At 75.5% G+C, this 85876-nt stretch carries 77 protein-coding genes and 1 rRNA gene; 31 read left to right on the plus strand and 47 right to left on the minus strand.

What is annotated here, in order from left to right:
* Positions 1-123 precede the first annotated feature (123 nt).
* Together BMY88_RS21175 and BMY88_RS21180 are read right to left on the minus strand one after the other, a co-directional pair.
* Positions 124-837 (minus strand): alpha/beta hydrolase, encoded by a 714-nt coding sequence (locus tag BMY88_RS21175; RefSeq protein ID WP_091948632.1) that lies wholly within the window; start codon positions 835-837, stop codon positions 124-126.
* Positions 834-1862: an NADP-dependent oxidoreductase gene (locus BMY88_RS21180; RefSeq protein ID WP_211435766.1), complete on the minus strand. Its 1029-nt coding sequence runs from the start codon at positions 1860-1862 to the stop codon at positions 834-836. Before BMY88_RS21180 ends, BMY88_RS21175 begins: the two co-directional genes overlap by 4 nt.
* A 113-nt stretch (positions 1863-1975) precedes the next feature.
* Between BMY88_RS21180 and msrA the strand changes: the two genes are divergently transcribed.
* Complete coding sequence (msrA, locus tag BMY88_RS21185) at positions 1976-2632, plus strand: peptide-methionine (S)-S-oxide reductase MsrA (RefSeq protein ID WP_091948640.1); 657 nt, start codon at positions 1976-1978, stop codon at positions 2630-2632.
* A 169-nt stretch (positions 2633-2801) separates the two neighbouring features.
* On the opposite strand, the gene BMY88_RS21190 is transcribed toward msrA, so the two are convergent.
* Complete coding sequence (locus BMY88_RS21190; protein ID WP_091948644.1) at positions 2802-3719, minus strand: alpha/beta hydrolase; 918 nt, start codon at positions 3717-3719, stop codon at positions 2802-2804.
* A 43-nt stretch (positions 3720-3762) separates the two neighbouring features.
* Between BMY88_RS21190 and BMY88_RS21195 the strand changes: the two genes are divergently transcribed.
* Positions 3763-4911 carry a class I SAM-dependent methyltransferase gene (locus BMY88_RS21195; RefSeq protein ID WP_091948647.1) on the plus strand — a complete coding sequence of 383 codons (1149 nt, stop codon included), beginning with the start codon at positions 3763-3765 and terminating at the stop codon, positions 4909-4911.
* A gap of 79 nt (positions 4912-4990) precedes the next feature.
* Positions 4991-6619 (plus strand): methyl-accepting chemotaxis protein, encoded by a 1629-nt coding sequence (locus BMY88_RS21200; RefSeq protein ID WP_342009603.1) that lies wholly within the window; start codon positions 4991-4993, stop codon positions 6617-6619.
* Positions 6620-6647: 28 nt separating this feature from the next.
* Here the strand turns inward: BMY88_RS21200 and BMY88_RS21205 are convergent, their stop codons facing one another.
* From BMY88_RS21205 to uraD, 5 genes are all read right to left on the minus strand, one after another.
* Positions 6648-7142 carry a phosphoribosyltransferase gene (locus tag BMY88_RS21205; RefSeq protein ID WP_091948822.1) on the minus strand — a complete coding sequence of 165 codons (495 nt, stop codon included), beginning with the start codon at positions 7140-7142 and terminating at the stop codon, positions 6648-6650.
* A 10-nt stretch (positions 7143-7152) separates the two neighbouring features.
* A complete protein-coding gene (gene pucL, locus BMY88_RS21210; protein WP_091948653.1) occupies positions 7153-8043 on the minus strand; it encodes a factor-independent urate hydroxylase in 891 nt (296 codons plus the stop codon).
* 69 nt (positions 8044-8112) lie between these two features.
* Positions 8113-9015, minus strand: coding sequence for an arginase family protein (locus BMY88_RS21215; protein WP_091948656.1), 903 nt, complete (start codon positions 9013-9015; stop codon positions 8113-8115).
* A 13-nt stretch (positions 9016-9028) separates the two neighbouring features.
* Positions 9029-9346, minus strand: a complete 318-nt coding sequence (gene uraH, locus BMY88_RS21220; RefSeq protein ID WP_091948659.1) for a hydroxyisourate hydrolase — start codon at positions 9344-9346, stop codon at positions 9029-9031.
* Positions 9343-9843 (minus strand): 2-oxo-4-hydroxy-4-carboxy-5-ureidoimidazoline decarboxylase, encoded by a 501-nt coding sequence (gene uraD, locus BMY88_RS21225; protein WP_091948663.1) that lies wholly within the window; start codon positions 9841-9843, stop codon positions 9343-9345. Before uraD ends, uraH begins: the two co-directional genes overlap by 4 nt.
* A 40-nt stretch (positions 9844-9883) precedes the next feature.
* Between uraD and aceB the strand changes: the two genes are divergently transcribed.
* Positions 9884-11455, plus strand: a complete 1572-nt coding sequence (gene aceB / locus BMY88_RS21230) for a malate synthase A (protein ID WP_091948666.1) — start codon at positions 9884-9886, stop codon at positions 11453-11455.
* A 79-nt stretch (positions 11456-11534) separates the two neighbouring features.
* On the plus strand, positions 11535-12770 hold the full coding sequence (locus BMY88_RS21235; RefSeq protein ID WP_091948670.1) for a DUF6986 family protein: 1236 nt from the start codon (positions 11535-11537) through the stop codon (positions 12768-12770).
* On the opposite strand, the gene BMY88_RS21240 is transcribed toward BMY88_RS21235, so the two are convergent.
* Positions 12737-14743 carry a CehA/McbA family metallohydrolase gene (locus BMY88_RS21240; protein WP_091948674.1) on the minus strand — a complete coding sequence of 669 codons (2007 nt, stop codon included), beginning with the start codon at positions 14741-14743 and terminating at the stop codon, positions 12737-12739. The two genes, BMY88_RS21235 and BMY88_RS21240, sit on opposite strands and share 34 nt — an antisense overlap.
* Before the next feature lie 160 nt (positions 14744-14903).
* Between BMY88_RS21240 and BMY88_RS21245 the strand changes: the two genes are divergently transcribed.
* From BMY88_RS21245 to BMY88_RS21260, 4 genes are all read left to right on the plus strand, one after another.
* Positions 14904-15572, plus strand: coding sequence for a DUF5701 family protein (locus BMY88_RS21245; protein ID WP_091948677.1), 669 nt, complete (start codon positions 14904-14906; stop codon positions 15570-15572).
* Between the two features lie 60 nt (positions 15573-15632).
* Positions 15633-20729, plus strand: a complete 5097-nt coding sequence (locus BMY88_RS21250; RefSeq protein WP_091948680.1) for a SpoIIE family protein phosphatase — start codon at positions 15633-15635, stop codon at positions 20727-20729.
* Between the two features lie 162 nt (positions 20730-20891).
* Positions 20892-21896 carry a sensor histidine kinase gene (locus tag BMY88_RS21255; protein ID WP_170861225.1) on the plus strand — a complete coding sequence of 335 codons (1005 nt, stop codon included), beginning with the start codon at positions 20892-20894 and terminating at the stop codon, positions 21894-21896.
* 64 nt (positions 21897-21960) lie between these two features.
* On the plus strand, positions 21961-22794 hold the full coding sequence (locus tag BMY88_RS21260) for an SDR family oxidoreductase (RefSeq protein ID WP_091948686.1): 834 nt from the start codon (positions 21961-21963) through the stop codon (positions 22792-22794).
* A gap of 15 nt (positions 22795-22809) precedes the next feature.
* Here BMY88_RS21260 and BMY88_RS21265 read toward each other — a convergent pair whose 3' ends face one another.
* Together BMY88_RS21265 and BMY88_RS21270 are read right to left on the minus strand one after the other, a co-directional pair.
* Positions 22810-23892, minus strand: coding sequence for an ATP-dependent DNA ligase (locus tag BMY88_RS21265; RefSeq protein ID WP_244524834.1), 1083 nt, complete (start codon positions 23890-23892; stop codon positions 22810-22812).
* On the minus strand, positions 23889-24428 hold the full coding sequence (locus BMY88_RS21270; protein WP_091948689.1) for an NUDIX domain-containing protein: 540 nt from the start codon (positions 24426-24428) through the stop codon (positions 23889-23891). Before BMY88_RS21270 ends, BMY88_RS21265 begins: the two co-directional genes overlap by 4 nt.
* 50 nt (positions 24429-24478) lie before the next feature.
* On the opposite strand from BMY88_RS21270, the gene BMY88_RS21275 reads away from it, so the two are divergent.
* Positions 24479-24958, plus strand: a complete 480-nt coding sequence (locus BMY88_RS21275) for a DnaJ family domain-containing protein (RefSeq protein ID WP_139220545.1) — start codon at positions 24479-24481, stop codon at positions 24956-24958.
* Between the two features lie 6 nt (positions 24959-24964).
* On the opposite strand, the gene BMY88_RS21280 is transcribed toward BMY88_RS21275, so the two are convergent.
* Positions 24965-25357: a nuclear transport factor 2 family protein gene (locus BMY88_RS21280; RefSeq protein ID WP_244524835.1), complete on the minus strand. Its 393-nt coding sequence runs from the start codon at positions 25355-25357 to the stop codon at positions 24965-24967.
* An 87-nt stretch (positions 25358-25444) separates the two neighbouring features.
* Here BMY88_RS21280 and BMY88_RS21285 point away from each other — a divergent pair, with 87 nt between their 5' ends.
* Positions 25445-26227 carry a helix-turn-helix domain-containing protein gene (locus BMY88_RS21285; RefSeq protein ID WP_091948693.1) on the plus strand — a complete coding sequence of 261 codons (783 nt, stop codon included), beginning with the start codon at positions 25445-25447 and terminating at the stop codon, positions 26225-26227.
* Here the strand turns inward: BMY88_RS21285 and BMY88_RS23990 are convergent.
* From BMY88_RS23990 to BMY88_RS21295, 3 genes are all read right to left on the minus strand, one after another.
* A complete protein-coding gene (locus tag BMY88_RS23990; protein ID WP_170861226.1) occupies positions 26224-26361 on the minus strand; it encodes a hypothetical protein in 138 nt (45 codons plus the stop codon). The genes BMY88_RS21285 and BMY88_RS23990 overlap by 4 nt on opposite strands.
* 196 nt (positions 26362-26557) lie before the next feature.
* On the minus strand, positions 26558-28420 hold the full coding sequence (locus BMY88_RS21290) for a hydantoinase B/oxoprolinase family protein (protein ID WP_091948696.1): 1863 nt from the start codon (positions 28418-28420) through the stop codon (positions 26558-26560).
* Positions 28417-30501 (minus strand): hydantoinase/oxoprolinase family protein, encoded by a 2085-nt coding sequence (locus BMY88_RS21295; protein WP_091948699.1) that lies wholly within the window; start codon positions 30499-30501, stop codon positions 28417-28419. The genes BMY88_RS21290 and BMY88_RS21295 overlap by 4 nt, the downstream gene beginning before the upstream one ends.
* Before the next feature lie 134 nt (positions 30502-30635).
* Here BMY88_RS21295 and BMY88_RS21300 point away from each other — a divergent pair, with 134 nt between their 5' ends.
* Positions 30636-30968, plus strand: coding sequence for a thioredoxin family protein (locus BMY88_RS21300; protein WP_091948702.1), 333 nt, complete (start codon positions 30636-30638; stop codon positions 30966-30968).
* Between the two features lie 15 nt (positions 30969-30983).
* On the opposite strand, the gene BMY88_RS21305 is transcribed toward BMY88_RS21300, so the two are convergent.
* Entirely contained in the window at positions 30984-32066 is a 1083-nt protein-coding gene (locus BMY88_RS21305; RefSeq protein ID WP_091948705.1) for a winged helix DNA-binding domain-containing protein, read from the minus strand.
* A 26-nt stretch (positions 32067-32092) separates the two neighbouring features.
* On the minus strand, positions 32093-33307 hold the full coding sequence (locus BMY88_RS21310) for a sensor domain-containing phosphodiesterase (RefSeq protein ID WP_091948708.1): 1215 nt from the start codon (positions 33305-33307) through the stop codon (positions 32093-32095).
* 185 nt (positions 33308-33492) lie between these two features.
* Between BMY88_RS21310 and BMY88_RS21315 the strand changes: the two genes are divergently transcribed.
* The 3 genes from BMY88_RS21315 to BMY88_RS21325 all read left to right on the plus strand — a co-directional run bounded on the left by BMY88_RS21315 (position 33493) and on the right by BMY88_RS21325 (position 37980).
* Positions 33493-34947, plus strand: a complete 1455-nt coding sequence (locus BMY88_RS21315) for an MFS transporter (RefSeq protein ID WP_170861227.1) — start codon at positions 33493-33495, stop codon at positions 34945-34947.
* Entirely contained in the window at positions 34944-36416 is a 1473-nt protein-coding gene (locus BMY88_RS21320; protein ID WP_244524836.1) for an MFS transporter, read from the plus strand. The genes BMY88_RS21315 and BMY88_RS21320 overlap by 4 nt, the downstream gene beginning before the upstream one ends.
* 82 nt (positions 36417-36498) lie before the next feature.
* Complete coding sequence (locus BMY88_RS21325) at positions 36499-37980, plus strand: MFS transporter (RefSeq protein WP_244524837.1); 1482 nt, start codon at positions 36499-36501, stop codon at positions 37978-37980.
* A 12-nt stretch (positions 37981-37992) separates the two neighbouring features.
* On the opposite strand, the gene BMY88_RS21330 is transcribed toward BMY88_RS21325, so the two are convergent.
* Both BMY88_RS21330 and BMY88_RS21335 read right to left on the minus strand, forming a co-directional pair.
* Positions 37993-38676, minus strand: coding sequence for a response regulator transcription factor (locus tag BMY88_RS21330; protein ID WP_170861228.1), 684 nt, complete (start codon positions 38674-38676; stop codon positions 37993-37995).
* Positions 38673-39803, minus strand: coding sequence for a sensor histidine kinase (locus BMY88_RS21335; RefSeq protein ID WP_091948714.1), 1131 nt, complete (start codon positions 39801-39803; stop codon positions 38673-38675). The genes BMY88_RS21330 and BMY88_RS21335 overlap by 4 nt, the downstream gene beginning before the upstream one ends.
* 180 nt (positions 39804-39983) lie before the next feature.
* Here BMY88_RS21335 and BMY88_RS21340 point away from each other — a divergent pair, with 180 nt between their 5' ends.
* The 4 genes from BMY88_RS21340 to BMY88_RS21355 are packed head-to-tail and all read left to right on the plus strand — an operon-like array spanning position 39984 to position 42483.
* Positions 39984-40853, plus strand: coding sequence for an ABC transporter ATP-binding protein (locus BMY88_RS21340; RefSeq protein ID WP_091948717.1), 870 nt, complete (start codon positions 39984-39986; stop codon positions 40851-40853).
* Positions 40854-40878: 25 nt separating this feature from the next.
* Positions 40879-41646 carry a hypothetical protein gene (locus BMY88_RS21345; protein WP_091948720.1) on the plus strand — a complete coding sequence of 256 codons (768 nt, stop codon included), beginning with the start codon at positions 40879-40881 and terminating at the stop codon, positions 41644-41646.
* A 43-nt stretch (positions 41647-41689) separates the two neighbouring features.
* Complete coding sequence (locus tag BMY88_RS21350) at positions 41690-42115, plus strand: winged helix-turn-helix transcriptional regulator (protein ID WP_211435768.1); 426 nt, start codon at positions 41690-41692, stop codon at positions 42113-42115.
* Positions 42116-42141: 26 nt separating this feature from the next.
* Positions 42142-42483, plus strand: coding sequence for a thioredoxin family protein (locus BMY88_RS21355; protein WP_091948725.1), 342 nt, complete (start codon positions 42142-42144; stop codon positions 42481-42483).
* A gap of 26 nt (positions 42484-42509) precedes the next feature.
* On the opposite strand, the gene BMY88_RS21360 is transcribed toward BMY88_RS21355, so the two are convergent.
* Genes BMY88_RS21360 through BMY88_RS21420 form a run of 13 tightly spaced genes read right to left on the minus strand, consistent with a single transcriptional unit; the run spans position 42510 to position 56293 of the window.
* Entirely contained in the window at positions 42510-42926 is a 417-nt protein-coding gene (locus BMY88_RS21360; protein WP_091948839.1) for a VOC family protein, read from the minus strand.
* A gap of 28 nt (positions 42927-42954) precedes the next feature.
* Positions 42955-43647, minus strand: coding sequence for a TcmI family type II polyketide cyclase (locus BMY88_RS21365; protein ID WP_091948728.1), 693 nt, complete (start codon positions 43645-43647; stop codon positions 42955-42957).
* A gap of 36 nt (positions 43648-43683) precedes the next feature.
* Positions 43684-44961: a cytochrome P450 family protein gene (locus BMY88_RS21370; RefSeq protein ID WP_091948731.1), complete on the minus strand. Its 1278-nt coding sequence runs from the start codon at positions 44959-44961 to the stop codon at positions 43684-43686.
* Positions 44962-44992: 31 nt separating this feature from the next.
* Positions 44993-47482, minus strand: a complete 2490-nt coding sequence (locus BMY88_RS21375) for an FAD-dependent monooxygenase (RefSeq protein ID WP_091948734.1) — start codon at positions 47480-47482, stop codon at positions 44993-44995.
* Positions 47479-48720 carry a beta-ketoacyl synthase N-terminal-like domain-containing protein gene (locus BMY88_RS21380; protein ID WP_091948737.1) on the minus strand — a complete coding sequence of 414 codons (1242 nt, stop codon included), beginning with the start codon at positions 48718-48720 and terminating at the stop codon, positions 47479-47481. The genes BMY88_RS21375 and BMY88_RS21380 overlap by 4 nt, the downstream gene beginning before the upstream one ends.
* Positions 48717-50006: a beta-ketoacyl-[acyl-carrier-protein] synthase family protein gene (locus BMY88_RS21385; protein ID WP_091948740.1), complete on the minus strand. Its 1290-nt coding sequence runs from the start codon at positions 50004-50006 to the stop codon at positions 48717-48719. Before BMY88_RS21385 ends, BMY88_RS21380 begins: the two co-directional genes overlap by 4 nt.
* Positions 50003-50425, minus strand: a complete 423-nt coding sequence (locus BMY88_RS21390) for a cupin domain-containing protein (protein ID WP_091948743.1) — start codon at positions 50423-50425, stop codon at positions 50003-50005. The genes BMY88_RS21385 and BMY88_RS21390 overlap by 4 nt, the downstream gene beginning before the upstream one ends.
* Positions 50422-51402 (minus strand): ACP S-malonyltransferase, encoded by a 981-nt coding sequence (locus BMY88_RS21395; RefSeq protein WP_091948746.1) that lies wholly within the window; start codon positions 51400-51402, stop codon positions 50422-50424. Before BMY88_RS21395 ends, BMY88_RS21390 begins: the two co-directional genes overlap by 4 nt.
* A complete protein-coding gene (locus tag BMY88_RS21400) occupies positions 51399-51911 on the minus strand; it encodes an SRPBCC family protein (RefSeq protein ID WP_091948748.1) in 513 nt (170 codons plus the stop codon). Before BMY88_RS21400 ends, BMY88_RS21395 begins: the two co-directional genes overlap by 4 nt.
* Positions 51912-51922: 11 nt before the next feature.
* Entirely contained in the window at positions 51923-53668 is a 1746-nt protein-coding gene (locus BMY88_RS21405) for an acetyl-CoA carboxylase biotin carboxylase subunit (protein ID WP_091948751.1), read from the minus strand.
* Entirely contained in the window at positions 53665-54186 is a 522-nt protein-coding gene (locus tag BMY88_RS21410; protein ID WP_091948754.1) for an acetyl-CoA carboxylase biotin carboxyl carrier protein, read from the minus strand. The genes BMY88_RS21405 and BMY88_RS21410 overlap by 4 nt, the downstream gene beginning before the upstream one ends.
* A gap of 1 nt (position 54187) precedes the next feature.
* Positions 54188-55915, minus strand: coding sequence for an acetyl-CoA carboxylase carboxyltransferase subunit alpha (locus BMY88_RS21415; RefSeq protein ID WP_091948758.1), 1728 nt, complete (start codon positions 55913-55915; stop codon positions 54188-54190).
* 30 nt (positions 55916-55945) lie between these two features.
* Complete coding sequence (locus BMY88_RS21420; RefSeq protein WP_091948762.1) at positions 55946-56293, minus strand: TcmI family type II polyketide cyclase; 348 nt, start codon at positions 56291-56293, stop codon at positions 55946-55948.
* A gap of 375 nt (positions 56294-56668) precedes the next feature.
* On the opposite strand from BMY88_RS21420, the gene BMY88_RS21425 reads away from it, so the two are divergent.
* Entirely contained in the window at positions 56669-57340 is a 672-nt protein-coding gene (locus tag BMY88_RS21425) for a LuxR C-terminal-related transcriptional regulator (RefSeq protein WP_244524838.1), read from the plus strand.
* A gap of 308 nt (positions 57341-57648) precedes the next feature.
* Positions 57649-58338, plus strand: a complete 690-nt coding sequence (locus BMY88_RS21430; protein ID WP_244524839.1) for a response regulator transcription factor — start codon at positions 57649-57651, stop codon at positions 58336-58338.
* 45 nt (positions 58339-58383) lie between these two features.
* Here the strand turns inward: BMY88_RS21430 and BMY88_RS21435 are convergent, their stop codons facing one another.
* Positions 58384-60585 carry an MMPL family transporter gene (locus BMY88_RS21435; protein ID WP_091948771.1) on the minus strand — a complete coding sequence of 734 codons (2202 nt, stop codon included), beginning with the start codon at positions 60583-60585 and terminating at the stop codon, positions 58384-58386.
* 138 nt (positions 60586-60723) lie between these two features.
* Here BMY88_RS21435 and BMY88_RS21440 point away from each other — a divergent pair, with 138 nt between their 5' ends.
* Positions 60724-61335, plus strand: a complete 612-nt coding sequence (locus tag BMY88_RS21440; protein WP_211435769.1) for a TetR/AcrR family transcriptional regulator — start codon at positions 60724-60726, stop codon at positions 61333-61335.
* A 4-nt stretch (positions 61336-61339) separates the two neighbouring features.
* On the opposite strand, the gene BMY88_RS21445 is transcribed toward BMY88_RS21440, so the two are convergent.
* Positions 61340-62929 carry an HNH endonuclease signature motif containing protein gene (locus BMY88_RS21445; RefSeq protein WP_091948775.1) on the minus strand — a complete coding sequence of 530 codons (1590 nt, stop codon included), beginning with the start codon at positions 62927-62929 and terminating at the stop codon, positions 61340-61342.
* A gap of 134 nt (positions 62930-63063) precedes the next feature.
* Entirely contained in the window at positions 63064-63867 is an 804-nt protein-coding gene (locus BMY88_RS21450; protein WP_091948779.1) for an SDR family NAD(P)-dependent oxidoreductase, read from the minus strand.
* 74 nt (positions 63868-63941) lie between these two features.
* Between BMY88_RS21450 and BMY88_RS21455 the strand changes: the two genes are divergently transcribed.
* Both BMY88_RS21455 and BMY88_RS21460 read left to right on the plus strand, forming a co-directional pair.
* A complete protein-coding gene (locus tag BMY88_RS21455) occupies positions 63942-65072 on the plus strand; it encodes a serine hydrolase domain-containing protein (RefSeq protein ID WP_091948782.1) in 1131 nt (376 codons plus the stop codon).
* A gap of 112 nt (positions 65073-65184) precedes the next feature.
* On the plus strand, positions 65185-65943 hold the full coding sequence (locus tag BMY88_RS21460) for a DUF4386 family protein (protein ID WP_091948786.1): 759 nt from the start codon (positions 65185-65187) through the stop codon (positions 65941-65943).
* Positions 65944-65955: 12 nt separating this feature from the next.
* On the opposite strand, the gene BMY88_RS21465 is transcribed toward BMY88_RS21460, so the two are convergent.
* Genes BMY88_RS21465 through BMY88_RS21485 form a run of 5 tightly spaced genes read right to left on the minus strand, consistent with a single transcriptional unit; the run spans position 65956 to position 71924 of the window.
* The gene (locus BMY88_RS21465) at positions 65956-66594 is read right to left on the minus strand and encodes an SRPBCC family protein (protein WP_091948789.1); all 639 of its coding nucleotides are present in this window, start codon (positions 66592-66594) and stop codon (positions 65956-65958) included.
* Positions 66591-69008 (minus strand): aerobic carbon-monoxide dehydrogenase large subunit, encoded by a 2418-nt coding sequence (cutA, locus tag BMY88_RS21470; RefSeq protein ID WP_091948792.1) that lies wholly within the window; start codon positions 69006-69008, stop codon positions 66591-66593. The genes BMY88_RS21465 and cutA overlap by 4 nt, the downstream gene beginning before the upstream one ends.
* On the minus strand, positions 69005-69571 hold the full coding sequence (locus tag BMY88_RS21475) for a (2Fe-2S)-binding protein (RefSeq protein WP_091948845.1): 567 nt from the start codon (positions 69569-69571) through the stop codon (positions 69005-69007). Before BMY88_RS21475 ends, cutA begins: the two co-directional genes overlap by 4 nt.
* Positions 69568-70434, minus strand: a complete 867-nt coding sequence (locus tag BMY88_RS21480; RefSeq protein WP_091948795.1) for an FAD binding domain-containing protein — start codon at positions 70432-70434, stop codon at positions 69568-69570. Before BMY88_RS21480 ends, BMY88_RS21475 begins: the two co-directional genes overlap by 4 nt.
* Positions 70431-71924: a uracil-xanthine permease family protein gene (locus BMY88_RS21485; protein ID WP_139220546.1), complete on the minus strand. Its 1494-nt coding sequence runs from the start codon at positions 71922-71924 to the stop codon at positions 70431-70433. Before BMY88_RS21485 ends, BMY88_RS21480 begins: the two co-directional genes overlap by 4 nt.
* A gap of 96 nt (positions 71925-72020) precedes the next feature.
* Here BMY88_RS21485 and BMY88_RS21490 point away from each other — a divergent pair, with 96 nt between their 5' ends.
* Together BMY88_RS21490 and BMY88_RS21495 are read left to right on the plus strand one after the other, a co-directional pair.
* Positions 72021-73517, plus strand: coding sequence for an AllF/FdrA family protein (locus tag BMY88_RS21490; protein ID WP_244524840.1), 1497 nt, complete (start codon positions 72021-72023; stop codon positions 73515-73517).
* Positions 73514-74932 carry a YlbE family protein gene (locus tag BMY88_RS21495; RefSeq protein ID WP_244524841.1) on the plus strand — a complete coding sequence of 473 codons (1419 nt, stop codon included), beginning with the start codon at positions 73514-73516 and terminating at the stop codon, positions 74930-74932. The genes BMY88_RS21490 and BMY88_RS21495 overlap by 4 nt, the downstream gene beginning before the upstream one ends.
* Here BMY88_RS21495 and BMY88_RS21500 read toward each other — a convergent pair.
* Both BMY88_RS21500 and BMY88_RS21505 read right to left on the minus strand, forming a co-directional pair.
* Entirely contained in the window at positions 74925-76007 is a 1083-nt protein-coding gene (locus BMY88_RS21500; RefSeq protein ID WP_244524842.1) for a PP2C family protein-serine/threonine phosphatase, read from the minus strand. The two genes, BMY88_RS21495 and BMY88_RS21500, sit on opposite strands and share 8 nt — an antisense overlap.
* A 37-nt stretch (positions 76008-76044) precedes the next feature.
* Positions 76045-76803: a DUF2470 domain-containing protein gene (locus tag BMY88_RS21505; RefSeq protein ID WP_139220547.1), complete on the minus strand. Its 759-nt coding sequence runs from the start codon at positions 76801-76803 to the stop codon at positions 76045-76047.
* A 58-nt stretch (positions 76804-76861) separates the two neighbouring features.
* Here BMY88_RS21505 and rpsD point away from each other — a divergent pair, with 58 nt between their 5' ends.
* Positions 76862-77464, plus strand: a complete 603-nt coding sequence (gene rpsD / locus BMY88_RS21510) for a 30S ribosomal protein S4 (protein ID WP_091948802.1) — start codon at positions 76862-76864, stop codon at positions 77462-77464.
* 6 nt (positions 77465-77470) lie between these two features.
* On the opposite strand, the gene BMY88_RS21515 is transcribed toward rpsD, so the two are convergent.
* Positions 77471-78040: a TetR/AcrR family transcriptional regulator gene (locus BMY88_RS21515; RefSeq protein ID WP_170861229.1), complete on the minus strand. Its 570-nt coding sequence runs from the start codon at positions 78038-78040 to the stop codon at positions 77471-77473.
* A gap of 106 nt (positions 78041-78146) precedes the next feature.
* On the opposite strand from BMY88_RS21515, the gene BMY88_RS21520 reads away from it, so the two are divergent.
* Positions 78147-78569, plus strand: coding sequence for an organic hydroperoxide resistance protein (locus BMY88_RS21520; protein WP_091948807.1), 423 nt, complete (start codon positions 78147-78149; stop codon positions 78567-78569).
* A 92-nt stretch (positions 78570-78661) separates the two neighbouring features.
* Here BMY88_RS21520 and bar read toward each other — a convergent pair whose 3' ends face one another.
* The 4 genes from bar to BMY88_RS21540 all read right to left on the minus strand — a co-directional run bounded on the left by bar (position 78662) and on the right by BMY88_RS21540 (position 82343).
* Positions 78662-79774, minus strand: a complete 1113-nt coding sequence (bar, locus tag BMY88_RS21525; protein ID WP_091948809.1) for a barbiturase — start codon at positions 79772-79774, stop codon at positions 78662-78664.
* A 40-nt stretch (positions 79775-79814) separates the two neighbouring features.
* A complete protein-coding gene (locus BMY88_RS21530) occupies positions 79815-80972 on the minus strand; it encodes an RNA polymerase sigma factor (protein ID WP_244524843.1) in 1158 nt (385 codons plus the stop codon).
* 4 nt (positions 80973-80976) lie between these two features.
* Positions 80977-81384 (minus strand): YciI family protein, encoded by a 408-nt coding sequence (locus BMY88_RS21535; protein ID WP_091948813.1) that lies wholly within the window; start codon positions 81382-81384, stop codon positions 80977-80979.
* Between the two features lie 107 nt (positions 81385-81491).
* A complete protein-coding gene (locus tag BMY88_RS21540) occupies positions 81492-82343 on the minus strand; it encodes a PHP domain-containing protein (RefSeq protein WP_091948816.1) in 852 nt (283 codons plus the stop codon).
* A 73-nt stretch (positions 82344-82416) separates the two neighbouring features.
* Here BMY88_RS21540 and BMY88_RS21545 point away from each other — a divergent pair, with 73 nt between their 5' ends.
* The 3 genes from BMY88_RS21545 to BMY88_RS21555 form a co-directional block, all read left to right on the plus strand.
* Positions 82417-84642: a DEAD/DEAH box helicase gene (locus tag BMY88_RS21545; RefSeq protein ID WP_091948860.1), complete on the plus strand. Its 2226-nt coding sequence runs from the start codon at positions 82417-82419 to the stop codon at positions 84640-84642.
* A 48-nt stretch (positions 84643-84690) separates the two neighbouring features.
* A complete protein-coding gene (locus BMY88_RS21550) occupies positions 84691-85320 on the plus strand; it encodes an alpha-ketoglutarate-dependent dioxygenase AlkB (protein ID WP_091948820.1) in 630 nt (209 codons plus the stop codon).
* A 397-nt stretch (positions 85321-85717) separates the two neighbouring features.
* Positions 85718-85876 (plus strand): 16S ribosomal RNA (locus BMY88_RS21555); the annotation flags it as partial.

Here is an 85876-nt window from a genome sequence, read left to right on the forward strand (position 1 = left end):
CGCTCGCTTCCCCACACCACCTCATCGGCGTTGTGATGATCAAGCGACACATGTCATGAGACTTCAGGACTGACAGATGTCCTCGGACTCAACAGCGAGGAAACCTCGCTCCTCGCACTCCGCTCAGGGTCGGCGGAGGTCCAGCGCGACGGCGAGACCCTCGGGCGCCGGGGCGTCCAGCGCGGCACGGACGTCGGGCCGCTCGGGTGCGAACCCCGCTCCGGCGAGGACGACGTCGCGCACCAGCCCGTGCCACACCCGCGACCGCCGCACCATCGAGTGCCCCCCGGCGACGGTGAAGCGGGCGATCCGCGCCCCCGCCCGCCGGGCCCGCACCGCGTATTCGGCCGAGAGCGAGGCCGGCACCCAGCGGTCCCCCCGGCCGTGCAGCAGGACGGCGGTGTGCCCCCGCAGGTGCCCGACCGGCTCGCCCGGCGGCGTCCAGGGCGCGAGCGCGCACACCGCCGCCACGCCGGGCTCGCCTCCGGCGCGCAGCACCGCCCGGCCGCCCATCGAGTGCCCGACCAGCACCACCGGCACCCCGTCCCCGTGCCGGTCGCGGATCTGCTCCAGCGCCCACCGGACGTCGGCGAACGCGTCCGCGGCGAGCCCGTTCCAGCCGGCCACCCGGTAGCGCAGCAGGTAGGTGTCCAACCCGCGCGGGCCGACGTCGCGGCGGACGTGCTCCTCGACGGCGCGCATCCGCAGCAGCGACAGCGCCCGCTCGCGCGGCGGCTGCACGCTCTCCACGGTGCCGCCGTGGCAGAACAGGGCGACGGCGCGGGCGGGCACCGGCGCCGCGGCGTGCTCCAGCGCCGGTGCGGCGGCAGCCGTCACGGGCGGGCGGGGTCCGGGGCGAGGCGGACGACCATCTTGCCGGTGTTGGCCCCGCGCAGGAGGTCGAGGAAGGCGGGGACGGCGGCCTCGAGCCCCTCGTACACCGTCTCGCGGGCGACGAGCTCGCCGGACCGCAGCCAGCCGGCGATCGCCGCGGTGGCCTCGTCGCGCAGGTCGCCGTGGTCGCCGACGAGGAGACCGCGCAGGGTCAGCCGCTTGGTGACCAGCAGGCTCATGTTCCGCGGGCCGGGAGGTGGCTCCGTGGCGTTGTAGCCGGAGATGGAGCCGCACAGCGCCGCGCGGCCGTGCACCCGCAGCGCGCCGATCGCGGCCTCGAGGTGCTCCCCACCGACGTTGTCGAAGTAGACGCTGATGCCGTCCGGCGCGGCCGCGCGCAGCTGCCGCGCGACCGGGCCGTCGTGGTAGTCGAAGGCCGCGGTGAAGCCCAGCTCGCCGGTCAGCCACGCCACCTTCTCCGGGCTGCCGGCGCTGCCGACCACCGAGCGGGCGCCGCGCAGCCGGGCGAACTGGCCGACGAGGCTGCCGACGGCTCCGGCGGCTCCGGAGACGAAGACGTCGTCGCCCGGGGTGAACGCCGCGACCCGGAACAGCCCCGCGTACGCGGTGAGCCCCGGCATGCCGAGGACGCCGAGGTGATGGGTGGGCGAGACGTCGTCCAGCGCCGGCAGCACCCGGACCTCGCGCGCGGGCAGGACGGCGACGTCGCGCCAGCCGGCGTCGGCGAGCACGAGCGCCCCCACCGGGACGTCCGGGGAGCGGGAGTCGACCACCCGGCCGACCGCACCGCCCCGCATGACCTCGCCGATCTCCCAGGGCGCGGCGTAGGAGGGCTCCGGGCGCATCCGGCCCCGCATGTACGGGTCGACCGACATCGCGATCATCGCGACGACGACCTGGCCCTCGGCGGGGTCGGGGTGCTCTACCTCGACCAGCCGGAAGTCCCCGGGCGTGGGCTCTCCGTGCGGGGTGGCGGCGAGGTGCCACTCGCGGGCGGTCACGGGCACGGGGCGCCTCCGGCGGGGGTGGTCGGACGGAGTGGGCGGTGGAGGCCATCGATCCTCCATCTCCCGCGCCCGCGGCGCCGTTCCGGGTGGCACGACCGGCCTACGCTGGGGGTATGTCGCTGTTCTCGCGGTACAAGACCGAGCCCGTGGCGCGCGAGGACGCGCTGCCCGGCCGTCCCGACGCCCTGCCCTTCGTCCCGGAGACCCACGCGGTCAACGGCAACCGGATCCAGCCGCCGTTCCCCGAGGGCATGCGGACCGCCGTCTTCGGCGCGGGCTGCTTCTGGGGCGTGGAGAAGGTCTTCTGGCAGCTGCCCGGGGTCTACTCGACCGCCGCCGGCTACGCGGGCGGGTACACGCCGAACCCGACCTACGAGGAGGTCTGCTCGGCGCGGACCGGACACACCGAGGTCGTGCTCGTCGTGTACGACCCGGCGGTCACCTCCTACGAGCAGCTGCTCAAGGCCTTCTGGGAGGACCACGACCCGACCCAGGGCGCGCGCCAGGGCAACGACGTCGGCACCCAGTACCGGTCGGCGATCTACTACGCCGACCCCGAGCAGGAGGCGGCTGCGCGGGCCACGCGCGACGCCTACCAGGAGCGGCTGAAGGCCGCCGGCTACGGCGAGATCACCACCGAGATCGCCCCGCTCGGGGAGTTCTTCTACGCCGAGGACTACCACCAGCAGTACCTGTACAAGGTGCCGCACGGCTACTGCCCGGTGAACTCCACCGGCGTCTCCTGCCCGGTGGGTCTCCCCGGCGTCTGACGCGACCGGCCGCGGGGCCCTGGTCGCGCGGGCGGTCCGGCCGCCGCCCGCGCCCGGCCGGCCCAGCCCCGACCCCCCGCGGACCCTCGGCATAGGAAGCACTGCCCACGTCTCGGGCCCCGGAACGTGGGCAAAGCTTCCTATGCCGGGGCCCTGTTCGCGCGGGCGGTCAGGCCGCCGGCGCCTCGACCCGCGCGAACAGGGCCCGCACCCAGGTGCCGATCCCGTCGTAGGCCGCCGCGGCGGCCGGGTGCCCGTAGTTCAGGAACCCGTGGATCTGGCCCGGGTGGAGCACGTCGTCGACCTCCACGCCGTCCGCCCGCAGCTTCTCGGCGTACAGGCGGCCCTCGTCGCGCAGGAAGTCGCAGCCACCGAGCACGACGAGCGCCGGGGGCAGCCCCGCCAGGGAGTCGGCGTGCAGCGGCGCCGCGAACGGGTCGCCGCGCAGGTCGCGGCCGCCGGTGTAGGCCTCCCAGATCCAGTCCATCTCGCCCTCGGGCATGGTCAGCCCGGCGAACTCGGTCCGCGAGGGGAGCGGCGTCGTGCCGTCGTCGACCGCGGGGTAGATCAGCACCTGCCCGGCCAGCCGGGCGGCCGGGTCGTCGCGCAGCCGCAGGGTGACGCCGGCGGCGAGCGACCCGCCGGCGCTCTCCCCGGAGACGGCGACCCGGCTCGGCGGCACCCCGAAGCGCGTGCTGTTCGCCAGAGCCCAGCGGGTGACCGCCTCGGTGTCGTCGAGACCGGCCGGGAACGGGTTCTCCGGCGCCAGCCGGTAGTCCACGGACACCACGACCGCCCCGGTGGCGTGCGTGAGCTCGCGGGCGACGTTGTCCATGAGCGCCACGCTGCCGACGCAGTGGGCGCCGCCGTGGGCGTACACGAGCAGCCCGGTCGGCGCCTCCAGCGGCTGGTAGATCCGGACGGGGACGCCGGCCGCCACCTCGTCGGCCACGGGCCCCACCTCGCGGGTGACCGGGATCGTCATGGGCTGCCGCGCGAACGGGAGACCGTCGCGCAGGGCGAACCCCTGCGGGTTCTCCTGCAACCACCGGGCCACCCACGGGTCGAGCACGCCGTCGTCGGACACCGCCACCTCCTCGTCGAAAACCGCCGGGGGGAGACTAGGGCCGATGACCGTGGAGCAGGGGAGTCGGGACCGGGACCGGTTCTGGGCGCAGCTGCGCCGGGAGCCCGACGTCGAGGCGCCCGACCTGGTCGCGGTGGACGCCACCGACCGGCTGCTGCTCGACGAGGCCGCCCCGCTGCTGGCCGCCGCGGCGCCCGGCGAGGTGGTCGTCGTCGACGACTCCCACGGCGCGCTCACCCTCGGTGCCGCCGGGCTGCACGGGGTGCGCGACCTGCGCGTGCACCAGGACCTGCGGGTGGGCGAGCTCGCGCTCGCCGCGAACGCCGAGCGGACGGGGCTGACCGGCGTCCACCGCTCCCTCCCGCTGGACGGCGACCTGTTCGCCGGCGCCCGCGTGGTGCTCGCCAAGGCGCCCAAGGCCCTCGACGCCCTGCGCGAGCTGACCGAGCTGGCCGCCGCGCACGCCGCCCCGGACGTCACCGTGCTGGTCGGCGGGCGGGTCAAGCACATGACCCACGCGATGAACGACGTGCTGCGCCTCGGGTTCACCGACGTCTCGGCCACGCTGGCGCGGCAGAAGTCGCGGCTGCTGGTCGCCCGCGACCCGCGCCCCGGCATCGCGCCGTCGTTCCCGCGCTGCCGGCCCGACGAGGCCACGGGCCTCACGGTGTGCGCGCACGGCGGGGCCTTCGCCGGCAACCGGGTGGACGACGGCACCCGCGCGCTGCTGCAGGTCCTGGCCGGCGCGGCCCCCGAGGCGGCCACCGCGCTCGACCTGGGCTGCGGCACCGGTGTGCTCGCCGCCGCCCTGGCCCGCGACCGTCCGGGGCTGACCGTGCTCGCCTCCGACCAGTCCGCAGCCGCGGCGGAATCGGCGACGGCGACGGCGGCGGCCAACGGGGTCGGCGACCGGGTCCGGGTCACCCGGGACGACGCCGCGGCGGGGATCCCGGACGGCGGCGTGGACCTCGTCGTCTGCAACCCGCCGTTCCACCTGGGCACCTCGGTGGTGACGGGGGCGGCCGACCGGCTCTTCGTCGCCGCCGCGCGGGTGCTGCGGCCCGGTGGCGAGCTGTGGACGGTCTACAACAACCGGCTGCCGCACCGCGCGACGCTGCGCCGGCTGGTCGGGCCCACCCGCGTGGCGAGCGCCGGCCGGCAGTTCACCGTGACGGTCTCCACCCGCAGCTGAGCCCGGCCGCCGGCGGCAGCCCGACTCCGACGCGGTTCGGCTGGAGTGACTCCACCCATCGGCCGAGATAGTCGCCACGGTGCCCGTGCTCGCGGCGCCGCCGCCGGCTTCCCCGGAGATCCCCATGGCGCGCTACTGGTCCGACCGTCCGCTCGGCGTGAAGCTGGCGGCGCTGGTCGCCGCGGGTGCCGGGGCCCTGGCGGTCTTCGCCCTCGTCACGCTGCAGGCGCTGGCGGGCACCGGCGAGACGGCCGACGAGCTGCTGGCCGGCTCGGAGGCGGCCCAGGACGCGCTGCTCGCCGACATGATGCACGACGCCGTCCGCGGTGACGTGCTCCAGGCGCTGGTCAGCGGCGGGCAGGGCGAGCTCTACACCGGCGCCGTCGCCGACCTGGCCGAGCACGACGAGGTCTTCCGCGGGCTGCTCGTCGAGGTGCGCGCGGACGGCCTCGGCCCGGAGGTCGTGGCCGCGCTGGACGCGGTCACCCCCGCCGTCGAGGCCTACCTGGCCGCGGCCGCGCAGATCGTCGGCGGCGCGGGCCAGGACCTGCCGGCCGCCCAGGCCGCCTACCCGGCCTTCGCCGCGGCCTTCGGGGCGCTGGAGGACCAGCTGCCCACGCTCGGCGACGCGGTCAACGACGTCGCCGCGGGTGCCGCCGAGCGGTCGGCGGACCAGCGGTCGACCGCGGTCGCGCTCTCCCTCGTGGTCGCGGTGGCCGGTGTCGCCGTCCTGGCGCTGCTCGGCTGGGTCGTCACGCGCTCGGTCGTGGGCCCGCTGCGCCGGGTGGGCGCGCTGGTCGCCTCCCTCGCCGAGGGCGACCTGCGCGGCACGGCGGAGGTGACCAGCCGGGACGAGGTCGGGCGCATGGCGGTCGCGCTCGAGCAGTCGATGGCGAGCATGCGCGCCGTCCTCACCGCCATCGGGGACAGCTCGACGACCCTCGCCTCGGCCACCGAGGAGCTCTCGGCCTCCGCGCAGGACCTGGGGCGGCTGGCCGGCGAGTCCTCCGCGCAGTCGGAGGTGGTCGCCGACGCCGCCGGGCAGGTGTCGCGGAACGTCCAGACCGTCGCGGCCGGCTCGGAGCAGATGGGCGCCTCCATCCGGGAGATCGCGCAGAACGCCGCGGAGGTCGCCCGGGTCGCCGGCCAGGCCGTGGGCGTCGCCGACGCGACGACCGAGACCGTGGCGAAGCTGGGGCAGTCCTCGCAGGAGATCGCCGGTGTAGTGAAGGTGATCACCGGCATCGCGGAGCAGACGAACCTGCTGGCGCTCAACGCGACGATCGAGGCCGCGCGGGCGGGGGAGGCGGGCAAGGGCTTCGCCGTCGTCGCCAACGAGGTCAAGGAACTGGCCCAGGAGACCGCCCGGGCCACCCAGGACATCACGGCCCGGGTCACGGCCATCCAGGACGACACCGAGGGCGCCGTGGTGGCGATCCGCCGGATCGCGGAGATCATCGGCCTGATCAACGACTCGCAGGCCACCATCGCCGCGGCCGTCGAGGAGCAGACGGCGACGACGACCGAGATGAACCGCAACGTCGGCGAGGCAGCGGTCTCGGCCGGCCGGATCGCCGAGAACATCACCGCGGTCGCCGACGCCGGCACCGCCACCACGCGGGCGATGGACGACGCGCGGGTCGCCATCGACGAGGTGGCGCGGATGGCCACCTCGCTCTCGGCCTCGGTGGCGCACTTCCGCTACTGAGCCGCCGCCACCGGCGGGACGGCCCGCCTCAGTGCGCGGGGCGGTCGCTGCGCGAGCGGACCGGCGGCTGCGACGACCACGGGAAGTCGATCCACCGGTCGGTGTGCCGCCACACGTAGTCGCAGCGGACCGCCGACCGCGGCTTCTCGTAGATCACGGCCGTCCGCACCTCGGAGACGTAACCGGTGCAGAAGTCGCGGACCAGTTCGAGGGTCTTGCCCGTGTCGGCCACGTCGTCGGCGACCAGCACGTTCGCGCCCGTGATGTCGACCTGGTCCAGGGTCGGCGGAAGGACGACGGGCAGATCCAGCCGCTCGTCGACGCCGGTGTAGAACTCCACGTTCATCACGAAGAGGTTCTTCACGTCGAGGGCGTAGCCCAGCGCCCCGCCGAGGAAGAGCCCCCCGCGCGCGATCGCGAGGATCAGGTCCGGCTCGAAGCCGTCGGCGGCCACCTGCTCGGCCAGCTCGCGGCCGGCCGTTCCGAACAGCTCGTAGGTCAGCGTCTCGCGCTCAGCGGTCACGGCGCCCACCTCAGCAGAAGCCCGGGGTGCCCTGCCACGCGACCTCGTCGGCCGGCACGTCGTCCCGCAGCACCTGGGCCTCGATCAGCCCGTAGGGCCGGTCGTCGGCGTGGTAGACGACGTCGGGGTTGTCCAGGCCGAAGGCCGACAGGTCCTGCAGGAAGTGGTGCTTGTTCGGCATCGACATCCGCACCTCGGCGACGTCGGGGAACCGCTCCAGCACCGCCTCGCCCATCGCGTAGAGGGTCTGCTGCAGGGCCAGGGAGTGCGTGGCGGCGAAGGTCTCGAGCAGCGTCGCCCGGACGCCGGCGAACAGGTTGTCCCACGGCAGGTCGGTGCCGGTGCAGCGCCAGCGGGCGGTCACCGCGGTGGCCAGGATGCGGTCCCGCGTCTCGGCCAGGGTCGTGTACCCGTCGCGGGGGAAGCCCCAGAACTCGGAGCCGGTCGTCTTGAGGACGACGAGGTCGCCCAGGCCGGCCAGCACGTGCGCCCGGCCGCCGTCCACCGTGACCACCGCCGTCCGCACCTCCCCGCCCGGCCGCCGGAAGGCGTGGTCGTGCGGCGCGCCCCCGACGGCGATGCGCTCCCAGGGATAGGACTCCACGGCGATCCGCGCCCCGGTGATCCACGGGTAGGAGCCGGCGAAGTGGCGGGCCAGCCGCAGCGCGAACGCCTCGGGGGAGCCGATCCCGTCGCGGGCGAAGGCGAAGACGGTGTTCTTCTGCGCGTCGGTGGCGAGCACGTGCGCGTTGTCGCCGGCGGTGTGCGCGGCGGCGAAGTCCCCGCGTAGCGCGGTGGAGACGTTCAGGTCGACGATCTCGTGCCGCGGCGCGCTCCGGTCCACCGCGACGACGCGGACCTCCGCCTTGCCGTACTGGTTCGCCCCGAGCCTGATCACCATGCGGAACACCTTCGCTGCCGGAGGTTGCCGGGATGTTGCACCCGGGATGTTGCACGTGGAACCCGCGGGTCAGCCGAGGACGGCGGCGACGCGCTCCGCCAGCCGGACGACGTCCGCCGCGCAGTCGCCGGTGGGGTCCTGCTCGGGGTCGTAGATGGCCACGCTCCAGCCGGCGCAGCCGGGCACCTCGAGGGCGCCCAGCAGCAGGTCGGTGAGCGCTGCCCAGCTCAGCCCGCCGGGCTCGTCCGGGACGCCGGGCAGGCCCTGCGCGGGGAACACGTCGGGGTCCAGCACGTCGAGGTCCACGTGCAGCCACCACCGGGCCGACGCCGCGACCACGTGCTCCGCCGCCGCGCGCCCCGCCGCCCGCGGCGCGGTCGCCACCTCCTCGGCCTCGCGCAGCCACACCCCCGCGTCGCGCAGCGAGCCGACGGCGAAGCCCGCCCGCCACTCGCGGTCCCGGGTGCCGAGCACGGCCAGCGCCGACCGGTCCAGGACCCCTCGACGACGGGCGAGCGGGCCGGTCAGCAACCGGCCGGTCAACCCCAGCAGCAGGCCGATCTCGGTGTTGGCCGCCTCGCCGTCCTCGGAGACGTCGAGGGGTATCGCGTCCTCGTGGCCGTCGACGAACACCAGACCGGCGGCCCCGGTCGCGGTCCGCAGGCCGCCGACGGTGCCGAGCAGCGTGGCGCAGTCGCCGCCGTGGACGACCGGGAACCGGCCGCCGGCGACCGCCGCCGCGACGCGGACGGCGAGCTGGTCGGTGGCCGAGATCAGCGCCGGCTCGTTGAGCAGGCCGCCGGCCGGGCCGCGCTCCGCGACCGGCCCGGGGAGCGGCAGTACCGCGTCGTGCTCCGGGGAGCCGAGGGCCGCTGCGAGCCCCGCCCGGCGCAGGGCCCCGGCGGCGAGCGCCTGGTTGCCGCGCCGTCCGTAGCCGTCGAACGGCACGCCGATGAGCTCGATCTCCGCCATGGCGGTCCTCCGGTCAGCTGCCCCGATAGGTGGAGTACGCGAACGGGGAGAGCAGCAGCGGCACGTGGTGGTGCGCTCCCGGCTCGGCGACGGTGAACGTGAGCGTGACCTCGGGCCAGAAGGCGGGCGCCCCGCGCTCGGCGAACCAGGCGCCGGTGGCGAAGACCAGCCGGTGCGGCCCGAGGGCGGTCGCCTCCTCGGTGAGCCGGCACCGGCCGTCGGCATCGGTGACCCCCTGGGTGACCAGGTCCTCGCCCACGAACAGCCGGACGGCGACCCCGGCCGCGGGGCATCCGGCCACCGCGTCCAGCACGTGGGTCGACACGCTCACGCCGCCACCAGCCCGCGCACCCGCAGCTCGGTGATCTGCGCCAGCTGCTCGGTGGTCTCGGCCCGCTCGGCGGCCTCGTCGGCGTCCAGCCGGCGGCGCAGCTCGGCCAGCATCTCCTCCGGCGACCGCCCCGCCGCACGGATGAGGAAGACGTGCCCGAAGCGCTCCTCGTAGGCCCGGTTGCCCTCGACCAGTGCCACCCGCGTCCGCTCGTCGGCCCCGCCCATCGCCGCCTGCTCCCGGCGGGAGGCCGCGGCCTCGGCGGAGGCGCCGTCGACCCGGTCGCCGATCCGCGGGTGCGCGGCCAGCGCGATCGACACCTCGTCCCAGGCGAGGCCGCGGGCGACCTCGCCGGCGCGGCGCACCAGCGTCGCGACGTCCGGGTACGGCCGGCCCGCGGCGATCTCGGCCGCGAACCGCGCGGCGGCGTTACAGGACCGCAACGCCTCCACGGCACGGTCGGCGGGCTCGGAGTTGAACTCGTCGAGGCTGGCCACGGTGAGAGGATGCCAGCCTCCGCAGACGGCAGGAGGCCGAATGACCGACGTACGCGTGGTCGGACCGGACGTCGACCGGGCCGGGGAGGTGCTCACCCCGGAGGCACTGGCCTTCGTCGCCGACCTCCAGGTCCGCTTCGGCGCCCAGCGCGATGCGCTGCTGGCCGCCCGCGGCGCGCGGCGGGCCGAGATCGCCGCTGCCCGGACGATCGACTTCCGGCCCGGGACGGCGGCGATCCGCGAGGGCGACTGGCGGGTTCCCCCGCCGCCGCCGGGGTTGGTGGACCGCCGCGTGGAGATCACCGGCCCGACCGAGCCCAAGATGGCGGTCAACGCCCTCAACTGCGGCGCCGACGTCTGGCTGGCCGACCTCGAGGACGCCAACACCCCGCACTGGCGCAACGTCGTCGGCGGGCAGGTGGTGCTGCGCGACGCCGTCCGCCGGACGCTCGCCGTCACCACCCCCGAGGGCCGCGAGTACCGGCTGCGCGAGGACGGCGTCCTGCCCACGATCGTGCCGCGCCCGCGGGGCTGGCACCTGCCCGAGCGGCACCTGCTGGTCGACGGCGAGCCGGCCGTCGGCGCGCTGGTCGACGCCGGCCTGTACCTGTTCCACAACGCGGCCGAGCAGCTGGCGCGCGGCAGCGGCCCCTACTTCTACCTGCCGAAGATGGAGGGCCATCTCGAGGCGGCGCTGTGGAAGCTCGTCTTCGACCACGCCGAGCAGGTGCTGGACCTCCCGGCCGGGTCGATCCGGGCCACGATGCTCGTCGAGACCATCCCGGCGGCGTTCGAGATGGAGGAGATGCTGCACGCGCTCGGCGACCACGCCACCGGGCTGAACGCCGGCCGGTGGGACTACCTGTTCAGCATCATCAAGACGTTCCGCGACGCGGGGCCGCAGTTCGTGCTGCCCGACCGGGGCGCGGTGACGATGACCGCGCCGATGATGCGGGCCTACACCGAGCAGCTCGTCGCGGTCTGCCACCGGCGCGGCGCGATGGCGATCGGCGGGATGGCCGCCGCCATCCCCAGCCGCCGCGACGCCGAGGCCAACGCCCGCGCGGTCGCGAAGGTCCGCGAGGACAAGACCCGGGAGGCCGGCGATGGCTTCGACGGCTCCTGGGTCGCCCACCCCGACCTGGTGCCGGTCTGCCGCGAGGCGTTCGACGCGGTGCTCGGCGACCGGCCCAACCAGCTCGACCGGCAGCGGCCCGAGGTCTCGGTGACCCCGGCCCAGCTGCTCGACGTCGCCGGCGTGCCCGGGGGGCGCACCCTGGCCGGCCTGCGGTCGAACGTGGAGGTGGCGCTGCGCTACCTGGCGGCCTGGCTGGGCGGCAACGGCGCGGTCGGCATCCACGGGCTGATGGAGGACGCCGCCACCGCCGAGATCAGCCGCTCGCAGGTCTGGCAGTGGGCGCACAACGCCGTCGAGCTCGACACCGGGGACGTGGTCACCGCGGAGCTGGTCCGCCGGGTGGTGGCCGAGGAGGTCGTCGCCATCGGCGAGCTGCCGCGCCTGGACGACGCCCGCCGCCTGTTCGAGCAGGTGGCGCTGGCCGAGGACTTCCCGGACTTCCTGACCCTCCCCGCCTACGAGCTCATCAAATGAAGAAGGACCCCCGTGCCCCCCACCACTCGCAGGCTCGCGGTGGGCCCCTGCACGAGGGCCGCCCGATCGGAGTGAACGCATGAGCTTGGGCGAGGAGGTCTACGCGCAGCTGGACCGGCAGCTCACGCCGATCGACGCGCTGCGGCTGGCCCGGTACCCGGGTGAGTGGCCGGAGCGGCAGCCCGTGCACACCTGCTACGTCCCGGCCGACGCCGTCGTCCCTGGGCTGGCGCGGCAGTGGGGGGCGGCGGCCCTCGCGGCCCTCGACGAGCACGGGCTGCCCGACCTCGGGGTGGACCCGGCGCTGCTGGAGCAGGTGCTGCCGCGCGTCCGGGCCAAGCTGGCGACCGAGCCGATCGAGGACCTCCGGGTCGACGCCGAGGACGGCTACCGCGGCGCGGCGGACCACGAGGACGGCGACGTGCAGCGGGCGGGAGCGGCGGTGGCCGCCGATCGCGCGGCCGGGGTCGCCCCGCCGTCGGTCGGGGTGCGCGCCAAGTCCCTGGAGGCGCCGACCCGCCGGCGTGGCGTCCGCTCGCTCGACCTCTTCCTCGGCGCGCTCGGGCCCGGTCGCGCCGTCGTCACACTGCCCAAGGTCACCGACGTCGAGCAGGTGCGGGCGTTCCTGCCGGTCCTGGACGCGCTGCAGGCCGCGTACGGGGTGAGCCTGGACCTGGAGCTGCAGGTCGAGACGCCGCAGGCGGTCCTCGGCCCCGACGGCACCGCCGCGCTGGCCCGCATGGTGCACATCGCCGGGCCCCGCCTGATCGGGCTGCACTACGGCACCTACGACTACAGCGCGGCCCTCGGCATCTCCGCGGAGCACCAGGCCTCGGACCACCCGGCCGCCGACTTCGCCAAGCAGGTCATGCAGGTGGCGGTCGCCGGCACCGGCGCCCACCCGGTGGACGGCTCCACGAACGTGCTCCCGGTCGGCCCCGTCGAGCACGTCCACGCGGCCTGGCAGCTGCACGCCCGGTTGGTGCGCCGGGCCCTGGAGCGCGGCTTCTACCAGGGCTGGGACCTGCACCCGGCCCAGCTGGTCACCCGCTACACCGCGACCTACGCCTTCTTCCGCGCCGCGCTGCCGGCCGCCGCGGCCCGGCTGGCCGCGTACCTGGACCGGGTGGACGGCGGCGTGCTCGACGAGCCGGCCACCGCCCGCGCCCTGGCCGGGGTGGTGCTGCGCGGCCTGGACTGCGGCGCGCTCGACCCCGACGAGGTGGCGCGGGCGACGGGCCGCCCGGTCGCCGACCTCGCCGCCGTGGGGGGACGCCGCGCTCAGGCGGGAGCGTCCGCGAGCACGCCGCGGTAGAACGCCCGGGCCCGCTCGACGACGTCCAGCAGGTCGCCCAGCTGGGCCTCCCGACGGGCGGGGTCGAACCGGCCCTCGGCCTCGGCGAGCGCCGCGAGACCGTCCAGCGCGGCCAGGCACCACCGCGCCGAGGCGGCCCGGGCCACCCGGCGGCCCGCCACCTCGACGTGGACGGGGGAGGTCGAGGCGAAGACCGGGGCGCCGAGCGTGTGCGGGTCGTCCCCGCCGTACGCGGCAGCGGTCAGCCAGGTCGCGGCGGAGACCGGGACCTCGACCGCCAGCCGCGTGCCGTCGGTGGCGGCGAGCTCGCCGTCCGGACCGTGCAGGACGAACCGGTCCACCCCCGACCCCGCCACCGTGGCCGCCACGCGCAGCACGTCGCCGGGGCGCCGGTCCAGCACCGCCCCCGGCCCCGCGCCGTCCACCGTGAGGGTGACCCAGGGGCCGTTGGTCACCACGGTCCGCCCGGCCGCCACCGCGTCGCGGAAGGACGCGACGGTGAGGGGCGCCCCGTCCAGTCGGGCGTACACCCGTCCCCACCCCGGCGGGTTGGACGCGACGCCCGGCCCGTGGGCGAAGGAGAGGAAGACGTCGGTGCCCGCGGTCGCCGCCGGCCGCAGCCCACAGTTGAGCAGGTGGTGCCACAGGACGACGGCGCCGCGGTCGTCGGCGCAGGAGACGACCTCGAGCGCGCCGACCAGGCCCAGCGCGGCATCGGCGACGAGCTCGCGGGCCTCCACCGAGCGGTAGGGGCCGTAGAGGGCGGCGACGTCGTCCAGCGGGGAGAACGAGGGGTGGGCGTAGGTCGGCAGTCCGCCGCGCTCGCGCAGGTCGGCGCAGGCGGCGGCGTTCGGCGGCCAGTCCCAGGGCTGCCCGGTGCCCTCGTGCCCGGTGTGCAGGACGTCGGGCACGGAGCGGTGACCCAGCGCGTGCAGGTGCCCGAGCAGGTCGTTGCGGAACTCGAGGCCGGCCACGCCCACGTGGTCGCCGGACCACAGCGGCTCGCCGGCGGTGCCCTCCAGCAGCTCCCGGTCGTAGACCAGCGCACCGCCCAGGTTGCCCGCGGCCAGCTGCACCAGGTCCAGGCCCTCGCCGGCCTGCATCCGGGCCGCGTCCGCCGGATCGAGCACGTGGTCGCCGGAGTAGTTCAGGTGCACGTGCAGGTCGCCGGAGCGCCAGCCGTCGGCCCCGGGGTCGAACCGCCGGACCGGCGACCAGCGGACCTCCTCGTGCCCGCCGGGCGCCACCACGACGTCGACGGTGACGCGCTCGTACTCCAGGCCGCGGCACACGACGACGTGCACCGGCCCCGCCGGCACCTCGATCGTCTCGTCGGCGCCATGCCAGTACGGCCGGTCGAGCGCGTCCCACTTGGCCGGGCGGCCCGCCGGCCCCCACGGGCCGCCCGTGGGGTCGGTGACCGACCACCGCGCGCACTCGGGCGCCACCAGCCGCAGGGAGCCCGGGGTCGCCAGGTGCACGGGGAGGAGCCCCAGCTCGGAGCCCCCGGTGGCGACGGCGACGCCCGGTGCCGCGGGGTCGACGTCGACCGTGCGCAGGCCGACGCCCCCGGCCGGGACGGGCACGCCCACGCCGTCCACCGTCACCTCGAGATCGCGGTCGGCGGCGGACAGCACCAGGACGTCGACGGGTACCGGCCGGCCGGCGATCCCCGGCCGCGACGGGCCGGTCCGCGCCGTCGCCGTCCCGTCCGCGGCCACCGTGACCACTGCCAGGCCGGCGGGGAGCTCCCGCCCGGCGACGGCGCTGCGGACCGCCGCTGCCCAGTCCCCGGTGGAGGCGTACTCGGTGATCGAGGGGCCGAGCAGGCCGAAGCGGGCCCAGCGGAACAGGTCCGGCGGCTCCTCCTCGCCCCAGCCCCACCCCTGGTCGGCCCGCAGCCGCCGGTAGTGGGCCAGCATCTCGATGACCGCCGGCGGCAGGTCCAGGACCTCGTCGTGCGCGCAGCACATGCGCCCGACCCTGGCACCGATCGCCGTCCGGAACGAGGGGTTTCCCGTGACCTGATCGTGACGTGCGGGCCGCGGTCGGGCACACTGCTGCGTCGCAGGGGGAACTCGCCGGTACCGGGATCGGGCCGGCGCACCGTCGTCGTCCGGACGAGGAGGGCCCGTGTCCGCGCTTCCCACGCTTCCCGCGCTGCCGGCCGCCACCGCCGCCGAGCTCGAGTTCGACCGGCAGGTGCACGCGCTGGTGGCCACGGGCCTTCCTCCGCTGCTGGGCCTGGCCGAGGAGTGCTTCCGCGCCTGCTGCGAGCCGCTGCGCGACGTGCTCCCCACCGAGCCCGTCGGTGGCCGGGTCCCGTTCGTGGTCGTCGTCCCGGACGTGCCGGTGCTCGACGTCCTGGCCACCGTGCAGACCGCGGGCGGCGGCGGGTTCTGCACGATGGAGCCCGGCGACCTCGCGGGCTTCCGCCCGCTGCCCGAGCTCGGCGTACCGCCGGTGCCCTACCTGCTCCTGGACGTCGACACCGGCGCGGACACGCTGAACGTGCGGCCGCGCGACGTGGCGCCCCGGCTGGCGGCCGCCGGCCGCACGCCGCTGACCGTCGCCGAGGGGCTGGCCCTGCTGGTGTCCGACCCGGGCGTGCTCCGCTCGCGCGGCTGCTACTCCCTGCTCGGCTCGCGCGCGGGGGACAAGCGGGTGCCCGCGCTGTGGGTCAGCGGCCGCCGCCCGCGGCTGGGCTGGTGCTACGAGGGAGCGCCGCACACCTGGCTGGGCACGGCCTCCTGCGCGGCCCGGGGCACCGGGGGACCGGCCGCCCCGGAACCCCGCGGGTGACCGCCGGGCGGTCGGGCGGGTCGGGCCGGGGTCGACCTAGTATCCGTGCGTGATGCCCCGGTGACGCACGACTCGCTCCACCGGAGTCCCTTCGCGGGCGGTGGTGACCTCGGGGCCGCGATGGCGGAGCGCGACTGGTCCGACACCCCGCTGGGAGCGCCCGGCACGTGGCCCGCGTCGCTGCGCAACACGGTGCGGATCGTGCTCACGTCCCGCTTCTCGATGTGGGCGGCCTGGGGCCCGGAGCTGACCGCCTTCTACAACGACGCCTACCGCCGCGACACCCTGCAGGCCAAGCACCCGTGGGCGCTGGGGCGGCCGGCGCACGAGATGTGGGCCGAGATCTGGCACGACATCGGCCCGCGGATCGCCTCGGTGCTCGAGACCGGCGTGGCGACCTGGGACGAGGACCTGCTGCTGTTCCTCGAGCGCAGCGGCTATCCCGAGGAGACGTACCACACCTTCTCCTACAGCCCCCTCGACGACGACGAGGGCGTCACCGCCGGGATGCTCTGCGTCGTCACCGAGACCACGGACGGCGTGGTCGGTGAGCGCCGCATGGCGACGCTGCGCGACCTGGCCGCGGCGCTCGCCCCCGCCCGCACCCGGGAGGCGGTCCTCGAGGCGGCCGGGGAGCAGCTCGCGCGCAACCTCGCCGATCTGCCGTTCAGCGCCGTCTACCTCTACGACGACGACGGCACCGCCCGCGCCCGGGCCACCGCCGGCATCGATCCGGACCGGGGGATCCTCCCGTCGGTCATCGGCCCGGACGACCCCCGCCGGGCGCGGCTGAGCAGCGACCTGCGGGCGGGCACACCCGTCGTGATCGAGGGCCTGGCGCAGCGGTTCCCCGACCTGCCCACCGGGGCCTGGCAGCGGGCGCCCGACAACGGCGTCGTCGTCCCCCTCACCTCGTCGGGTCAGGGCCCCTCCGACCTGGCCGGGTTCCTCGCCGTGGGGCTGAACCCGCACCGCCCCTACGACGAGGGCTACCGGGGCTTCGTCGACCTGGTCGCCCACCAGATCTCCTCCGCGCTGCTCAACGCCGACAGCTACGAGGCCGAGCGGGAGCGCGCGGAGGCCCTGGCCGAGCTGGACCGGGCGAAGACCGACTTCTTCAGCAACGTCAGCCACGAGTTCCGCACCCCCCTGACGCTGATCATGGGCCCGGTCGCCGAGCTGCGGGCCGCCGAGGACCTGACCACGCCCCGGGTCCGCGAGGAGCTCGAGGTCATCGAGCGCAACGCCCTGCGGCTGGGCAAGCTCGTGAACACCCTGCTCGACTTCTCGCGGCTGCAGGCCGGCCGCATCGAGGCCCGGTTCGAGCCCGTCGACCTGGCGGCCGCCACCGCCGAGCTGGCCAGCGTGTTCCGCTCCGCCGTCGGCCGGGCCGGGCTGACCTACGACGTCGACTGCGCGGCCCTGCCCGAGCCGGTGCACGTGGACCGGGACATGTGGGAGAAGGTCGTCCTCAACCTGCTGTCCAACGCGCTGAAGTACACCTTCGACGGGGGCATCACCGTCCGCCTGCGCGGCGGCCCCGAGGGCGCGGTGCTCACGGTCGCCGACACCGGCACCGGGATCCCGGCCACCGAGCTGCCCCGCCTCTTCGAGCGGTTCACCCGCATCGCCGGCGCCCGCTCCCGGTCGGGCGAGGGCAGCGGCATCGGGCTGGCGATGGTCAAGGAGCTCGTCGGCCTGCACGGCGGCACGGTGACGGCCGACAGCGCGCCCGACGTCGGCACCACCTTCACCGTCACGCTGCCCTACGGGACGGCGCACCTGCCGGAGGACCGGCTCGCCCCCCTCACTCCCGATGCGCCCGCCGTCTCCGGCGCGGCCACGCCGTTCGTCGCCGAGGCGCTGCGCTGGCTGCCCGCGGTCGATCCCGCCGCCGGCCCCGGCGACGCGGCCGGGACGCCGGAGGAGCCGGCGCAGAGCGGGCCGGTCGGGCGCGTGCTCGTGGCCGACGACAACGCCGACATGCGCGACTACCTGGTGCGGCTGCTGGCCCCCCGGTACGCCGTCACCGCGGTCGCCGACGGCGCGGAGGCCCTCGCGGCGGCCCGCGCCGCGCCGCCCGACCTGCTGGTCAGCGACGTGATGATGCCGCGGCTGGACGGGATGGGCCTGCTCGCCGCCCTCCGCGGCGACCCGCGCACCTCGCGCGTGCCCGTGCTCCTGCTGTCGGCGCGGGCGGGGGAGGAGGCCGCCGTCGAGGGGCTGGCCGCCGGCGCCGACGACTACCTGGTCAAGCCGTTCGCAGCGCAGGAGCTGCAGGCCCGGGTCGGCGCGCACGTGCACCTGGGCCGGGCCCGCCGCGCGGCGGAGGAGCGGTTCACCGCCATCGCCGACCTGGCGCCCGCGCTCATCTGGGTGTCCGACCGCGACGGCCGGCGGGTGCTGGTCAACGCCGGCTGGACCGCCTTCTCCGGGCGGGACAGCGGCGCCGAGCTGGGCGACGGCTGGCTGGAGGGCGTGCACCCCGACGACCGCGAGCGCTACCGGCAGGTCGTCGCCGAGGCCGCCGCGGACGAGCGGGGCTGGGAGGTCGAGTTCCGGCTGCGCCGGGCCGACGGCGCCCACGTGTGGATGCTGGAGCGGGCGGTGCCGATCGGCCTCGGCCCGGACGCCGCCGGCCACGTCGGCACCTGCACCGACATCAGCGCGCGGCACCGGGAGACCGAGCGGCTGGCGCTGTTCGCCGAGGCGGCCTCCGTCCTGGACCGGGAGCGGACGGTGGAGTCCCAGCTCGGCGCCCTGGCCCGCCTGCTGGTCGACCGCCGGGTCGCCGATTTCTGCACGGTGCGCCTGGTCGAGCCCGACGGCGGGTTGCGGTTCGTCGGCATCGCCGGTCTCGACGCCCGGGCCGAGGCGGCCCTCGCGGCCCTCGATCCGGGCACCGGCATCGGCGCGGAGGCGCTGGCCACGGGCCGGACCGTCCGCGTCGCCCGGGTGCCGCGGATCCCCGGCGACCTCGCCATCGGGTCGGGCCTGGCCGTGCCCCTGTCGGTGGGCGGCCGGGTGCTGGCCGTGCTGGCGCTGGGCCGGCGGGAGGACTCGCTGCCCTACGACGACGACGACCGCGTGCTCGTCGAGGAGCTCGCCGCCCGGGCCGCGCTGGCGGTCGACAACGTCGTGCTGCTCGCCGAGGAGCGCGCCACCGCCCGGCGCCTGGCGGTGCTCCAGCGGGTGACCGCGGAGTTCTCGGCGGCGACCACCCCGGCGCAGGTGGCCGAGCTCGCCGCCCGCACGCTGCGGGAGCTCGCCGTCGACGCGGGCCAGATCGCCGTGCACGAGCTGGACCCGGCCGCCCGCCGCCTCACCTCCCTGGCCGTGCACGGCGGGCTCGGCGACGACGACCGCCAGGCGTGGACCGTCGTGCCGCTGTCCACGCCGGTGGCCTTCACGACCGCCGTCCTGGACAACCGGGCCATCTGGCTGGAGGAGGTGGCCGACCGGATCGACCAGCGGACCGGCCTCACCCCCGGGCAGGCCCGCAGCCTCGCCACCTCACCCGTCCGGGCCGCCGCGGCGCTGCCCCTGGCGGCCGGGGGCCGCGTGTTCGGGGTGCTCAGCGTGGGGTTCGCGCGGCCACGGCGCTTCCCCCGCGCCGAGCGCGACCTGCTCCTGGCGGTGGCCGAGCAGTGCGCCCAGGCGCTCGACCGCGCCCGCCTCTACCGCGCCGAGTCCGACATCGCGACGACGCTGCAGCGCAGCCTGCTGCCGACGGAGCTGCCGCAGCTGGCCGGGCTCGCGCTGGCCGCCCAGTACCTCCCCGGCGCGGTCGGCAGCTCGGCCGGTGGCGACTGGTACGACGTCGTGGAGCTCGACGACGGCCGGGTCGCCATCGCCGTCGGGGACGTCGTCGGGCAGGGCCCCTCGGCCGCGGCCGTCATGGGGCAGCTGCGCAGCGCCCTGTCCGCGGCCCTGCTGCAGGGATGCCCCCCGGCGGCGGCACTCGAGCTGCTCGACCGGTTCGCCTCACGGCTGCCCGGGGCGCTGGCCTCCAGCGCCGCGTGCCTCGTGGTCGACCGTGCCGCCGGCCGGGTCCGCTGGGCCCGCGCCGGCCATCCCCCGCCGCTGCTGGTCACCGGCGAGGGCGTCACGCTGCTGGACGGCGCCGGGTCGGGCTCGGTGCTCGGCGTCCCCGGCCGCGCGGCCTACACCGAGGGCTCGGTCTCCGTCGCGCCCGGCACGACGCTGGTGCTCTACACCGACGGGCTGGTCGAGCGCCGGAGCGAGACCCTCGACGCCGGTCTGGCGCGGATCACCGCCGCCGCCCGCCGGCATGCTGCGGCCGATCCCGAACGGCTGGTCCAGCACCTGCTCGCCGACGTGCTGCCCGACGACGAGCGGTCCGACGACGTCGCCGTCATCGCCGTGCGCGTCGTACCTCCGCCGCTGCACGAGCGGCTGCCCGCCGACCCGGTGCAGCTGGCCCGGGTGCGGCGCGCGGTCGGGGCCTGGACGGCGGCCGTGGGCCTGCCCCCGGACACGGTCGACGACCTGCAGCTGGCGCTCGGCGAGGCCCTGGCCAACGCCGTCGAGCACGCCTATCCCGGCCCCGGGCACGAGGGGGAGTGCGAGTACTCCCTGGAGCGCGAGCCCGACGGGTCGGTCCGCGCCGGCGTCCGCGACAGCGGCACGTGGCGGCCCGCGCCGGCCGACCGGGGGTTCCGCGGCCGGGGCATCGAGCTGATCGGTGCCCTGGCCACCGACGTCTCGATCGGGCCGGCTCCCGGGCGGGGCACGGAGGTGCGGTTCCGCGTCGTGCCGCAGCCGGGCCCGGATCCGGCGCCGGCGACCGCCGTCGGGGCCGAGGCCGCGGTCGCGGCGGGCGAGGCCGCGCTGACCGTGCGGCCCGGACCCGCGGGGCCGCTGCTGGTGCTCTCCGGCGAGCTCGACATCGCCGGGGTGAACCGGTTGCGGCCCGAGGTGCTGGCCGCCGTGGCCGGGCCGGCGGAGGAGACGGTGCTGGACCTGCAGGCCGTGGGCTACCTGGCCAGCGCGGGGGTGGGGCTGGTGCTGGAGGCGGCCACGACCGCGCGGCAGGCGGGGAGCCGACCCCGGGTGCGGATCGTCCCGGGGAGCGCGCCGGACCGGGTGCTGCGGTTGTCGGGCCTCCCCGACGACCTGCTGGAGGACGGCGACTGACGGCGGACCCCCTCGGACGGGTGGCTCCGGGCGGGTCCGGTTTCGCCGTGCATCGCATCGGGCAGAGACCGGGTGAGACCTGCTGGCGGCTGGGCCAGAAGGATGCCGCACAATGCTCTCCGGCCGGCCGGTCGATCCGGCCCTGCAGGCGTCGAGGACCGGGTGAACCGAACAGCTGCCGACGGTGGGGCGCACGCGCCCCGGTCCGCGCACGCCTGGCCGGCGGCCGATGCGGGGCACGGTCACGCCGCCCTCCTCTACGCAGACCCCGCCGGGATGCTCGCGGCCACCACCCCGTTCCTCCAGGCCGGCCTGGACGCCGGTGACCTGACCGTCCTGGCGCTGCGTCCCGAGATGGCGGAGCTGGTCGGCGGGGCCCTGGGCGAGCGCGTCGGCGCCGTGGAGTCCGACGTGCGGCTGTGCCTGCTCGGCGCCCGCGCCCCCGACGCCTTCACCGCGGTCCGCCGGGCGGTCGAGCGGTCCGCGGCCACCGGCAACGGGCGGCTGCGGGTGGTCGGCGAGCCGGGTCTGGGCCGCCCCGATGTCGACGCCCGCGAGGCGGTCCGGTTCGAGGCGGCGGTCAACTCCGTCCTCGCCGGCGCCCCCGTGTGGGCGTTGTGCCTCTACGACCGCCAGCTCCTCGACGAGACGCAGGTGGCGCAGGTGGTGGCCACCCACCCCCAGCTGGCCGTCGGTGACGCGCTGCTGGACAACCCGCGGTTCCGCGAGCCGGCCTCGGTGATCCGGTCGCTGCCGGTGCCCCGCGATCCGCTCGAGAGGACCCCGCCGGTGCTCGCGGTCGACGGGGCCACCGTGCTGGCCGAGCTCCGCAGCAGGCTCCGGGTGGCCCTCGTGGCGGCCGTCGCCGACCGGGCGCTGCACGAGGACCTGCTCCTGGCCGTCAGCGAGGTGGCCGCGAACGCCTTCCGGCACGGCAGCCCGCCGGTGTCGGCCCGCCTCTGGGGCGACGGTCGCAGGCTGGTCTGCACCATCACCGACTCCGGGCGCGGTTTCGACGACCCCCTGGCCGGTTTCCGGCCCGCCCACGGCGAGGACCTCGGCCGCGGCGGCATGGGGCTGTGGCTGGCCCGCAAGCTCTGGGACTCCGTCGACCTGATCGACGGCGGCCGCGGGCTCACCGTCCGGATGTCCACGACCCTGGGCTGAGCGCCGCGCCGCGCCGTCCGCCGGCCTGCTTGACCCGGCGACCCCGCGCTGTTCAGCTGGCCGGGTGATCGTGGTGACGGCGGCCGGTGGCCAGACGGGCACCGCCGTCGTCGCGGCGCTGCGGGCGCGGGGCCTGCCGGTCCGCGCGGTCGTCGGGCACCGCGGGCCCCGCCCCGAGCTGGCCGCGCTCGGCGCCGAGGTCGTGACGGCGGAGCTGACCCAGCCCGTGGCATGGTCCGGCGTCCTCGCCGGAGCCGACGCCCTCTACCTGATCTGGCCCAACTTCGACCCGGACGAGGCCGAGGGAGCGGCCGCCCTGTTCGCCGAGGCCCGGCGGGCCGGGGTGGGCCGGGTGGTCTACCACTCGGTGCTGCGTCCGCAGGCCCGCGGCATGCCGCACCACGCGGCCAAGGACCGCGCCGAGCAGGCGCTGGACACCGCCGGCCTGGCCTGGCGGGTGCTCCAGCCGTGCGCCTACGCGCAGAACCTCGACGAGGAGGTGCGGCGGGCCGCCGACACCGGGGTGCTGCGCAGCTTCTGGGGCGTGCGGACGGCGCAGTCGCTGGTCGCCCTGTCCGACGTCGCCGAGGCCGCCGCCGTGCTGCTCACCGAGGCCGGCCTGGACGGCGGCACGTTCGAGGTGGCCGGGCCCGAGCCGCTGACCGCGCCGCGGGTGGCGGACCTGCTGGGGGAGGCGCTGGGTCGCGAGGTCGTCGCCGACGACGTCGTCCCCGCGGGGGAGGTGCCCGTCTCCTACCGGGCCCGCTGCCGGCGGCTCATGCTCGACCACTACCGCGCGCACGGCTTCGCCGGCAGCCCCCGCGTGGCCACCGCTCTCCTGGGCCGGCCGCCGCGGACCTACGCCGAGCACCTCGCCGACCTGCTGGGCCCGGCCTGACCGGCGGCCGGCCGCTCAGCCGATCGGCGGGACGTCGTCGGCCTGCAGGTCGGGGCGGGTGCGCACGAAGCGCAAGGGGTGCCGGAAGACGCCGGCCTGCAGGGCGGCGTCGGCGCTGACCTCGACGACGACGTCGGGCCGCACCCGGGTCAGCGGCACGCTCAGCCGTCCGCCGCCGAAGCGGCCGGTGCCGATCCGGTCGGGCCACGGGTGGTCGGGGCCGGCGGGCGTCAGGACGGCGGCCAGTTCCTCGGCGGCGGCCGGGGTCAGCGGGCCGGTGCGGCCGACGACGACCAGCTCGCCGTCCCGGTAGCGGGCCGCGACCAGCTGGCTCGGGCGGTCCAGGGAGCCGATCACCCCGCCGGCGAGGACCTCGGTGGTCTCCCACGACTTGACCTTCACCCACTCCCGCCGTCCGGGCGCGTACCGGGTGCCGGCGCCCTTGGCGACCAGCCCCTCGACCCCGGCGGCGCGGAAGTCCGCCGACCACTGCCGGGCCTCGTCGGGATCCGTCGTGACGGGGGAGAGCTGCAGCGGCGGGGCCCAGTGCGCGGCGAGGCGTTCCAGCTCCGCGCGACGGCGGCGCAGCGGACGCCGGCGCAGGTCGGCACCGCCGGCGGCGAGGAGGTCGAAGGCCACGTAGGACGCGGGGGCGGCCGCCACCTGCGCCGCGATCCGGCCGGGCGCGGTGACCATGCGCCGCTGCAGGAGGCCGAAGTCCAGCCGGTCGTCGTGCCAGACGACGACCTCGCCGTCGACGACGGTTCCGGCCGGCAGCTGCGCGAGTGCGGCGGCGGCGATGTCGGGAAAGCGGTCGGTGAGGTCCCGTCCCTGCTTGGACCACAGCCGGGTGCTGCGCGCGGTGCGGACGACGACCAGCCGGTAGCCGTCCCACTTGGGCTCGTACAGGCACCCGCCCGGGAGCGCGGAGGGCGCCGGGAGGCTGCGGGTGGGCTTGGCCAGCTGCACCGCGACGGGACCGGCCAGCTCCGGCGGCAGGTCCGGAGGGTGGGCGGGGAATGCCCCAGCGGTCAGCGGCACGACGTCCAGCCTGGGGGCTGCGGGCAGCCGCCGCAGCGCCGCGGCGGGCCGGCTCACCCGTTCGGTGGAGCGCCGTCCAGGAGCAGGAGGGAGTACGCCGACAGGGACGGGGCGTCGGTGAAGCGGCCCGCGCGGATCATCGCCCGGAGCTCGTCCTCGGGCACCCACGCCGACCGCATGTCGGCCTCGCTCTCCTCGCGGGCGGTCGGGCCCGGCGTGAGGTCGGTGGCCAGCCAGACGTCGAACTCCTGCGTCGACAGCCCCGATGCGAGGTCGAGGTGGCCGAGGTGGCGCAGCTCGCCCGCACGCAGGCCCGTCTCCTCCGCGAGCTCCGCGCGGGCCAGCTCCTCCGGCGTCCCGTCGGCAGCCGAGCCCCACGTGCCCTGCGGGAACTCCCAGGCCCGGCGGCCCACCGGGTAGCGGTACTGCTCGACCAGCCAGAAGCCGTTCCGTTCGCGGGGCAGGACGAGGGCGAAGTGCGGCTTCTCGACGACGCCGTAGACGCCGGTGCTGCCGTCCTCGCGCTCGACGGTGTCCTCGCGGACCCGGATCCACGCGTTGCGGTACACCTCGCGGCTGCTCGTCGCCCTCATGCTCCTGCCCTCATGGACCGACCCTCTCAGAGCGCGGACCATGGGACGTGATGACCGAGCGGAAGCCGACCGGCGTCTCGTTCGAGACGTGGGTGGAACGGCAGATCAGGCAGGCGCAGGAGCGCGGGGCGTTCACCGGCCTGCCGGGCGCGGGCGAGCCCCTGCGGATCGACCCCGAGAAGACCGCCTACGACTGGGCGCTGGACAAGGCCCGCCGCGAGGGCGTGGAGACGGCGGAGATGCTGCCGCCCGGCCTGCGGCTGCGCCGGGAGCGCGACGAGCTGCCTCAGCGGGCGGCGCGGCTGGCGAGCGAGGCCGCCGTCCGGGCGCTGGCCGAGGACTACGACGACCGGGTGCAGGCGTTCTGGCGCCGGCCGCAGGAGAGCCGCTGGGCGCCGGTCCCCGGCCTGGCCGACGTCGAGGCGCTCGTCGAGGGCTGGCGGCGCGACCGGCCGCCGCCCCCGCCACCGCAGCCGGCGCCGGAGCCGCCCGCGGCGCGCCGCCGGTGGTGGCACCGGCGGCGCGCCTGACGGCTCTCACGCGGCGGCCGGCACGCGGTCCAGGAAGCCGAGGACGGTGGTGATCCGCCCCTCGTCGTCGACGACCGCGGCGTCGAAGCCGGTGATCGGCGGCTCCGCGCCCTCGGGGCCGAGGTGCCACGTGAAACGCAGCTGGTGGTGGTGGGCGTCCACCGGCCCGGCGAGCCGGAACACGAACCCGGGGAACTGCTGCTGGACGGCGGCGATGGTCGCGTCGATCGCGTCGTGGCCCCGGACGTCCACCAGCGGGTCGGTGTAGCGGGCGGCGTCGGCGAAGACTTCCTCGACGGCGGCCCGGCGGGCGGCCGGGTCGGTGGTGTTCCAGGCCGCGAGGTAGCGCTCGGCGTGGATGGCGGTGGCGGTCATGGGGTGCTCCTCGGTCGTGGTCATGGCGACGACCGTGGCGGCCGCAGGGACGGGCGTCGATTACCTCCGGGGTAGGCGACGGCGCGACGACCCGTCGCTAGCGTCGCCGCCGTGACCACCACCGCCGTCCGCCCGCCCGTCGGGGGGCTGCTGCGCGACTGGCGGCAGCGCCGCCGGCTCTCCCAGCTGGAGCTCGCGACCGAGGCGGGCGTCTCGGCCCGGCACCTGAGCTTCGTCGAGACCGGCCGCGCCCGGCCCAGCCGCGACATGGTGCTGCACCTGGCCGAGCAGCTGGAGGTGCCGCTGCGGGAGCGCAACGAGCTGCTGCTGGCCGCCGGGTTCGCCCCCGCCTTCGGCCACCGCGGGCTGGACCATCCCGACATGGCGGCGGTCACCCGCGCCCTGGACCTGGTGCTGCGGGCCTACGAGCCCTATCCGGCGCTGGTCGTCGACCGCGCGTGGGAGCTCGTCATGGCCAACGCGACGGTCGCCCTGCTGACCGAGGGCGCGGCCGCGCACCTGCTGGAGCCGCCGGTGAACGTGCTGAGACTGAGCCTGCACCCCGATGGCCTGGCCCCGCGGATCGCGAACCTGCCGCAGTGGCGCGGGCACGTGCTGCACCGACTCGGCCGGGAGGCGCACCTGACCGGCGACCCCGGGCTGGCCGCGCTGCACCGGGAGCTGGCCGCGCTGCCCGGTGCGGTGGACCGGTCGACCCCGGACGGCATCGTCGTCCCGCTGCGGCTGCGCACCGACGACGGCGTGCTCTCGTTCGTCAGCACCGTGACCACCTTCGGCACCGCCGTCGACGTGACCGCCGCCGAGCTCAGCGTCGAGGCGTTCCTGCCCGGCGACGCCGCGACCGCCGGAGCCCTGCGCCGGGCCGCGGGCTAACCGGGCTCCTCGGCCTGCGCCTCCTCGCGCTCCTTCGCCTCGAGCTCCCGCGTGGCCATGCCGCCGTGCCCGCCCTCGTCGTGCTGGCCCGGGCGGAGGTTGTTGCCCTCGGTCTCCTCGCGCGGTTCGCTCATGCGCCCAGCGTGCGCCCCGCCGGGCGGCGCGGCCACGCGACGGGCCGGAGCCCCCGGTGTCGTCGTGCTCTGCGTACCCGGGGAGGCACAGCACAGTGATTGCCTGTGCTCTGCGTACTCGGGGAGGCAGAGCACGAGCGGGCGGGACCGCGTGGCGCCGCCCGCGGGCGGCCGGCGGCGGTGCGGAGCCGCCCGGCTACAGAACGTCGAACTCGTTGAACGCCGCCCCGCCGGACAGCCGGGCGTAGCCGGGACCGCGGTCGAAGAACGGCTCGTCGCCGGTCCGGGCGGCCCGCATCGACGCCCGGAGCGCCTCGGTGGCCTCGAGGTCCGCCGCGCCGTCGTTCCCCACGACCACCCCGTAGTCCGCCCGCGCCCCCGCGACCGACACCTTCCGCCAGGCGACGTCGCGCAGGACCTCCTCGATCGGCCGGGCGAGCGGATCGCCCCAGCCACCGCCGCCCGTGGTGCGGATCCGCACCACCGTGCCGGCCGGCAGCGGTTCGGCGTCGGCGAGGGCGTCGACCTCGCGCTCGTCCGGTCCGCCGGGATCGACGGTGATGGAGAACGGCCGGCCCGCCCGGCCCCCGGCGACGCCCCAGCAGGCGAGGATCGAGCGGTCGGCGATCGACATGAAGTGCGCGTCGCGCAGCACCCGGATGTGCTTCTCGTAGCCGCAGCCCCCGCGGTGGCGCCCCGGCCCGCCCGAGTCCACGGCCAGGCCCAGCCGCTCCACCCGCAGCGGGAACCGCGACTCGGTGAACTCCGTCGGCAGGTTCCGGGAGTCGGGGACGACGTGGATCGTGTCCTCGCCGTCGGCGTAGTACCGCCCGCCGGAGCCGCCGCCGAGCACCTCGCGCATGAGGTAGGGCTCGCCGGCGGCGTCGGTGCCGTAGACGCCGGTGTAGCGGATCGTCTCCTGGTCGGCCGGCATGCGCCCGCCGGTGGCCTTGGCCAGCACCCCGGCCAGCACGCCGAGCAGCCGGAGGATGACGAACGTCCGCGCGTTGGTCGGCGCCGGGAAGACCGGCGTCAGCAGGGTGCCCTTCTCCGGGAAGCGCATCTCGATCAGCGGGACGACGCCCTCGTTGACGTCCAGCTGTGCCATCCGTTCCGGCGTGGCCGCCAGGTTGCGCAGGATCGGCGCCAGCCACTTCTTCAGGAAGTTGCCGTCGGCGTAGTCCCCGCAGTGGTTGATCGGCCCCTTGGCCTGCGGGCCGGTGCCGGTGAAGTCGATGACCAGCGGCACCTCGGCCGTGCCGTCCATGGTGAGCGTGATCCGCTGCCGGTGGAGCTTCGGCTCGTCGACGCCGTCGTGCTCGGCGTAGTCCTCCCAGACGTAGGTGCCGTCGGGGATCTGCGAGAGCACCTCCCGCCGGTACACCTCGGTCGAGCTGGTCAGGATCGCCTCGAAGCACTCCTCGACGGCCGCCACCCCGTAGCGGTCGAACAGCTCGCCGAGCCGCCGGGCGCCGGCCAGGCAGGCCGAGCACTCGGCGTCCAGGTCGGCGGCGAGGGAGTCCGGCATCCGCGAGTTCCGCGTCATGATCGTCAGCGCCGCCTCGTTGCGCACCCCGCGGTCCCAGAGCTTGATCGGCGGGACCATCAGGCCCTCCTGGAACACGCTCGTGGCGCTCGAGGGCATCGACCCGGGCACCGAGCCGCCGATGTCGTCGTGGTGACCGAAGGCCTGCACGAACGCGACCACCCGGGGTTCCGCCGAATCGGGCGAGGCCGCGAACACCGGCACGGTCACGCACAGGTCGGGCAGGTGCCCGATCCCGCCCTCGGAGAGGTAGACGTCGTTGTGGAAGAAGACGTCGCCCACGTTCATCGTCTCGATCGGGTGGTCGCGCACCACGGGGTGCACCAGCGCCGAGTAGGAGCGGCCGGTGAGCTTGCGCAGCCGCCGGTCGTGGATGCCGGCCCGGAAGTCGTGCGCGTCGCGGATCATCGGCGAGCGCGACGTCCGCCCGATCGCCGTCTCCACCTCCCGCTCGATCGCGGCGAGCGTGCCCGCGACGATCTCCACGAGCACCGGGTCGGCGGTTCCGGTCACGAGGCGTCCTCCCGGGTGAGCAGCAGGTTCCCGTAGGTGTCGACGGTGGCGGCGAACCCCGGGTGCACCGGCACGGTCGCCCCGAACTCCGCGACGACCGCCGGGCCCGCCACCACGTCGCCGGGGGCCAGCCGGGACCGGGCGTAGGTGGGGGTGTCGCGCCACTCGTCGAAGAACACCCGACGCGAGCCCGTGACGGCCCGGTCCGTCCCGCCCGCGGCCGGGGACAGCCGCACCAGGTCCGGACGGCGGATCGGCCCGATCCCGCTCACCCGCAGGTTCACCCACTCGACGGCCTGCCGGGGGTCGGTGGCGAAGTCGTAGCCGTAGAGCTGCCGGTGCGCGGCGTGGAAGGCCTGCGCGACCTCCTCCGCCGCCGCGCCGTCCAGTTCCCCGCCGCCCACCGGCACCCGCACCTCGAACGCCTGGCCGACGTAGCGCAGGTCCGCCGACCGCTGCAGGCGCTGCTCGCCGCGCGCGAAGCCCTCGCCGTCCAGGGCTCGCCGCGCGTCGGCCTCGAGCCCGGCGACCACGGCGCGCACCCGGGCCAGATCCAGCTCGGCGTGCCGCGCGATGGCGGTCCGCACGTGGTCGTTGCGGACGTCGACGGTGAGCAGGCCGAACGCGCTCACGTTGCCGGGGTCGACGGGCACCAGCGTGCGGGGCAGGCCGAGGAGGTCCATCAGCCGGCAGGCGAGCAGCGAGCCGGAGCCGCCGAACGTGGTCAGCGTGAAGTCGCGGACGTCGAGCCCGCGGGCGACGGTGACCTGCCGCAGCGCGTTGGCCTGGTTCCACGCGGAGATCTCGAGGATGCCGGTGGCGGTCCGCTCCAGCGAGAGGCCGAGCTCCGCACCGAGCCGCTCGAGCCCGGCGCGGGCGGCCGGGACCGACAGCGGGATCTCGCCGCCGAGCAGGTGCGGCGGGATCCGCCCGAGGACGACGTGCGCGTCGGTCACGGTCGGCCGGTCGCCGCCGTCGGGGTAGCAGATCGGGCCGGGGTCGGCGCCGGCCGACTGCGGCCCCACCTTGAGCGCGCCCTCCGGCGACAGCCAGGCGATCGACCCGCCCCCGGCGCCCACGGTGACGACGTCGATCATCGGGATCTTGCTCGGGTAGGCGCCGACGGAGCCCTCGGTGGTCAGCGTCGGCTCGCCGTCGACGACGACGGCGACGTCGGTCGAGGTGCCGCCGCCGTCGCAGGTCAGCACCCGGTCGAAGCCGGCGGCGCCCGCGACGAGGGCCGCGCCGAGCGCCCCGGCCGCCGGGCCCGAGAGCATCGTGGTGATCGGCTGGTGCACGACCTCCTCGGCCGACAGCACCCCGCCGTTGCTCTTCATCACGTAGAACGGCACGCCCGGCGCGATGCCCTCGAGCCGCTCGCGGATCGCCGAGACGTACGCGCCGACCCGGGGCTTCACCGCGGCGTCCACCAGCGTCGTCACCGACCGCTCGTACTCCCGGTACTCGCGCAGCACCTGCGAGCTGATCGACACGACGGCGCCGGGGAGCTCCTCGCGCAGCACCTCCAGCATCGCGCGCTCGTGGGCGTCGTCGGCGTAGGAGTGCAGGAAGCAGACGCCCACGGTGGTGATGCCGGCGTCGCGGAAGAAGCGCGCCGCGGCGACCGCGTCGTCCCGGTCGAAGGGCCGGACCTCGGCGCCGCCGACGTCCAGGCGGCCGCGCACCGTGCGCACCAGGTCGGCCGGCACGATCCGCGGCGGCTTGACCCAGAAGTAGCTGTTGCCGTAGCCGTCGGGGACCGACTGGCGGGCGATCTCCAGCACCGACTCGTAGCCCTCGGTGGTGACGAACCCGATCCGGTCCAGCCGCCCCTCCAGCAGCTGGTTGGTCGCGACCGTCGTCCCGTGGCTGACCGCGGTGACCGACTCCCCGGTCAGCCCCAGCAGGCCGAGCACCTTGGAGACCCCGGCGAGGAACCCCTCGGCCGGGTCGGCGGGGGTGGACGGCGTCTTGGTGGTCGCCGTCCGCCCGGTCTCCTCGTCCACGGCGACGACGTCGGTGAAGGTGCCGCCCGTGTCGATGCCGATCCGGATCCGGCGCGCGACGGGCGGGGCGCTCATGGCGGGACCCTAGCCACTCGGGCCGGGGAGCCGCAGCGGCGGAGCGCAGGTCCCGCGAGCGCGGTACTAGCGCGGCGCAAGCGGCGCGCGGACCCTCGTTCTCCGACAGACCCCCTCACGGCCGAGGAGCCCCGATGCCCGCCTCCGTCACCACCGACGCGACGTTCGCCGCCGACGTCCTGCAGAGCCCGCTGCCCGTGCTGGTCGACTTCAGCGCGGACTGGTGCGCGCCCTGCCGGATGCTCGCGCCGACGATCGACCGGCTCGCCGACGACCAGGCCGGCCGGCTGCGGGTGGTGGTCCTCGACGTCGACGCCAACCCCGAGACCCCCCGGCGCTACGGGGTCATGGGGATGCCCACGATGGGCCTGTTCGTCGGCGGTGAGCTGGTCGAGACCCTGGTCGGCGGCCGCCCGGGCTGGGCGATCATGGAGGCGTTGGCCCCGCACCTGCCCGTCTCGGCCTGAGGCCCGCCACCCGACTCAGGCGTGCTCGACGGCCTTGAGCCGGACACCGCGCAAGGCCGCCAGCCGCTCGGCCTGCTCCTCGACCGCCGCGCGCTGCGCCGCGGTCCACCGCGCCCACGCCTCGACGCCGACGGTCAGCGAGTTCCCGGCCTTGCGCGGCCGCCACGTGCCCGCGAGCGCGCCGCCCGACAGGACCGCGCCGGGGCGCCCCAGCACCGGCCAGAGCGCCTTCCGGTGCGCCGGATCGGGCGCCAGCAGCTCGCGGTCGCGGGCCTGCAGGAACAGGTCGAAGGGTCCGAGCAGGCGGGTGGCCCCGGGTGGGCCGGCGGGCAGGCCGTCGGCGTCCAGGGTCCACCGCCGCTCGCCGTCCACGTCGACCTCGACGGCGTCGCCCGGCCAGTGGGCCCGGACCTCCTTCACCGGCGCGTCGAGGTAGCCGGCGACGTGCTGCGGCGTCGCCGGGCCGAGCAGCCGCAGGTAGGCCCGGACGACGTCGAACCGCTCGGGAACGCTGTCGGCCGGGACGAGGCCGGGCACGGGCCGGAGCACCGGCGGCGAGGTCCCCGGCTCCAGCTCCAGGCCGGCCCGCAGGGCGGCGAGCCGGAACGGCTGCTCGTAGGCGTGGATCGCGTCGCAGGGGCGGCAGTAGCGCAGGTACGGCTCCGCCAGCGTCTCGCTCAGCCGGCCGGACATCTCGCCCTTGACCACCGGCCCGGTCGCGATGGAGCGCATGGCGGCGGCGACGGTGTCCAGCGCCGTCAGCACCGGGATGCCCGCGGCCTTCAGCGGCTTCGCGGCGTCGTAGATCCGCTTGGCCGCGTCGGCCTCGGAGAACGGCGCGGTCGCCGCCGCCACCGCGGGCAGGTCGCCCCGGCGGTAGAGGTGCGGGGCGCCGCGGATCGTCCAGACGGTGGCCAGGTCCTCCGGCGCCGGGGTCAGGCCGCGCAGGGCGAGGGCCCACCGGCCGCCGTCGGGCCCGGTGTCCTGGACCCCGATGTCCAGGACGGCGGTGTCGGCGATCGTGCCGGCGTCGCGGTCCAGTTGCTGCGCCCGCGCCCGGGCGCCCAGGACCTGGCCGGCGGTCGCGGAGAGCGTCATGGCGCCGACCGTAGGACCGATCGGTGTCAGGCTGTGACCGCGATGGGCCCGGACACCGACTGATCCACCGGCGCGAGGGCGGCGGCGGGCCCGGGTCGGCCGAAGAGCCAGCCCTGGCCGGCGTCGACGCCCAGCGCGAGCAGGGCGGCGGCGTCCTCGGCGGTCTCGATGCCCTCGGCGACGAGCGAGGCGCCGCAGCCGTGCCCGAAGGTGACCAGCGAGCCCACGAGCGTCCGCAGCACCGGATCGGTGGCCACCCCGGCGACGATGCTGCGGTCGAGCTTCAGCACGTCGGGCGCGGTGAGCACGATGTGCCGCAGCGAGGAGAAGCCCGCGCCGACGTCGTCCACGGCCAGCCGCAGGCCGGCGGCGCGGAACGGCAGCAGCGCGGCGGTCAGCGCGTCGTAGTCCTCGACCGGGTCGTGCTCGGAGAGCTCGAGCAGGACGCGGTGCAGGGGCAGCGTGGTCAGCAGCCGCGCGAAGGGCGCGGTCATCAGCGTGGCGGGGGAGACGTTCATCGCGACGTACCCGGCGACGGAGTCCAGGTGGGCCGCGGCGCCGGCCAGCGCGAGCAGCTCCAGCTCGTGCCCGCGCCCGACGCTGTGCGCCTCGGCGAACACGACGTCGGGGGCGCGGCCCCAGTCGGCGGGGAAGCGGCTGAGCGCCTCGGCGCCGACGCGGACGCCGGTGGCGAGGTCGACCACCGGCTGCAGGACGACGGTCGGCCCGCCACCGGCGACGACCGGGTCGAGGCGGCCGTCGATCTCGTCGCGCCGCTCCTGGTCGCGCACCCCGGGCTCGACGATCACGGCCGCCGCCCCGGCGAGGACCTCCATGAGCGCCCGGTCCCGCTCGCCGAGCTCGGCGTCGGAGGTGAACCCGAAGGCGCAGAAGGTGCCGTACAGGCGGCCGTCGCCCAGCCGGACGGGCGCCGACACGTAGCTGCGGATGCGCGGGATGCGCGCCGAGGGCAGGGACATGGCCAGGGCGTCGCGCCGCACGTCGGGGATCACCGCGGGCAGCCGGCCGTCGAGGATGGCCTGGCAGAACGACGTCTCCTGCACGACGCGGGCGCCCTCGTGCACGAGCACCGACGCCGGCGCCGAGGCCTCCACGACCTCGAGGTGCTGCGTGGTCCCGTCCAACCGGCTGAGGAAGGCGACGCTCATGCCCAGCGACCGCCGGGCCGTCCTCAGCAGATCGGCGATCTGCTGGTCTGCGGCGGACCGCTGTCGGCGCACGGAGAGCCCCTTTCCGAGAGATGTGCAGCCTCCATCGGCATGAGTGGCGCACAACTGGATCCCTCCACCCCGATCGGGCGAGCCGGGCCGCGCCGCGCCGGGACCCAGCGCCGCGTGCCGGCCGGGCGCCTGTCACAGTCGAAGTTGTCCGGGACAACCACCCGACGAGCCGGAGGAGGGACGACGTGGCGCGAGAGGCGGGCCTGCGATCGCGGCGGGCGACGTTCGCCGTGCTCGTCGCCGGCCTGTGCTCCTACTCGCTGCTGCAGTCGATGGTCATCCCCGTGCTCCCGGCGCTGCAGGAGGAGCTGGGCACGACGCAGGCCGACATCACGTGGGTCCTGACCGCCAACCTGCTGGCCGCCTCGGTGGCGACGCCGATCGCCGGCCGGCTGGGCGACATGTTCGGCAAGCGGCGGATGTTCGTCGCCGTCCTCACGGCGCTGAGCCTGGGCTGCCTGCTGTCGGCGCTGGCCGGCGCCCTGCCGCTGATGATCGTCGGGCGGGTCCTGCAGGGCATCGGCGGCGGCGTGATCCCGCTGGGCTACAGCATCGTGCGCGACGAGTTCCCCGACGCGTCGGTGCCCAGCGCCATCGGCGCCCTCTCCTCGCTGATCGCCGTCGGCTCCGGTGCCGGCCTGGTGATCGCCGGCCCGATCGACGAGACGCTGGGCCTGCCGTGGCTGTTCTGGCTGCCCATGGTGGTCGGCGCCGTCGCCGCCCTGTTCGCCTTCCTGGTCGTGCCGGAGTCCCAGGTCCGCACCCCCGGCCGCGTCAACCTGCCCGCGGCCCTGCTGCTGTCGGGCTGGCTGGTGTGCGTGCTGCTCGCGGTCAGCCGCGGCACCGTCTGGGGCTGGGGCTCGCCCCGGGTGCTCGGGCTGCTGGCCGGCGCCGCCGTGCTGCTCGTGGCCTGGATCGCCGTGGAGACGCGCTCGGCCGTGCCGCTGATCGACATGCGGATGATGCGGCTGCGGGCGGTGTGGACGGCGAACCTGGTCGCCTTCCTCGTGGGGCTGACCGTCTTCGCCGCGTTCGCCTTCATCCCGCAGTTCCTGCAGACCTCGCCGGAGGCCGGCTACGGGTTCGGCGCGAGCATCGGCGAGGTCGGGCTCGCGATGCTGCCGCAGACCCTGGCCGGATTCGCCGCCGGGCTGTGCTCCGGCGGCCTGGTCCGGCGCTTCGGGGCGCGCAACGTCGTGACCGTGGGAACGCTGCTCGCCGCGATCGCCTACGGGCTGGTCACCGTCGCCCACGACCAGTACTGGCACCTGCAGGTGGCGTTCGTGATCATGGGCGCCGGCATGGGGACGACGCAGGCGTCCATGGCCACCGTCGTCGTCTCCGCGGTCCCCCGCACCCAGACCGGCGCCATGAGCGGGATGAACGCCAACATCCGCACCATCGGCGGCGCGATCGGGTCCGCGGTGATGGCCACCGTGGTCACCGCCAGCGCCCCGGTTCCCGGCGGCCTGCCGACCGAGTCGGGCTACGTGACCGGGTTCGGCATGCTCACCGTCGGCATGCTCGCCTGCGCCGCGGCCACGCGGGCCATCCCGGGCACGGGCCGGCGACGGCGGGCCCCCGTCGGCTCCGGGGAGGTGGCGGCCACTCCGCTGGCCCCGCTGCCCAACGACCCGTGAGCCGCTCCCCCGGCGGCGCCTCGCACCGGGTGACCTTCCTCGTCCTCGCCGTCGGCATGACCGCCGGGGCGCTGCTGCAGTCGCTGGTCATCCCCGCGCTCGCCACCTTCCAGGAGGCGCTGGACACCACCCAGGCCGACGCGACCTGGATCCTCACCGCCACCCTGCTGGCCGCGGCGATCGGCACGCCCATCGCCGGCCGGCTCGGCGACATGCTCGGCCGCAAGCAGGTGTTCGTCGCCGTCCTGTCGGTGACCGCGGTCGGGTGCCTGCTGTCGGCCGTGGCCACCTCCCTGCCGCTGATGCTGGCCGGCCGGGTCGTCCAGGGGCTCGGCGCCGGGGTGCTGCCGCTGGCCTTCGGGATCGTCCGCGACTCCTTCCCCGCCGCGCGGCTCGCCGGCGCGATCAGCACCCTCGCCACGCTGGCCGCCGTGGGGTCGGGGGCGGGGGTCGCCCTGGCCGGCCCGATCGAGGGCGCGTTCGGGATCTCCGGCCTGTTCTGGGTGCCGCTGGTGCTGCTCGTGCTGGCGGTCGCCGCCGCCGTGCTGTTCCTGCCGTCGGGGGGCACCCGCGCCCCCGGCGGGGTGAGCTGGACCGCCGCCGCGCTGCTGTCGGCCTGGCTGGTCTGCCTCCTGCTCGGCCTGAGCCGGGCGCCGGAGTGGGGCTGGGGCTCGGGTCGGGTGCTGGGCCTGCTCGCGGGGGCGGTGCTGTTCCTCGCGCTGTGGCTGCTCGTGGAGTCCCGCGCCCGCTACCCCCTGGTCGACCTGCGGATGATGCGGCTGCGCGGCGTGTGGACGGCGAACCTGGTCGGCTTCCTCGCCGGCGTCGGGATGTACGCCTCGTTCGCGTTCCTGCCGCAGTTCCTGCAGACGCCGCCGTCGGCGGGGTACGGCTTCGGCTCGACGGTGAGCGAGTCGGGTCTGGTCATGCTCATCCAGACCGGCTCGTCGTTCGTCACCGGGCTGGTGGCAGGGCGCCTGGCGCATCGGATCAGCCCGCGCTCGCTCCTGCTGGTCGGCGTCCTGACCGGGGCGGCCGGCTACGCGGTCATGAGCCTCGCGCACGAGCACTTCTGGCAGGCCTGCCTCGCGGTGGTGCTGATCGGCATCGGCTTCGGCGGCACCTTCGCCGCGATGGCCAACCTGGTGGTGGCCGCCGTCCCGCCGGAGCAGACCGGCGTCGCCAGCGGGATGAACGCCAACATCCGCACCGTGGGCGGCGCGATCGGCTCGGCGCTGATGTCCACGGTCGTCACGGCCTCGAACGGCCCGACGGGGCTGCCCGCGGAGGGCGGCTACACCACCGGGTTCGGGCTGCTGGCGCTGGCGACGCTGGCCGCGGCCGCCGCCGCGCTGCTGGTCCCGCGGGCGCGCCGCGAACCGGTCGTCCCCCGCCGGCCCGAGGTCCCGACCCATCCGCAGGCCGCCCTCGTGCCCGGGGGGACCCTGGCGGGCTCGGGCGAGGAGTAGCGCTCCTCACGTTCGGGCCCATATCGACAGCCATCCCGTATCTTCGGTTGCGCTCAGCAACCGAACAGGGGACCAGCAGCACGTGACGTCGGACCAGGCCCCACCGCGGGTCCGCTACCAGGTGACCTACGCCGTCCTGGCCGCGGCCGTGATCTCGTTCGTGCTCCAGCAGACGATGCTCAACCCGGTGCTGCCCACCCTGCAGCGCGAGCTGGACACGACCCAGGCCGACATCGCGTGGGTGCTCACGGCCAACTTCCTGGCGACCGCGGTGTTCACCCCGATCCTGGGCCGGCTCGGCGACATGGTCGGCAAGAAGCGGGTCCTCGTCGGGGCGCTGGTCGCCGTCGCCGTCGGCAGCGCGATCGCGGCGCTGGCCACCACGCTGCCGGTGATGGTGCTCGCCCGCGTCGTGCAGGGCGTCGGGGGCGGGGTGATCCCGCTGGCCTTCGGCGTCATCCGCGACGAGTTCCCGCCCAGCCGGGTGCCCGGCGCGATCGGCACGATCTCCTCGCTCATGGCCGTCGGCGGCGGCATCGGCACGATCGTCGCCGGCCCGATCGTCGACGGGCTGGGCTACGAGTGGCTGTTCTGGCTGCCGTGCCTCGCCGTGGCCGCGGCCGCGGTCGGCGCCCACCTGGTCATCCCCGAGTCGCGCACGCGCACCGGCGGGTCGATCAACCTGGTCGCCGCCCTGCTGCTGTCGAGCTGGCTGGTCTGCCTGCTGCTGGCGCTGACCCAGGCGCCGAAGTGGGGCTGGGGGTCGCCCACCGTCGTCGCGATGCTGATCGGCGGCGTCGTCCTGCTCGTCGTGTGGATCACCGTGGAGACCCGGGCCCGGCAGCCGCTGATCGACATGCGGATGATGCGGCTGCGCGGTGTCTGGACGGCGAACGTGGTCGGCCTGCTGTTCGGCGCGGCCATGTACGCCGGCTTCGCCTTCATCCCGCAGTTCCTGCAGACGCCGGAGTCCACGGGCTACGGGCTCCAGGCGTCCATCACCCTGTCCGGGCTGGTGCTGCTGCCGCAGTCGGTGGTGTCGTTCCTGACCGGGCTGGCGTCGGGACGGCTGGTCGCGCGGTTCGGGTCGAAGCTCGTCCTCATCGTCGGCGCGCTCAGCTGCAGCATCGGCTTCGCCCTCTTCGCCCGCTTCAACGACTCGCTGTGGGAGGTCTCGATCATCGGGATCCTCATGGGCGTGGGCTTCGGGCTCGCGTTCTCGGCGATGGCGAACCTGGTGGTGGCCGCCGTGCCGTCGTCGCAGACCGGCGTGGCCAGCGGCATGAACACCAACATCCGCACGATCGGTGGAGCGGTCGGCACCGCCCTGCTGGCCGGTGTCGTGACGGCGGACCTGCAGCCGTCGGGCTACCCGGCCGAGTCCGGCTACACCAGCGCATTCGTGCTGGCCGCCGCCGGGCTGCTGCTCGCCGCGCTGGCGGCGCTGCTGGTCCCGGCCGTGCGGCGCGACCCGATCACGCACGAGGAGCCGGCGGCGCCGCTGCGCCACCCCCAGGCCGGCACCATCCCCGGGGCCACGCTGGTGGGCGACGGCCGGGAGTAGCGCGCCCGGCCCTCAGCCCTCGAGCAGCCCCGCCTCGTGGGCGAGGATCGCCGCCTGCGTGCGGTTGGCCAGGTCCAGCTTGGTGAGCAGCCGGCTGACGTAGGTCTTCACCGTCGCCTCGCTGACGAACAGCGCGCGGGCCAGGTCGGCGTTGGACCCGCCGCCGCCGAGCAGCACGAGCACCTCGCGCTCCCGGTCCGACAGCGCGCCCACCCGCGCGAGGGCGGCCATCCGCCGGGGGGCGGCGCGGCGCTCGACGTAGGAGTCGATGAGGGTCGCGGTCACCGCGGGGGACAGCGACGCCGTCCCGTCGGCGACGGCCCGCACCGCCGCGGCGATCTCCCGCGGCGGGGTGTCCTTGAGCAGGAATCCGGCGGCGCCGGCGGCCAGCGCCGCGAAGACGTACTCGTCGAGGTGGAAGGTCGTCAGGACGGCGACCTGCGGCGGATCCGGCAGCGCCAGGATCTGCCGGGTCGCCTCCAGCCCGTCGAGCACGGGCATCCGGATGTCGGTGAGGACGACGTCGGGCCGCAGCTCCCGCGCTCCGCGCACGCCCGCCGCGCCGTCGGCCGCCTCCCCCACGACCTCGAACCCGCCGCTGGCCTCCAGCACGGTCCGCAGGCCGAACCGGACGAGCTCCTCGTCGTCGACCAGCAGCACCCGGATGGGCCTGCCCGTGCCGTCGATCGCCGTCACGAGGGCAGCACCGCCTCGACCGCGAACCCGCCGTCCAGCCGCGGGCCGGCGGCCAGCCGCCCGTCCAGGGTGCGCACGCGCTCGGCCAGCCCGACCAGGCCGTAGCCGCCCGACGGCGCCCCGGCGGCCGGTTCCCGCCCCGGGCCGTTCACGATCCGGACCACCAGCTCCTCCTGCTGCCGGGCCAGCTCGACGCAGACCGCCGCACCGGGCGCGTGCTTGGCCGCGTTGGTCAGCGCCTCCTGCACGATCCGGTAGGCGGCCCGGCCGACGGCGGGGTCCACGTCACCGTCCGGGGGCGACCGCAGCTCGACGTCCATCCCGGCCGCCCGGCCCTGCTCGACCAGCGCGGGCACGCTCTCCAGCCCCGGCTGCGGGGCCAGGGGCACGCCGTCGTCGGCGCGCAGGACGCCCACCATCGAGCGCAGCTCCTCCAGCGCCCGGCGGCCGGCCTCCTGCACGTGCGCCGCCAGCTGCTCCACCCGCTCCCGGTCCGCGGCGGCGACCTCGATCGCGCCGGCCTGCAGCACCATGAGGCTCACCCGGTGCCCGACGACGTCGTGCATCTCGCGCGCGATGCGGGTGCGCTCGCCGATCACCGCCTCCCGGGCCAGCAGCTCGCGCTCGGTCTCGGCCCGCTCGGCGCGCTCGCGCAGCGCCTCGAGCAGCTGCGCCCGCGTGCGCGCCCACGCGCCCAGCGCCCCGGGGAGCAGGACGACGAGGGCGGCGCCCGCGGTCGAGGTGATCGCCTCGTCGCCGCCGTCCACCGCCCACGGTCGGCTGACCGCGACGAGGCCGGCGACGGCGGCGACCGCCCGCGCCGGCCAGCGCCCGACGTAGCGGCCCACCGCGTAGGCGGTGATCAGCAGCGCGCCGGTGACCGCGGTCGACAGGACGGCCAGGACGACGCTCGCGGCGTAGGGGACCAGCGGAGCGCGGCGGCGCAGGACGACCAGCACGCCCGCGAGGACCAGGCTCCCGGCGACCAGCGCCGGATCGGGGACCAGCCCGGCCTCCGGGGTGGCGGCGCCGATCGCGACGAAGCCGAGGGAGCCCAGCGCCAGGAGGACCTCCAGCGCGACGGACCGCGCGGAGAGGCCCGGCCACAGGCGTGCGCGGATCCCCATGCCGGGGAGCGTAGGACCGCGGCGGGGGAGTCCGGGTCGGCCGTCGGTAGGGCCCGGTGTCCTCTTTCGGATGACGGCCGGTCCCCCTCCGGAGGCGCGGGATCGCTGCCTCCGGCCGACGCGGGGAGCGCGGCCGGGCGAGCAGGTTGGACGCCGACAGCCCGACCCCAGGAGGCAGACGTGATCACGGCCCACGGACTCACCAAGCGCTACGGCCCCCGGACCGTCGTCGACGACGTGTCCTTCACCCTCGAGCCCGGCACGGTGACCGGCTTCCTGGGCCCGAACGGCGCCGGCAAGAGCACCACGCTGCGGATGCTGACCGGCCTGGTGCCGGTGTCGGCCGGCTCGGCGCTCGTGGACGGCCGGCCCTACGCCGGGCTGCCGAACCCCGGCGCGGTCGTCGGGACCCTGCTCGACGCCTCGGCCGTGCACCCCGGCCGCACCGGCCGCGCGCACCTGCGGCTGCTGGCCGACGCGGTCGGCGTCGCGCGGCCGCGGGTGGAGGAGGTGCTCGCGCTCGTCGGGCTGGCCGACGCCGGAGGGCGCCGGATCGGCGGCTACTCCCTCGGCATGCGGCAGCGGCTGGGCATCGCCGGCGCGCTGCTGGCCGACCCCCCGGTGCTGGTGTTCGACGAGCCGGCCAACGGGCTGGACCCGGAGGGCATCCGCTGGCTGCGGGACCTGCTGCGCGGGCACGCCGCCCGCGGCGGCACCGTGCTGCTGTCCAGCCACCTGCTGGGCGAGGTCGAGCACACGGTCGACCGGCTGCTCGTCATCGGGCAGGGCCGGATGGTGGCCGACGGCTCGGTCGCCACGCTGCTCGGCGCCGAGGGTGCCGTCGTCCGCGCCGCGGACCCGGCCCGGCTCGCCGCCGCACTGGAGGCCGCCGGGCTCCCCGTCCGGCACGGCGACGACGGGGCGCTCGTCGTCCCGGGCGCCGATCCGGCCGCGGTGGGCGCAGTCGCCGCCGCGGGCGGGCACGCGCTGGTCGACCTGCGCCCGGTCTCCCGCCACCTCGAGGACCTCTTCTTCTCCCTCACCGCCTGAATCCCGACACCCCTTGGAGCCCGCCATGACCACCACCCACTCCCCGCAGACCGGCGCGATCCCGACCCGCCCCGCCGTCCGCGCCGGGGCCGCCGCGCCCGCCACCCTCGTCGCCCTCGAGGTGCGCAAGTCCCTGTCCACGCGCTCGGGCAAGGCGCTCGCGGTCGTCTCGGTGCTGCTGGCGCCGGTCGCGGGCGTACTGGCCTCGGCCGCGAGCGAGGAGTCGCTCGGGTCGGTGACCGGGCCGATCGGCGCCATGGGAATGCTGACGGCGCTGATCCTGCTGTCGCTCGGGGTGCTGTCGACCGCCGGCGAGTGGACCCACCGCACGGTGCAGACCACCTTCCTGCTCACCCCGCGCCGCGGCCGGGTGCTCGCCGCCAAGGCCACCGCGGTGGCGCTGCTGGGCGGCGCGTTCGCCGCCGTCTCGGCGGGCCTGACCGCGGGCGTTCTCGCCACGATGGAGGAGGGCGTCTCGTGGTCGGGCGTCGGCGGGGCGCTCGTCGCGGTCGTCGCCTCGGGCGCGGCCTTCGCGGTGATCGGCGCCGGCGTGGGCGCCGCGCTGACCAACACCCCGGCCGCGCTGACCGGCCTCTACCTGGTGATCCTCGGCGCCCTTCCGGTCGCGCGGACCTTCGCGCCCGAGGTCGGTGCCCGGCTGGACCCCGCGGAGGCGGTGCTCGCGCTGGCCCAGGGGAACGCGGTCGCCTCGTCGGTCGCCGTCCTCGCCACCTGGACGGTCCTCGCGCTGACCGCCGGCGCCGTCGTCACCTCCCGCCGCGCCGTGGCGTGAATCCCGTCGACAACGGCTGGATCCTGGATCTAGACTCAGGACTGTGCGAGAGAGGGTGGCCGAGGTGCTGACGCTGGTGGGAGAGCGCTGGGCCCTGCTCGTCGTCCGCGAGGTGTCGCTGGGCCTGCGGCGGTTCGACGAGCTCGAGGCGGCGACCGGGGCCTCCCGGACCGTGCTCTCCGACCGCCTGCGCCGGCTCACCGAGGCCGGCGTCCTCGGCACCCGGCCCTACCGGCTGCCGGGCAGCCGGGCCCGCTCGGAGTACGTGCTGACCGAGGCCGGCTACGACCTGCTGCCGCTGCTGGCGGCCCTGTCGGACTGGGGCGAGCGGCACCTGGGCGCGACCACGCAGGCCGACGTCGTCTACCGGCACGGCGGCTGCGGCGGTCGGGTGACCGCCCGGCTGACCTGCGAGTGCGGGGCGCAGCTCGCCCCGCGGGAACGGCTCGTCGCCCAGGTCAACCGCTGACCGGGCCCGTCGAAGAGGAGAGCTCCATGGCTGCCGCCCTGCCCACCACCACCGATGCCGGCTTCGCCGCGGACGTCCTCGCGAGCGAGCTCCCGGTCCTCGTCGAGTTCACCGCCTCCTGGTGCCCGCCGTGCCGGATGATCGCGCCCGTCCTCGCGCGGATCGCCGAGGAGGAGGCCGGCCGGCTGCGGGTGCTGGCCCTCGACGTGGACGAGAACCCGCAGGCGACCCGCCGATACGGCGTCCTGGGCATGCCGACGCTGGCGCTGTTCGTCCGCGGCGAGGTGGTGGCGACCGTCGTCGGCGCCCGCCCGCAGGCGATGATCATGCAGGCGCTCGAGCCGCACCTGACGGCCGCCGCGGCCTGAGCCGGGCGGCCGTCGGTGGACCGTTCTCACCCGGCGGCGGCCGGGGCGGCGTCAGTCCGGTCGAGGACCTCGAGGTAGTGCGGGTTGTGCATGATCCCGATGACGTTGCCGAACGGGTCCGTCACCGCCGCGGTGACCACCGGCCCGTGCGGGGTGACCGGCTGGTACTCCGTGGCCCCCGCGGCGAGCAGCCGGGCCAGGGTGCCGTCGAAGTCGTCGACGTGCCAGTGCACGATCGCGCCGCCCGGCCCGGCGGCCGCCGCCGGGTCGAACGACCGGTGGGCGATGGCCACCTCGGCGTCGAGGTCGCCGGTGCGGAACTTGGCGTACTGCAGCCCCCCGCCCGGGCCGGGCCGGGTGAAGTAGGGCGCTGCGCCCAGCAGGTCGGCGTACCAGTCCGCGGCCGCGGTCACGTCGTCGGCCCACAGGGTCAGCGTGGACATCCCGCGCAGGGTGGTCACGGCGGGGCCCTCAGTCGACCGGCTGCCAGTCGGGGACGACCCACCGGTAGAACGGGTGGGCGACCGAGTCCGCCGGCGTCTGCCACGTGTCGGGGCGGTACGGGCTCAGGTACGGGCTGAGCTCGTCCATGATCCTGGCGAAGGCCGGCCGGTGGGACTCGTGGTCGGCCCGCACGGCCGCCGCCGTCTCGGGGTCCTGCTCGAGCAGGTGCACCATCACGTCGTCGATGGCGTACAGCCAGCGGCCGGTCACCCCGGTGCTGATCGGCAGCGGCCCGGCGTCGGAGTCGGCGAACACCCGTGCGATGTCCTCCTCGCTGCCGGGCTTCATCCGCTGCACGATCACCGTGAGCTCGCGGTCCGGGGGCACGTCGCCCTCGGGCAGCCAGCTGTAGAACTCCTTGGCGACCGAGTGGGAGGGGTTCTCCCAGTAGCTCGGGTACGGCGTCACGTAGGGCGCGATCAGCTCGGCGATCTTCTCGAAGGCGGGCAGCCCCCGGCGCTGACCGGAGACCGCCGGGTCCTCCTTGCGCTCGATGACGTGGATGTAGAGGTCGTCGTGCGAGAGCAGGATCCGGCCGATGACGCCGAGGTCCTGCGGCCGGGTGACGTGGTCGAAGTGGGCGAAGACCGGCCCCACCCGGTCCTCGCTCCCGGGGACCATGTGGCAGACGATCACGTTGCGGAACGGTCGGAAGGCCATGGCGCTCTCCTGTGCGCTCGGGGGACGGAACTTCGGTCAGGTGCGGGGAACGGGCGTGAATCGCAGCGGGAGCTCGAGCAGCCCGCGGAAGGCCGATGCGGCGGGCAGCCACAGCAGCTCCTCCACTCCGACGTCGAGCCGCAGGTCGGGCAGGCGGACGAGGATCCGGCGCAGCGCCGTCGTGGCCTCCATCCGCGCCAGGGCGGTCCCCAGGCAGTAGTGCAGGCCGTGGCCGAAGGCCAGGTGGGGGACGTCGACCCGGGTGAGGTCGAGCCGCTCCGGGTCGGGGGTGACCGCCGGGTCGTGGTTGGCCGAGCTCAGCACGACCGTGACGATCGAACCGGCCGGGATCGGCACCCCGCCGATCTCCATGTCCTCGGTGGCGAACCGGAAGCTCGACACCGGGACCGAGCAGTCGAAGCGGAGCAGCTCCTCGACCGCGTCGGGCAGGCGCTCGGGCTCCCGGCGCAGCAGCTCCAGCTGCTCCGGATGGGTCAGCAGCGCCACGACGGCGTTGCCGAGGAAGTCCGAGGTGGTCTGGTAGCCGGCGAACAGCAGCAGGAACGACGTCGACACCAGCTCGGCCTCCGACAGGCGCCCCTGCTCGTCGCGCGCGGCGATCAGCGAGCTGACGAGGTCGTCGGCCGGTGCCCGCCGCTTGGCGGCGACGAGGCCGGCGAAGTAGGCGTGCAGCCCCTCCTGGGCCGCCGCGATGGCCGCGCGGTCCTCCTGCGGGCTGCGGCCGCCGGTGCCGACGGTGCGGATCACCTGGGTGCCGCGCAGGATCTCCTCGTGGTCGGCCGGGGGGATCCCCAGCAGGTCCCCGATGACGGCCAGCGGCAGCCGCAGCGCGACGTCGTCGACGAAGTCGGTGCGGCCCGTCGGGGCGATCCGGTCGAGCAGCGTCTCGACCACCTGCTCGACGCGCGGGCGCATCGCCTCGATCCGCCGCGGCGTGAACGCCTGGCTCACCAGCCGGCGCAGCCGGGTGTGCTCGGGCGGGTCGGAGTTGAGCATGTTCGTGTTGATCTGCCGGGCCTTCATGCCGAAGACCTCCAGGTAGGTGTCGCCCGCCCGGTACAGGTCCTTGGACAGCCGCGGGTCCGACAGCGCGGCGCGGGCGTCGTGGTACCGGGTGACCAGGTAGGAGTCGAAGCGCGGCGTCCGCACCTTCACCACCGGCCGCTCGGCGCGGAGCCGGGCGTAGGTCGGGAACGGGTCGGCCCGGAAGGCGGGCGTGTAGATCTCCGCGCCGGGAACGGGGTCGGCGTCGCTCCCGGCGGAGCATGGTGGCCGGTCGGTCGTCACGGACATGGGGTCTCCCTGGTCGGTCGTGGGGTCGGGGTCACGGCGCGAACACCCGCCCGAGGTGGGCCAGCAGCGCGTCGTCGGTCACCGGCCGGGCCCGGAAGCCGACGTGGCCGTCGGGGCGCACCACGTAGCCGGCAGGGCCCGCGGGGTCGCCGCCGGCCAGCCCGTAGGCGGCCCGGAACGCGGCGGGGGCGCGGAGCACCGGCAGGTCGACCAGCGCGGGCAGCCGGGCGGCGGCGTCGGCGAGCAGGTACGGCCGCACCTGCCCCCGGGACGCCTGCCGGACGGCGGCGGTCAGCTTCTCCAGCTCGAGCACCTGCTCCCGGGGAACGTCCGCGTCGACGGCGAGCAGCAGCGTCGTGTGCGTGCCCCGGGTCAGGTCGAACAGCCGCAGGTCGTGCGCCACGCCGAAGCGGCGCAGCCCGTGCACGTCCGGCGCCCGGTGCCCCGGCTCGGGACCGCCGGTGAACCCCGCGTCGTCGGCCGCCTGACCGACCAGGGGGCTGCCGGCGTAGTTCATCGTCATCTGCATCTCGAGCAGGAACTGGGCCTTCTCGTCGTCCATGTCCATCTCGTCGGTGAACGCGATGGCCACGGCGCGGTCGACGATCGCCTTGCCGGCGGGACGGCGCTCGGCGTCGTAGCTGTCGAGCAGGCCGGGCGCGGCGAGCCCGCGCACGGCCAGGGCCAGCTTCCAGCCCAGGTTCCAGGCGTCCTGGATGCCGGTGTTCATGCCCTGGCCGCCGGCGGGTGGGTGCAGGTGCGCCGCGTCGCCGGCGACGAACACCCGGCCGGACCGGTACCGGTCGACGATGCCGTGCTTGATGCGGAAGATCGACGACCAGCGCAGGTTGCTCGCCGTCGTGCCGGGCGGGCCGAGGTCGTCGACGGCGGCCTGCAGGTCGGCCAGCGTCGGCGGCTCGTACTCCTGCCAGAAGCCGGCCGGCACGATCCCGGAGCCGATGGTCTCCTGCAGCCGCTGGGGGGCCAGCGTGGCGATCCGGTACCGCCGCCGGCCCTTGAGCGGGACGCACACGAGCATCCCGGTGAACGCGCCGTCGTCCTCGATGCGCACCCAGCGCAGCAGGTGGCCGGGAGGCACGTCCTCGGGTGCCGCACCCCAGTCGACGTCGACGTCGCCGAGCATGAACAGCTGCGGGAACATCGACAGCCCGCCGACGAAGCCGAGCCCCAGGCCCGTGCGCACCGCGCTGTGCGCCCCGTCGCAGCCGACGAGGTACCGGGCGCGGGCGTCCTCGACCTCCCCCGAGGCGTGCTGCAGCCGCGCGGTGACGCCGTCGTCGTCCTGGTCGAACCCGACCAGTTCCACGCCGCGCTCGACGGCGACACCGGCGGTGAGCAGCCGCGCGGTCAGCAACCGCTCGGTCTCGTACTGGGGCAGCCCGAGGTGGGCGTAGGGGAGCTCCTCCAGGCCGGACCAGTCGACCTGGTGGGTCTGCACGCCGTTGACGAACACCGTCTGCCCGTGCAGCCAGATGCCGGTGTCCATCGCCTCGGCGGCGATGCCCTGGTCCTCCCAGATCTCCATGGTCCGGCAGTGGATGCCGATGGCCTTGTCCGCCTGCGTCGACGCCTCCGACCGCTTGTCGACGACCCGGACGGCGATGCCGCGGCGGGCCAGCTCGATCGCGTGGGTCAGCCCGGCCGGTCCGGCGCCGACGACGAGCACCTCGGCGTCCGCGCGGCCGGTGCGCGGGGGCGCGGGGGACGGTGCCGGCGAGGCCGGGGCCGGAGCGGGCGCCGGCGCGGTGCGGGGCGGTTCCACGAACTCCTGGACCGGTGCGCTGGGCACCGGCACCGGTGTCGGTGCCGGCATCGCCCGCGGAGGCTCGGTACGGGGTGGGGGCGGGGCGTAGCCGCCGTCCCCGCTTCCGTGCTCCGGCGGCCGGTAGCGGATCTCGTACAGCCGACGGTCGAAGTCGACCGACAGCCACCGGACGAGCGTGGCGGTCTGGTCGGCGTGCGAGGGGTCGTCCACCCAGTTGGTGAAGTCCTGCTCGGTCTCCCACTCGGCGAAGATGTGGTAGATCGGCTCGGCCGGCTCCTTGAGCAGCTCCTCCCGGATCAGCCCGGGGGTGCCGCGCAGCCGCTCCACCGTGGTCCGGTACGCGCGCTCGAACAGCTCCTCCTCGCCGGGCCCGACCACCGTGCGGATGTCGACCCGCACGTGGGGTCCCCGGTCGCCGGGCACCTCGTACAGCACCTCGTAGGTGCTGCGGGAGGCGTCCTCGCGCAGGTCGCGCAACGCCGCGGTGAGGAACTCCCGCGCGCTGCTGCGGCCGAAGGCGTCGACCGCGGCCCGGTCCACCCAGTCGCTGGTGATGAGGAAGGTGCGGGGATCGTCGGCGTCGCGCACCAGCTCCTGCCGCAGGTTCCCGGGCACCCGGCTGATCTCCGCGGCGGCCGCCCGCCACGCCTCCTCGAACCGCTCCTCGCAGCCCTCCCGCGTGCGCATCCGCAGCAGCGTCCGCACGCCCGCCCGGTCACCGCTGCCCGCGCTCATGCCGTCGCGCCTCCCTCGTACCGGCGCAGCACCAGGCTGCTGTTGAAGCCGCCGAAGCCGCGGGCGAGCACGACGACGGTCGAGACGGGCTGCACCCGCGGCCGGCGCAGCAGCTCGACGCCCGGCGCGTCGACGGGGTCGTCGAGGTGGGCGGTCCCCGGCGCGATGCCGTCGCGCATCGCCAGCACGGCGGTGGCCACGGCCAGCGCGGAGCCCCCGGCCATCAGCCGCCCGGTCCAGGACGACGGCGCGCTGACCGGCACGGGCGTCGAGCGCGACGCGAAGGCCTCGCCGATCGCCGCGAGCTCCAGCGCGTCGAGCTCCGGGGTCCCCGCGCCGTCGGCGAGGACCAGGTCCACCTCCTCCGGGGTCACGCCGGCGTCGGCGAGGGACAGCCGGATCGCGCGCGCGTACTGGCCGGCGTCCGGGGCCGGGTCCTCGTGGTGGTGGGCGTCGTGGGTCGCGCCGTAGCCGCAGACCTCGCCCCACACCCGCCCGACGCCGCGGGCCCGGGCCGCGCCCGGTTCCTCGAGCAGCAGGATGGCGCCGCCCTCGCCGACGACGTGCCCGTTCGCCCGCCGGTCGAACGGCAGGTACGCGGCCTCCGGCCGGGTCGCGGTCGACAGCCGGCCGCTGGTGGCCTGGCACAGCAGCGCGTACGGGCACATGCCGGCCTCGGTGCCGCCGACCAGGATCGCCGGCGTCCCCCGCCTCGCCACGCGCCGGGCCCAGCCGATGCTGTCCAGCCCGCCGGCGGCCTCGCTGACCACGACACCGGAGGGCCCCTTGTACCCGTCGCGGATGGAGATCTGACCGGTGCTCGCGGCGTAGAACCAGGCGATCGACTGGTAGGCGCCCACCGACCGGGGCCCCTTGGCCCACAGTCCCTGGATCTCGTGCTGGCTGAACTCGTTGCCGCCGGAGCCGGCCGCCAGGAAGACGGAAGTGGCATAGGCGTCCTCGGGGGCGGAGTACCCGGCGTCCTCGGCGGCCAGCGTGGCCGCGGCCAGCGACATCCAGGTCCACCGGTCGGTCTGCACCATGAGCCGGGAGTCCACGTGGTCGGCGGGGCGGAAGTCGCGGACCTGACCGGCCAGCGAGATCCCGTACGCGGTCGGGTCGAACCCCTCGATCGGCCCGATCGCCGCCTCCTCGCGGAGCACGGACGACCAGTGGGCCTCGGCGCCGACGCCGGTCGGCGCCACGACCCCCAGCCCGGTGACGAGCAGGCCGGTCACGGGGTCCTCCGGGACGGCCGGGACAGCACGATGGCCGACTGGAAGCCGCCGAAGCCGCTGCCCACCGACACCGCGACGTCGACCTTCTGCTCGCGCGCGGTGTTGGGGATGTAGTCGAGGTCGCACTCGGGGTCGGGCACCTCGTAGTTGGCGGTCGGCGGCAGCACCCCGCGCTGCAGGGCCAGCGCGGTCGCCGCGACCTCGATCGACCCGATGGCGCCGAGGGAGTGGCCGACCATCGACTTGATCGAGCTCATCGCCACCCGCTGCGCGGCCGGCCCGAGGCTGCGCTTGACCGCGGCGGTCTCGTGCCGGTCGTTCTGCTTGGTCCCCGAGCCGTGCGCGTTCACGTACCCGACCTCGTCGGGGGCGGTGCGGCCCTGGGCCAGCGCCTGCCGGATCGCCTCGGCCATCTCGACGCCGTCGGGCTTGAGCCCGGTCATGTGGAAGGCGTTGCAGCGGTTGGCGTAGCCGGTGATCTCGCAGTAGACCTCGGCGTCCCGTCGCCGGGCGCTCTCCAGCTCCTCCAGCACCAGCACCGCCGCGCCCTCGCCCATGACGAAGCCGTCCCGCCGGGCGTCGAAGGGCCGGGCCGCGTGCTCGGGGTCGTCGTTGTTGCCGGTGGTCGCCCGGATGGTGTCGAAGCAGGCCATGGAGATCGGCGAGATCGGTGCGTCGCTCGCGCCGGAGACGACGACGTCGGCGTCGCCGTCCTCGATGAGCTGGCTGGCGTAGCCGACCGCGTCGATGCCGGACGTGCACCCGGTGGAGACGACGACGGCCGGCCCGTGCGCGCCGAAGCGGACCGCGAGCTCGGTGGCGCCGCAGCTGGGCACCAGCGCGTGGTGCAGGAAGGAGGAGGCGTAGCGCGGGTCGACCAGCCAGTGGGTGCCGGCGTCGCTCACCGCCACGTACTCCTGTTCCAGCCGCATGGTCGCCCCGACCGCGCTGCCGAGGGCCACCCCCACCCGGTCGGGGTCGGGGGCGCCGGCGGCGCCGGAGCCGAGGGGGAGCCCGCTGTCGGCGACGGCCTCGTCCGCGGCCACCATGGCCATCTGCACGAACCGGTCGTTGCGGTGCACCTCGTGGGCGGTCAGCCCGAGCAGCCGGCCGTCGAAGTCCACCTCCGCGGCCACCTGGGAGCGGAACAGGGCGGGATCGAAGAACGTGATCCGCCGGGTCGCCGTCCGGCCGGCGGTGAGCATGTCCCAGAAGCCCTCCCGGCCCATCGAGCCGGGGGCGACCACGCCGATGCCGGTGACGACGACCCGGCGGCGGTCGCTCACCGGAGATCCGGGGCGGGCTCGGTGTCGACGTGGCCGAGCTCCGGTCGCGGGGCCAGCGGCCCGTTGCAGAACACGAAGAACGCCGCGGTGTCGCCGTCGTTGACGATCCGGTGGCGGACGCCGATCGGGATGTGCACGGCGGACTCCGCCCCGAGCCGGCGCGGCTCGCCGTCCAGGGTGACCAGCACGTCCCCGCGCTGGCAGTAGAGGAACTCCTCGGAGTACGGGTGCCAGTGCTCCCGCACGACCTCGCCGGGCTCGAGGGTCAGCGTGCCCATGAAGGCGGCGGTGGTCCCCACGTTCGCCGGGGACAGCAGGACGCGGATGTCGCCGCCGCGGCGGCGGTTGGGCGGGGTGGCGGCGCGGGAGACCGTCGGGCCGACCCGTACCGCGCTCGGGGCGTGCTGGATGGTGGTCATGTCCCTCCTCGGACGGGAGCCGTGCCGGCGAGCGCCGGCGCGGGGGCGGCAGCGGGCGGAGCGGGAGCGGTGAGGGGCGACGCCGGGCCGGTGACCAGGCGGACCGGGAGCCGGGGGTGGACCTGGCGGACGAGCGGGCCGAGCACGGGGGCGCCCCCCACCTCGAGGACCTCGACGGCTCCCGCGGACACGAGGGCGCGGGACGTCTCCTCCCAGCGGACCGGCGCGGTCAGGTGGTCGGCCAGGCTCTGGGCCAGCCGTTCCGGGTCCTGGCTGGGCACCGGGTCGGCGTTGGGCACGACGGGGACGGCGGGCACGCTCCAGGTCAGCTCGGCGAGGGCGGCCGCCAGGTGCTCGGCCACCGGCCGGGCCAGCGGCCCGTGGCACGCGGGGCGGCCGGGCAGCCGCACCAGGTCCAGCCCGGCGGCCAGCACGCCCCAGCGCGCCCGGGCCAGCTCCTCGCGCTCGCCGCAGAGCACGGCCTGGGCGGGGCCGTCGTAGCAGGCGACGGCCAGCGTCCCGCCCCCGGAACGGGCGACGACGGCGCGGGCGACCTCGGCGGCGCCGTCGCCGACGACGGCGGCCATGCCGGCGCGGGAGGGCCGGGGGGCCAGCGCCATGAGGTCGGCGCGCCAGCGGACCAGCTCCACGACCTGCTCCAGGTCCAGGGCGCCGGCGGCGACCAGCGCCGCGTACTCCCCGACCCCGTGCCCGGCGACGGCGACCGGCCGGAGGCCGCGCGCGGTGAGGCTGCGCCAGGCCGCGACGCCGGTGACCACGACCTCGAGGTCGGCCGCCTCCCGGTCGGGAAGGGCGAGCGGCTCCCGCCACCAGCGGGCGAGGTCGCGGCCGGCGACGGCGGAGGCCCGGGCCACCACCTCGGCGGCGACCGGGTCGAGCAGCCAGGGGTCGGCCAGGCCGGGGAGGGCGCCGCCCTCGCCCGGCAGGACGACGGCGACACCCGGGACGGAGCTCACGGGCTCCGCTCCGCCGCCCGGGCGGCGGCCTCCACCTTGTCCTTGATGACGGCCATCTGGATCTTGCTGTTGGCGTCGATCCGCCGGGTCATGCCTTCTGTGTCCACCGGTGCGTCGGGGAGCATCCGGAAGTCCTGCACCCAGCGCATCCGGGTGCCGCTGCCCTCCGGGGTGTAGCTCCAGCGGATGTGCATGAACTCGAAGGGCCGGGTCTCGAGGCGGCGGGCCACGACCTCGTGCGCGGCCTCGTCGAGGGTGCGCTCGGAGATCCAGCTCCAGACGCGGCCCGCCTCGTCGGGGACCATGGTCAGCCGGAAGCGGAACGTCGTCCCGTACCGGGCCAGGATCTCGACCGCGCTGTACTCGGTGAACAGCTCCGGCCACGAGGCCAGGTCGTTCGTCATCCGCCAGACGTGGTCGAGATCGGCGTCGATGACGATCGAGTTGTCGGTGTGCCCGATGGTCGGGCCCTCGTGCCGGAGGTCGTCGGTGCGCTCGACGGTGCTCATCGCCGGCTCCCTCAGGCCATCCGGGCCGAGTCGGGGGCGCCGGCGACGGTCGCGACGATCTCGCCGAACGTGTACCGGTCGGGGCTGTCGTCGGGCATCTCGGTCCTGTAGCGGTCGTGCAGCTCGGTCTGCATCGACAGGAAGGCCAGGGAGTCCAGGCCGATGTCGGAGAACCGGGCGGCCGGGTCGGAGGTGCGCGCCGTCGGCGACAGCCCCGCCTTCTCGGTGAGCAGGTCCATGAGGTCGTCGAGGGTGAACGACGGGTCGGGCATGGGACTGGTCCTCTCCTGATCGGGACGGTCCGGCGCCGGGGGATCCGGTGCCGGCGCGCGGACGAGCTGCAGGGGGCCGCGGGTCGCGGGGACGTCGAACGCCGGGTCCTCGGCCAGCGAGGCGGTGCGGGCGATCAGCTCCGGCAGGGTGCGGTCGAGGAACTGGACGTCGTGCTGGTCGGCGATCACGGCGGGGTGGCGCAGCAGCGCGCGGTGCAGGGCGACGGTGGTGTGCACCCCGGGCCCCTCGACCCGCAGCTCGCTCAGCGCGCGGTCCATCCGGCGGATCGCCTGGTCGCGGTCGGGGGCCCAGACGACGAGCTTCCCGAGCAGGGAGTCGTAGTGCGGGCTGATCTCGTCGCCCTGCCGGTACCCGGTGTCGAACCGCGTCCAGGGACCGCCGGGGACGTGCAGGACGTCGAGCCGGCCGGGCGCCGGCGCGAACCCGCGGGCGGGGTCCTCCGCGTTGATCCGGCACTCGATCGCCGCCCCGCGGGGGACGACGTCCTCCTGCTGGAACTGCAGCCGGCGGCCGTCGGCGACGAGGATCTGCTCGCGCACCAGGTCGATCCCGGTGAGCAGCTCGGTGACCGGGTGCTCCACCTGGATGCGGGCGTTCATCTCCATGAAGTAGGCCCGCCCGGTGCCGTCGACGAGGAACTCCACGGTCCCGGCGCCGGTGTAGCCGACCGAGAGCGCGCCGTGCACCGCCATCGCCCCGAGCCCCGCACGCTGGGCCGGGGGGAGATGCGCCGCCGGCCCCTCCTCCAGCAGCTTCTGGTGCCTGCGCTGCAGCGAGCAGTCGCGCTCGCCGAGGGAGACGCCGTTGCCGTGGGCGTCGCAGAGGATCTGCACCTCGACGTGTCGGGCCGAGGGGAGGAAGCGCTCGACGTAGACGGAGGGGTCGCGGAAGACGGCGCGGGCGGTGGCGCGGGTGCTGACGAAGGCCGCGGCGAAGTCGGCCGGGCCCGTCACGACGGTCATCCCGCGACCGCCCCCGCCGGCCGCCGCCTTGATGATCACCGGGTAGCCGATCCGGTCGGCCACCTCGCGCCCCTCGTCCGCGGTGCGGACCGGCTCGACGACCCCGGGCAGCAACGGGAGGCCGGCGTCGGCCATCAGGCGGCGTGCGGTCGCCTTGTTGCCCATCTGCTGCATGACCTCGGGCGGCGGGCCGACGAAGGTGAGTCCCTCGGCCGCGCAGATCTCGGCGAAGTCCGGGTCCTCGGACAGGAACCCGTACCCGGGGTGCACCGCGTCCGCGCCGGTGCGCAGCGCGGCCTCCACGATGTTGGGCACGTGCAGGTAGCTGCACCGGGGGGCCGCGGGGCCGATGTGCACGGCCTCGTCGGCGAGGGCGACGACGGCGGAGTCGCGGTCCGACGTCGAGTGGACGGCGACCACCTCGATGCCGAGCTCGCGGCAGGCCCGGGCGACGCGGACGGCGATCTCGCCGCGGTTGGCGATGAGCAGGCGGTTGATCATCGCGGCCGTCCCGCGGGCCGCAGCAGCATGAGGACCTGGTCGTACTCGACCGAGTTCGCGTCGGCGACCCGGATCTCGGCCACCACCGCCTGCTCGTCGGCGACGATCGGGTTCATCAGCTTCATCGCCTCGACGATCCCGACGGTCTGGCCGACCTCGACCTCGTCGCCCTCGCGGACGAAGGGGTCGGCGTCCGGGGACGGCGCCGCGTAGAACGTGCCGACCAGCGGCGCGCGCACCGCCGTCATGCCCTCGGGCACCTCCGGCTCGACGCCCTCGTCGGCCGGCGGGGCGGCGGTCGCGGCGGTCGCGATCGGGGCCGGCGGGGCGGGGGTCGCGGTCGCCCACTCGACCTCGATCGCCCGCTCCCCGCTGCGCACGGTCAGCCGGCGGAGGTCGCCCGGCAGGGCCTGCGCGAGCTCGACCACCTCGTCGCGCAGCGCCCGCGGGCTGTCGTCGGGGGACGGCGGCGCGTCGGCGGCCTTCGCGGTCCGCGGGGGCAGCTCGGTCGGTTGCACGTCAGCCCTCCTGCGCAACGGTCGGAACGGCGCGCAGGGCCTGGGTGTCGCCCCCGCCGATGCGGGCCAGCCGCCGCACCCGGGCCTCGAGCAGGTCGGCGACGTCGAGCCGGGCCAGCTCCTCCAGGTGCCGCAGCAGCGCGGCCCGGAGGGCCTGCCCGGCCGCGTCCACGTCGGCGGCCGCACCACCCGCGGGCTCGGGGACGACGGCGTCGGCGATGCCGGAGTCGCGCAGGTGGGCCGCGCCGAGGCGCATGGCGCGGGCCGCGGTGGGAGCCGCGGTGGCGGTGCGCCACAGGATGGCGGCGCAGCCCTCGGGGCTGATCACCGACAGGAAGGCGTTCTCCAGCACGAGCAGCCGGTCGGAGGTGCACAGGGCGAGCGCGCCGCCGCTGCCGCCCTCGCCGGTCACCACCGACACGATGGGGACCCGCAGCCGGCTGCTGCGCTGGATGATCTCGGCGATCGCGTGGGACTGGCCGCGCTCCTCGGCCTCGGGCCCGGGATGCGCGCCCGGGGTGTCCACGAGCGTGACCACCGGGAGCCCGAAGGTCTCGGCGTGCCCGAGCAGCCGCATGGCCTTGCGGTAGCCCTCGGGGTGCGCCATCCCGAAGTTGCGGGCCACCCGCTCGCGCACGGTGTGCCCCTTCTCGTGGCCGATCACGACGACCGTGCGGCCGGCGAGGGAGGCGACGCCCCCGACGACGGCGGGGTCGTCGGAGAACGCCCGGTCACCGTGCAGCTCGACGAAGTCGTCGAACGCGGAGGCCAGGTAGTCCAGCGTCGTCGGCCGCTCGACCGCCCGCGCCCGCTGGACGACCTCCCACGGGTCGGGGCCCGCCACGGCCCGGGACTGCGGGGGCGCAGGCGCGGGCCGGGTGCCGCCACCGCCCCGGCGTCCGTGGTGCAGGGCCAGCAGCCGGGTGAGCACCGGTCGCAGCTCCGCCCTGGTCTCGACCCGGTCGACCAGGCCGTGGGCCAGCAGGAACTCGGCGGTCTGGAAGTCCGACGGCAGATCGGCGCCGATGGTCTCCTGCACCACCCGCCGTCCGGCGAAGCCGACGTGCGCTCCGCGCTCGCCGACCAGGACGGAGGCCAGGGTGGCGAAGGAGGCGGAGACCCCGCCGTAGGTCGGGTCCGTGAGCACGCAGACGCTGAGCAGGCCGGCCTCGCGCACCTGGGCGAAGGCGGCGCTGGTCCGCGCCATCTGGAACAGCGAGAAGACGCCCTCCTGCATCCGGGCGCCGCCGCTGGCGCAGACGGTGATCAACGGCAGCTGCCGCTCCACGGCCAGCGCGGCCGCCGCGCTCACCCGGCGGCCCACCTCCACGCCCATGCTGCCGCCGAGGAAGCCGAAGTCCATGACGGCGACGACGACCGCGGTCCCCCCGATCGCGGCCGTGCCGACCACGACGGCCTCGGACTCGCCGGAGCGGCGCGCGGCCTCCTGCAGGCGGTCGGTGTAGTCGCGGAGGTCGGTGAAGATCAGCGGGTCGCGGTGGCCGGAGCCGGAGACCGTCTCGGCGAAGCTGCCGGGATCGACGAGCAGCTCGATGCGCGCACGGGCGCTCAGCCGCAGGTGGTGGTCGCACTCGGGGCACACGGACAGGTTCCGGTCCAGCCGCTTGCGGTACAGCAGCCAGCCGCACTCGGGGCAGGAGACCCAGCCGGCGTGTGCGGCGGGTGGGCGGCCGAGCGCAGGGGCCGTGGTCGTCGACGTCGGGGACATCGCGTCCTTCCCTGGGGAGGAGACGGCTGGTCAGCGGGCGGGGCGGGGCGCGGACCCGGCCGCGGCCGTCCAGTGGTAGAACCGCTCGGCCATCGCGTCCTGGGGCGAGCGCCAGTCCGACGCGTAGGCCTGGATGTAGGGCCGCAGGTCCTCGCTCACCGCGCGGAAGGCCGGCAGCGACTGGGCGATCCGCATGGCGTGCGGCGCGGGGCGGTCGAAGTCGATCAGGTGGACGTAGAGCCCCCGGAACCGGAACAGCGACCGCGCCTGCACGCCGATCTCGTGCGGCATGGAGGTCTCGTCATACCGGCCGAAGACGGCGGCGACGTCGTCGGCGTCCTCCGGGGCCATCCTCGCGATGATCATCGTCTGGTCCACGGGGGCCTCCAGCGGTCGCGCGGGGTGGGGATGCGCGGACGGGGCAACGCTAGGAGCGGGCCGGCACCGGGGGCATCGACCGCGGGGGGGAGATCGGGCCCGCGCCCGGGGGAGCGGGGACCCGCTCCCGGCGGACCCCAGACCCCCCTCCAGGTCGGCCCCCACCCCTACCCGGGTATGAACCCTGGACGGAATCGCCGTGCTCGCGACCGGCCTTGTGGCGGGTCGGCCGGGCGAGGGCCACACTTCGTCCGGTCCCACCAGAGAAGATGGCGAGGCTGCGACGGCCGCCGCACCGGACGGGAGCTGACGCTCATGGTCGGCGGACCGGGTACACGCGGCTCTGCGGAGACCGGACGCGAGGGTGGCCCCCGGGTGGGCGTCCTCGTGTGCGACGACCACGACGTGCTGCGCCGCGGCCTGCGCACGGTCCTCGCCCGGGCGCCCGGCCTCGTCGTCGTCGCCGAGGCGGCCGGTGCCGACGAGGCCCTCGCTCTTGCGAGCCGGCTGCGCCCCGACGTCGTCCTGGTCGGTCTCGGCGCCCGCGGCCCGGTGGTGCAGCGGCTGGTGGGCGCGCTCTCGGCCCTGGGCATCCGGGTGGTCCTGCTCGGCGAGGCCGGCCCGGCCAGCGGCGACTTCGTCGAGGCGCTGCGGGCCGGGGCCCGCGGCTACATGTACACGACGGTCAGCCCGGAGCGGCTGATCGAGGGCGTGCGGGCGGTGGCCAACGGCGCGACCGTCCTCGACGGGGCCGTCACCGGCGAGCTGCTGCACCGGCTCGAGGGGGCCGGCTCGGGGGCGGCCCTGCCGAGCTCGAGCCCGCTGACGGCGCGGCAGTGGGCGGTGGCGGAGCTGGTGGCGGAGGGGCTGTCCAACGCCGAGATCGCCGAGCGGCTGCAGCTGAGCCGGGCGACGGTCAAGGCACACATCACGGTGGCCCTGCGCCGGTTGGGGCTGCGGGACCGTACCCAGCTCGCCATCCATGTCCACCACATGACGCAGGGTGATTACGGTAGCGAAGAGTCAGTGGGTGACCGCGGACAGTGAGGCACGTCCGAGACTCCGGTCCGTGACCCTCCCGTTCCTGTGTGCTCGTTGTGACTTCGCTGGACATCGGGGTTCGGTCCTGCGCTACCTTCGCGCCGGCAGTCGTCTCCGTGCCCAGAGGTGCCGGAACCGTCGAGTTCGCGCTCCGCGCGAGCCGGCCCTATGCGTGATCCGGCTCCGGCCGGTCGTCAGTCCCTGCAGGGGGTTGCCGCATGAGTCAGAACGACAACGGGGTCAGGACAGGTCAGCTGCGGTCGTCCTCGGAGCGGCAGGACGTGCGGGTTCCGGGCGGTGCGGGGCCACCCCGCGTGCGCGGGCCGGTCCGGCCCGGGGGGATCCGGCCGCCGACGGCGCTGCTCGGCGTGGTCCTCTGCGAGGACCACGAGGTCTTCCGCCTGGGTCTCCGGGTGGTCCTGGAGGCGCAGCCCGACATCGCGGTGGTCGCGGAGACCGCGCAGCTCCCCGAGGCGGTGGCCGCGGCGGCGGGCGGCGGGACGGCGGTCGTCGTCGTCCGCCAGGGGCTCATCGGCGAGGCCACCCGCCCGCTGCTGCGGGAGCTGTGCCGGTGCGGGCCGGCGGTCCTCGTGCTGGCCGAGCCGGGCGAGGACGCCGAGGTGGACCTGGTGGAGGTGCTGCAGGCCGGGGTCCGCGGTTACCTCCCGCGCCGGTCGGCGGCCCACCGGCTGGTCGAGGCGGTGCGGGCCCTGGCCCGGCACGAGGCCGCGCTCGACCCGGAGGCCACCGGCCAGCTCGTCCGCCGCCTGACGGCGATGCCGGACCGGGCCGACGCGTGCCCGCTGGACCGGCTCACGGAGCGGCAGCGCGAGGTGACCGCGCTGGTGGCGCGCGGTCTGAGCAACGAGGAGATCGCGGGCCGGCTCTTCGTCAGCCTGGCGACCGTCAAGAGCCACCTGACCGCGTCGATGCGGCGGCTGGGGGTCCGGACCCGCACGCAGCTGGCGATCCTGGTGACCCGGGAGGGGTCGACCGTGGCGTGAGGCGCCGCGCCGCACCGCCCCCGGCGGGGACGGTGCGGCGCAGTCTCAGCGCTGCGCGGCGACCAGCTCGCCGTCCGGCACGGCGGCGGTGCGGCGCTCGAGGGCCGAGCCCTCGATGTCCACGTCGGGCAGCGCGCGGTCCAGCCAGCGGGGCAGGTACCAGGCGCGGCGGCCGAGCAGCGTCATGACCGCGGGCACGATCGCCATCCGGACGACGAACGCGTCGACCAGCACACCGAACGCCAGCGCGAAGCCGATGCTCTTCACCGTCGCGTCGTCGCCGAGGATGAAGCCGGCGAACACCGAACCCATGATCAGCGCGGCCGCGGTGACCACCCGGGCGCCGTGCCGGAAGCCGCCGATCACGGCCTCGGTCGGGGCGGCGCCGTGGACGTGCTCCTCGCGCATGCGGCTGACCAGGAACACCTCGTAGTCCATGGCCAGGCCGAACAGCAGCCCGATGAGCAGGATCGGCAGGAAGCTCAGCACCGGACCGGTCTGCTCGACGCCGATCAGCTCGGCCAGCCAGCCCCACTGGAACACCGCGACGAGGGCGCCGAAGGTGGCGGCCAGGCTGAGCAGGAAGCCCAGCACGGCCTTGATCGGCACCAGGATCGACCGGAAGGCCAGCATCAGCAGCAGGATCGCCAGGCCGACCACGACCAGCAGGAACACCGGCAGCGCGGCGCCGAGCTTCTCGGAGATGTCGATGCCCAGCGCGGTGTTGCCGGTGACCGCGAGCTCGGACCCGGTGTCGTCGGTCAGGCCCGGGCGCAGGTCGCGGATGTCGTGCACGAGCTGCTCGGTGCCGGCGTCCGCGGGCCCGGCGTCGGGGATGACGGCGAGGATCGCGGTGTCGCCCGCGTCGTTCGGCTGCGGCTGGGCGACCGTGGCCACGCCGTCCAGGTCGCCGACGGCCGCGGCGGTGGCGGCGAAGGCGGCCTCCGGGTCGGCGGCGTCGGTGGCGTCGACCAGCACGGTGAGCGGGCCGTTGAAGCCGGGACCGAACGCGCCGGCGAGCAGGTCGTAGGCCTGCCGCTGGGTCGTCTCGGTGCCCAGGTCGCCCTCGGTGGGCAGGCCCAGGCGCAGGTCCAGGGCGGGGAGGGCGACGACGCCGAGGCCGACGGCGCCGACCAGCAGGACGGGGAGCGGGCGGCGGGTGACCCAGCGCGCCCAGCGGGTGCCGGCGGAGTCCTTCGTGGCCAGCGCGGCCTGCCGGCGGCGCAGCCCCGGCACGGCCCAGCGGTCGAACCGGTCGCCGGCGAAGCCCAGCATGGCCGGCACGAGGGTCAGCGCGACGAGGACGGCGACGCCCACCATCCCGGCGGCGACCAGGCCCATCGTGGTGAGGAACGGGATGCCGACGACCGTCAGGCCGGCGAGGGCGATCATGACCGTCAGCCCGGCGAAGACCACCGCGCTGCCGGCCGTGCCGACCGCCCGGCCGGCGGACTCGCGGGCGTCGACCCCCGCGGCCAGCTGCTCCTTGTGCCGGATCGCGATGAACAGGGCGTAGTCGATGCCGACGGCCAGGCCGATCATCAGCCCCAGGGTCGGGGTGGTGCTGGTCAGGTCGACGACCGAGGACAGCGCCAGGACGCCGGCCATGCCCGCGCCGACGCCGATGATCGCGGTGAGCAGCGGCAGCCCGGCGGCGAGCAGGGAGCCGAAGGTGACGGCGAGGACGAGCATCGCCACCAGGACGCCGAGCGCCTCCGCCGCGCCCTGGGCCGCCACCGCCTGGGTGGCCTCGCCGCCGAACTCGACCTGCAGGCCGGCGTCCTCGGCGGCGTCGGCGACCGCGAGCAGTTCCTCGCGCGCGGTGTCGGTGATCTCGTCGATCTGCGCGTCGTAGCTGACCGTGGCGTAGGCGACCCGGCCGTCGGGCGAGACGCCCTGCCGCTCGAACGGGTCGGTGACCGCCGCGACCTGCTCGGCCGCGGCCGCCTCGGCGAGGGCCTGCTCGACCGCGGCGCGGTACGCCGGGTCGGTGATCGCCCCACCCTCGGGGGCGGCGAAGACCACGCGCGCCGAGGCGCCTGCCGCGCCGCTCTCGGGGAAGCGCTCGTCGAGGGTCTCCAGGGCGGTGACCGACTCGACGCCCGGGATGCTCAGCTGCGCGTCGGCGTCCTTGCCGAAGGCGCCGGCGAGGGCGCCGAGGCCGATGAGGGCGGCCACCCAGGCGAACAGGACGGTCTTGCGGCGATGGAAGGCCCAGCGTCCGAGACGGTGGAGGAAGACGGCCACGAGAAGGTGCTCCTGGAGCTCGGTGGATCAGAGGACGGGCGCGACGCGGCACCTAGCCGATCGGCAAGGAGACTACTAGCCGAACGGCTAGGGGGTGGGATGACTCGCGTCACGCCCTGGGCCGTCTACGCTGCGGCCGTGACCAGCACCGTCCCCGCGCGTTCCGGGCCCGCGTCGATGCCCGCCGCACGCTCGGCCGGCTCCCAGCGGGTCCTGGACGCAGCGCTGGAACTGTTCGCCGAGCACGGCTTCGACGGCACGAGCCTGCAGGACATCGCCGACCGCCTCGGCGTCACCAAGGCGGCGGTCTACTACCACTTCCACACGAAGGACGAGATCCTGCGGGCGCTCGTGCAGCCGGCGTTCGCGGAGCTCATGGCGATCGTGACGGAGGAGGAGCGCCGTCCGGCCCGCGCCGGCCGGGTGGTCGAGGTGGGCCGGTACGTGGACTACCTGCTTCGGCACCGCCGGGTGGCGGTCTGGCTGGCGCGCGATGCCGCGGCGATGACCCGCGCGGTCGTCACCGACCAGGCGACCGAGGTGCGCGAGCGGACCGAGGCGATGCTGGTCGGGTCCGAGGCGGACGGGCTGAGCCGGATCTGGGCGGCCGCGACGCTGCAGGCGCTGGCCGGAGGGCTGGTCGCCGCGCCGCCGGATGCCACGGACGCGTGGCTGCGCGAGGAGCTCACCGAGGTCGGCGCCCACCTGATCGCGGGCTACCGGAAGGCCGTGCGCCGCCGGGAGGGGTGACCGGTCACGCGGCCGCCGCCCCGAGGTCGGTGTCCGTGTTCCCGGTGTCGTTCTCGGCCGCGAGTCGGCGGGCGAGGTCGCGCTGGCCGAGCAGCGCCCAGACGACGAACTCGAGGTCCATCCGTTCGCCGTTCACGTGCAGGGCGTCGGGGAGCCGGTCGATCGGGTCGAGGGCGAGCAGCCGGCCGATGTCGGTCGGAGCCGGTGGGTGCTGATCGTTCGCCTGCGCGGCCGGCGGCGTTCCCGCGGAAGCGCTGGGCCGTCGTCCGCGGGCCTGGTCGATGGGGTGCACCCCGACGAAGGTGTCGGTGTCGGTGTAGTCGGGAAGGCCGGCCAGACCGGTGGTGAAGGCGGCGTCGGGGCGGCCCCAGATTCGGCGGCCGTCCGGGGTGAGGGCGATCAGGCCGTCGTGACGCAGGTGCAGCAGGAGGTCCTCGTCGTGCACGAGGGCGTGGTCGATATCGCAGAGCAGCACCATGTTGGTGATGTCGGTGGGGCCGCCGAACAGCCAGTGCCGGATGTGGTGGGCGTGCAGGCGTTCGGGGCGGGTCTCGGTGCAGCCGGGGCGGGCGCAGCCGCGGTCGCGGCGGTAGAGGGCGCGGCGCTGGGCGCGGGTGGCGAACCGGTGGGCGTGGCCGAGGGCCAGGGGGTGGTGGCCGTTGCTCAGCATGGTCAGGACGGTGGCCTCGCAGAGCATCCGGCGGACGGTGGCGGGGTGCAGCGCCGGCCCGCCCTCGATGTAGGCGGCGGTGTCGTCGGCGAGCACGGCGGCGTCGACGTGCACGACGACCTCGCGGCGTGGTGGGTCACCGGCGCGACGGTCGGCGTCGGCGGCCGCCGAGGCGAGCCGGCCCAGGGTGGCGCAGCGGCGGGCGGTGCTGCGGTCGCGGGCGGCGGCGACCTCGTCGATCTCCCGCCGCCGGGCGACCCGGAGCTTCTCCTGCTCGGTCGGCGGACCGGCGTCGGCGTCATCGGGCGGGGCGACCGTCGCTGCTGCTCCGTCAGCCCCCTCGGTCGCTGCGCGCTTCTCGGCAGCGCGTTCGCGACGGGCGTCACGTTCGACCAGGGACTCCACGCCGGCCAGGAACGCCGCACCCGTCTCGGCGTCCAGGCAGATGCGCAGGTGGAGATTGCCGGCCTCGTCCCAGTGGTGGTCGAAGCGCTGCTTGGCCGCCACCTCGCGGGGGTTGGGCTTCTCGTCCCGGCGCCATTCATGCACGACGGATTCCAGCTGGGCGGCGGTGAGCTCGTGCGCCAGCTCCAGCAGCACCGGCTCGGTGACCGGATCGGCGACCCGGGTGAGGGCCCGGACCTTGGAGTAGGTCAGCCGCCCGGCGGCGAACGCCGTCGCGGTCGCCGGCAGCTCGGCCAGCGCGCGGGCCACCCGTACGTGCTCGCGGGCGGTGCCGGTGGACAGTCCGCACTGCCAGGCCAGCCACTGGGCGCAGGAGCGGATGCCGTAGCCGCCCCAGCCCTCGCGGCGGTCGAACTCCGCGATCAGCGCCAGCCACGCCGCGGTCGCCGCGGCCAGCCGCACTGCCGCGGACGTGATCCGCTTCGCCAGCTCGTCCATCGGCAACTCCGTCGGTGCCATCGGCCCCTCCACCTCTCCGAACGTGTGTTCGAAGAATGCCGCAGCGGTCCGACAGTTCCTGCAGGTCCGCTGATCGGACGCGTTCCCGCGGGAACGACACGAACCAACGACGTTCCCGCGGGAACGCCGCGGGGTCAGCCCCGGCCGCGTCCCGTCGCGGCGGCGAGCTTGCGGACCAGGCCCATCGGCACGATCCGGCTGGCCACGTAGATGCCCTTGTAGACCGCGCCCGGGATGGACAGCACGCGACCGCGGGCCAGGTCGGCGAGGGCGTCGTCCACCACGCGATCGGCGTCGAACCACAGCCATGCCGGGCCGGGACGCTCCTGCCCCAGCCGCTCGTGGAACTCGGTGCGCGTGAACCCCGGGCACAGCGCCATGACCCGCACCCCGTGCTGCGCGGCGCTGCCGGCCAGGCTCTGGGAGAGCGTGGTGACGTAGGCCTTGCCGGCGCCGTAGACCGAGCCGCGGCCGGGCAGGAAGCCGGCGACGCTCGAGACGTTGACGATCGCCCCGGCGCCGCGCCGCTGCATCCCCGGCAGCGCCGCCCGGGTCAGGGCCAGCACCGCCCCCACGTTGACCTCGAGATTCGCCGTCAGCACCTCGGGCGGGGTGTCGACGAAGTCGCCGGGCGTCGCGTACCCGGCGTTGTTGATCAGCAGGTCGACCGGCGCGGCCTCGCCGGGGTCGGCCAGCCGCTGCTCGACCGCGCGGCGCCGGACGGGATCGGACAGGTCGGCCACGAGGACGTCGGCGCGCACGCCGCGGTCGGCGACCAGCCGGGCGGCGAGGGCGTCGAGGCGGCCGCGGTCACGGGCGACCAGCACGAGGTCGTACCCGTCGGCGGCGAGCCGCTCGGCGAAGGCGAGGCCGATGCCGGAGCTGGCCCCGGTCACCAGCGCGGTCGGACGGCTCGCGGTGTCGGAGGAGGCAGCCACGCGCGGAGGCTACCGGCGCCGGGTGCGCGACGCGGGGTGCTGACTACCCGGCCGGATCCGGGTAGGCAGCGGTCATGGGCGATGTGCGAGGCAGCTGCGACGACAGGTTCACCGGCGTCCGGAAGGCGCTCGAGGATCACCTCGACGGCGACGAGCTGGGAGCGTCGGTCGCGGTCGACCTGGACGGCGAGACCGTCGTCGACCTGTGGGGCGGGTACCGGGACGCCGAGCGGACGACGCCGTGGACGCAGGACACGATCGTCAACGTCTGGTCGTCGACCAAGTGCGTGCTGTCGCTGGCCGCGCTGATGCTGGTCGACCGCGGCGAGCTGGACGTCGACGCCCCGGTGGGGGACTACTGGCCCGAGTTCTGCGCCAACGGCAAGAAGCACGTGCTGGTGCGGCACCTGCTCTCGCACACCTCCGGGGTGTCGGGCTGGGAGCAGCCGTTCTCGGTGCGGGACATGTACGACTGGCCGACGGCGACCGAGCGGCTGGCGGCGCAGCGGCCCTGGTGGGAGCCGGGGACGGCGTCGGGCTACCACGCGGCGAACCAGGGGTTCCTGGTCGGCGAGGTGATCCGGCGGATCACGGGCGTGACGTTCAAGCAGTTCGTGGCCGACGAGATCGCCGGGCCGCTGGGCGCGGACTTCCAGGTGGGCGCGCGGGAGGCGGACCGGGGCCGCATCGCCCCGGTGGTCGCGCCGCCGCCCTCCGAGCCGGTCGGCGCGGTCGACCCGGACTCGATCGCGGTGCGGACCTTCACGGCGCCGACGATGTCGGTGAAGGCGACGTCGTCCCCGGAGTGGCGGGCCGCGGACCTCGGCGCGCTGAACGGGCACTCGAACGCCCGCGGCGTGCTGGACGTGATGCGGGTGCTGCCGCTGGGCGGCACGGCGGGCGGCGTGCGGCTGCTGTCACCGGCCACGATCGAGACCGTGTTCCGGCAGCAGGCCGACGGCGTCGACCTGGTGCTGGAGGCGCCGTTCACCTGGGGGATCGGCTACTGCCTGGGCTCTCCGGTGGTCCCGTACGTGCCCGCCGGGCGGACCTGCTTCTGGGGTGGCTGGGGTGGCTCGATGGTCGTCCTGGACCTCGACCGTCGGCTCACGATCACCTACGTGATGAACGCGATGGCGCCCGGCATCCTCGGGTCCGCCCGCGCCGAGGCCTACATCCGGGGGGTGTACGCGGCGCTCGGCTGATCGTCCCCACCCGGCGCGCAGGAATCGCCGCCGGCCCGCGCTTCCCCGATCACACTCGCACTGCCGGGAGCCACCCCGGCGAGCTGGTCCTGACACGAGGGAAGGGGTCGTCATGGACCGCACGGGTGCATCCGTTCCGAGCGGCACCACCGAGGTGGACCGCGGCCACGAGGAGGGCCTGCGGGCCCACACGTGGGACATGGTCGCCGCCATCGCGGGCCTGCTGTTCATCGCGCTGTTCATCGCCATGCTGTTCACGCCGGACACGCCGTCCACCGACGACAGCGCGGAGGCCATCTCCGCGGCCATCGCCGACGACCGCTCCGGCCACCAGTGGGCGCTGCTGCTGGGTTTCCTGTCCGACGTCGCGTTCTTCTTCTTCCTGGCGGGTCTGTGGAGCAGGTTGCGCCGGGCGGAGGGACGGGCCGGCATGTTCTCCGGCCTGTTCGCGATCGCGGGCGCCGCGTTCGCCGCGACCGTCCTGGCGTCGGCGGGGTTCTACCTCGCCCTCGTGCAGGGGACGACCGACCTGGCGGCGGACTCCGAGGTGTTCTCCACGCTCGTCGTGCTGAACGACTGGGCCGGCGTCGGGGTCATCCCCGCCGCGGTGGCGCTCCTCCTCGCGGCGGCCGGCGCGATCACGAGCACCGACACCCTGCCGCACTGGCTGGGGTGGATCGCGGCGCTGGCCGCGCTGCTCCTGCTGCTCAGCCTCGGCGGCGTGTTCGAGGAGGACCTCGAGGAGGGCGCGGTGGCCATCGCGGGCTTCGCCGGGTTCGTCCTCATGCTCGTCTGGATCCTGGCGACCAGCGTGGTCCTGCTGATGCGGGCCGGACGTCCGGGGAGGAAGGGGCACGAGGCGACCGCCTGAGGGCGGCAACCGTCACCGGCGGCGGCCCAGGAGGTAGCCGAGGGCGACCCCCCAGGCGGTGAGCACGCCGCCGGCGGCGGTGCCGAGCAGGAACGAGCGCAGGTCGAGCGGGGCACCGGCAGGGGCGGCCCGGCCGGCGAAGACCTGCGCGGCCGAGGCGGACGTTCCCGCGGGAACGCCCGCCGGGGCCACGGCCGGCGCCGGCGCCCCGGCGCCCGTCAGCTCGGCGTCGACCGCCGTGAAGAACTGGCCGGCCATCCGCTTCGCGACGCCGGTGATCATCCGCTGGCCGACGCCCGCCACGGGACCGCCGACCACCGCGTCCGCCGACCAGGTCACCGTCGTCGTCCCGTCGTCGGCACCGGCCAGCGCGATCGTCACCGTCGCGCGCGCGTTCCCCGGCGCCCCGGCGCCCGACGCGTGCATCACGTAGGACGACGGCCGCTGCTGGTCGGTCAGCCGCACCACCCCGGCGTACGTGCCGCGCACCGCGCCGACCCCCACCGCCAGCGCCATCCGGTACTCGTCCGGTCCGGTCAGCTCCAGCGACGAGCACCCCGGGATCGTCCGCGCGAGCACCGCCGGATCGGTCAGCGCCGTCCACACCTGCTCCGGCGTCCCGTGCAGCACCGCCGCGCCGTCGAGGTTCACCCGCCGACCTCCGTCCTGCGGCCCGCGGCCGCCGTCCGCTCCGCCGAGGGCGAGCGCATCACGTCGTACAGCTCGGTCGGCGAGATCGGCATGGCCGAGATCCGCCGTCCCGTCGCGTCCTCGATCGCCGACGCGATCGCGGCCGACCCCGGGATGACCCCGGCCTCCCCGGCGCCCTTGATCCCCAGCGGGTTCAGCGGCGACGGCGTCGACTGGTGGTCGATGTCGATGTCGGGCACCTCCGACGCGAACGGCATCAGGAAGTCCATGAACGACGCGTTCTGCAGCTGACCGTCGGCGTCGTAGGCCATCCGCTCGTACAGCGCCCCGGCCACTCCCTGCGCGACCCCGCCGTGCACCTGGCCCTCGACGATCATCGGGTTCACCACGTTCCCGCAGTCGTGCACCACGGCATAGGTGACGACGTCGATCTCCCAGGTGGCCGGGTCGATCTCCACCACCGCCGCGTGCGCGCCCGAGGCGAACGTCGAGCGGATGGGCGAGAAGTAGTCGCGGTGCTCCAGGCCGGGGGCGTCCCCGACGGCGACGGGCGGCTGGTCGTCCGCGCCGGGTCGGGCGAACTGCGTCGCCTGCTTGGCCGCCTCGTCGAACGCGTACCGCAGCGGGTTGGACAGGACGGCGATCGTCCGCAGCGGGATCGAGGCGCCGGGGGTCCCGCGCACGCCCACGACCCCGTCCGCGATCTCCAGGTCGTCCGGCGAGGCCTCCAGTACCTCCGCGGCGATCCGCAGCGCCTTCTCCCGCACCCCCCGCGCGGCCAGCGCGATCGCGTTGCCGCTCATCACCGCGGCCCGCGAGGCGAACGTCCCGACCGCGTAGGGGAAGCGCCGGGTGTCGCCGGTGGTCACCTCGACGTCCTCCATCGGTACCCCCAGCTCGGAGGCGACGATCTGCGCGAACACCGTCTCGTGCCCCTGCCCCTGCGACGTCAGCCCCGTCGACACGAGCACCTTGCCGCTGCCCAGCACCTGCACGTGGCCGCCCTCGTATGGGCCGGGCCCGGTGCCCTCCACGTACATCGCCATCCCGGCGCCGAGCAGCTTGCCGCGGGACGCCGCCTCGGCCCGCCGGTCCTCCATCGCCTCCCAGCCCACGAGCGACGTCAGCCTGGACAGCAGCCCGGGGTAGTCGCCCGAGTCGTAGACCACCGGCCGGCCGTCCTGGAACGTCAGGTGGTGGTCGTAGGGGAACTGGTCGGGCCGGATCAGGTTCCGCCGCCGCACCTCGGCGCGGTCCAGGCCGAGGGCGTCGGCGATGCGGTCCATCGTCCGTTCCATCGCGAAGCAGCCCTGCGGCCGCCCCGCCCCGCGGTACGGGGTGACGATCACCGTGTTCGTGTAGACGCTCTCCACGACCACCCGGTACACGGGGATCACGTACGGCCCGACCAGCTGGGTCGCCGTCACGATCGGGACGATGATCCCGTAGGGCGTGTACGCGCCGTTGTCGTGCCAGGCGTGGACGTCGAGCGCGGCGATCCGCCCGTCGTCATCGAACCCGACGGTGATCTCCTGCCGCTGCTGGCGCTCGTGGGCGCTGCCGATGAAGTGCTCGCGCCGGTCCTCGGTCCACTTCACCTCGTGCCCGAGCGCGATGGCGGCCATCGGCACGAGCAGCTCCTCCGGCCACGGGTGCACGATCTTCACGCCGAAGCCGCCGCCGACGTCCGGGGCGATCACCTCCACGCGCTCCAGCGACAGCTCCAGCTTCGCCGCGATCGCCGCCCGCACCGACGTCGACGCCTGCGTGCTCGAGTAGACCCGCAGCGAGGAGTCCGCCGGGTCCCAGCGCGCGTGCACGCCCTTGCCCTCCAGCGGCATGCACGCGCTGCGCTCGACGTACTGGGTGAAGGAGAGGGTCCGCGCGGCGCCGGCCAGCGCTTCCTCGACGTCGCCGGTCTCCTGGTGGTGCCGCGCCGCGACGTTGTCCGGGATCTCCGCGTGCACCGCGTGCTCGGCCGCGCGGGCGGCGTCCACCCCGACGACGACCGGCAGCTCCTCGTAGGTGACGACGATCCGCTCGGCGGCGTCCTCGGCGAGGTACCGGTCGGTGGCGACCACCATGACCACCGGCTCGCCGACGTGGTTCACCTCGCCGTTGGCCAGCGGGTAGCCCGTGCGCGGCGCGTGCAGCTGCGGATGGGGGATGAGCACCGGCAGCGGCTCGGCCATCGGGCCGGTGAGGTCCTCGTAGGTGTAGATCGCGACCAGACCCTCGACGTCCAGCGCCGGCTCGACGTCGACGTCGGTGATCCGGGCGTGGGCGTAGGGGCTGCGCACGAAGGCGGCGGCCAGCGCCTGCGCGCCGATGTCGTCGAGGTACCGCCCCCGGCCGGTGACGAGCCGGGCGTCCTCGCGGCGCCGGACCGGCTCCCCGAAGAGCTTCGTGGTCACCGGGGCCCCTGCTCGTGCAATGGTGCGGAATTGCCCAGGGGCAATTCCGCACCATTGCGTCGCATGGTGTCGGCGGCGTGCCGGACGGCCTTCTTGATGTTCGCGTAGCCCGTGCACCGGCAGAGGTTGCCGCCGACCAGCTCGTCGACCTCCTCCTCGGTGATCTCGGTGGACAGGTTCCGCGCCTCGAGCCCCGCCGCGATCGTCACCAGGAACCCCGGCGTGCAGAACCCGCACTGCAGCGCGTGGCACTCCCGGAACGCCTCCTGGACCGGGTGCAGCACCTGCCCGCCGTCGTCGTCCGCGCGCGCGAGTCCCTCGACCGTGGTCACCGCCGCGCCGTCCACCTGCACGGCGAGCACCAGGCACGACCGCACGGGCGTGCCGTCGACCAGCACCGTGCACGCCCCGCAGACCCCGTGCTCGCAGCCCACGTGCGTGCCGGTCAGCCCGAGGTCGTGCCGCAGCGCGTCCGACAGCAGCCGGCGCACCGGCACCCGTGCTCCACGTGGAACACCGTTGACGGTGACGGTGATCGACCGCTCGGTGTCGATCGGCGTCATGCGGCCGCCTCGGCCGCCGCCGACGCCAGCGCGCGCTCCGTCAGCACCCCGACGAGCAGCCGCCGGTAGTCGGCGCTGGCGTGCAGGTCGCCGTCCGGATCGACCAGCGTCCGGGCCAGGTCCGCGGCCGCTGCCCAGTCCGCCGACGCCGCCGGCTGCCCGGAGACCGCCTCCGTCAGGTCGTGCACCTCCGGCACCGGCCCGACCGACAGGTAGGCGGCGCGCACGGTCTCGACGAGGCCGTCGGCGTCGAGCGTGACGACGACGCCCGCGCCGCACACCGCGTAGTCGCCCCTGCGCCGCGAGACCTCCACGAACGCCGTCCCCGACCGCGCGGGGAGCGCGGGGAAGAACGCGTCGACGACGACCGCCGCCCCGTGCACCGAGGTCTCCAGCGGCCCGACGAACAGCTCCCGCCAGCCGATCGTCGAGCGCCCGGCCGGCGTCGCCACCGTCACCGACCCGCCGGTCAGCGCGAGCACCGCGGTCATCTCGCCGGAGGGGTCGGCGTGCGCGATCGAGCCGACCGTCGTCCCCCGGTTGCGGATCGCCGGGTGCGCGACGTACGCCGTCGCCCGCGCCAGCAGCGGCTGCACGGTCCGCGCCGCGGGGTTCCCGAGGAGCTCCGCGTGCCGTACCAGCGCCCCCACCCGCACGCCGTCCCCGGTCACCTCGACCGCGTCGAGGCCGGGCACCCGGTTGAGGTCGACCAGGGTGGTCGGCGCCGCCAGCCGCATCGACAGCAGCGGGATCAACGACTGGCCACCGGCGAGCACCTTCGCGCCGTCCCCCTCCGCGGCGAGGACGTCGAGGGCCTCGCCGAGGGAGCCGGGGTCGGCGTACCGGAAGGGGGCGGGCTTCACCTCCCGCGTGTCCCCTTCGACGGGGCGGCGCCGCCGGTCGCGCCGGGGCGGCCCACCTCGTCCACCGACGAGGGGTCGGGCGCGAGTTCCTCCCCGGCGACGTGCCCGAACGTGCTGCCGGCCGCGGGGTGCGCCCCCTCCCGGGCCAGTGCGGCCTTCATGTCCGCGGGGGCGACCGCGCGGGCCAGGTGCCAGCCGAGCACCGCGACGAGCGTGCCGAGCGCGATGCCGCCCAGCGAGTAGTCCTCGTCGAACTTCAGCAGCGGGACGTCGGTGCCGCGGCTGTTGCCGATGGCGATGATGATCCCGGCCGCGAGCGGCACCAGGTTGATCGGATTGGCGAAGTCGACCCGGTTCTCCTTCCAGATCTTCGCTCCGAGCAGGCCGATCATCCCGTAGAGGACCACCGTGATCCCGCCCAGGACGCCGCCCGGGGTGGCGTAGATGAGCGCACCGAACTTGGGGATCAGGCCGAGCAGGATCGCCACGGCCGCGGCGACGAAGTACGCAGCCGTCGAGTACACCCGGGTGGCCGCCATGACGCCGATGTTCTCGGCGTAGGTCGTGGTGGGGGAGCCGCCCACGGAGGTGGCCACGACGGTCGCGATGCCGTCGGCCGCCACGGCACGCCCCAGGACCGGGTCGAGGTCCCGCTTCGTCATCTCCCCGACCGCCTTCACGTGGCCGGCGTTCTCCGCGACCAGGGCGATGACCGCCGGGAGCACGAGCAGGCTGAAGTTCACCGAGAAGTGCGGCGTCGTGAACTCGGGCAGCCCGAACCAGTCGGCGTCGCCGACCGCGTCCAGGTTCACCCGGTCACGGGTCACCTCCGCGCCCGTGCCGTCGGGTGAGGTGATCGCACCGCTCGTGGCGTCCAGCAGCAGCGAGAGGAGGAAGCCGAAGACGAGCCCCAGCAGGATCGCGATGCGGCCGAGGAACCCCGGCAGGGCCAGCGACGCCACGATGACGAAGGTCATCGTGGCCAGGGCCACCCACTGGTCCTGCACCCAGTAGGTCTGCGTCGCGACCGAGGCCAGGTTGAAGCCGATCAGCATGACGACGGCGCCGGTCACGGCCGGCGGGAGCACCTTGTTGATCGTCCGGACGCCGAGGTAGTGGATCAGCACGCCGACGAGGGCCAGCACCACACCGGAGACGAGGATCGCGCCGACGACGTCGCTGCTGTCGCCGCCGGCCCCGCGGACGGCACCCACGCCGCCGACGAACGAGGCGCTGGTGCCCAGGTAGCTCGGCACCTTCCCCTGCACGATGAGCAGGAAGATGATCGTCGCGATCCCGCTCATCATGATCGCGAGGTTGGCGTCCAGACCCATGATCACGGGGAAGACGAACGTGGCGCCGAACATGGCGACGACGTGCTGCGCCCCGATGCCGGCGGTCCTCGGCCACGACAGGCGTTCGTCCGGGGCCACCGCCTCGCCCAGTGGCGGGGTCTTGCCGTCTCCGTAGAGCTTCCAGCCGAACGCCATCGATGGGCTCCTCGTGCTCGGGGAGCGTCCATCTGACACCCGGGGGGCGGGCCGCGGAAGTGGCTCTGTGCGAAGTAGTCGTTACCGTGATGTCTCGTGAGCCCCCCGCCCGGCGCCGGTGTCCGGCACGTGGCGCTGCGCAGCGGCGTCTACGCCGACTCGGTGCGGTTGATGCAGGTCAGCCGGGACGTCGGCGCGCGCGACGGCGTCACCGCGGTGCTCGTCGCCATGGCGACCCCGCTCAACCTCGACCTGGCCGCGGGCATGGGCCTGGCCCCCGCGGAGCCGGCGTCGCCCGAGCAGCTGCTGGTCGCGATCTCGGCCGACGACGACGCCGCGCTGGCCGGCGCCGTCGCCGCGGTCGAGACGGCCCTCGCCGAGCGGCAGCGGAGCACCGCCTCCGCGCAGGCGGTGCCCGCGCGGACCATCGGCGCCGGCCTCGACGCGCTGCCGGGCGACGGGCCCGCGCTGGCGATCGTCAGCGTCCCCGGCCCGTACGCCGTCGCCGAGGCCGCAGACGCGATCGCCGCCGGGCGCAGCGTCCTCCTCTTCTCCGACGGCGTGCCGGTCGAGCACGAGGTCGCGCTCAAGCGCGCCGCGCGCGCCGCCGGCGTCCTCGTCATGGGGCCCGACTGCGGCACGGCCATCGTGTCCGGGCTCGCGCTCGGCTTCGCCAACGCCGTCCGCCGCGGGCCGGTGGGGATCGTGGCGGCGAGCGGCACCGGCGCCCAGCAGGTCTCCTGCCTGCTGGACGCGGCGGGGGTCGGCGTCTCGCACGTCCTGGGCGTCGGCGGTCGCGACCTCACCGCCGCCGTGGGCGGGCCGGCCACCCTCGACGCGCTCGCCGCGCTGGACGACGACCCGGCCACCGAGGCGATCCTCGTCGTCTCCAAGCCGCCGGCGCCCGCGGTCGCGCTGGAGGTGGCGCGCGCGGCGGCGGGGCTGCGCACCCCGGTGCGCCAGGCCGCCCTGGGTCCGGACGCGCCCGACCTCACCGCCGCCGTCGAGGCGCTGCTCGGCGACCTCGGCGTCGCGGTGCCCGACTGGCCGTCGCGGCCCGGCGCGGGGGAGGCCGCGCTGCCCGGCGCCGTGCTCAAGGGGCTCTACTCCGGGGGCACGCTGGCCGACGAGGCGATGCTGCTGGCCGGCCCGGTGCTCGGCGACGTCCGCTCCAACACCCCGCTGCGCCCGGAACTCGGGATCGGGACCGACCTTGCCGCCCCCGGGCACCTCGTCCTCGACCTCGGCGACGACGCCCTGACCGTGGGGCGGGCGCACCCGATGATCGACCCGACGCTGCGGCTGGAGGCAATCGCCGCGCTGGCCGCGTCGGGGGAGCCCGCGGTGCTGCTGCTCGACGTCGTCCTCGGGTTCGGCGCCGACCCCGACCCGGCCGCGGCGCTGGTCCCCGCACTCGCCGCGGCCCGCGCCCGGACGACGCTGCCGGCGGTGGTCGCGCTGGTCGGCACCGAGGCCGATCCGCAGGGCTGGAGCCGGCAGGCCGACGCGCTCGCCGCGGCCGGCGCATCGGTCTTCGCCTCGAACGCGCAGGCCACCCGGCACGCGCTCGGCCTGCTGGGAGGCGCCGCGTGACGCTGCGGGACCTGCTCGCCGGGCCGCCGACGGTCGTCGCGGCCGGGGTCGACGTCTTCTCCGCCGCGCTGCGCGCCCAGGGCGCCGACGTGCACGACGTCGACTGGCGCCCGCCCGGCTTCGGCGATCCGGCCGACCTCGCCGCCCTGGCCCTGGACCCGCGCCGCCCCGCGGCCAACCGGACGGCGGTCGAGCGGCTGCTCGCCGCCGGCTCCGTGCTCACCGACGTCCGGCCGGCGAAGGAGGTGCTCGGCGTGCCCGGGCGGACCCTGCTGCACGCCGGCCCGCCGATCGCGTGGGCCGACGCCTCCGGCCCGCTGCGCGGCGCGCTGATCGGCGCCTGCCTCTTCGAGGGCTGGGCCTCGTCGGTGGAGGAGGCCCAGCTCCGCCTGGCGAGCGGGTTCGTGCACCTGGAGCCGTGCCACGCGCACCGCACCGTGGGGCCGATGGCCGGCGTCACCTCGCCGTCCATGTGGCTGTGGTGCCTGGAGGACCCCGTGCAGGGCGGGCGGGCCTTCTGCAACCTCAACGAGGGCCTCGGCAAGGTGCTGCGGATGGGCGCCTTCGGCGAGGACGTGCTCACCTGGCTGGCCTGGATGCGGGACGTCCTCGGTCCCGTGCTGCAGGCCGCGGTGCGGTCGATGCACGAGCCGATGGACGTCAAGGCCGTCCTCGCGCAGATGCTGCAGATGGGCGACGAGGGGCACAACCGCAACCGCGCCGGCTCGCTGATGGCCCTGCGCGAGCTCTCCCCGGCGATCGTGGGGCTGGCCGAGTCGTCCGGCCGCGCCTCCGGCGAGCTGGCGGAGGTGCTGCGCTTCATCGGCGGCAACGAGCACTTCTTCCTCAATCTCGGCATGCCGACGGCGAAGCTCGCGACGGACGCCGCCCGCGACGTCCCCGGCTCCACGCTGGTGACGGTCATGAGCCGCAACGGCACGGAGTTCGGGATCCAGACCTCGGGCACCGGCGACCGCTGGTTCACCGGGCCCGCGCAGACGCCGGTCGGGCTCTTCCTCGGCGACTTCGGCCCCGAGGACGCCAACCCCGACATCGGCGACTCCGCGATCATGGAGACCTACGGCGTCGGCGGGTTCGCGATGGCCGCGGCGCCGGCGATCGTCCGGTTCGTCGGCGGCACGGTGCCCGACGCCCTCGCCACGACCGAGCGGATGTATCAGCTGACGCTCGCGGAGAACCCGGCGATGGCCATCCCGATCCTGGGGTTCCGGGGCGCGCCGACCGGCATCGACGTCGTCTCCGTGGCGCGGACCGGCTGGCTGCCGCAGATCAACACCGGCATGGCCGGCCGGGTCGCCGGCACCGGGCAGGTCGGGGCCGGGCTGGTGCAGCCCCCGCGGGAGTGCTTCGAGCAGGCGCTGGCCGCCCTGGCCCGCGGGGCCCGCGCTAGCTGACCCGCAGCGCGAGGATCGCGACGTCGTCGTCGTGGCGGTCGCCCAGGCCGGCCAGCAGGTCGTCGCACACCTCGTCCAGCGACCGGCCGGCCGAGCGCCGCAGCCGGTCCAGCAGCGCCGCGAGGCCCGCGTCCAGCGAGGTGTCGCGCCGCTCGACCAGGCCGTCGGTGTAGAGCACCAGCGTGTCGCGCGGGGTCAGCCGCAGCTCGTGGTCCACGCGCCCGCCGGACTCGTCCACGCCGAGCAGTCGGTCCACCGGGCGCTCGAGCAGGGCGGCCCTGCCCTCGGCGGCGAGCAGCGCGGGCGGCGGATGACCGGCGTTGGACCAGCACAGCCGCACGGAGCCGTCCGGGCCGCGCTCGTCGAGCGTCGCGACGGTGATGGTCACCAGCGCGCCGACGCCGAGGTCGAGCAGCGCGCGGTCGAGGGCGGTGAGGACGGCGGCGGGGGATCCCACCACCGACTGCGCCAGCCCGCGCAGCAGGCCGCGCGCCTGGGCCATCGTCGCGGCGGCGCGCGCATCGTGCCCGGCGACGTCGCCGATGACCACCATCGTCGTCCCGTCGGGCACCGCGAACGCGTCGTACCAGTCGCCGCCGATGTGCGCGCCGATCGTCGCGGGCCGGTAGCGGGCCGCGGTCGAGACCCGCGAGAGCTGCGGCGGGTCGGTGAGCAGGCTGCGCTGCAGCGTCTCGGCCAGGTCGAGGGCCGCGCGGTCACGGGCCTGGGCCGCGGCCATGCCGACCACCTGCCGCTCCCGGCGCTGCCGGATGCTGCAGGCCGCGAGCGCCGCGACGCCGCCGGCCGTGACGCCGATCAGCCGGGCGGTCTGGGCGACGGTGGTCTCCGCCGTGTACTGCCGGTCGTAGATGCCGAGCAGGGCGGCCGCGGCGACCGCGAGCAGCCCGTAGACGACGGTCGCCCCCCGGCCCAGGAGGACGGCGGCGACCATCGGGGTGATCGCCACGAGGCTGATGACCACCTGGTCGGGCCCGATCGCCAGGTCCGTGGCGACGATCGCGGTCAGTGCGCCCAGCGGCAGGGCGTGGCTGCGGACGGCGCTCCGGTGGGGCACCACGGGAGGGTAGTTGCCCGGGTGCCGGCGGCGCGGCTCAGGCGCGAGCGCAGCGCAGCAGTTCGGCCAGCGCGGTCCCGAACGCCGTCCGGTCGTCGGCCGGCGCCGGGAACGGGACCCGCAGGTCGTAGCGGGACGCCGGGCACTCGACCCGGAAGAGCACGCCGAACCGGTCGACGCCGAGCAGGTGCACGCCGTCGTCCTCCCCGGCCCACAGCCGGACCCGGGCGGACAGCTCGGCCAGCCCGCGGGCGTGCTCGCCGAGCAGGTCCACCTCGTCGGCGGCGAGGGCATCGGGCCGGGCGGCGGCGAAGTCCTCGGGCTCGATCGTCGTGCAGGACCCGCCCTCGGTGAGCAGCACCTCGGCCACGTCCAGCCGCAGCAGGGTGGCGGTCAGCCCGACGTCGAGGAGCACGTCCGCCGGGCACGCGTCGGCGTAGTCCAGGACGAGGGCGGGCTCCTCGCCCGGCGCCACCGCCGTCAGCCAGCCGACGAGCTCCAGCTGGCCGCGGACGGGGTCGCGCAGGGGGAGGAGGGAGCGCCGGGTGACCGTCAGCCGTGCCGGCAGGTCTCCGAGAGGGGAGCGGCGGACGGCGGCGGCGAGGCCGCCCGAGCGCGGCACGACCAGCAGGACGTCGCCGCCCGTGGTGGTGGTGGCGCCGAGCAGCGGCGAGGTGCCCGTGCCCAGCGTGTGCACCCAGGCCGAGGCGCAGGTGGCCACCGTGCGGGCGCGCTCCGCCGCGGTCGGGGCGTCGGCGCGCGATCGCGCGGCACGGGTGGGTTGACGTGCGGTCATGGCTTCCCTCGCGACTGTCGGCCGGTAGTAAGGTGAGCCTAACCAAAGTGGAGGTCTCGTGAACACACCCCGCCCCAAGGTCCGGCTGAGTCGCCGGCTGGGGATGCCGCTCACCCCCAAGGCCGTGGCGTACTTCGAGCGCCGGCCGTATCCCCCGGGCGAGCACGGCCGCAAGCGCAAGCAGGTCAGCGACTACTCGACCCGGCTGCTGGAGAAGCAGCGGCTGCGGGCCCAGTACGACGTCAGCGAGACCCAGCTGCGGCGGGCCTTCGACCGCGCCCGGCGCGCCGGGGGCAAGACTGGCGAGGCGCTGATCCAGGAGCTGGAGTCGCGGCTGGACGCCACGGTGCTCCGGGCCGGCTTCGCCCGCACGATCTACCAGGCTCGCCAGTTCGTGACCCACCGGCACGTGCTGGTCAACGGCCGCCGGGTCGACCGCCCCTCCTACCGCCTGCAGCCCGGGGACTTCGTGCAGATCGCCGAGCGGTCGCGCGCCCTGGACCCGTTCCTGGTCGCCGCGTCCGGAGCGCACGCCGATCCGCCGGCCTACCTCGAGGTGCGGCTCACCGACCTGATCGCCCGGGTGGAGCGGACGCCGTCCCGCGAGGAGGTCCCCGTGATCTGCGAGGAGCAGTTGGTCGTGGAGTACTACTCCCGCTGACCGGCCTCAGGCGGCGGCCAGCAGATCCTGCGCGCTGGCGGAGAGGGTGGCCGCCGCCGCCGGGGCGTCGCCGAGGTAGGCCGCGACCATCGCGCCGTCGCGGAGCATCACGTAACGCCGGCCGGCCTCCTCCGGGTCCGGGTGCCCGGCGAGCCGGAACGCGCTGGTCACGGTCCCGGCCAGCCAGGCCCGGTGCTCGGCGACGGCGCGGTGCACGGGATCGGCGGGGTCGGGGTGCTCGGCGGCGGCGTTGATGAACGGGCAGCCGCGGAAGTCCGGGCGGCACAGCTCGGCGGCGATCGCCTCGGTCAGCCGCCGCAGCTGCGCCACCGCCTCGTCCCGCCCGGCCGGCGGGCCGCCCACGTACGCGCGGACGAGGTCGTCGATGCCTCGCAGGTAGGCCACGACGAGGTCGGTCTTGCCGGGGAAGTGCCGGTAGAAGGTCGCCCGGGTGATGCCGGCCGCGCTGACGATCCGGTCGACCCCGACCGTGTGCAGCCCCTCCGCGTAGAAGAGCTCGGCGGCCGTGCGGAGCAGGCGCTCGCGGGCGGCCGAGGGGCGGGCGGGAGCGGTCATGCCCCCACTGTAGAAGAGAACGACCGTTCCGTCTTGCATGGCGGCCGACTCTGTGGTGCAGTGGTCAGCAGAACGACCGTTCTCTCTACCTTCGAGGAGCCCATCCATGGACGCCATCTACACCGCCGTCGCCACCGCCTCCGGCGACGGCCGCAACGGCCACGCCCGCAGCTCCGACGGGCTGGTCGACGTCGAGCTGGCCATCCCCAAGGAGATGGGCGGGGCCGGCGGCGCCACCAACCCCGAGCAGCTGTTCGCGGCCGGCTACGCGGCCTGCTTCCACTCGGCGCTGAAGATGGTGGCCCGCTCGAAGGGCGTGCAGATCACCGACTCGGCCGTCACCGCGGAGGTCGGCATCGGCAGCAACGACGCCGGCGGCTTCGGGCTGTCGGTCGCCCTCGAGGTCGAGCTGGGCGGCATCGACCAGGCCGCCGCCGACGAGCTCGTCGAGGCCGCCCACCAGGTCTGCCCCTACTCCAACGCCACCCGCGGCAACGTCCCGGTGACCCTGTCGGCCACGGTCGCGTAGGCAACCGCACCCTGACCTCGCAGGCTGGGGACACGGCCCCGTCCAGCGGCTCGTCCCGAGCCTGCGAGGGATGAGGGGGACGGGGCCCTTCCTCAGGCGCGGACGATCGCGGCGACCGGGCCGCCGCCCGAGGGGCCCTGGTGCACCGCGGCGACGGACACGAACACCGCCGGGTCGCCGGTCACCGACGCCGCCACCCCGCCGACGGTCGCCTTGATCTGCCGGTGCCAGAACACGTCGGAGTCGTCGAGCATCGCGTTGCGCCGGCCCCGCACGTAGCCCGTGGGGTCGGCCTCGCACTTGAGGAAGACGTTGACCAGCCGGTCGCCCAGGTCGCTCGGATGCGGCCGCTCGGGCAGATCGAGGCCGGCCTGCCGGATGGCGTCCCAGATGCCGTCCTGGTCGAGGGCATCGGTCATCACCGAGTGCCCGATCCGGTAGGCGCCGCCGTGCCCGCGCGCGTTGCCGACGACGACGATCTGCGCGCGGTCCAGCTCCACACCCGACGAGCACGACGCGACCGCGCTGAACAGCGACAGGTCGCGCATCACCTGCTCCTGCCGTGGCATCTCGATCTCGCCGAGCGCGACGGCGATGCCCAGTGCCGTCGTCCCGTTGGAGAGGTCCATCGAGCCGTGCGGCTCGTCGTAGTACGTGTCCGCGCCGCGCGACTTCGCCTCGCGGATCGTCTCGATCGTCAGCAGCGGCGTCTTGGTCTGCACGTAGTGGACGTCGGCCGGGTCGGTGATGCCCGCGGCCGCCATCGCCCGGCGCACGCCCTCGGCCACCTTCTCCACCATCGCCAGGCGGCCGATGTCCTCGGGCGCGAGCACCTCGCTCATCGCGTAGCCCACGGTCAGGCGCGGCTCGTCGGTCCGCTCCACCGCGTCCTCGGGCAGCGTGGCGAAGATCGTCGCGTGCGGGCTGATGACGCCGTCCGTGCCGCCCGACCACACGATCGGGATCTCCCCGACCTCCTCCGTGGAGCGGCTGCCCTTGTCGAGCAGCACCTCGCGGAAGGCCCGGTCGGCGATGATCCGGGTGTAGTCGTTGACCCCGCCGTTGCCCTCGGTCTTGCCGATGACGGCGACGACGCGGTCGGCCTCGAGCACGCCGTCGTCGATCAGCTTCGCGAGCTCCGAGGCATCGCTGACGTTGTGCAGGGGGACCTTGCGGACCTCGATGGGTGCAGGCGTGGAAGGCACCTCCGCGACCCTACTGACGGCGCCCGCACGGGGGAACGGCTCAGCCGCGCAGCGCCGCGTTGAGCCGGGCCGCCTGCCGGGTGAGGTGCTCCCGCTCGGGAAGGTTGGCCGCCGCCCGCGCGGCCTCGGCGTACAGCCGTGCCGCTGCCGCGCGGTCACCGTCCCGCTCGTGCAGGTAGGCGGCGACGGCGTCGTATCGCGGCAGCCCGGGGTCCAGCTCCGCGAGCGCGGCCAGGCCGGCCCGCGGCCCGTCGGCCTCCCCGACCGCGACGGCCCGGTTGAGCCGCGCGACCGGGCTGCCGGTGAGCCGGACGAGCTCGTCGTACCACTCGACGATCTGCACCCAGTCGGTCTCGGCCGCCGTGCGCGCGTCGGCGTGCAGCGCCGCGACCGCGGCCTGGGCCTGGTACTCGCCCAGCCGGTCGCGGGCCAGCGCCGCCTGGAGGACGGCGACGCCCTCGGTGATCAGCGCCTGGTCCCAGCGGCCGCGGTCCTGCTCGGCGAGGGTCACGAGGGTGCCGTCGGCGCGGGTCCGGGCCGGGCGCCGCGCGGAGTGCAGCAGCATGAGCGCGAGCAGGCCGGAGGCCTCCGGCTCGTCGACGCGCGCCGCGAGCTCCCGGGTGAGCCGGATCGCCTCGGCGGCGAGGTCGACGTCGCCGGAGTAGCCCTCGTTGAAGACCAGGTAGAGCACGCGCAGCACCGTCGCGAGGTCCCCCGGCCGGTCGAACCGGACGCCGGAGACGGTCCGCTTCGCCCGGCTGATGCGCTGGGCCATCGTCGCCTCCGGTACCAGGTACGCCTGCGCGATCTGGCGTGTGGTGAGCCCGCCGACCGCGCGCAGCGTGAGCGCGACCGCCGACGCCGGGGACAGCGAGGGGTGGGCGCAGAGGAAGTACAGCTGCAGCGTGTCGTCGACGTCCGGGGCCGGGCCCGGCGCCGGCTCCTCCTCCACCCGGACCTCGCGCCGCCGCCGGGAGGTGTCGGCGCGGGTGGCGTCGAGGAACTTGCGCCAGGCCACCGTGACCAGCCAGCCCTGCGGATCGCGCGGCGGGTCGTCCGGCCAGACGCGCACGGCCTCCACCAGGGCCTCCTGGACGGCGTCCTCGGCCGCCGCGAAGTCCGCTCCGCGGCGGCCGAGTGTCCCGATCACGGCGGGGACGAGGGTGCGCAGCCGGGCGGCGTCCATCACCCGGTCCACCGCGTCACTCCGTGATGGTGGGGGGCGCGCCCAGGAACGGCCGCACCTCGAGCCACTCGTGGATCGGCTCCCCGCCCGCGCCCGGCGCGGCGGACAGCTCGCCGGCGAGCTCGATCGCCCGCTCCCGGGTGTCGACGTCGATGATCATCCAGCCGGCGATCAGGTCCTTGGTCTCGGCGAACGGGCCGTCGGTGACCGGCGGGCGCCCCTCGCCGTCGGAGCGGACCCACATCCCGTCGGGGGCCAGCGCCTGACCGTCGACGAACTCGCCGGTGCCCTCGAGCCGGGTCGCGAAGTCCTCCATGTACTGCACGTGGGCAGTGACCTCCTCCGGCGTCCACCGGTCCATCGGGACGTCGTTCACCGCCGCCGGCGCGCCGCGGTAGTGCTTGAGCAGCAGGTACTTGGCCATCGTCTTCTCCTCGGTGTCGTGCGGCCCGTCGTGGCCGCTCGCACCCGGGGGACGGAGCCGCGCGCGGGTTCTCGACATGCCGTGCGGAGAAATCTGCCGAGAACTCCTCAGCGGCGCCAGAAGTCGAACGGATCCCGCCCCGGCCGGAAGCCCGCGGCCTCGACGATGTCGACGGCGAGGTCGAACCGCTGACCGACCGCGCCGGGCTGGTGCGCGTCGCTGCCGAAGCTGATCGCCTCGCCGCCCTCCTCGCGGAACCAGCGCACCTGGTCGACCGAGGCCAGCGGGCTGCTCGTGTTCACCTCGAGGGCGCGGCCGGTCCGGGCGAGGGCCCCGAACACCTGCCGGTACTCCTCCTCGAAGTCCTTCTCCGCATACCGGTGGATGCCACCGGGCCAGTACCGCCGCGGGAAGTCCACGTGCGCGAGCACCTGGAAGACGTCGCTGCTCTCCACCATGTCGACGACCTCGGCGAGGTAGCGGCGCATCGTGCCGTCGGCGTCCTCCCACAGCAGGTGACCCACGCCGTACAGCCGGCCGCCCTCGGGCAGCGAGTGCAGCGAGCCCAGCACCCGGTCGACCGGGCCGTTGCGCAGGTGCGCGGCGATGCTCGCCGAGAACAGGTGCGGCTCGCCGGCCTCGACGCCGGACCAGATGCGCAGCTGCGGGAACCGCTCGCGCACCTCGGCCAGCTCGGCGAAGTAGCCCTGGACGTCGATCTCCGCGTGCCGGGAGGCGTGCCGCTCCACCAGCCCCTCGTCGGTGGCCCGGTCGTCGGGGTCCCACACGGTGAAGTCGAGGTGCTCGGTGAACGCGATGGCCGGCAGCCCGAGCGCGATCGCCCGCTCGCACGCGCGCGCCATCGTCGAGGCGGAGGCGGTGTCCCACGACCATCCCGTGTGGACGTGGTTGTCGGGCGGCGGCGTCGGGGCGGGCGTCGGGTCCTGGGGGGGCGGCATCGCCGTCCATCCTCTCGCGCTCCTGTCCACGGGCGCCCGCGGGATGTCGGCGGCGGTGCCTACTGTCGGGCCCATGACCACCGTTGCGCAGACGCCCGACACTGCCGCCGAGGCGTTGGAGGTGCTGCGCGAGCTCACCGGCCGGCCCGACGCCGAGTTCCGCGAGGGGCAGGACGCGGCGGTCGCGGCGCTGGTGGAGAAGTCCCAGCGGGCGCTGGTCGTGCAGCGCACCGGGTGGGGGAAGTCGGCCGTCTACTTCGTCTCCACCGCGCTGCTGCGCCGGCGCGGCGCCGGCCCGACCCTGCTGGTCAGCCCGCTGCTGGCGCTGATGCGCGACCAGGTGTCCGCGGCCGCTCGGGCCGGCATCCGCGCCGTGGAGATCTCCAGCTCGAACGTCACGGAGTGGGACGACATCGCCGCCCGGCTGGCCGCCGACGAGGTCGACGTCCTGCTGGTCTCCCCCGAGCGGCTGACCAACCCGCGGTTCCGCGAGGAGCAGCTGCCCGGCCTGGTGGCCCGCTGCGGCCTGCTCGTCGTCGACGAGGCGCACTGCGTCTCCGACTGGGGGCACGACTTCCGGCCCGACTACCGGCGCATCCGCGAGCTGCTGGGCACGCTGCCGGCGGGCACCCCGGTCCTGGCCACGACCGCCACGGCGAACGAGCGGGTGGTGGCCGACGTGGCCGAGCAGCTGGGCGCCGGTGGTGTCGAGGTGACGACGGTCCGCGGCCCACTGGCGCGGGACTCGCTGCGCCTGGGCGTGCTGCGGCTGCCCACCGACCGCGCCCGCCTGGCCTGGCTCGCGGCGCACCTGGGCGACCTCCCGGGAAGTGGCATCGTCTACACGCTGACCGTCGCCGCGGCGGAGGAGACGGCGTCGCTGCTGCGCGACGCCGGTCACGAGGTGCGCGCCTACACCGGCCGGCTCGACGACGCCGACCGCAAGGACGCCGAGGAGGCCCTGCGGGAGAACCGGGTGAAGGCACTCGTGGCCACCTCGGCGCTGGGCATGGGCTTCGACAAGCCCGACCTCGGCTTCGTCGTCCACCTCGGTGCCCCGTCGTCGCCGGTCAGCTACTACCAGCAGGTGGGCCGCGCCGGCCGCGCGGTGGAGCACGCCGACGTGCTGCTCCTGCCCGGCCCGGAGGACCTGGCGATCTGGCAGTGGTTCGCGACGTCGTCCATGCCGCGGGAGGACCACGCGGCCGCCGTCCTCACCGCGATGGCCGACGGCAAGGCGTGGTCGGTGCCCCGGCTGGAGACGGTGGCCGACGTCCGCCGCTCCCGGCTGGAACTGCTGCTCAAGGTGCTCGCCGTCGACGGGGCGGTGGAGCGGGTGCAGGGCGGCTGGCGGTCGACCGGCCGCCCCTGGGTCTACGACGCCGACCGCTACGCCCGGGTCACCCGGACCCGCGAGGCCGAGCAGCGGGCGATGATCGCCTACGCCAGGCCGGTCGACGAGGCCGAGTGCCGCATGGCCTTCCTGCAGGAGGCCCTCGACGACCCGACGGCCACGCCCTGCGGCCGCTGCGACGTCTGCACCGGCCCCTGGTACCCGACGGAGATCCCCGCCGGCGCGAGCGAGGCCGCCTCGGCCGCGCTCGACCGGCCCGGGGTGGAGCTGCCGCCGCGCACGCAGTGGCCCACCGGCGCCGACCGCCTGGGCGTGACGGTGAAGGGCAAGATCGCGCCCGCGGAGCAGGTCGATCCCGGCCGGGCCGTCGCCCGGCTCACCGACCTGGGCTGGGGCCAGCGGCTGCGCACCCTGCTCGGGGACGACGGCGTGGGCGGCACGGTGGTGCTCGACCTGGAGGCGCCGGGCATCGAGGAGGACCCCGACGCCGCCTTCGACGTCCCGGTCCGGCGCTCGGTGACCGACGTCGGTCCGGACGACGAGCTGCTGCGCGCCTGCGCCCGCGTGCTGGGGGCGTGGGACTGGGCGGAGCGACCGGCCGCCGTCGTCGCGATCCCCTCCCGCCGCCGGCCGCGCCTGGTGACCGGCCTCGCCGAGGGGCTGGCCCGGCTCGGCCGGCTGCCCTACCTCGGCGAGATGTCCCTGGCCCACGGCGGGCCGACCGGCGGCCCGGGCGGCAACAGCGCCTTCCGACTCGCCGGCGTCTGGCAGCGGATCGGCGTCGGTCCGGAGCTGCGGGACCGGCTCGCCGAGCTGGGCCCGGGGCCGGTGCTGCTGGTCGACGACCTCGCCGACTCCCGCTGGACGATGACGGTCGCCGCCCGCGAGCTCCGCCTGGCCGGCGTCTCCCGCGTGCTGCCCTTCGCGGTCGCCCTGGCCGCCTGAGTCCACAGGTTTCGAACAGCTGTGCGAAAGGATGGCTAGACTGGCTCCATGGCCCTCGCCCATCAGCCGTCGATGTGGGACCTCGCCGAGGAGCCGGCGCTGACTCCGCTCGCCGGTCGGGTGCGGCGGCGGGCGTTGAGCGGCGGCGCCTGGATCGACTCGCTGCCGGGGTGGATGGCCGGCTCGGAGGCGGTGCTCGAGGTGCTCCTGGGGGACATCGGCTGGCGGGCGGACCGGCGGCAGATGTACGACCGGGAGGTCGCCGTCCCCCGGCTGCTGCGCTGGTACGGCAGGGGCGAGGCATTGCCGCACGCGCTCCTGGCGGAGGCGCGCGCCGCTCTGGACCGTCACTACCGGCCGGAGCTCGGCGAGCCCTTCGTCTCCGCGGGCCTGTGTCTCTACCGCGACGGGCGGGACAGCGTGGCCTGGCACGGCGACCGGCTCGGCCGGGCACGGACCGCCGACACGATGGTCGCGATCCTGTCCCTCGGCGCCCCGCGTCCGCTCCTGCTCCGGCCGGTGGGCGGCGGCCCGAGCCTGCGCTTCCCGGTGGGGCACGGGGACCTCGTGGTCATGGGCGGCTCCTGCCAGCGCACCTGGGAGCACTGCATCCCCAAGACGTCGAGGACCGTCGGCCCCCGGGTGAGCATCCAGTTCCGCCCTCGCGGCGTGCTCTGAGGCGGGCGGGGCCGCCTCAGCTGGGGCGGACGGGGCGTCAGGGACACATGGCGACGGCGACCGGGACCCCCGTGCACGACCCCCTCGAGAGCGTGTACTGTCCTCTTTGCACCAAGCGAGAACGGACCGGGCCGCCAGCCTGGTCAACCGCCGGAAGCGCCCCCCGAGGGCCCACTGTTGCGGAGCCTGGTGTACATTGAGAACACCGCCTCGAACGACAGCCTGCAAAGGCCCGAGTACGAGCGCGTCCGTTCCTTGAGAACTCAACAGCGTGCCGAAAGTCAGTGCCAAGTTTTACCCCGTGCACTGCGCAGCTTTGGTTGTGTGGTGTAAGGGATTCCTTTGGTTGATTGATATCGCGAGTGTCAGCTCGCGGTTCTCAGCTGTGATCAAATCATCTACGGAGAGTTTGATCCTGGCTCAGGACGAACGCTGGCGGCGTGCTTAACACATGCAAGTCGAACGGTGAACTCCGCTTGCGGGGGGATCAGTGGCGAACGGGTGAGTAACACGTGGGCAACCTGCCCTCAGCTCTGGGATAACTCCAAGAAATTGG

Source organism: Trujillonella endophytica (genome assembly GCF_900110555.1).
GTDB lineage: Bacteria > Actinomycetota > Actinomycetes > Mycobacteriales > Geodermatophilaceae > Trujillonella > Trujillonella endophytica.

What these genes read in the sequence shown, in the direction of transcription:
- BMY88_RS21390 (WP_091948743.1), bottom strand. Translation starts at nt 50,425, where the DNA reads ATGACCACCATCCAGCACGCCCCGAGCGCGGTACGGGTCGGCCCGACG.
- BMY88_RS21485 (WP_139220546.1), bottom strand. Translation starts at nt 71,924, where the DNA reads ATGGCGTTCGGCTGGAAGCTCTACGGAGACGGCAAGACCCCGCCACTG.
- BMY88_RS21550 (WP_091948820.1), top strand. Translation starts at nt 84,691, where the DNA reads ATGGCCCTCGCCCATCAGCCGTCGATGTGGGACCTCGCCGAGGAGCCG.
- BMY88_RS21415 (WP_091948758.1), bottom strand. Translation starts at nt 55,915, where the DNA reads ATGTCCCCGACGTCGACGACCACGGCCCCTGCGCTCGGCCGCCCACCC.
- pucL (WP_091948653.1), bottom strand. Translation starts at nt 8,043, where the DNA reads ATGGTGATCAGGCTCGGGGCGAACCAGTACGGCAAGGCGGAGGTCCGC.
- BMY88_RS21515 (WP_170861229.1), bottom strand. Translation starts at nt 78,040, where the DNA reads ATGACCGCTCCCGCCCGCCCCTCGGCCGCCCGCGAGCGCCTGCTCCGC.
- BMY88_RS21235 (WP_091948670.1), top strand. Translation starts at nt 11,535, where the DNA reads ATGAGCTTGGGCGAGGAGGTCTACGCGCAGCTGGACCGGCAGCTCACG.
- BMY88_RS21405 (WP_091948751.1), bottom strand. Translation starts at nt 53,668, where the DNA reads ATGATCAACCGCCTGCTCATCGCCAACCGCGGCGAGATCGCCGTCCGC.
- BMY88_RS21215 (WP_091948656.1), bottom strand. Translation starts at nt 9,015, where the DNA reads ATGGCGGAGATCGAGCTCATCGGCGTGCCGTTCGACGGCTACGGACGG.
- BMY88_RS21240 (WP_091948674.1), bottom strand. Translation starts at nt 14,743, where the DNA reads ATGTGCTGCGCGCACGACGAGGTCCTGGACCTGCCGCCGGCGGTCATC.
- BMY88_RS21270 (WP_091948689.1), bottom strand. Translation starts at nt 24,428, where the DNA reads ATGAGGGCGACGAGCAGCCGCGAGGTGTACCGCAACGCGTGGATCCGG.
- BMY88_RS21400 (WP_091948748.1), bottom strand. Translation starts at nt 51,911, where the DNA reads ATGAGCACCGTCGAGCGCACCGACGACCTCCGGCACGAGGGCCCGACC.
- BMY88_RS21355 (WP_091948725.1), top strand. Translation starts at nt 42,142, where the DNA reads ATGGCTGCCGCCCTGCCCACCACCACCGATGCCGGCTTCGCCGCGGAC.
- BMY88_RS21365 (WP_091948728.1), bottom strand. Translation starts at nt 43,647, where the DNA reads ATGGCCTTCCGACCGTTCCGCAACGTGATCGTCTGCCACATGGTCCCC.
- aceB (WP_091948666.1), top strand. Translation starts at nt 9,884, where the DNA reads ATGACCGACGTACGCGTGGTCGGACCGGACGTCGACCGGGCCGGGGAG.
- BMY88_RS21345 (WP_091948720.1), top strand. Translation starts at nt 40,879, where the DNA reads ATGACCACCACCCACTCCCCGCAGACCGGCGCGATCCCGACCCGCCCC.
- msrA (WP_091948640.1), top strand. Translation starts at nt 1,976, where the DNA reads ATGTCGCTGTTCTCGCGGTACAAGACCGAGCCCGTGGCGCGCGAGGAC.
- BMY88_RS21300 (WP_091948702.1), top strand. Translation starts at nt 30,636, where the DNA reads ATGCCCGCCTCCGTCACCACCGACGCGACGTTCGCCGCCGACGTCCTG.
- BMY88_RS21195 (WP_091948647.1), top strand. Translation starts at nt 3,763, where the DNA reads ATGACCGTGGAGCAGGGGAGTCGGGACCGGGACCGGTTCTGGGCGCAG.
- BMY88_RS21520 (WP_091948807.1), top strand. Translation starts at nt 78,147, where the DNA reads ATGGACGCCATCTACACCGCCGTCGCCACCGCCTCCGGCGACGGCCGC.
- BMY88_RS21295 (WP_091948699.1), bottom strand. Translation starts at nt 30,501, where the DNA reads ATGAGCGCCCCGCCCGTCGCGCGCCGGATCCGGATCGGCATCGACACG.
- BMY88_RS21360 (WP_091948839.1), bottom strand. Translation starts at nt 42,926, where the DNA reads ATGTCCACGCTGACCCTGTGGGCCGACGACGTGACCGCGGCCGCGGAC.
- BMY88_RS21275 (WP_139220545.1), top strand. Translation starts at nt 24,479, where the DNA reads ATGACCGAGCGGAAGCCGACCGGCGTCTCGTTCGAGACGTGGGTGGAA.
- BMY88_RS23990 (WP_170861226.1), bottom strand. Translation starts at nt 26,361, where the DNA reads ATGAGCGAACCGCGCGAGGAGACCGAGGGCAACAACCTCCGCCCGGGC.
- BMY88_RS21545 (WP_091948860.1), top strand. Translation starts at nt 82,417, where the DNA reads ATGACCACCGTTGCGCAGACGCCCGACACTGCCGCCGAGGCGTTGGAG.
- BMY88_RS21475 (WP_091948845.1), bottom strand. Translation starts at nt 69,571, where the DNA reads ATGACGCCGATCGACACCGAGCGGTCGATCACCGTCACCGTCAACGGT.
- BMY88_RS21460 (WP_091948786.1), top strand. Translation starts at nt 65,185, where the DNA reads ATGGACCGCACGGGTGCATCCGTTCCGAGCGGCACCACCGAGGTGGAC.
- BMY88_RS21335 (WP_091948714.1), bottom strand. Translation starts at nt 39,803, where the DNA reads ATGGGGATCCGCGCACGCCTGTGGCCGGGCCTCTCCGCGCGGTCCGTC.
- BMY88_RS21540 (WP_091948816.1), bottom strand. Translation starts at nt 82,343, where the DNA reads ATGCCGCCCCCCCAGGACCCGACGCCCGCCCCGACGCCGCCGCCCGAC.
- BMY88_RS21455 (WP_091948782.1), top strand. Translation starts at nt 63,942, where the DNA reads ATGGGCGATGTGCGAGGCAGCTGCGACGACAGGTTCACCGGCGTCCGG.
- BMY88_RS21280 (WP_244524835.1), bottom strand. Translation starts at nt 25,357, where the DNA reads ATGACCACGACCGAGGAGCACCCCATGACCGCCACCGCCATCCACGCC.
- BMY88_RS21445 (WP_091948775.1), bottom strand. Translation starts at nt 62,929, where the DNA reads ATGGCACCGACGGAGTTGCCGATGGACGAGCTGGCGAAGCGGATCACG.
- BMY88_RS21375 (WP_091948734.1), bottom strand. Translation starts at nt 47,482, where the DNA reads ATGAGCGCGGGCAGCGGTGACCGGGCGGGCGTGCGGACGCTGCTGCGG.
- BMY88_RS21535 (WP_091948813.1), bottom strand. Translation starts at nt 81,384, where the DNA reads ATGGCCAAGTACCTGCTGCTCAAGCACTACCGCGGCGCGCCGGCGGCG.
- BMY88_RS21370 (WP_091948731.1), bottom strand. Translation starts at nt 44,961, where the DNA reads ATGTCCGTGACGACCGACCGGCCACCATGCTCCGCCGGGAGCGACGCC.
- BMY88_RS21505 (WP_139220547.1), bottom strand. Translation starts at nt 76,803, where the DNA reads ATGACCGCACGTCAACCCACCCGTGCCGCGCGATCGCGCGCCGACGCC.
- BMY88_RS21305 (WP_091948705.1), bottom strand. Translation starts at nt 32,066, where the DNA reads ATGACGCTCTCCGCGACCGCCGGCCAGGTCCTGGGCGCCCGGGCGCGG.